Annotated in this window: 117 protein-coding genes, 4 tRNA genes, 1 other RNA gene and 1 pseudogene (2 of these 123 only partly in view); 58 read left to right on the top strand and 65 right to left on the bottom strand. The window is 64.7% G+C overall.

What is annotated here, in order from left to right; genetic code table 11:
- Positions 1 to 247 carry the 3' end of a DUF6118 family protein gene (locus V2I30_RS02535; protein WP_330660485.1) on the top strand. The gene continues 512 nt to the left of window position 1, outside the view, so 247 of the gene's 759 nt are visible here — the last part of the coding sequence; its start codon lies beyond the left edge, outside the window; its stop codon occupies positions 245 to 247.
- Positions 248 to 478: 231 nt separating this feature from the next.
- Entirely contained in the window at positions 479 to 2911 is a 2433-nt protein-coding gene (locus V2I30_RS02530; protein ID WP_330660484.1) for an SIR2 family protein, read from the top strand.
- Positions 2912 to 3119: 208 nt separating this feature from the next.
- On the opposite strand, the gene V2I30_RS02525 is transcribed toward V2I30_RS02530, so the two are convergent.
- On the bottom strand, positions 3120 to 4331 hold the full coding sequence (locus V2I30_RS02525; RefSeq protein WP_330660483.1) for a tyrosine-type recombinase/integrase: 1212 nt from the start codon (positions 4329 to 4331) through the stop codon (positions 3120 to 3122).
- 197 nt (positions 4332 to 4528) lie between these two features.
- Positions 4529 to 4614, bottom strand: a tRNA-Tyr gene (locus V2I30_RS02520).
- Positions 4615 to 4767: 153 nt separating this feature from the next.
- Between V2I30_RS02520 and rlmB the strand changes: the two genes are divergently transcribed.
- The gene (rlmB, locus tag V2I30_RS02515) at positions 4768 to 5565 is read left to right on the top strand and encodes a 23S rRNA (guanosine(2251)-2'-O)-methyltransferase RlmB (protein ID WP_330660482.1); all 798 of its coding nucleotides are present in this window, start codon (positions 4768 to 4770) and stop codon (positions 5563 to 5565) included.
- Between the two features lie 214 nt (positions 5566 to 5779).
- Here rlmB and V2I30_RS02510 read toward each other — a convergent pair whose 3' ends face one another.
- The 10 genes from V2I30_RS02510 to V2I30_RS02465 all read right to left on the bottom strand — a co-directional run bounded on the left by V2I30_RS02510 (position 5780) and on the right by V2I30_RS02465 (position 16104).
- Positions 5780 to 6052, bottom strand: coding sequence for an HU family DNA-binding protein (locus V2I30_RS02510; RefSeq protein WP_330660481.1), 273 nt, complete (start codon positions 6050 to 6052; stop codon positions 5780 to 5782).
- A 250-nt stretch (positions 6053 to 6302) separates the two neighbouring features.
- On the bottom strand, positions 6303 to 8699 hold the full coding sequence (gene lon / locus V2I30_RS02505) for an endopeptidase La (protein ID WP_330660480.1): 2397 nt from the start codon (positions 8697 to 8699) through the stop codon (positions 6303 to 6305).
- Positions 8700 to 8824: 125 nt separating this feature from the next.
- Positions 8825 to 9535: an RES family NAD+ phosphorylase gene (locus V2I30_RS02500; protein WP_330660479.1), complete on the bottom strand. Its 711-nt coding sequence runs from the start codon at positions 9533 to 9535 to the stop codon at positions 8825 to 8827.
- Positions 9519 to 9926: an MbcA/ParS/Xre antitoxin family protein gene (locus V2I30_RS02495; protein ID WP_330660478.1), complete on the bottom strand. Its 408-nt coding sequence runs from the start codon at positions 9924 to 9926 to the stop codon at positions 9519 to 9521. The genes V2I30_RS02500 and V2I30_RS02495 overlap by 17 nt, the downstream gene beginning before the upstream one ends.
- Before the next feature lie 60 nt (positions 9927 to 9986).
- Positions 9987 to 10328, bottom strand: coding sequence for a YbaB/EbfC family nucleoid-associated protein (locus V2I30_RS02490; RefSeq protein WP_330660477.1), 342 nt, complete (start codon positions 10326 to 10328; stop codon positions 9987 to 9989).
- Positions 10329 to 10349: 21 nt separating this feature from the next.
- Positions 10350 to 12167, bottom strand: a complete 1818-nt coding sequence (locus tag V2I30_RS02485) for a DNA polymerase III subunit gamma/tau (RefSeq protein ID WP_330660476.1) — start codon at positions 12165 to 12167, stop codon at positions 10350 to 10352.
- A gap of 52 nt (positions 12168 to 12219) precedes the next feature.
- Positions 12220 to 12314, bottom strand: an RNA gene (ffs, locus tag V2I30_RS02480) — signal recognition particle sRNA small type.
- 34 nt (positions 12315 to 12348) lie between these two features.
- Positions 12349 to 12627: an ETC complex I subunit gene (locus tag V2I30_RS02475; RefSeq protein ID WP_330660475.1), complete on the bottom strand. Its 279-nt coding sequence runs from the start codon at positions 12625 to 12627 to the stop codon at positions 12349 to 12351.
- A 23-nt stretch (positions 12628 to 12650) separates the two neighbouring features.
- Positions 12651 to 15074 carry an ATP-dependent helicase HrpB gene (gene hrpB, locus V2I30_RS02470; protein ID WP_330660474.1) on the bottom strand — a complete coding sequence of 808 codons (2424 nt, stop codon included), beginning with the start codon at positions 15072 to 15074 and terminating at the stop codon, positions 12651 to 12653.
- Positions 15075 to 15093: 19 nt separating this feature from the next.
- Positions 15094 to 16104 (bottom strand): polyprenyl synthetase family protein, encoded by a 1011-nt coding sequence (locus tag V2I30_RS02465; protein WP_330660473.1) that lies wholly within the window; start codon positions 16102 to 16104, stop codon positions 15094 to 15096.
- A 117-nt stretch (positions 16105 to 16221) separates the two neighbouring features.
- Here V2I30_RS02465 and V2I30_RS02460 point away from each other — a divergent pair, with 117 nt between their 5' ends.
- The gene (locus V2I30_RS02460) at positions 16222 to 16533 is read left to right on the top strand and encodes a chorismate mutase (RefSeq protein ID WP_330660555.1); all 312 of its coding nucleotides are present in this window, start codon (positions 16222 to 16224) and stop codon (positions 16531 to 16533) included.
- Positions 16534 to 16618: 85 nt separating this feature from the next.
- Here V2I30_RS02460 and V2I30_RS02455 read toward each other — a convergent pair whose 3' ends face one another.
- The 7 genes from V2I30_RS02455 to V2I30_RS02425 all read right to left on the bottom strand — a co-directional run bounded on the left by V2I30_RS02455 (position 16619) and on the right by V2I30_RS02425 (position 22301).
- Positions 16619 to 17161 carry a hypothetical protein gene (locus tag V2I30_RS02455; protein ID WP_330660472.1) on the bottom strand — a complete coding sequence of 181 codons (543 nt, stop codon included), beginning with the start codon at positions 17159 to 17161 and terminating at the stop codon, positions 16619 to 16621.
- A 115-nt stretch (positions 17162 to 17276) separates the two neighbouring features.
- Complete coding sequence (locus tag V2I30_RS02450; RefSeq protein WP_330660471.1) at positions 17277 to 18164, bottom strand: hypothetical protein; 888 nt, start codon at positions 18162 to 18164, stop codon at positions 17277 to 17279.
- Positions 18161 to 18754 (bottom strand): sigma-70 family RNA polymerase sigma factor, encoded by a 594-nt coding sequence (locus V2I30_RS02445; protein WP_330660470.1) that lies wholly within the window; start codon positions 18752 to 18754, stop codon positions 18161 to 18163. The genes V2I30_RS02450 and V2I30_RS02445 overlap by 4 nt, the downstream gene beginning before the upstream one ends.
- A 95-nt stretch (positions 18755 to 18849) precedes the next feature.
- Positions 18850 to 20202, bottom strand: coding sequence for a sensor histidine kinase (locus V2I30_RS02440; RefSeq protein WP_330660554.1), 1353 nt, complete (start codon positions 20200 to 20202; stop codon positions 18850 to 18852).
- Between the two features lie 145 nt (positions 20203 to 20347).
- Entirely contained in the window at positions 20348 to 21025 is a 678-nt protein-coding gene (locus V2I30_RS02435; RefSeq protein WP_330660469.1) for a response regulator transcription factor, read from the bottom strand.
- 128 nt (positions 21026 to 21153) lie between these two features.
- The gene (locus V2I30_RS02430) at positions 21154 to 21492 is read right to left on the bottom strand and encodes a PepSY domain-containing protein (RefSeq protein WP_330660468.1); all 339 of its coding nucleotides are present in this window, start codon (positions 21490 to 21492) and stop codon (positions 21154 to 21156) included.
- Between the two features lie 62 nt (positions 21493 to 21554).
- Positions 21555 to 22301: an SIMPL domain-containing protein gene (locus tag V2I30_RS02425; RefSeq protein ID WP_330660467.1), complete on the bottom strand. Its 747-nt coding sequence runs from the start codon at positions 22299 to 22301 to the stop codon at positions 21555 to 21557.
- A gap of 101 nt (positions 22302 to 22402) precedes the next feature.
- Here V2I30_RS02425 and V2I30_RS02420 point away from each other — a divergent pair, with 101 nt between their 5' ends.
- From V2I30_RS02420 to V2I30_RS02410, 3 genes are all read left to right on the top strand, one after another.
- Positions 22403 to 24217 carry an ABC-F family ATP-binding cassette domain-containing protein gene (locus tag V2I30_RS02420; RefSeq protein WP_330660466.1) on the top strand — a complete coding sequence of 605 codons (1815 nt, stop codon included), beginning with the start codon at positions 22403 to 22405 and terminating at the stop codon, positions 24215 to 24217.
- On the top strand, positions 24214 to 24807 hold the full coding sequence (locus V2I30_RS02415) for a uracil-DNA glycosylase family protein (RefSeq protein ID WP_330660465.1): 594 nt from the start codon (positions 24214 to 24216) through the stop codon (positions 24805 to 24807). Before V2I30_RS02420 ends, V2I30_RS02415 begins: the two co-directional genes overlap by 4 nt.
- 279 nt (positions 24808 to 25086) lie before the next feature.
- Entirely contained in the window at positions 25087 to 25452 is a 366-nt protein-coding gene (locus tag V2I30_RS02410; RefSeq protein ID WP_330660464.1) for a nuclear transport factor 2 family protein, read from the top strand.
- A 9-nt stretch (positions 25453 to 25461) separates the two neighbouring features.
- Here V2I30_RS02410 and V2I30_RS02405 read toward each other — a convergent pair whose 3' ends face one another.
- Positions 25462 to 25932, bottom strand: coding sequence for a DUF6456 domain-containing protein (locus tag V2I30_RS02405; RefSeq protein WP_330660463.1), 471 nt, complete (start codon positions 25930 to 25932; stop codon positions 25462 to 25464).
- A 92-nt stretch (positions 25933 to 26024) separates the two neighbouring features.
- On the opposite strand from V2I30_RS02405, the gene V2I30_RS02400 reads away from it, so the two are divergent.
- The gene (locus V2I30_RS02400) at positions 26025 to 26618 is read left to right on the top strand and encodes a helix-turn-helix domain-containing protein (RefSeq protein WP_330660462.1); all 594 of its coding nucleotides are present in this window, start codon (positions 26025 to 26027) and stop codon (positions 26616 to 26618) included.
- 49 nt (positions 26619 to 26667) lie between these two features.
- A complete protein-coding gene (locus V2I30_RS02395; RefSeq protein ID WP_330660461.1) occupies positions 26668 to 27855 on the top strand; it encodes a glycosyltransferase in 1188 nt (395 codons plus the stop codon).
- Positions 27856 to 27880: 25 nt separating this feature from the next.
- On the opposite strand, the gene secF is transcribed toward V2I30_RS02395, so the two are convergent.
- The 3 genes from secF to yajC form a co-directional block, all read right to left on the bottom strand.
- Positions 27881 to 28858, bottom strand: coding sequence for a protein translocase subunit SecF (gene secF, locus V2I30_RS02390; protein ID WP_330660460.1), 978 nt, complete (start codon positions 28856 to 28858; stop codon positions 27881 to 27883).
- A 16-nt stretch (positions 28859 to 28874) separates the two neighbouring features.
- The gene (gene secD, locus V2I30_RS02385; RefSeq protein ID WP_330660459.1) at positions 28875 to 30467 is read right to left on the bottom strand and encodes a protein translocase subunit SecD; all 1593 of its coding nucleotides are present in this window, start codon (positions 30465 to 30467) and stop codon (positions 28875 to 28877) included.
- Between the two features lie 104 nt (positions 30468 to 30571).
- A complete protein-coding gene (yajC, locus tag V2I30_RS02380) occupies positions 30572 to 30898 on the bottom strand; it encodes a preprotein translocase subunit YajC (protein ID WP_330660458.1) in 327 nt (108 codons plus the stop codon).
- Between the two features lie 301 nt (positions 30899 to 31199).
- Here yajC and V2I30_RS02375 point away from each other — a divergent pair.
- From V2I30_RS02375 to V2I30_RS02325, 11 genes are all read left to right on the top strand, one after another.
- Positions 31200 to 31276, top strand: a tRNA-Pro gene (locus V2I30_RS02375).
- A gap of 79 nt (positions 31277 to 31355) precedes the next feature.
- The gene (locus V2I30_RS02370) at positions 31356 to 33521 is read left to right on the top strand and encodes a TonB-dependent receptor plug domain-containing protein (protein ID WP_330660457.1); all 2166 of its coding nucleotides are present in this window, start codon (positions 31356 to 31358) and stop codon (positions 33519 to 33521) included.
- 45 nt (positions 33522 to 33566) lie between these two features.
- Complete coding sequence (locus V2I30_RS02365) at positions 33567 to 34427, top strand: HpcH/HpaI aldolase/citrate lyase family protein (RefSeq protein WP_330660553.1); 861 nt, start codon at positions 33567 to 33569, stop codon at positions 34425 to 34427.
- Positions 34428 to 34504: 77 nt separating this feature from the next.
- Complete coding sequence (locus V2I30_RS02360) at positions 34505 to 34918, top strand: holin family protein (RefSeq protein WP_330660456.1); 414 nt, start codon at positions 34505 to 34507, stop codon at positions 34916 to 34918.
- Between the two features lie 60 nt (positions 34919 to 34978).
- Entirely contained in the window at positions 34979 to 35392 is a 414-nt protein-coding gene (locus V2I30_RS02355) for a BLUF domain-containing protein (RefSeq protein ID WP_330660455.1), read from the top strand.
- Positions 35393 to 35453: 61 nt separating this feature from the next.
- Positions 35454 to 35906 (top strand): type II 3-dehydroquinate dehydratase, encoded by a 453-nt coding sequence (locus tag V2I30_RS02350; RefSeq protein WP_330660454.1) that lies wholly within the window; start codon positions 35454 to 35456, stop codon positions 35904 to 35906.
- Positions 35907 to 35997: 91 nt separating this feature from the next.
- Positions 35998 to 36510: an acetyl-CoA carboxylase biotin carboxyl carrier protein gene (gene accB, locus V2I30_RS02345; RefSeq protein WP_330660453.1), complete on the top strand. Its 513-nt coding sequence runs from the start codon at positions 35998 to 36000 to the stop codon at positions 36508 to 36510.
- A 16-nt stretch (positions 36511 to 36526) separates the two neighbouring features.
- Positions 36527 to 37876: an acetyl-CoA carboxylase biotin carboxylase subunit gene (accC, locus tag V2I30_RS02340; RefSeq protein WP_330660452.1), complete on the top strand. Its 1350-nt coding sequence runs from the start codon at positions 36527 to 36529 to the stop codon at positions 37874 to 37876.
- Between the two features lie 47 nt (positions 37877 to 37923).
- Positions 37924 to 38274 carry a hypothetical protein gene (locus V2I30_RS02335; protein ID WP_330660451.1) on the top strand — a complete coding sequence of 117 codons (351 nt, stop codon included), beginning with the start codon at positions 37924 to 37926 and terminating at the stop codon, positions 38272 to 38274.
- 160 nt (positions 38275 to 38434) lie between these two features.
- Positions 38435 to 39514: a DUF3616 domain-containing protein gene (locus V2I30_RS02330; protein ID WP_330660450.1), complete on the top strand. Its 1080-nt coding sequence runs from the start codon at positions 38435 to 38437 to the stop codon at positions 39512 to 39514.
- A gap of 153 nt (positions 39515 to 39667) precedes the next feature.
- Complete coding sequence (locus tag V2I30_RS02325; RefSeq protein WP_442896891.1) at positions 39668 to 41026, top strand: NAD(P)/FAD-dependent oxidoreductase; 1359 nt, start codon at positions 39668 to 39670, stop codon at positions 41024 to 41026.
- A 37-nt stretch (positions 41027 to 41063) separates the two neighbouring features.
- Here V2I30_RS02325 and V2I30_RS02320 read toward each other — a convergent pair whose 3' ends face one another.
- Both V2I30_RS02320 and V2I30_RS02315 read right to left on the bottom strand, forming a co-directional pair.
- Positions 41064 to 41510: a GFA family protein gene (locus tag V2I30_RS02320; RefSeq protein WP_330660449.1), complete on the bottom strand. Its 447-nt coding sequence runs from the start codon at positions 41508 to 41510 to the stop codon at positions 41064 to 41066.
- Positions 41507 to 41968 carry an Lrp/AsnC family transcriptional regulator gene (locus V2I30_RS02315; protein ID WP_330660448.1) on the bottom strand — a complete coding sequence of 154 codons (462 nt, stop codon included), beginning with the start codon at positions 41966 to 41968 and terminating at the stop codon, positions 41507 to 41509. Before V2I30_RS02315 ends, V2I30_RS02320 begins: the two co-directional genes overlap by 4 nt.
- A 357-nt stretch (positions 41969 to 42325) precedes the next feature.
- Here V2I30_RS02315 and V2I30_RS02310 point away from each other — a divergent pair, with 357 nt between their 5' ends.
- The 4 genes from V2I30_RS02310 (at position 42326) to V2I30_RS02295 (ending at position 45634) form a co-directional block, all read left to right on the top strand.
- Positions 42326 to 44158 carry a histidine kinase dimerization/phospho-acceptor domain-containing protein gene (locus V2I30_RS02310; RefSeq protein ID WP_330660447.1) on the top strand — a complete coding sequence of 611 codons (1833 nt, stop codon included), beginning with the start codon at positions 42326 to 42328 and terminating at the stop codon, positions 44156 to 44158.
- Between the two features lie 173 nt (positions 44159 to 44331).
- Complete coding sequence (locus V2I30_RS02305; RefSeq protein ID WP_330660446.1) at positions 44332 to 45294, top strand: polysaccharide deacetylase family protein; 963 nt, start codon at positions 44332 to 44334, stop codon at positions 45292 to 45294.
- 109 nt (positions 45295 to 45403) lie between these two features.
- A tRNA-Ile gene (locus tag V2I30_RS02300) sits at positions 45404 to 45479 on the top strand.
- A gap of 78 nt (positions 45480 to 45557) precedes the next feature.
- Positions 45558 to 45634: transfer RNA gene (locus V2I30_RS02295), tRNA-Pro, on the top strand.
- Between the two features lie 45 nt (positions 45635 to 45679).
- On the opposite strand, the gene V2I30_RS02290 is transcribed toward V2I30_RS02295, so the two are convergent.
- Both V2I30_RS02290 and V2I30_RS02285 read right to left on the bottom strand, forming a co-directional pair.
- A complete protein-coding gene (locus tag V2I30_RS02290) occupies positions 45680 to 47146 on the bottom strand; it encodes a M28 family peptidase (RefSeq protein ID WP_330660445.1) in 1467 nt (488 codons plus the stop codon).
- 63 nt (positions 47147 to 47209) lie between these two features.
- Entirely contained in the window at positions 47210 to 48526 is a 1317-nt protein-coding gene (locus tag V2I30_RS02285) for a GGDEF domain-containing protein (protein WP_330660444.1), read from the bottom strand.
- Between the two features lie 231 nt (positions 48527 to 48757).
- Here V2I30_RS02285 and ettA point away from each other — a divergent pair, with 231 nt between their 5' ends.
- Both ettA and V2I30_RS02275 read left to right on the top strand, forming a co-directional pair.
- On the top strand, positions 48758 to 50431 hold the full coding sequence (gene ettA / locus V2I30_RS02280; protein WP_330660443.1) for an energy-dependent translational throttle protein EttA: 1674 nt from the start codon (positions 48758 to 48760) through the stop codon (positions 50429 to 50431).
- Positions 50432 to 50448: 17 nt separating this feature from the next.
- Complete coding sequence (locus V2I30_RS02275) at positions 50449 to 50745, top strand: hypothetical protein (protein ID WP_330660442.1); 297 nt, start codon at positions 50449 to 50451, stop codon at positions 50743 to 50745.
- 145 nt (positions 50746 to 50890) lie between these two features.
- Here the strand turns inward: V2I30_RS02275 and V2I30_RS02270 are convergent, their stop codons facing one another.
- On the bottom strand, positions 50891 to 51190 hold the full coding sequence (locus V2I30_RS02270) for a GIY-YIG nuclease family protein (RefSeq protein WP_330660441.1): 300 nt from the start codon (positions 51188 to 51190) through the stop codon (positions 50891 to 50893).
- 69 nt (positions 51191 to 51259) lie between these two features.
- Between V2I30_RS02270 and V2I30_RS02265 the strand changes: the two genes are divergently transcribed.
- Complete coding sequence (locus V2I30_RS02265) at positions 51260 to 51526, top strand: acylphosphatase (protein WP_330660440.1); 267 nt, start codon at positions 51260 to 51262, stop codon at positions 51524 to 51526.
- 33 nt (positions 51527 to 51559) lie between these two features.
- Here V2I30_RS02265 and V2I30_RS02260 read toward each other — a convergent pair whose 3' ends face one another.
- On the bottom strand, positions 51560 to 52402 hold the full coding sequence (locus tag V2I30_RS02260; protein WP_330660439.1) for a hypothetical protein: 843 nt from the start codon (positions 52400 to 52402) through the stop codon (positions 51560 to 51562).
- A gap of 82 nt (positions 52403 to 52484) precedes the next feature.
- The gene (locus tag V2I30_RS02255) at positions 52485 to 53081 is read right to left on the bottom strand and encodes a pyridoxamine 5'-phosphate oxidase family protein (RefSeq protein WP_330660438.1); all 597 of its coding nucleotides are present in this window, start codon (positions 53079 to 53081) and stop codon (positions 52485 to 52487) included.
- Positions 53082 to 53272: 191 nt separating this feature from the next.
- Between V2I30_RS02255 and V2I30_RS02250 the strand changes: the two genes are divergently transcribed.
- Positions 53273 to 54412, top strand: a complete 1140-nt coding sequence (locus V2I30_RS02250; protein WP_330660437.1) for an RcnB family protein — start codon at positions 53273 to 53275, stop codon at positions 54410 to 54412.
- A 139-nt stretch (positions 54413 to 54551) separates the two neighbouring features.
- Positions 54552 to 55220: a prolyl hydroxylase family protein gene (locus V2I30_RS02245; protein WP_330660436.1), complete on the top strand. Its 669-nt coding sequence runs from the start codon at positions 54552 to 54554 to the stop codon at positions 55218 to 55220.
- 101 nt (positions 55221 to 55321) lie between these two features.
- Here the strand turns inward: V2I30_RS02245 and V2I30_RS02240 are convergent, their stop codons facing one another.
- Both V2I30_RS02240 and V2I30_RS02235 read right to left on the bottom strand, forming a co-directional pair.
- Entirely contained in the window at positions 55322 to 56944 is a 1623-nt protein-coding gene (locus tag V2I30_RS02240; protein WP_330660435.1) for a lysine--tRNA ligase, read from the bottom strand.
- 426 nt (positions 56945 to 57370) lie between these two features.
- Positions 57371 to 57826: a nuclear transport factor 2 family protein gene (locus V2I30_RS02235; protein ID WP_330660434.1), complete on the bottom strand. Its 456-nt coding sequence runs from the start codon at positions 57824 to 57826 to the stop codon at positions 57371 to 57373.
- Positions 57827 to 57956: 130 nt separating this feature from the next.
- Here V2I30_RS02235 and V2I30_RS02230 point away from each other — a divergent pair, with 130 nt between their 5' ends.
- Both V2I30_RS02230 and V2I30_RS02225 read left to right on the top strand, forming a co-directional pair.
- Positions 57957 to 60818: an ATP-dependent DNA helicase gene (locus V2I30_RS02230; RefSeq protein ID WP_330660433.1), complete on the top strand. Its 2862-nt coding sequence runs from the start codon at positions 57957 to 57959 to the stop codon at positions 60816 to 60818.
- A 90-nt stretch (positions 60819 to 60908) separates the two neighbouring features.
- Entirely contained in the window at positions 60909 to 61448 is a 540-nt protein-coding gene (locus tag V2I30_RS02225; protein WP_330660432.1) for a SixA phosphatase family protein, read from the top strand.
- Here V2I30_RS02225 and soxR read toward each other — a convergent pair.
- Positions 61445 to 61906 carry a redox-sensitive transcriptional activator SoxR gene (soxR, locus tag V2I30_RS02220; protein ID WP_330660431.1) on the bottom strand — a complete coding sequence of 154 codons (462 nt, stop codon included), beginning with the start codon at positions 61904 to 61906 and terminating at the stop codon, positions 61445 to 61447. The genes V2I30_RS02225 and soxR overlap by 4 nt on opposite strands.
- A gap of 134 nt (positions 61907 to 62040) precedes the next feature.
- Between soxR and V2I30_RS02215 the strand changes: the two genes are divergently transcribed.
- The gene (locus tag V2I30_RS02215) at positions 62041 to 62439 is read left to right on the top strand and encodes a VOC family protein (RefSeq protein WP_330660430.1); all 399 of its coding nucleotides are present in this window, start codon (positions 62041 to 62043) and stop codon (positions 62437 to 62439) included.
- Positions 62440 to 62500: 61 nt separating this feature from the next.
- On the opposite strand, the gene V2I30_RS02210 is transcribed toward V2I30_RS02215, so the two are convergent.
- Positions 62501 to 63145, bottom strand: a complete 645-nt coding sequence (locus tag V2I30_RS02210; RefSeq protein WP_330660429.1) for an SOS response-associated peptidase — start codon at positions 63143 to 63145, stop codon at positions 62501 to 62503.
- A 6-nt stretch (positions 63146 to 63151) separates the two neighbouring features.
- Positions 63152 to 64060, bottom strand: a complete 909-nt coding sequence (ubiA, locus tag V2I30_RS02205; protein WP_330660428.1) for a 4-hydroxybenzoate octaprenyltransferase — start codon at positions 64058 to 64060, stop codon at positions 63152 to 63154.
- 273 nt (positions 64061 to 64333) lie between these two features.
- Here ubiA and V2I30_RS02200 point away from each other — a divergent pair, with 273 nt between their 5' ends.
- The 4 genes from V2I30_RS02200 to V2I30_RS02185 all read left to right on the top strand — a co-directional run bounded on the left by V2I30_RS02200 (position 64334) and on the right by V2I30_RS02185 (position 67083).
- On the top strand, positions 64334 to 65104 hold the full coding sequence (locus V2I30_RS02200; protein WP_330660427.1) for a 16S rRNA (uracil(1498)-N(3))-methyltransferase: 771 nt from the start codon (positions 64334 to 64336) through the stop codon (positions 65102 to 65104).
- Positions 65105 to 65168: 64 nt separating this feature from the next.
- Positions 65169 to 66554 (top strand): glutamate--cysteine ligase, encoded by a 1386-nt coding sequence (locus tag V2I30_RS02195; protein ID WP_330660426.1) that lies wholly within the window; start codon positions 65169 to 65171, stop codon positions 66552 to 66554.
- Positions 66555 to 66652: 98 nt separating this feature from the next.
- Positions 66653 to 66787, top strand: coding sequence for a hypothetical protein (locus V2I30_RS02190; protein ID WP_330660425.1), 135 nt, complete (start codon positions 66653 to 66655; stop codon positions 66785 to 66787).
- Positions 66778 to 67083: a putative quinol monooxygenase gene (locus V2I30_RS02185; protein ID WP_330660424.1), complete on the top strand. Its 306-nt coding sequence runs from the start codon at positions 66778 to 66780 to the stop codon at positions 67081 to 67083. The genes V2I30_RS02190 and V2I30_RS02185 overlap by 10 nt, the downstream gene beginning before the upstream one ends.
- A 22-nt stretch (positions 67084 to 67105) precedes the next feature.
- On the opposite strand, the gene V2I30_RS02180 is transcribed toward V2I30_RS02185, so the two are convergent.
- The 5 genes from V2I30_RS02180 to V2I30_RS02160 form a co-directional block, all read right to left on the bottom strand.
- Entirely contained in the window at positions 67106 to 68527 is a 1422-nt protein-coding gene (locus tag V2I30_RS02180) for a methyltransferase family protein (RefSeq protein WP_330660423.1), read from the bottom strand.
- A gap of 113 nt (positions 68528 to 68640) precedes the next feature.
- Positions 68641 to 69969, bottom strand: a complete 1329-nt coding sequence (locus V2I30_RS02175) for a PQQ-like beta-propeller repeat protein (RefSeq protein WP_330660422.1) — start codon at positions 69967 to 69969, stop codon at positions 68641 to 68643.
- Between the two features lie 29 nt (positions 69970 to 69998).
- A complete protein-coding gene (locus V2I30_RS02170) occupies positions 69999 to 70844 on the bottom strand; it encodes a tetratricopeptide repeat protein (RefSeq protein ID WP_330660421.1) in 846 nt (281 codons plus the stop codon).
- A gap of 186 nt (positions 70845 to 71030) precedes the next feature.
- A complete protein-coding gene (locus tag V2I30_RS02165; RefSeq protein WP_330660420.1) occupies positions 71031 to 72167 on the bottom strand; it encodes a glycosyltransferase in 1137 nt (378 codons plus the stop codon).
- A gap of 12 nt (positions 72168 to 72179) precedes the next feature.
- A complete protein-coding gene (locus tag V2I30_RS02160) occupies positions 72180 to 73043 on the bottom strand; it encodes an alpha/beta fold hydrolase (RefSeq protein WP_330660419.1) in 864 nt (287 codons plus the stop codon).
- Between the two features lie 72 nt (positions 73044 to 73115).
- On the opposite strand from V2I30_RS02160, the gene V2I30_RS02155 reads away from it, so the two are divergent.
- Together V2I30_RS02155 and astD are read left to right on the top strand one after the other, a co-directional pair.
- A complete protein-coding gene (locus V2I30_RS02155; protein ID WP_330660551.1) occupies positions 73116 to 74525 on the top strand; it encodes a protein adenylyltransferase SelO family protein in 1410 nt (469 codons plus the stop codon).
- A 154-nt stretch (positions 74526 to 74679) separates the two neighbouring features.
- Positions 74680 to 76098: a succinylglutamate-semialdehyde dehydrogenase gene (gene astD, locus V2I30_RS02150; protein WP_330660418.1), complete on the top strand. Its 1419-nt coding sequence runs from the start codon at positions 74680 to 74682 to the stop codon at positions 76096 to 76098.
- Between the two features lie 15 nt (positions 76099 to 76113).
- Here the strand turns inward: astD and V2I30_RS02145 are convergent, their stop codons facing one another.
- Positions 76114 to 76839: a hypothetical protein gene (locus V2I30_RS02145; RefSeq protein WP_330660417.1), complete on the bottom strand. Its 726-nt coding sequence runs from the start codon at positions 76837 to 76839 to the stop codon at positions 76114 to 76116.
- Between the two features lie 374 nt (positions 76840 to 77213).
- Between V2I30_RS02145 and rarD the strand changes: the two genes are divergently transcribed.
- Positions 77214 to 78125, top strand: a complete 912-nt coding sequence (gene rarD, locus V2I30_RS02140; RefSeq protein WP_330660416.1) for an EamA family transporter RarD — start codon at positions 77214 to 77216, stop codon at positions 78123 to 78125.
- Here rarD and pyrC read toward each other — a convergent pair whose 3' ends face one another.
- A complete protein-coding gene (gene pyrC / locus V2I30_RS02135) occupies positions 78126 to 79163 on the bottom strand; it encodes a dihydroorotase (RefSeq protein ID WP_330660415.1) in 1038 nt (345 codons plus the stop codon).
- A gap of 70 nt (positions 79164 to 79233) precedes the next feature.
- On the opposite strand from pyrC, the gene V2I30_RS02130 reads away from it, so the two are divergent.
- A complete protein-coding gene (locus tag V2I30_RS02130) occupies positions 79234 to 80124 on the top strand; it encodes an ATP-grasp domain-containing protein (RefSeq protein WP_330660414.1) in 891 nt (296 codons plus the stop codon).
- A complete protein-coding gene (ygfZ, locus tag V2I30_RS02125; RefSeq protein WP_330660413.1) occupies positions 80121 to 80858 on the top strand; it encodes a CAF17-like 4Fe-4S cluster assembly/insertion protein YgfZ in 738 nt (245 codons plus the stop codon). Before V2I30_RS02130 ends, ygfZ begins: the two co-directional genes overlap by 4 nt.
- Positions 80859 to 80868: 10 nt before the next feature.
- Here ygfZ and V2I30_RS02120 read toward each other — a convergent pair whose 3' ends face one another.
- The 4 genes from V2I30_RS02120 to rplU all read right to left on the bottom strand — a co-directional run bounded on the left by V2I30_RS02120 (position 80869) and on the right by rplU (position 83126).
- On the bottom strand, positions 80869 to 81465 hold the full coding sequence (locus tag V2I30_RS02120) for a TetR/AcrR family transcriptional regulator (protein ID WP_330660412.1): 597 nt from the start codon (positions 81463 to 81465) through the stop codon (positions 80869 to 80871).
- Between the two features lie 11 nt (positions 81466 to 81476).
- The gene (locus tag V2I30_RS02115; RefSeq protein WP_330660411.1) at positions 81477 to 82112 is read right to left on the bottom strand and encodes a GNAT family N-acetyltransferase; all 636 of its coding nucleotides are present in this window, start codon (positions 82110 to 82112) and stop codon (positions 81477 to 81479) included.
- 216 nt (positions 82113 to 82328) lie between these two features.
- Positions 82329 to 82598: a 50S ribosomal protein L27 gene (gene rpmA, locus V2I30_RS02110; RefSeq protein WP_330660410.1), complete on the bottom strand. Its 270-nt coding sequence runs from the start codon at positions 82596 to 82598 to the stop codon at positions 82329 to 82331.
- Between the two features lie 12 nt (positions 82599 to 82610).
- Positions 82611 to 83126, bottom strand: coding sequence for a 50S ribosomal protein L21 (gene rplU / locus V2I30_RS02105; protein ID WP_330660409.1), 516 nt, complete (start codon positions 83124 to 83126; stop codon positions 82611 to 82613).
- Positions 83127 to 83400: 274 nt separating this feature from the next.
- Here rplU and V2I30_RS02100 point away from each other — a divergent pair, with 274 nt between their 5' ends.
- Positions 83401 to 83916, top strand: coding sequence for a hypothetical protein (locus tag V2I30_RS02100; protein ID WP_330660408.1), 516 nt, complete (start codon positions 83401 to 83403; stop codon positions 83914 to 83916).
- A 56-nt stretch (positions 83917 to 83972) separates the two neighbouring features.
- Positions 83973 to 84647: a Crp/Fnr family transcriptional regulator gene (locus V2I30_RS02095; protein ID WP_330660407.1), complete on the top strand. Its 675-nt coding sequence runs from the start codon at positions 83973 to 83975 to the stop codon at positions 84645 to 84647.
- 52 nt (positions 84648 to 84699) lie between these two features.
- Here V2I30_RS02095 and V2I30_RS02090 read toward each other — a convergent pair whose 3' ends face one another.
- From V2I30_RS02090 to coxB, 16 genes are all read right to left on the bottom strand, one after another.
- Positions 84700 to 85170 (bottom strand): hypothetical protein, encoded by a 471-nt coding sequence (locus V2I30_RS02090; protein WP_330660406.1) that lies wholly within the window; start codon positions 85168 to 85170, stop codon positions 84700 to 84702.
- Positions 85171 to 85251: 81 nt separating this feature from the next.
- Positions 85252 to 85695, bottom strand: a complete 444-nt coding sequence (locus tag V2I30_RS02085; protein ID WP_330660405.1) for a molybdenum cofactor biosynthesis protein MoaE — start codon at positions 85693 to 85695, stop codon at positions 85252 to 85254.
- A gap of 3 nt (positions 85696 to 85698) precedes the next feature.
- Entirely contained in the window at positions 85699 to 85950 is a 252-nt protein-coding gene (locus V2I30_RS02080; protein ID WP_330660404.1) for a MoaD/ThiS family protein, read from the bottom strand.
- Positions 85947 to 87002, bottom strand: a complete 1056-nt coding sequence (gene moaA / locus V2I30_RS02075) for a GTP 3',8-cyclase MoaA (RefSeq protein WP_330660403.1) — start codon at positions 87000 to 87002, stop codon at positions 85947 to 85949. The genes V2I30_RS02080 and moaA overlap by 4 nt, the downstream gene beginning before the upstream one ends.
- Complete coding sequence (locus V2I30_RS02070) at positions 86995 to 87315, bottom strand: Rossmann fold domain-containing protein (protein ID WP_330660402.1); 321 nt, start codon at positions 87313 to 87315, stop codon at positions 86995 to 86997. The genes moaA and V2I30_RS02070 overlap by 8 nt, the downstream gene beginning before the upstream one ends.
- 6 nt (positions 87316 to 87321) lie before the next feature.
- The gene (locus V2I30_RS02065; RefSeq protein ID WP_330660401.1) at positions 87322 to 87711 is read right to left on the bottom strand and encodes a dihydroneopterin aldolase; all 390 of its coding nucleotides are present in this window, start codon (positions 87709 to 87711) and stop codon (positions 87322 to 87324) included.
- Positions 87712 to 87723: 12 nt separating this feature from the next.
- On the bottom strand, positions 87724 to 88623 hold the full coding sequence (locus V2I30_RS02060; protein ID WP_330660400.1) for a class I SAM-dependent methyltransferase: 900 nt from the start codon (positions 88621 to 88623) through the stop codon (positions 87724 to 87726).
- A complete protein-coding gene (gene thrC / locus V2I30_RS02055) occupies positions 88623 to 90023 on the bottom strand; it encodes a threonine synthase (protein WP_330660399.1) in 1401 nt (466 codons plus the stop codon). Before thrC ends, V2I30_RS02060 begins: the two co-directional genes overlap by 1 nt.
- A gap of 70 nt (positions 90024 to 90093) precedes the next feature.
- The gene (locus V2I30_RS02050) at positions 90094 to 90660 is read right to left on the bottom strand and encodes an SURF1 family cytochrome oxidase biogenesis protein (protein ID WP_330660398.1); all 567 of its coding nucleotides are present in this window, start codon (positions 90658 to 90660) and stop codon (positions 90094 to 90096) included.
- Positions 90657 to 91034 carry a DUF983 domain-containing protein gene (locus V2I30_RS02045; protein ID WP_330660397.1) on the bottom strand — a complete coding sequence of 126 codons (378 nt, stop codon included), beginning with the start codon at positions 91032 to 91034 and terminating at the stop codon, positions 90657 to 90659. The genes V2I30_RS02050 and V2I30_RS02045 overlap by 4 nt, the downstream gene beginning before the upstream one ends.
- Before the next feature lie 17 nt (positions 91035 to 91051).
- Complete coding sequence (locus V2I30_RS02040; RefSeq protein WP_330660396.1) at positions 91052 to 91927, bottom strand: cytochrome c oxidase subunit 3; 876 nt, start codon at positions 91925 to 91927, stop codon at positions 91052 to 91054.
- 29 nt (positions 91928 to 91956) lie between these two features.
- Positions 91957 to 92553, bottom strand: a complete 597-nt coding sequence (locus V2I30_RS02035; protein WP_330660395.1) for a cytochrome c oxidase assembly protein — start codon at positions 92551 to 92553, stop codon at positions 91957 to 91959.
- Positions 92554 to 92555: 2 nt separating this feature from the next.
- Positions 92556 to 92687 (bottom strand): hypothetical protein, encoded by a 132-nt coding sequence (locus tag V2I30_RS02030; protein ID WP_330660562.1) that lies wholly within the window; start codon positions 92685 to 92687, stop codon positions 92556 to 92558.
- Entirely contained in the window at positions 92684 to 93640 is a 957-nt protein-coding gene (locus V2I30_RS02025; protein WP_330660394.1) for a heme o synthase, read from the bottom strand. The genes V2I30_RS02030 and V2I30_RS02025 overlap by 4 nt, the downstream gene beginning before the upstream one ends.
- Before the next feature lie 113 nt (positions 93641 to 93753).
- On the bottom strand, positions 93754 to 95499 hold the full coding sequence (ctaD, locus tag V2I30_RS02020; protein ID WP_330660393.1) for a cytochrome c oxidase subunit I: 1746 nt from the start codon (positions 95497 to 95499) through the stop codon (positions 93754 to 93756).
- Between the two features lie 51 nt (positions 95500 to 95550).
- On the bottom strand, positions 95551 to 96615 hold the full coding sequence (gene coxB, locus V2I30_RS02015; RefSeq protein WP_330660392.1) for a cytochrome c oxidase subunit II: 1065 nt from the start codon (positions 96613 to 96615) through the stop codon (positions 95551 to 95553).
- Between the two features lie 269 nt (positions 96616 to 96884).
- Between coxB and pyrE the strand changes: the two genes are divergently transcribed.
- The 9 genes from pyrE to V2I30_RS01970 are packed head-to-tail and all read left to right on the top strand — an operon-like array spanning position 96885 to position 102712.
- Positions 96885 to 97469: an orotate phosphoribosyltransferase gene (pyrE, locus tag V2I30_RS02010; RefSeq protein WP_330660391.1), complete on the top strand. Its 585-nt coding sequence runs from the start codon at positions 96885 to 96887 to the stop codon at positions 97467 to 97469.
- Positions 97470 to 97475: 6 nt separating this feature from the next.
- A complete protein-coding gene (locus tag V2I30_RS02005) occupies positions 97476 to 98237 on the top strand; it encodes a pyridoxine 5'-phosphate synthase (protein ID WP_330660390.1) in 762 nt (253 codons plus the stop codon).
- 16 nt (positions 98238 to 98253) lie between these two features.
- Positions 98254 to 98535, top strand: a complete 282-nt coding sequence (locus tag V2I30_RS02000) for a pyridoxal phosphate biosynthetic protein (protein ID WP_330660389.1) — start codon at positions 98254 to 98256, stop codon at positions 98533 to 98535.
- A 46-nt stretch (positions 98536 to 98581) separates the two neighbouring features.
- A complete protein-coding gene (gene acpS, locus V2I30_RS01995) occupies positions 98582 to 98986 on the top strand; it encodes a holo-ACP synthase (protein ID WP_330660388.1) in 405 nt (134 codons plus the stop codon).
- A 41-nt stretch (positions 98987 to 99027) separates the two neighbouring features.
- Positions 99028 to 100014: a signal peptidase I gene (gene lepB, locus V2I30_RS01990; protein ID WP_330660387.1), complete on the top strand. Its 987-nt coding sequence runs from the start codon at positions 99028 to 99030 to the stop codon at positions 100012 to 100014.
- A 46-nt stretch (positions 100015 to 100060) separates the two neighbouring features.
- Positions 100061 to 101290 carry a DUF3089 domain-containing protein gene (locus V2I30_RS01985; RefSeq protein ID WP_330660386.1) on the top strand — a complete coding sequence of 410 codons (1230 nt, stop codon included), beginning with the start codon at positions 100061 to 100063 and terminating at the stop codon, positions 101288 to 101290.
- 53 nt (positions 101291 to 101343) lie between these two features.
- A complete protein-coding gene (ruvX, locus tag V2I30_RS01980; protein WP_330660385.1) occupies positions 101344 to 101757 on the top strand; it encodes a Holliday junction resolvase RuvX in 414 nt (137 codons plus the stop codon).
- 42 nt (positions 101758 to 101799) lie between these two features.
- Positions 101800 to 102312: a PaaI family thioesterase gene (locus V2I30_RS01975; RefSeq protein ID WP_330660384.1), complete on the top strand. Its 513-nt coding sequence runs from the start codon at positions 101800 to 101802 to the stop codon at positions 102310 to 102312.
- Positions 102305 to 102712, top strand: a complete 408-nt coding sequence (locus V2I30_RS01970) for a PaaI family thioesterase (protein WP_330660383.1) — start codon at positions 102305 to 102307, stop codon at positions 102710 to 102712. The genes V2I30_RS01975 and V2I30_RS01970 overlap by 8 nt, the downstream gene beginning before the upstream one ends.
- Positions 102713 to 102729: 17 nt before the next feature.
- Here V2I30_RS01970 and V2I30_RS01965 read toward each other — a convergent pair whose 3' ends face one another.
- Together V2I30_RS01965 and cobS are read right to left on the bottom strand one after the other, a co-directional pair.
- Positions 102730 to 104970: a transglycosylase domain-containing protein gene (locus V2I30_RS01965; protein WP_330660382.1), complete on the bottom strand. Its 2241-nt coding sequence runs from the start codon at positions 104968 to 104970 to the stop codon at positions 102730 to 102732.
- Between the two features lie 82 nt (positions 104971 to 105052).
- Positions 105053 to 106000: a cobaltochelatase subunit CobS gene (cobS, locus tag V2I30_RS01960; RefSeq protein ID WP_330660550.1), complete on the bottom strand. Its 948-nt coding sequence runs from the start codon at positions 105998 to 106000 to the stop codon at positions 105053 to 105055.
- 259 nt (positions 106001 to 106259) lie between these two features.
- On the opposite strand from cobS, the gene V2I30_RS01955 reads away from it, so the two are divergent.
- Both V2I30_RS01955 and V2I30_RS01950 read left to right on the top strand, forming a co-directional pair.
- Positions 106260 to 107111: an oxygenase MpaB family protein gene (locus V2I30_RS01955; RefSeq protein WP_330660381.1), complete on the top strand. Its 852-nt coding sequence runs from the start codon at positions 106260 to 106262 to the stop codon at positions 107109 to 107111.
- A 43-nt stretch (positions 107112 to 107154) separates the two neighbouring features.
- Positions 107155 to 107779, top strand: a pseudogene (locus tag V2I30_RS01950) (glutathione S-transferase family protein).
- Here the strand turns inward: V2I30_RS01950 and V2I30_RS01945 are convergent.
- Positions 107776 to 108369, bottom strand: coding sequence for a J domain-containing protein (locus tag V2I30_RS01945; RefSeq protein ID WP_330660380.1), 594 nt, complete (start codon positions 108367 to 108369; stop codon positions 107776 to 107778). The pseudogene V2I30_RS01950 and the gene V2I30_RS01945 overlap by 4 nt on opposite strands.
- Positions 108370 to 108441: 72 nt before the next feature.
- Between V2I30_RS01945 and V2I30_RS01940 the strand changes: the two genes are divergently transcribed.
- The 4 genes in view from V2I30_RS01940 to V2I30_RS01925 are tightly spaced (at most 22 nt apart) and all read left to right on the top strand, a layout consistent with a single transcriptional unit that may run on beyond the window.
- The gene (locus tag V2I30_RS01940) at positions 108442 to 108714 is read left to right on the top strand and encodes a BolA family protein (RefSeq protein WP_330660379.1); all 273 of its coding nucleotides are present in this window, start codon (positions 108442 to 108444) and stop codon (positions 108712 to 108714) included.
- Positions 108711 to 109169 (top strand): NUDIX hydrolase, encoded by a 459-nt coding sequence (locus V2I30_RS01935; protein WP_330660378.1) that lies wholly within the window; start codon positions 108711 to 108713, stop codon positions 109167 to 109169. The genes V2I30_RS01940 and V2I30_RS01935 overlap by 4 nt, the downstream gene beginning before the upstream one ends.
- Positions 109166 to 110056: a pirin family protein gene (locus V2I30_RS01930; protein ID WP_330660377.1), complete on the top strand. Its 891-nt coding sequence runs from the start codon at positions 109166 to 109168 to the stop codon at positions 110054 to 110056. The genes V2I30_RS01935 and V2I30_RS01930 overlap by 4 nt, the downstream gene beginning before the upstream one ends.
- Before the next feature lie 22 nt (positions 110057 to 110078).
- Positions 110079 to 110781: the 5' portion of an SDR family NAD(P)-dependent oxidoreductase gene (locus tag V2I30_RS01925; RefSeq protein ID WP_330660376.1), read on the top strand. The gene runs 110 nt beyond the window's last position; the window shows 703 of its 813 coding nt (coding positions 1-703); its start codon is at positions 110079 to 110081; its stop codon lies off the right edge, out of view.

Here is a 110781-nt window from a genome sequence, read left to right as displayed (position 1 = left end):
CACCATCGCCCGCGCCATGCCCGAAAGCTGGCACTGGCCCGAACGGATGGCGCGTAAGGCTGTTGGTGAGCCGACCATCGTGGAGACGGGCATTCGGTTGATCCGTTCTCAGAACCCCGGAGCATGGGAAGAGTTGGCGGCGGCGCAGCACATTCTCAGCGCAAACCGCGAAGCGTTGAATCGTTGCACGGTGCGGGCGGAAAAGGCGGAAACGTCGGTTAGCTGTTCAATTCGGATTGAACCATGATGAACCTTCTACGGTATTGGGCCGATAATCGAGAACATTCAGATCTCAGCCTGCTACCTTCGAATTCTTCCGTGCAAAAGGACTCTGTTTTGCGCAGTCCTCCCTTGCATGTTTAGGGACAAAAACCGTTTAATGTTCTTTCTATTAACTCCCTACGCATTGCCTTGCTCGAACCAGGCATGATGAGCCAGATGGGACGGATATTGCTCATCTGATCGGAAAGAAAATTTTATGCCGCAATCTGTCAAGGAACTCGCCTCAGAAATCATCCCAAGCCGCACAATTCTACTTTTTGGATCAGGTGCATCCATCCCGTCTGGAGCCCCAAGCGTAGAAGATTTGTGCATGCACTTGGCCAAGTCGTTCAAGCAGGAACGAGGAGACTACAACCTAGCAGAACTGACAGGCATTATAGAGCAAAAATCGCGTAGCCGCAGGCAAATGATTGATCGACTTAGGGAGCCATTTTACAATTTGCGACCCACTGGAGGCCTGCTGAATCTACCTCTTTTCTCTTGGCGGTCAATTTTTACGACAAATTATGAAACCCTCATCGAAGATACTTACGGCAGGGCAAAACGACCAATAATATCATATTCGAGCAACTTCGATTTCTCTAAGGAAGAGGTCGCCGACGCTACAAAGCTATTCAAACTTCATGGTACGATCGATGAGGATGTAAGCCTGGGCCATCAAAGCCGAATGATAGTCACAGAACACGATTACGAGCTGACAAATGACTATCGAGAACTGCTGTACGACCGGTTGAAAGCAGATTTGGCTGGCGGCCATCTTGTTATCATCGGCCACTCCCTAGCGGACCCTGACATAAGGGAGGTCGTCAATCGAGCTGCCAAGATCAATGCAGCCAGCTCTGGCGTAGGTAAGATTACGCTGCTTCTTTACACCCGCGACGAAGCTCGAGCGTCGTTGTTCGAAGCAAGGGGCATCGGTGTCGCATTTGGCGGAATCGACGACTTTTTTTCCGCTTTAGCGGACGAACAACCATCTCATCATCTGGTTTATGAAGAAACTGGCGACTTTTTCGACAGTGTCTCTGGCTTAAGGCCTCTCACGATCGATGTAGCTCATGCCCACAATGCCGCAGATGCGAATGCGAGCGCAATGTTCAATGGTTGGGCTGCTGGATATGGAGATATTGCCGCTCTCCTCACATTCGAACGCAATTGCTCTGCACTCCTGAGTGAAGACGTATTGAGTCGCGATATCGATTTTCCAGTGATACTCGGACCGAGCGGCGTGGGAAAAACAACGGCAGCTCGCCAAGCAATGGTCCGCCTTCACTCAAATGGAATGCACTCGTGGGAACACAAAGTCGACCATCCCTTTCGCAACGATCTTTGGGCAACGGTCGCCGAGAAGCTTCGAGACGCCCAAACCCAGGGGGTATTGCTGATAGATGACGCACACCTTCATTTGCGGGAAATCACGATTCTCGTCGATACGCTTGCAGCAGCACAAAATCGTCACCTGAAATTGGTTTGCGTATCGAGCAAGAACCATTGGTCCGGCCGGGTAAAGTCTCCAGCATTCTTCAAACAAGGTCGAGATTATGAAATGAGCAGGCTGGAAGCCGCAGAGATTGAGAAACTTTTGAATTTGGTTGAACAGAACCCAACCTTCCGGCCACTCCTTGAAGATGACTTTAGCGGCTTTTCTAGAACCGAGCGTCGCCGTCGTTTGGTCGATCGATGCGAATCAGAAACGTTTGTCTGTCTTAAAAACATATTTGCGTCAGATAGTTTCGACGACATAATTCTACGCGAGTTTGCAGCGCTGTCTGAGCCGCTGCAAGACATCTACAAAGTTGTCGCAGCGACAGAACACGCAGGAGTTCGCGTACACCGGCAGATGGTAATAAGACTACTAGGGCTTGGAGCTGACAAAATCGGCGCGGTTCTTGAAAATCTAGAAGGTATTATTTCTGAATATTCGATCGATGAACGCGAAAATGTATACGGATGGAGAGGAAGGCACCCCGTAATTGTGGGCATAATTTCTCACTACAAATATAATGATATCGACAGCACTGTTGGACTTTTTGACCAAATAATTGACGCTATCTCCCCCACATACGAAATCGAGCGGCGCTCTCTTAGGGAGATTTGCAACCTTGAGACCGGACTAGCCCGCATCCCCGATAAGCGTGTCCAGAACCGACTATTGCGAAAGATCATCTCAATCGCGCCTGCGGAACGTGTACCTCGGCACCGCTTGATTAGAAACCTGTTAGACCTCGAAGATCTTGAAGGAGCAGAGACTGAGATCAAAATCTTCAAAAGTGATTTTGGACGCGACGCTCCAGCAACGAGATACGAGATTGATCTGATGGTAGCAAAGGCCGTCAGGACTATTGGAATCATGCATGAAGATCGAGTGGCACGGATCAATGATGCCGCCCAGCATGCTGCAAGCGCTGCGGACCAGTACGCGAATAACAAATCGATTTTGGCATCCTACTCCAGAGTAGGCATCGAATATTATCGCCTCACCGGACGTCATGAGGTTTTTGACGCAGCTATGATCGCTCTAAAAGCTGCAGAAAGTGCAGTTGGTGATCCTGACATTACATCGATCATTCGCCTCGCCGAGCGTCGCATACAAGGTGATGTGATCGAACCACTCAACCCGAATGCAAAATAGGATCGTTACCGGCCTTCGTAACCTCTCTCTGGAGCTCCTATTTCCAAGTAGCGACCCTCACTGATCATCTTCAACTTAGGCAATTCATTTGAAAGGCAACCATATGGGGCAATAGCTTATCTCTCGCACATGCCATGGAACGTGGTAGCCAACCAAGCCTCGCCAAGGCTCTGGCAGTCACCCAATGAGCTGTAGTAGGCGAGATGCCCTATTCGCTGCGATCAAAACTCTCTGGCGCAGTGGAATAGCCCGAGCAATAATTCCCCCACGCTTCCATCAGCTTAACCCGCGCGCCAGGATTATCTGAGGTGCCGAGATAGGTCGTGCGGCGATAGGCGGCCTGCACCGCATCTGGCGTCTTGTGCGCCAATGCCGCTTCGACAACCGCATTGGGGAAGCCTTCGTTCGCAGCCCAATCCGTGAAGCTGGAGCGGAAACCGTGGACGTGGAAAGGCTCCTGCATGTCCCGCATGACCTTGAGCAGCGTCATGTTGGACATCGCCTTGCCGGTCATGCCGGGGAAAACCACTTCGGCTCCCTCAAGCCGCATTGCGTCCACCTTCACGAGCACCGCCAGAGCTGCCTCTGAAAGCGGCACGATGTGCGCCCTGCTGCGCTTCATGTGTTCGGCTGGGATTGACCAAAGGCGCTGGTCCAGATCGAATTCGTCCCATTTCGCAAGCCGCACTTCCTGCGAGCGAACGCCCGTCAGGATGAGTAGGTCGAGGGCAAGACGCGAGTAGGATGGTTTGCGGCGCAGCGCAGTCAGGAATGAAGGAACGGCCACGTATGGCATCGCCTTGCGGTTTGCCGGTTTCTTGATCTGTCGCGGCAGCCCCCGCCCCGCTTTCAGGCTGCTATTGCCCGATGGAGCCTCCGTAGAGCGCCATCCCTTTGCATGGGAGTAGTCGAGCACCGCACAAATTCGGTTGCGAACCTGGCGAGCAGTTTCGGGAATTTCCTGCCAGATCGGCGTAAGGACCGTGATGATGTCGGCAGCGGTGATTCCGCCAGTCGTCATGTCGCCCAATTTCGGGAAGGCGTAGTTCTCCAAACTGGCCAGCCACTGGCGACCATAGACATCACTCTTCCAGCCAGCCTCGTTCTCGGAGTGATATTGGGTGGCAGCTTCGCGGAATGTGACCTTGGCGGCTTCCTCGTCCTTTCGCTCCGTTAGCACGTCGCGCTTCTCGACTTTAACCGCCTTGCGTAGTTCGGCAGCTTTCGTGCGGGCCTCGGCCAGCGTCACCAGCTTTGCGCTACCCACTCCGATGTCGCGTCGCTTGCCATCCTGCTGGAGTCGTAAATTCCAGTAGGCACCCCCGCGTTTGTCCACTTTCAGAAATAATCCGTCACCGTCCTGATAGGTGCCCGGATTCGCCAAGGCTGCCTTGACCGCCACCGCCGTGAGTTTGCCCATTGCTCTACCCCCACACTTTTCGGGACCGAGTTGCGAAACCAAAGTGTGGGGGTAAGCCACTTTACCCCCACATTACCCCCACACTTGGCTCCGGTTGCAGGCAAATTGCAGCGGTCAAATGCGGACGGTAAGGGCGATAATACCCTTGGTTTTCTGCGATTTCTAGAGGTTTTCGGGGATGTGCTGAGAAAGGGCGGTGGTGGACAGGGCTGGATTCGAACCAGCGTACGCTTGCGCGGGCAGATTTACAGTCTGCTGCCTTTAACCACTCGGCCACCTGTCCGTTCCCGAAAAGTCGCCTTCGCAAAGGCCAAAGCAGGCGCGCTGATTTTCGCGCCATGCTGCCGGGAGGCGCCGCTTTGGCGAAGCGGCGCTTGCCTGTCAATGGGGCGGCTGGCAGGGACGCTGCGCACCGACCAAATGAGCGAGGATTACGATGGCGAAGGGCGAACGCAAACGCGCCGTGCGCGGGCGCGCGGGACGCATGAAGGGGGGCCGCGGCTCGGGCAAGGCGACCAGCGGCCATGTTCGGCTATGGGGCCGTCACCCGGTCGAAGCGGCGCTCATGAACCCGGCTCGGCAACATCGCAAACTTTGGGCAACGCGAGAGGGGATCGCCGCGCTCGACGGCGAATTGCCGCCCGATTTTCCGGTCGAATTTGCCGACGTGACCGACCTTGCGCGCCTGGTCGCCAAGGATGCGCCGCATCAAGGCTTGGTGCTCGAATGCGAACCGCTGGAGGACGTCTTTCTTGACAACGTGGCCAACGGCGATCCGGCCCGGCCGATCATCCTTCTCGATCAGGTGACCGACCCCCATAATGTCGGCGCGATCCTGCGTTCGGCAGCGGCGTTCGGCGCTGCGGCGATCGTCACGCAGGATCGTCACGCCCCGCCCGAGGGCGGGGTTCTTGCGAAATCGGCCTCGGGCGCGCTCGAGACCGTGCCCTGGGTCCGGGTGGTCAACCTCGCGCGTGCCTTGGGCGAATTGGCCGAGGCGGGATATTGGCGCATCGGACTTGCCGGAGAGGCGGAGGCCACCCTTGCCGAGGCGCTCAGCGCCGGGCCGCTCGCCATCGTGTTGGGTGCCGAGGGCGAAGGCATGCGCTACAATATCGCGCAGCATTGCGACGCTCTCGCGCGGCTGCCGATCACCTCCGCAATCGAAAGCCTCAATGTCTCCAACGCCGCCGCCATCGCTCTCTACGCCGTATCCACCAGGGGCGGCGGCTGAGGCTACAAATGCATAGCGGTAAAGACCACGCCCCATCGAACTGAAGCCCGATATATGGGTCATCCCGCGGCCACCATACGGTGATTTCGATCAGCCATGAGGTTGGGGATCGCCAAACTACATGGCATCCACAAGCAAAAACCCCGCCGCCCACGAGGGGGCGACGGGGTCTCTCTAGCTCTTGGCGGCTATGGCGCCGCCCGGTTTGTCCGGCTTAGTTTACCGCGTCCTTCAGGCCTTTGCCGGCCTTGAACTTCGGCTGGTTCGACGCCTTGATTGGCATCGGTTCGCCGGTGCGCGGATTGCGGCCCATCGATGCCTTGCGCTTCGCCACCGCGAAGGTTCCGAACCCGACCAATCGCACTTCATCGCCACCAGCCAAGGCTTTCTGAATAGCGTCGAAAACGCCTTCGACCGCGTTTGCGGCATCGCTTTTCGAAAGGCCGCTGGTTTCTGCAACCGCGCTAATCAGGTCGTTCTTGTTCATCTTGATGTTCCCCTCATTTGCTTCGGCATTCGGCGTGGGTGAATCGCCCCCCGTCAAAGGCGACAGGATGAGACGTTTTTTCCAGCACTGTCAAAGGCAAATAGGGCAGAAACGACCGCAATCGCGCAGGCGAAGCGGCCTTTTGCGACGAACCGAGCGCGAAAGCGCGGTTCGCGTATCAAAATGGGTCTACACAGGCATAAGCGCCTGTCGCTGGCCGGTTTCCCGGCCGGCTTTGCGGTCAACAGACTCAATGCGCAGTTGGCGCCTCGCCCGGATTGCGCAGCTGTGCCGCCGGCTGGGAAGCAAGATCGTCGGCTTCGGTCCATTCGATCGGCGCCGGCATTTCAACCAGCGCGGTTTCGAGCACCTGGTCGACATGACTGACCGGAATGATCTCAAGCCCCTCCTTCACATTGCCGGGTATCTCGGCGAGATCCTTGACATTTTCCTCAGGGATCAGGACGGTAGTGATCCCGCCGCGCAGGGCCGCGAGCAGCTTTTCCTTCAGCCCGCCGATAGCCAGCACGCGGCCGCGCAGGGTGACTTCGCCCGTCATCGCAATATCCGGACGCACGGCAGCGCCGGTGAGCGTAGACACGATAGAGGTCACCATGCCGATCCCTGCGCTCGGCCCGTCTTTGGGCACCGCGCCTTCGGGCAGGTGAATGTGGACGTTCTTGCGCTGGAACAGGCTCGGCTTGATGCCGTAACCCGGCGCCCTCGCCTTGACAAAGGAGAAGGCAGCGGCGACGCTTTCGTTCATCACGTCGCCGAGCTTGCCGGTGGTCTTGATCTCGCCCTTGCCCGGTGTCGTCACGCTTTCGATGGTGAGGAGTTCACCGCCGACGCTCGTCCAGGCAAGGCCCGTCACCGCGCCGACCTGCGCCTCGTCCTCGCTCATGCCGTGCTTGAACTTGCGCACACCGGCAAAGTCGCCGAGATTTTCGGGCGTGATGGTGACGCTGGTCACCTCTTTCTCGAGGATCTTGCGCAGCGTCTTCCTCGCCAGCCGTGCGATCTCGCGCTCCAGCGTGCGCACGCCAGCCTCGCGGGTGTAATACCGGATAAGATCGCGCAGACCCTCTTCGGTCAGCTCGAACTCGCCTTTCTTCAGCCCATGCGCCTCGATCTGCTTGGCAATCAGGTGGCGCTGGGCGATTTCGACCTTCTCGTCCTCGGTGTAGCCTTCGAGGCGGATGATCTCCATCCGGTCGAGTAGCGGCTGAGGTAGGTCGAGGCTGTTCGCGGTGGTCACGAACATGATGTTCGACAGATCGAGGTCGAGCTCGAGATAGTGGTCCTGGAACTTGTTGTTCTGCTCCGGGTCGAGGACCTCGAGCAGCGCCGAGGCGGGATCGCCGCGGAAATCCTGTCCGAGCTTGTCGATCTCGTCGAGCAGGAACAGCGGATTGCTGGTTCCGGCCTTTTTCAGGTTGTTGACGATCTTGCCCGGCATGGACCCGATATAGGTCCGGCGGTGCCCGCGGATTTCCGCCTCGTCGCGCACGCCGCCCAATGACTGGCGCACGAATTCGCGTCCCGTCGCCTTGGCGATCGATTTGCCGAGGCTGGTCTTGCCGACACCCGGAGGCCCGACAAGGCACAGGATCGGACCTTTGAGCTTGTTGGTGCGCGCCTGAACCGCAAGATATTCGATGATCCGGTCCTTGACCTTTTCGAGGCCATAGTGATCCGCATCGAGCACCTCCTGCGCCTTCGCGATGTCCTTCTTGACCCGGCTCTTCTTACCCCAGGGCAGCCCCAGCAGCACGTCGAGATAGTTGCGGATGACGGTGGCTTCCGCGCTCATCGGCTGCATACCTTTGAGCTTTTTAAGCTCGGCCCTGGCCTTGGCGCGCGCTTCCTTGGAAAGCTTGGTCTTTTCGATCTTGTCGGTCAGCTCGACAAGCTCGTCGCCGCCTTCCTCATCGCTGCCGCCGAGCTCGCTCTGGATCGCCTTGAGCTGCTCGTTGAGGTAATATTCGCGCTGCGTCTTCTCCATCTGACGTTTCACGCGCCCGCGGATCTTGCGCTCGACCTGAAGCACCGAAAGCTCGCCTTCCATGAAGGACAGCACCAGCTCGAGCCGCTTCAGCGGGCTCGCTTCGGTCAGCAGCGATTGCTTGTCGGAAACCTTGGCGCTTATCGCGGCGGCGATTGTGTCGGCCAGTGCGCCAGCATCGTCGACTTCGGAAAGGTCGACGCCGGTTTCCTCGCCCATCTTTTTGTTGAGCTTGGCATATTCGCCGAATTGCTGCGTCACCTGGCGCATCAAGGCGGTCACCTCGCTGCCCGACACCGTTTCCGGTTCGAGCAGTTCGACCTCGGCGACGACATAGGAGTCGAATGAGTGCAGCTCCATCGCCCGCGCGCGCTCAGTCCCTTCAACCAGCACGCGCACCGTGCCATCAGGCAGCTTGAGCATCTGCAGAACCTGCGCGGTGACGCCGACGTCGTAGAGATCGTCGGCGTCCGGATCGTCGCAGGCCGGATCGAGCTGGGCGAGGAGGAAGATGTCCTTGGACGCCTCCATCGCCGCCTCTAGCGCGGCGACCGATTTGTCGCGGCCGACGAACAGGGGAACGACCATGCCGGGAAAGACGACGATGTCGCGCAGGGGGAGAAGGGGAAAGGTCTGGGTCATGAAATATCCGCGGCGGTCATGGGGACACGCCTTTGACGCGGAATATGGGAAGCACCCCGCCGGGCCGCAATGGCATCCGCTGTTTTGCTGTGGATGCGAAAGAATGGGCGAATCCTGCCAAGTGCTCAGCCGGGCGAAAACGACGCCTTTTCGTAGACATTCGTGATCCGCTCGCCGTTCCAGACATAGGTCAGGTGCCGGTCCTGTCGGCAGTTCGAAACCAGCCGCGGCCGGAACAGCGCGGCGCATTCGCCGCCCTCGTCCCGGACGCTTGAATAGGCGATGCCGTCGCTGCTCTCCGCGCGCTGTTGGCGGGCGAAGATCCGCGACGCGCCGTAATCATCGGGATCGTAGAGCGCGCGATATTGATCCTGCCTGCCGCGTAGATCCCACAGATCTGCGTCGATGTCCGCCGCGTAGACGCGCATGTCGATTTCCTGTGCCGGTTCGCCGGTGGCGGCAAGGAAGCGCGCACGATGGTAGCGCGTTTCCACAACTGCGGTTTCGACCGATCTGGCGCAGTAATAGGCGCCAAACGTCCCATCGTTGAAGCGCGCGCCGTCCGGCGCGATATGGGTGAAGGCGGCCATGATGGGCGAGCTTCCCAGGCCCGAGACCCGGTCTTCGGCCGGCACGAGCCGCAGTTCGCCGACCTGTTCGCGCAGGCGGCTGTTGGTCAGAGCCTCGATCTGGAAAACCGCGTCGAGATCGGCGGGGTCGGCGACCTTCTCGAACAGGTCGATCGGGGGAAAACGGCTGGCAACGATCCGATAGGAGGGCTGCCAGCAGACGCGGCTTATGGGCGGTGCAGCGGGCTCGCTAGCCGCGCTGGGCATCGATATAGCGTCGCACGACGAAGAGGTCGGCGACATTGCCCGACATCATCCGCTCGAGCGCCGAACGCCCCCCGAACACCGGCGCGGCATTGGGCTTTCGCACCCAATCGTCCGCACTCGCCGGCAGCAGGATCTGCAAGCCCTTGTATATGCCGAGCACATAGGAAATCCGCTCGAGCGCATCCTTGGACAGCGCCGCAACCTTGCCGCGCTTCCAGCTTTGCAGCGTCGAGCGGCTATCGAGGCCGAGCAGGCGCATCTGCTCCGCTTCGTTGAGACCCCAGGCTTTCGCGATATTGAAGAAGGTGCGAAGCGCAGGACCGGTGAGCTCCCGCCGCGAAAGCGAGGGTGCAATCGTATCGTCGCGATTATCGGCAAGCTGCGTAGCCATTGTGGTCTCCCGACAGCTCTATGTGCAGAAAATGCACAATTGTCAAGCTCGGGAGCAGCTTTACCCCATTCCGGGCAGATTGAAGCCAGGCGGTAGGCCCATTCCGCCCTGCATTTCCTTCATCTGCTCGGCGGACACGCGGTCGGCCTTGTCACGCGCATCGTTGAAGGCGGCCGTGACGAGGTCTTCGACGATATTCTTCTCTTCCGGCTTCATCAGACTGTCGTCGATGCTGACGCTCAGAATCCGCCCCTTGGCGGTGGCCCGCACGGTGACCAGACCGCCGCCGGCCTTGCCCTCGACCTCGATGCCGTCAAGCTTCACCTGCATGTCGTTCATCTGGTTCTGGATCGTCTCGGCCGCCTGCTGCGCTGCGGCCATCATTTCTTCCATGCTCTTCATGGGCTTGCCTGTCCTTTTCGTTCAGTTCCAGTTGCGCCCGCCGGCATTGGCGCGCGCGACCTTGTCGGCGGGATCGATCAGCTCGGCATCGGGGAATGCCGCAAGAGTCGCCTTTATCAGCGGATGCGCGCGAAGGCGATCTTCGCGCGCTTTTGCTTCGATCCCTGCCTGTTCGCGCAAGGAAGGATGCGCCGTGCCCGCTGCGTCCGACGCCCGCTCGACCTGCCAACGCTTGCCGCTCAGCTTGAACAGGGCATCGCGAATGTCGGGTGCGGGATCCTCGCCGAAATCGTCGGCCGGTTCGTAAACCAAGCGCTCAGGGGCCAACTCGACCACGCGAATGCGATCGCGCATCATCTGAGCAACCCGCAGCTGCCCTGCATCGTCCAGTCGATCCACCAGCGCGCGCCATTCGTCCATTGTGTCGGCAGAGGCCGGTGATGCCGGCTTTGTGACGGTTGCCGAAAGGGCGGGGTCCGCGCTTCCCGGCGCCGGGGGAGGGTTTGCCGCCAGGTCCTCGATCCGTTTCGCCAAGGCTCCGGGATCGGGCAGATCGGTCGCATGCAGGACGCGCAACAGCGCCATCTGCAGGCTCACCAGCGGATCGGGAGCGCTGCGCACCTCGTCATAGCCCTTAAGCAGCAACTGCCACAGCCGGTGCAATTCGCCTGCTCCCAGCCGCGCGGCGAGATCGGCCAGCGCAGCGCGTTCGTCCTCGCTCGGCGCATCGGGCTCGCCGCTCGCGATCTGAGCGACCGTGATCCGGTGAACGAGGTCCATCAGTGCGCGCATTAGTGCGAGCGGTTCGACGCCCAGCGCATATTGCTCGTCCACCGCCTCCAACAACGCAGCCGCGTCGCCTTCGAGCATATGCGCAAGCACGCGCCGCTGGGCGCTCTTGTCGGCGAGTCCGAGCATGTCCCGCACCCGCACCGCGGTGACCGCGCCGCCTTCCTCCATATCGGCATGGGCGATCGCCTGGTCGAGGATCGAGAGACCGTCGCGCGCCGACCCTTCGGATGCGGCGGCAATGATGCGCAGTGCCTCCTCCTCGGCCTCGACTCCTTCGGCCCGGCTGACCTTGGCAAAGTGATCGACCAGCAATTCGGCAGGGATGCGTCGCAGGTCGAAACGCTGCGTGCGGCTGAGCACCGTCACCGGCAGTTTCTCGACCTCGGTGGTGGCGAACAGGAACTTCACATGCGCCGGCGGTTCTTCCAGCGTCTTGAGCAACGCGTTGAAGGCGTTGCGCGAAAGCATGTGAACCTCGTCGATGATGTAGATCTTGTAGCGCGCCGAAACCGCGGCATAGCGGACCTGTTCGATAATCTCGCGCACATCGTCGACGCCGGTGTGGCTCGCCGCATCCATCTCGATGACGTCGATATGGCGGCCCTCGGCAATTGCCCGGCAAGGCTCGCACACCCCGCACGGATCGATTGTCGGACCGCCCTCATCGTTCGGCCCTACGCAATTGAGCGCCTTGGCGATCAGCCGCGCGGTCGAGGTCTTGCCGACCCCCCTCACCCCGGTCATCAAAAAAGCATGGGCCAGCCGGTCGCGCTCGATCGCATTGGCGAGCGTGCGGACCATCGGCTCCTGCCCGATCAGTTCGGAAAAGGTTTGCGGACGGTATTTTCGGGCGAGAACGCGATAGGGCTGAGCGGCGTCGGTCGCGGGCATCTCCTTTGCAGGAGTCCGAGGCGCTTCGGGTGCAGGCGCCGCCTCGGGCGCTGCGCCGAACATATTGTTCTGTCCGGCTGCCTCCAGCTCGCGGGCTGTCGGGGCCGCTTCCTCGGAGATGTCGGACAGATCGGGCTCGGATTCGTTCACGCACATGAAGCTAGGCGTTCCAGAACGCTTTGTCATGACGCCGTTCGCCGGAGAGATGGGAAAAGGAGCCGAGCGACCCGCCGCAATTCACCTGGGCTGCTTCCTTCCGGACCTGACCCGGTGAGCGAACGCAAACGTCCACCCGACTCCCGGTGCGCCATATGGCGGGGGCGCGTTCAAAAATCAATTACCGAAAGTTGTCGGCGTAGGCCTGAATCTTCAAGGATTTCGGCGGCGTCGCGTGCACGCGCGCAGTGATGCCGTATTTTTCGGCATAGGCTTTAGCCGCGTCCTTCGAAGGGAATTTGAGCTTCACCTGCGCCTGCGTGTCGCCGCTCCCCGTCCAGCCCATCAGAGGGTCGGGCTTGCGCGCCTCGCTCTGCTCGAATTCGAGCACCCAGGTGTCGATCTTGGCCTTGCCCGACTGCATGGCGCTTTTGGGAATCTGATAAATCCGAGCGGTCATAATGCGCGTTCGATAATCGAACTTCAGCCGCGATTGAAGGCGTTTTTGGTTTTGAGGCTCGGCTTTTCCAGCCACGGCTCCTCAGGCCAGCGATGTTTGGGGTAGCGCCCTTTCATTTCCTTGATGACATCGGTCCAGGAGCCGCGCCAGAAGGCCGGCAGATCGCGTGTCGCCTGGATCGGTCGGCCCGCGGGACTGGTCAGCTTGAGCAGCAGCGGCGTGGTGCCGATCATTGGATGCGTGTCGAGCCCGAACAGGGCCTGCGTGCGCACCTCGACGCTGGGCGCATCGTCGTCGGCATAATCGATCGTATGCCGCGTTCCGGCGGGCGAGGCGAAATGTGTCGGCGCTCTCGTCTCGAATTTTTGCCGCATGTCCCAGTCAAGCAGCCCCATCGCGGCATCCGCGAAGCGGCCCGGCGGCAGGTCGAGATCGCGCCGATTGCCCAGCATGGGGATCAGCCATATCTCCACCTGTTCGCGCAGAGCGGCCGGATCGAGCGCATCGATGCCGGCGAACCGGGCGCGTTCGAGAAAGCCGGGCGGTAAAATCGTACCCAGCTTCTCCAGAGCTTTTTCCACCAGCTTGTCCACAAGCACGCCCTGTTCGGGATCGGGATCGGGTCCGCGCGAGAGGAGGATCGCTCCGAGGCTTTTCTCGCGCCGGCATTCGACGCGTTGCCTCTCCTCATTCCAGCGCGCGCGGCTGCGCTCTTCAATCCGGTCCGCGAACAGCTTTTCGAGCGCTGCTTCCTCTAGTTCGATGCCGGCGACAATCCGCGCGGCTCGGGCTTGCCCTTGCGCGTCGCCAATCACAATCCATTCCGCGCTCGCAAGGGGGGATGCGGGATCGAGGCGATAGCCCCGCCCGCCCGCGCTGACCCAGTCCTCGCCGGAGGCGCCGCGCCGCCGCGCGACGAAGTCGGGGCGGGCGAGCGCTAGGCATTCGGCTGCGGTCATAGCATCACCCGTTCGTTCGACCAGCCGCGCTGCATTCTTGGCCCAGCCCTCCGCCAGCCGGGCAGCATTTGTCGCGCGTTTCGAGGTATCGGCGCGCCAGCGCGCGAGCCGTCGCGCAAGGTCCTCGCTGCGACCACCAAGCCCGCGCTCCTGCAGCAGCATGACCAGCCGTGCCGCCTCTTCGCCGCAGCCGCCTCGCGCGCCGTGCAGCATCGCCGACGCCTGGTCGGGCGCCATCGGCATGGCTGCGATCGCGCGGCCCCATTCGGTGATCCGCAATTCGTCGTCGAGCGCTCCCAGCGCGCGCAGCGCAGCCTGGGCGGCGGCAAGCGAAGCGGTGGGCGGCGGATCGAGCCAGCGCAGTTCGCCCGGATCGCCCGTTCCCCTGAGCGCGAGCGCGAGCAACAGGCCGGAAAGATCGGCGGTCTCGATCTCGGGCGGCGCGAATTCGGGGCGCCCCAGATGGCCACCCTCTTCCCACATCCGATAGGCCACTCCCGGCCCCTGTCGCGCAGCGCGTCCAGCGCGCTGGGTCGCAGCCGCCTGACTCGCTCGCCGGGTGACGAGATGATTTGTCCCCGCCGCCCGGTCGTGCTCGGCGAAACGTACAAGCCCGCTATCCACCACCGCCGCCACGCCGTCGAGTGTCAGCGAAGTCTCGGCAATCGCGCTCGCCAGCACCACTCGGCGAGGACCTTCGGGATCGCGCGCGATCGCCGCGCGCTGGGCGGTGGGATCGACTTGCCCGTGCAGCGGCAGGATCGGTGTGCCTGAGAGTTTGGCCTTGAGCCGTTCGCGCGTGCGTTCGATCTCGCCAATACCCGGAAGGAAGGCGAGAACGTCACCCTCCTGCTCGCGCCACGCCGTCATCACACCGCGCACGACTTCGTCCTCGACCCGCGCATTCGCATCGCTGCCGAGCCAGCGAATGTCGAGCGGGTAGCTGCGCCCCTCGCTTTCGATCACCCGCGTGCCTTCGCCCAAGACCTTGGCGAAGCGCGTTCCGTCGAGCGTTGCCGACATGACGAGTACGCGCAAATCGTCGCGCAGCACCTCGCGCGTTTCCAGCGCCAGCGCGAGGCCGAGATCGCTGTCGAGATGCCGCTCATGCGCCTCGTCGAACAACAGCGCGCTGACGCCGGCTAGTTCGGGGTCCTCGACCAGCCGATTGACCAAAATGGCCTCGGTGACCACAAAAATACGCGTGCGCTTCGAGACCCGGCTTTCGAGGCGGGTGAGGTAGCCGACGCTTCCGCCGGGCTTCTCGCCCATCAGCCACGCCATCCGCTCCGCCGCCGCCCGCGCCGCCACCCGCCGGGGCGAGGTGACGATCACCAGCCCCGTGCACCACGGTTCATCGAGCAGCGCCGGCGCAACCGCGGTCGTTTTGCCCGCTCCCGGCGGCGCGATAAGGACAGCGCCGCGCTGTTCGCTCAAAGTCGAGCGGAGCAGCGGCAGAATTGCATGGATCGGCAGCGTATCGGTCACGCCGACACAGTTAGCCGCGTCAATACCCGCGCGCGACCGCGAAACGGGCGGCTTCTCCCATGGCGGCGCGGGCCTTGCTGTCGGGGAAGATCGAGATCGCGTCGATCGCGCGCTGGGCGAAATGACGCGCTTTCTCGCGCGTGTCTTCGAGCGCGTTGTGTTTCTCGATCAGACCGATGGCCTTCGCGAAATCCTCGTCCGACGTCCGGTGGCCGAGAATCGCATCCTTCCAGAATGCGCGCTCCTCCGCATCGCCTCTGGCATGGGTAAGGATGACGGGCAGCGTCATCTTGCCTTCGCGGAAATCGTCGCCTTGGTCTTTGCCCATCTGGCTTGCATCCGAATCGTAATCGATCGCATCGTCGACCAGCTGGAAGGCGACGCCAAGATTGCGACCATAATCCTCTAGCGCCCGCTCCTCGTCCTCGCTGCACTCGGCGACCACCGCGCTGATCTGGCTGGCGGCGGCGAACAAGGCAGCGGTCTTGGCGCCGATGATGTGGAGGTAGCGTTCCTCGCTGGTTTCGATCTGGCGCTGCGCGGTCAGCTGCGAGACCTCACCCTCGGCAATCACGGCGCTGGCATGGCTGAGGATCTTGAGGACACGCAGGCTCCCGTCCTCTGTCATCAGTTCGAATGCGCGGCTGAACAGGAAATCGCCGACCAGCACGGTCGCCGGGTTGCCGAAAATGATATTCGCCGCCGCCTTGCCACGCCTGAGTTCGCTGCCATCGACCACGTCGTCGTGCAGCAACGTCGCGGTGTGAATGAACTCGACCGCGGCGGCGAGCTTGTGGTGCCGCGTGCCCTCATATCCGACCAGCGCCGCGCCGGCGAGCGTCAACATCGGGCGCAGCCTTTTACCGCCACCCGAAATCAGGTGCCCGGCTAGGCGCGGGATCAGCGGGATTTCGCTCTGCATACGCTCAAGGATGACCGCGTTGACGCTGTTCATCCCGTTCGCCGTCAGCGCCAGCATCGGCTCGAGCGTGGGCGTCTTGCGCGGAATGGGAACGACGTTGGCGGTCATGATCCGGGCGGGTTTACGGGCAGCCGCGCGCGCTTGGCAAGCGGGGAATTGCTGCTAGTTTGGCGGGCGATGGCGCAGGAAACGCAACCCCGGCTCGGCAACCGCGATGCCACAGCGGTGGACGGCCCCGCGAAAGACGCGCCGACGGGCGACGATCCGGTGCTGGCCACCTATCGCAAAAGCATCGACAATATCGATGCCGCGATCATCCATATGCTGGCCGAACGGTTCCGCATCACCCAGGCTGTTGGCGAATACAAGGCGAAAGCGACGCTGCCCCCCGCCGATCCCGCGCGCGAAAAACGCCAGATCGAGCGTCTGCGCGCCTTGTCCGAAGCCGCCGATCTCGATCCCGAATTCAGCGAGAAGTTCCTGCGCTTCATCATCGATGAAGTCATCCGCCACCATGAAAAGGCGCGCGGGAAATAGACTTGCAAGCAAAAGGGCACGCGAGGCTGGTCGAGCCTCGCGTGCCTATGGCGGGAGGGGGGCGTTTCCCGCGCTCTTGTCTGGTTTAGCGCGGGCGGCGCGGACGCTGCGCCCGGGGGCGGGTGGTCGATTGGCTGCGCGTGACCTGTCCGTTATCGACTGTGCGACTGCGCTGGCGCGACGCCACAGTCTCCCCCGCCGAGTTGGTCACCGACTGGTTGACGCTGCGATTGCCTTGTCCGTCGCGATTGCGCTGACCCGAAAGGTCATAAGTGTTGCCGCGGCGACCGGTTGCGGTGCCGGAGAACGTCGAGCCTGTGCCGTCGCCGTTGCGAACCCGCTCGCCCTCGAGCGAACGGGTCTTACCCCGCGGCCCCGTCTGCTGAACGCTGACCACCGCACCGGTATCGGTGCGCCGGCGCACCGCATTGCTGGTGGCGGTGTTGCCGGTGTTGAGGTTGGTTGCCGTGCGTTCTCGGGTCGCGGTGCCGGTCTCTCGGTTCACCGTTGTCGTGGTGCTCGCGCTCACATTCGGGCCTTCGTAGGTTCGCGTACGGGTCTGGTCCTGCGCTGCGACACCGGTAGCGGTAAGCGCGGTTAGCGCGGTCAGAATGAGGGTCTTTTTCATCGGTGCGGTTCCTTGCATTTCGTCGTTGTCTCGTGCGGGGGCCACCGGCGCGGACCCACCGTTTCCGTTCCGGCGACACCCTTTCAACGGGGCCGCTGCGAAAACCCTTCGCGCATTATTGTGGGTCTTGCGACGAGCCGTTCGGATCGTTCGACGGGGGGTTCGCATCATCTTCTTTGCGCAAAGGATCCGATCCGGACGCGTTCGCACCCTCGCTCTCGAGCCGGCGCAGGCGTTCCTGGCGTCGTTCGCGCCATTGGCGTAGGCGATCGCGGCGCTGTTCGGGCGAGAGGTTGCGCAGGCGCGTCCGGTCCGCCTCGATAAAATTCTCGCGCGTGATCTCGCCCCCGGCTTCGACGTCTTCGCGCAAAGCCTCGCGCCGCTCCTCGATCCGCGCAGCGCGGCGCGCATCGGCGTTCTCGCGGACGGTGTCGAGGCGATCGCTCAGCCGCTCTTCCTGCTCTTGCGTAGGCGCGGGCAGGCCCTGCGCGCGGCGAGCGTCGATCCTCTCCCCGATGCGTTGATCGACCCGGCTGCGGCGGGTATCGACGCGTTCTTCTCGACGCTGGTCCACCCGGCGGAAGGCTTCTTCGAGCTCTTCGGGCGTGTCGATCGGCCCTTCGATAACAACCGGCGCGCGCGCATCGGGCACCGGCTCGGGCGCCGTGGAGGCAGGCGGCGACGGGGAAGGTGCGGGCGCGGGTTGAGCTCCGGTAATGCTCGACCAGACTTCCTGCGGGCTCGGCAGGTCCACCCCCAGTTCCTCGAGCACACCTGTGGCTGCCGCAGCGCTCGCCAGCGCGCCGGCCGACACAAGGCCGATGGCCAGCCGCCGGGACGTGCGCCAGCGCGAGGAGGCGGTGCGCTGCTGGGGAAGCGGGGGCGCGCGTCCTTCTGTCGCGGCGACCACGCGATCGGCAAAGCCCTCAGGCAAGTCGGGCACGGTGTTCTCGCCAAGCGCCTTTTTCAGTGCGGGGTCGAAATCGAAGCGCTCGCCGCTCATCGCGCCGCCTCCTTATGCTCGAAGGCGACACGCAGCGCGGCGCGCGCACGGTGCAGCAGGGATTCGAAGGCCTTGATGTTCATATCCATCGCGCCCGCCGCCTCGGCGTTGGGCAGTTCCTCGTAATAGGTCAGCACGATCGCCGCCCGTTGGCGCTCCGGCAAAGCTCCTATCAGAGCCCTTGCCGCATCATGGGTTTGTTCGCTCTCCATCTGCGCATCGGCGAGCGGCTCGGCGTCGGCAGACTCGGGCACCTCGCTGTTAGACATCCGCTTTGAAAGGCGCAGACGGTCGATCGCGAGATTGGTCGCCACGCGCGTAAGCCAGGCGCCGATCCGCACCGGCTTCGGGCCTGCGGCGAGCCGCGGCGCGTGGTCCCACAATCTCAAAATAGCCTCTTGCGCAATATCTTCGGCCTCGTGCGCATCGCCCGTCATCCGGTAGGCGATGCGGTGGAGCAGGCGCGCATGGTCGTCGATCGCTTGGCGAAAGGCGGCTTCGTCCCTCTTGGCTATGCGAGCGAGAACGGCAGCATCGTCCCCAACAGGACGGCCGCTCGCCTCGTCAGCGCCGGGTGGGCTGCCTGCCATGCGTCCTTTCGTACTCGACTCTTTCGAACGGGCCTCATCTACGTGCCTCGTCCTTTCGACGGCGTTGAACGCGAAACCCTTCGCGCTAGGGAAAGTCAGGCGCGCGGCAAGCGCAGATCGACCAGCAATCCACCCAGGTCCTCGCTTTCACCCAGCGTCACCGATCCGCCGTAAATCTCCGCCACGTCTCGCACGATGGCGAGGCCGAGGCCGGTGCCAGGCTTGCCGGTATCGAGCCGCGCTCCGCGATCGAAGATGCGCTTCCTTTCCGCCTCTGGAATGCCCGCGCCATCGTCCTCGACCCAGATGTGGCATAGCTCGCTTTGGCTGGCGTCCTCGGTGTCCTCCGCATCGATCGTGACGAAGACGCTGCCGCCGCCATATTTAGCCGCATTCTCGATAAGGTTGCCGAGGATTTCGTCGAGGTCCTGCCGTTCGATCGCGACCATCACTTCTCGATTGCCGGCGATGTCGAGCCGGCCTTCGGGATAAAGCCGCTCGACCGCGCGGCGCACTGCTTCGGCGCTGGCGCGGACATTGGTGCGCGCCTGCCCGACCGCGCGCCGTCCAACAGCGCGAGCGCGTGCGAGGTGGTGATCGACATGGCGCTGCATCGTGCGGGTCTCGCGAAAAACCGCCTGATTGAGATCGGGATCGCGTGCGGTCGCGGCATTGGTCAGCACGGTCAAGGGCGTCTTGAGCGCATGCGCGAGATTGCCGGCATGAGTGCGCGCCTCCTCGGCCTGACGCTCACTGTGCTCGAGCAGCGCGTTGACCTCCTCGACCAGCGGCTGAACTTCGGCGGGCAGCGGCTCGGTGATCCGGTTGTCGCCGGTGGTGCGCAGTTTCTGGATCGCCGCGCGCACCCGGCGAAGCGGCGAAAGGCCGTAGCGGATCTGGAGCAGCGCCATGACGATAAGGCCCAGCCCCAGCACCGCGAAGCTCCAGATCAGGATCAGGCGCACCTGCTGGATCTGGTCGTCGATCTGCTCGGTCGCGCTGGCGACGGCGAAGGTCCAGCGCGTGTCGCTGCCCGGCAATATCACGGTGCGCTCGGCGATGCGCAGCGGTTCGCCGTCGAATTGAGCCGAATTGTAGAAGCGCACATCGCCTTCGAACCCTTGCGCCGGCTCGCCGATATTCTCCTCGTCGGCGCGCAGGGTCAGCGTTCGGTCCCACAGGCTGCGCGAGGGGTAGGGTTCGTAGCCTTCCCCGCTGATCTGCCAGTAAAGCCCGCTGCCCGGCTCGAGGAAACGCTGATCGCCCAGCGTGCGGTAGAACCAGACCTCGCCGAAACTGTCGATCTCGGCAGAGGCGATCATCGCGGTGAGCTGGTATTCGAGCTGCTCGTCGAAATTCGCTTCGACCTGGCGGGTGAGTGTGCGTTCGAGCGCGATCCCGCCGCCCAGCAGCAGGACAGTGATCCAGGCCGCGGCGATGAGCCCCATGCGCTTGGCAAGACTAGCACGCGGGAGGTCGGCGATGATGGCCGGAGCGCGCGTGCCGTTTACCGGAGACGGTAAAGCGTCGCCGGTGTCGAGGCCCGGCACGTCGCGCACGCCATGGCCCGCCGCTGAATCCGCCGGCTCGCTGTCAGGCCCTGGGTGCGTCGGCCGGGTCGTCGAGGCTGTAGCCGAGTCCACGGATCGTCGTGATTACCTCTGCGCCTAGTTTCTTGCGAATACGGGTGACGAAAACTTCGATCGTATTGGAATCGCGGTCGAAATCCTGGTCGTAGATATGCTCGATCAATTCGGTGCGGCTCACCACCTTGCCCTTGTGATGCATCAGGTAGGAAAGCAGCTTGTATTCCTGCGCGGTGAGCTTCACCGGCTCGCCATCGAGCGTGACCCGGCCCGAGCGCGTGTCCAGCCGGACCTTGCCAGCGGTTAGCTCGGACGAGGTGTTGCCGCTCGCCCGCCGGATCAGCGCGCGCAGGCGGGCAATCAGCTCCTCGGTCTGGAACGGTTTTGCCAGGTAATCGTCGGCGCCCGCATCCAGCCCCGCGACCTTGTCCGACCAACTGTCGCGTGCGGTCAGAACGAGCACCGGGAAGGTGCGCCCCTCCTTGCGCCACATGCCCAGCACGCTGAGCCCGTCGATCTCCGGCAGGCCGAGGTCGAGGATCACCGCGTCGTAATCCTCGGTGCTGCCCAGAAAGTGCCCGTCCTCGCCATCGGTCGAGAGGTCGACGGCATAGCCGTTCTGCTCGAGCGTCGATTTCAATTGCTGGCCGAGCGTGGGTTCATCTTCGACGATCAGAATGCGCATGGTCCACCACTTCTGCGTGAGTTTTCGCCGCGTTGACTGCGCGTTTCGCGGGCCAAGGTCAAGCGAGGGCGCCCGGGTAACACCCCGGGAATTTGGCCGCGGTCAGGGGAAGAGATGCGCCGATGTGCCTAGCGCGAGCGCTTTATGATGCGGCCGCTGCGCGCATCGACGTCGACATAAGTGACACGACCGTCGCGAATGAACTTCAGGCGATAGGCGCGCGCCGTGCTGTCATAGGAGGGGCCGAGATATTCGCTGCCGCGCATCTTGGGCACCACCCGCCGCTCGATTTCGCGCAGCGACAACTGGTTGCCCGCGCGCATCTCGCGCCGTGCCTCGCCCTGATCGGAGCGCGACTGCTCCTGCGCGGCTGCGCTCGCGGCAGCCGCGTTCGTCGCCGTCGGACCGATGCCGGTCAGCAGCATCGCCGAGGCGATCAACGCAAAAAGGGAAGGCACGGATGTCATGATGCAGGATTATCTATCGCCCAAGCGTTGAACAAGCTGTGAATAATGGCAGATTCGCGCGTTCACCCTACAGGCCCGCCGGTCATCTCGTATTGCACCGTGATGCTAACGCCCGTGCCCACCAAGCCGGGCTGCACCGGTGCGCGCGAGGCGCCGGTCACGATGATGGCGCTTTCGTCGCGCGCCATCATCGGCGGAGTGGGGCCCGAGCCCTGGATCGTCTCGCTTACCGAGAGCACGCGAACACCCGAATAGCCGAAGCCGCGCGCATAGCTCATCGCCCGCTCCTGCGCCCGCGCGATCGCCCGCTCGCGCGCCTGGGCCTTCGCCGCGGTATCGTCCTCAAGACTGAAGCTCGGCCCCGAAAGGTCGGTGGCGCCCGCGACGACCAGCGCATCGAGCACCTCGCCCGTCTCGTCCAACTCGCGCAGCTTGACGCTCACCCGGTTCGATACCTGGTAGCCGCGGAAGACCGGCCTTTCGTTGCGCTGATAGTCGTATTGGGCGTTGAGATTGATGCCGCTCGTCTGGATGTCCTTTTCCGCCACGCCCAGCGACTTGATCCGATCGATCACGCGGGTCATCTGCCGCGCATTCTCCCGCATCGCCTCGACGGCGGTGGGCGCCTCGGTGCTGACCCCCGCGCCGATCGTCACCAAATCGGGCTCGGCGGTCACCTCCTCGAAGATGGTGAGCGCAATGACCGGCCCCTCGGCCTCGATCTCCGCCTGCTGGGCAAGTGCGGTGGCGGGCAGCGCGGCGGCGGTCGCGGCAAGCGCCGCGAGGGCGGCTACAACGTGACGGGTCATATCGGTCTCTCCTTTGCGTGTATGAGCTTGCGCTAGCTCTGCCTTTCCAAGCACTGAACCGCCTTCACAGTTCCGACGCGAATGCCTAGTTGCGAGGCCCCATGGCCCAACCCCCGATCCTCAGCCTCGAAGGCCTCAGCCTGCAACAGGGCGGGCGCTGGCTTTTCGGCGGACCTCAGCTTGGCGAAGGTGCGGAGCCCATCGATCTGCACATCCTTCCCGGAGACCGGCTTGCGCTGATCGGTCGCAATGGCGCTGGCAAGACGACGCTTCTGAAGCTGATCGACGACCGGATCGAGGCGGATCGCGGCACCCGGCGGGTGAAGCCGAACATGCGCATCGTCTTCCTCGAGCAGGAGCCCGACTTCGCGCCCTTCGACACGCTGATGGACTTCGCTTTGCACGGCGAACACGCGCCCGCCGCGCATGAGGTCGAGGCGATTGCCGGGCAGCTCGGCATCGACATGACCACCGATGCGGCAAGCGCAAGCGGCGGCGAGCGGCGCCGCGCGGCGATTGCGCGCGCGCTGGCGCAGGACCCGGATTTGCTGCTGCTCGACGAGCCGACCAACCATCTCGACCTTAGCGCGATCGACTGGCTCGAGGACTGGCTCGGCCGCTACAAGGGCGCCTTCATCACGATCAGCCACGACCGCACGTTCTTGAAGCGTCTGACCCGCGCGACCCTGTGGCTCGACCGCGGCACGCTGCGGCGCAAGGAGGTCGGCTTCGGAGGCTACGAGGCCTGGGAGAGCCAGGTCTATGCCGAGGAAGCGCGCGCCGCCGAGAGGCTCGATGCGAAGCTCAAGCTCGAAGCTCACTGGCTCGAACGCGGCGTCACCGCGCGGCGCAAGCGCAACCAGGGGCGGCTGGAGAAGCTCTACCAGATGCGGGCGGCGCGTGCGGCCATGATCAGCGATAGCGGCGCGGCCAAGCTCAAGCTCGCCGCCGACGAGGAGTTCAAGTCCAAGTCCGTCATCGTCGCCGAGGACATCTCCAAGTCCTATGACGGGCGCGCGGTCATCAAGCCCTTCTCCCTGCGCATCCAGAACGGCGACCGCATCGGCATCGTCGGCGCGAACGGCGCGGGCAAGACGACCTTGCTGAAGCTGCTCACCAAGGAGATCGAGCCCGACACCGGCAGCGTCCAGCATGCGCGCACGCTTACCGGCGTGATGATCGACCAGCAGCGCCGCCTGCTCGAACCGGGTGCCAGCGTGCGCGACATCCTCGCCGAGGGCGGCGACTGGATCGACGTTCGGGGGAGCCGCAAGCACGTCCAGGCCTATCTCAAGGACTTCCTGTTCGATCCGGGGCTCGTCGACACCAAGGTCGGCATCCTCTCGGGCGGAGAGCGGTCGCGGCTGTTGCTCGCCCGCGAGTTCGCGCGCACCGCCAACCTCCTCGTCCTCGACGAGCCGACCAACGACCTCGACCTCGAGACGCTCGACCTGTTGCAGGAGGTGATCGCCGACTTCGAGGGCACCGTCCTGATCGTCAGCCATGACCGCGACTTCCTCGACAAGACCGTCACCGTCACCCTCGGCCTCGACGGCACTGGCCGGGTCGATGTGGTCGCGGGCGGCTACGAGGACTGGGCGGCGAAGCGGCGCGAACCCATCGTCGCGAAGGCGAGTTCGTCGACCCCCGCTCCGACGCCGGCCCCAGCGCCGTCGCCGCCCAAGTCCGACAAGCTCTCCTACAAGGACCAGCGCGATTACGAGCTCCTCCCGCAGCGGATCGAGGAGCTCGACGCCGCCATCGCCAAGGGCGAGGCGATCCTCGCCGATCCCGACCTGTTCCAGTCCGACCCCCAGCGTTTCGCCACCATCTCCAAGGGCGTCGCGAACGCGCGGGCCGAGAAGGACGCGGCCGAAGAGCGCTGGCTCGACCTCGCCGAACAGGTGGAGGGTTGAGCGAACAGCGGGCCGCCGCGCTCCACCGCGACATCGCCGCCTGCAGCCTGTGCGCCGAGCACTTGCCGCTCGGTCCCCGCCCCGTCGTCCAGTTCTCGCCCACCAGCCGCATTCTCATCATCGGACAGGCTCCCGGGACCAAGGTCCATGCGAGCGGCGTGCCGTGGGACGATGACAGCGGAAACCGGCTGCGTGGCTGGCTCGGAATGGACAAGGACGCCTTCTACGACCCGGAGCGCGTTGCGCTCATGCCGATGGGCTTCTGCTATCCGGGCAAAGCCAAGGGTGGCGACGCCCCGCCGCGCAAGGAGTGCGCGCCGCAATGGCATGGCCGGGTCCTCGACCTCCTGCCTGCCAAGCGTCTGACCCTGCTCGTCGGCGCCTATGCGCAGGGCCGCTACCTCCCCGAGACCCGCAAGCTCACCATGACCGAGCGCGTGCGGCGCTGGACGAGCGGCGACGAGGGTTTCGGCGACTTCATCCCTCTCCCCCACCCCGCCTGGCGAGTGCGGCTGTGGATGCGCAGGCACCCCTGGTTCGAGGCCGAGACCCTCCCCCGCCTGCGTCGCGCGGTCGCCGGGATCTTGTGAACCCATCCAACAGGATGGAACATGTGGAACACGGTTCTGGGCTAAACCTGCCGAACCGTAACTCTGCGGGGCTGAAAGTGTCACTTTCGCGCTCAAGGCGTCACTCTGGCGGGCAAAGCGCAACTCTACAGAGAACGAAGCGTCACCCTGCGCGCGGCAAACCGTAACTGTCCGGCCCCCTCCCCTGTCGCCGTAGCGCAGGCCGTTTCGCGGGCACCTGCCCGACTTTGTTCCGTCATGCCCTTGCGGTAAGACGCTCCTAGTTTGGAGGAGGAACATATGACGACCGCAGAACTCGCGCAGCAATTCATGCAGCTCATGATCGAGGAGGACGAAGAGGGCTACCAGGCCTATTGGTCCGACGACATCGTCAGCCTCGAGGCCGAACAGGAGGGGCCGATGGCGCGCGTCGAAGGACGCGAGGCTTTGAAAGAGAAACACGCCTGGTGGGAAGCCAACACCGAGGTGCACGACACCTCGATGCAAGGCCCCTATGTCTTCGGCGACCAGTTCGCCGTACGCTATACGATGGACGTCACCATGGATGGAGAGCGCAGCCAGGCCGAGGAAGTCGGCCTCTACACGGTCAAGGACGGAAGGATCGTCGAGGAACGCTTCTTTTACGGTCATGGCGAGCACACCTGACGGCCTGCATCACCGGATCCGGTAGTAATCCGCCACGCGTTCGAGCGCGAGCTTGAGCACCAGCTTGCCGCTGCGAGCGGGCCAGCCCAGCGCCTTTTCCGCCTGCGGCAGCGCCTCGCCCGCGCAGACGACGCGCCACAACACGTCCTTCAGGCCCTTGCCTGCCTCGGCCAGAGCCGCATCGAAGCGCGCCTTGGCAGCGATCTGCTTTTCGCCATGCGAGAGGCCGGGATCGCCCGTGCTTTTCGAGCGCACCGGGTCCCAGCGCATCGTCACGCCCGCCGATAGCTGCGCGCGCTCGTAATCGGAGCGCAGCGCCTCGCCGGCATCGAACAGCCTGTCCGAAAGATGCCCGCGCGCATGCAGCCAGGCGATCGGCGATTCGCCAATATTGACCGTTACCGTGCGCCGCTTGCCCCGCGCGCTTCCCGCATGACGCGGCCCTTCGGATGTCAGTTCGCGTTCGACCAGTTTGCGCATTGCCCGTGCTCCTTATTCACCGATTTGGTGATAGAGGGGTTGCATCCTCGCCATAGCTGTAGGAAAGTCCTTTCACCGGGAGGAACGCACCAATGATCAATCGCATCCGCGAAATCCGTAAAGCCCGTTCGCTGACCCTCGCCGAACTTGGCGCGGCGTGCGATCCGCCGACCACCGCGCAGACGATCGGTCGACTCGAAACCGGCATGCGCAGCCTGTCGACCAAGTGGATGGAACGGATCGGCGCGGCGCTCGAAGTCGATCCGCAGGTGCTGGTCCGCCCGGAGGACGAACGGCGCGCGCAGGTCGTCGCCGAACTGGGCAGCGGCGAACCCGAACCGCTCGCGACCCCGCGCGAGGCGATCCTGCCGACCGAAATCGCCGCGCGCGAAGGCGAGGCGCCGATGCTGGTGCTCGAGATCACCGCCGCAGTGGGCGAATATCGTCCGGGCGACATGCTCTGGCTGCGCCGGATCGAGGCGGATGGCGATGACGGCGACATGGCAGGCGCGATGAATCGCGACTGCTTGGTGCCGCGCGCCGGGGGACGGTTCGCCTTCGGCCGGTTGATCGACCGCAAGGGCACGCTGGTCGGCATTCTGCCGGCGCAGGCGGGTCAGAAACAGCAAGTGATCGACAACCCGCCCTGGATCGCGCTCGCGACCATGCTGGTGCGCCCCCTGTGAGCATGCTTGCGCCCTATCACGCCACTTATCGCAGGCGTCGACGCTGGCGATGAAGCACGTCTGCTCGCTCAGCACGCTCTACCCGAACCCGGCCAATCCGCGCTTCGGGACCTTCGTCGCGCGCTCGCTAGAGGCACTGGCGCGCGAGGACAGGGGGCACGATGCCTGGCGGGTGAGCGTGGTCAATCCGATCGGCCTGCCGCCGATTGCCGTCGGGCGCTATCGTCCGCTCGCTCAGCTAGACGAATATGGCGAGGAAGGCGGCGTCGCGGTCCATCGCCCGCGCTTCACGCTGCTGCCGAAGATCGGGGCGCGGCGCAACGCATCGGCCATCGCGAATGCGGTGCTTCCCGTGGTCGAGGCCATCCATGCCGAGACGCCGATCGACGTGCTCGATGCGCAATTCTTCTTCCCCGATGGCCCCGCCGCCGCATGGATCGCGCGTGAGATGGCACTGCCGCTCTCGATCAAGGCGCGCGGCAGCGACATCACCTATTGGGGCGGCCACGACTTCGCGCGCGAGCAGATGCTGGAAGCCGCCGAGCAAGCCGATGGTCTGCTCGCGGTCAGCGCCGCGCTGGCGGGCGAGATGACGGCGCTGGGCATGGAGCGCGGCAAGATTCGCGTCCATTACACCGGGCTCGACCGCGATCGTTTTCGCCCGCTCGACCATACGCAATTGCGAGCGCAGCTGCGCGGCGTGCTCGGCTTTCGTCTGCCGGACAACGCGCCGCTGCTGACCTGCGTCGGCGCGCTGATCGAGCGCAAGGGTCAGGACATCGCGATCGCCGCGCTGGCGCAGCTGGAAGGCGCGCGGCTTATCCTGGTCGGCAAGGGAGAGGACCGGGATCACCTTGAGCAACTGGTGAGCGACCTTGGCCTCGCCGAACGCGTGCATTTCGCCGGCTCGCTCGATCACGACCTCTTGCCGCTGGTCCTTTCCGCCAGCGACGCGATGGTTCTGCCCACCGCCAATGAAGGGCTCGCCAATGCCTGGGTCGAGGCGCTCGCCTGCGGAACACCGTTGGTGACCTGCGATGTGGGTGGCGCGGGCGAGCTGATCACGAACAGCACCGCTGGCAGGCTGGTGGTGCGCACACCCGAAGCGGTGGCCGCCGGGGTCCGCAGCGTGCTGAACAACCCGCCCCCGCGCGAGGGGGTCGCGGCAATGGTGGAGCGTTTCAGCTGGCAAACCAACGCCGCCGAACTGGCGGCGCATTATGACGGTTTATTTTGATTTGTGAGCGACAGCGCGCTCGCGATCAAACCTGCCCCAGCACCTTCTTCTCCTGGCGATCGGCGTCGGTTTCCTTCGGCACGAAGCTGTCCGAGGTGACACCCATCCAGACCAGCAGCGGGGCGGCCAGATAGACGCTCGAATAGGTGCCGATAAACAGACCCGCAGTGATCGCGGCGACGAGGCCGAACAGGCTCGCCGGGCCGAACAGCAGCAGCGGCAACAGCGCGACCAGCAGCGTCAGCGAGGTCATCACCGTGCGCGCCAGCGTCTCGTTGACCGACAGGTCGAGCAGCTCGGGAAGCGGCATCTTGCGATATTTCTTGAGATTCTCGCGGATGCGATCGTAGACCACGATCGTATCGTTCAGCGAATAGCCAATGATCGCGAGAATCGCGGCGATGATCTGCAGCCCGAATTCGAGCTGGAACAGCGCGAACAGGCCGAGCGTCACCGAAACGTCGTGGAACAGCGCGAATAGCGCGCCGACCCCGAACTGCCATTCGAAGCGCACCCAGATATAGAGCGCCACCATCGCCATCGCCGCAAGCAGCGCCAGGGCAGCATCGCGGCTGAATTCCTCTGCGACCTTGCCCGAAACGGTCTCGTTGCCGTCCGTGCGCACGCCGGGATAATTCTCCTCGACCGTGGCGATCACCTGGTTGCCGATCTCGGTCGCGACGCCCGGCGTGTCCTCGGCCCCTTCGGGCAGCGGCACGCGGATCGAGACGACATTGGGCGCGCCGAATTCCTGCACCACCGGGGTGCCGTAGCCCAATGCCGCGACGCGTTCGCGCAGCTCGCCCACGGGCGCGGCATCGTTCTCCTCAAAGGTCAGGCGCACTTCCTGGCCACCGGCGAAATCGATGCCGAGATTGAGACCGTTGACGGCAACCGCCATCCAACTGCCCGCAATCAGCACCAGGCTGAGGATGAAGAACGGGACCCGCAGCTTAAGGAAGCGGATATTGGTGTCCTGGGGGACGAGTTTGAGAAGTTTCATATGTTGTCCGCCCGCCTTAGATCGTGATGTCCTTGGGCCGCCGCGACCCGACATAGCCCGCCACCCACATCCGGGTCAGCGTCAGCGCGGTGAAGACCGACGTGATGAGCCCGATCACCAGCACCACCGCAAAGCCCCGGATAGGCCCGGAGCCGAACCAGAACAGCAGCGCGCCGGCGATGAAATTGGTGATGTTGGCATCGTAGATCGCGCGGCTCGCCTCCTTGTAGCCGTTCTCGACCGCGGTGATGACCCGGCGCCCGCGCTTGCGCTCCTCGCGGATGCGCTCGTTGATAAGAACGTTCGCATCGACCGCCGCGCCTATGGTCAGGACGAAGCCGGCGATGCCCGGCAGGGTCAGCGTGAAATTGCCGATCGCCATCAGGCCGAGCAGGATCAGCACGTTGATGACCAGCGCGATGGTCGCATAGACCCCGAAACGACCATAGGTCGCGATCATCAGCGCGATCACCGCGATCGAACCGATCATCATCGCGATCAGGCCACTGCGGATCGACTGTTCGCCCAGTTCGGCCGAAACGGTGCGCTCCTCGATCACGGTCAGCGGCACCGGCAGCGCCCCAGATTGGAGCGAGATCGCCAGCTGGTTGGCGCTTTCGGCGGTGAAATTGCCCGAGATCTGCGCGCTGCCGCCCAGGATCGGTTCGTTGAAGAAGGGCGCGGAAATGACCTCTCCGTCGAGAATGATGGCGAAACGCTCGCCGACATTCTGGGTCGAAAGCTGGGCGAAGCGCTGTCCGCCCTGCTGATCGAACTGGATATTGACCACGTTCTCGTTGGTCTGCGGATTGACGCCGGCGCGTGCATTGATGAGGCTATCCCCGCGAATGCCACCCAGCCGCTTCACCGCCTCGCTTTGCCCCGCGAAGTTGGAATTGGCGGCATAGGGATAGATCTGGCTGCCCGGATTGGCGACGCCCGCCTCGGTGTTGCTCGGCAGCGCCTGCTGGTCGACCAGCTTGAATTCGAGCTGCGCGGTCTGGCCGAGCTGTTCCTTCAAAGCCTGCGGATCAGCGAGGCCCGGCACCTGGACGACGATGCGGGTGTCGCCCTGGCGGATGATGGTCGGCTCGCGCGTGCCGAGCAGGTCGATCCGGCGACGCACCACCTCGACCGCGCCCTCCATCGCGGAATTGAGCGCGGTGGAGACGCCCGCATCGGTCGGGGTGAGGACGATGCGCTGCCCGTCGACCACCGCCAGGTCCCATTCGCGGCGCAGTCCCTCGCCCATCATGATCGGTTCGAGCACGCCGCGCGCCCGGTCGATATCGGCCGCCCGATCGAGCATGAAGGAAAACGCGCCGTCGGAACGCGACGTGTCGCCGAACTCGATTGGGGGGCTGGCATTGCGGAGCGCGGCCTCGACCGCCTCTTCCATGTTTTCCAGTCGCTGGCTCGCCACGTCCTCGGGATCGGCCTCGAGCAGCAGGTGCGAGCCGCCGGCAAGGTCGAGGCCGAGATTGACGCGCGGCGCGTCCTCGCCGAAATCGACTCCCGCCGAGGCGAGCAGCGACGGCAGCGCCGCAGCGGCCAGCGCGAGGGTGACCGCCCACAGGGCCAGTTTTTTCCAGAGGGGGGTGTCGAGCATAACGTTCGCTTAGATGAACCTTGTCGGATGTATCGCAGATGGATGCCGGCGATGCGGGGATACGAGGAGCATGTCGATGCGCCCCGCCCGCCGAGCTGGTTGGATCAGTCGTTCGCCGGCTTGCTGCCCGGCTCGATCAGATCGGCGATCGTATGCTTGACCGCCTTGACGCGCACGTCCTTCGCAAGCTCCAGCTCGGCGTAGGTATCGTCGACCTTCATCACCTTGCCCACGAGCCCGCCCTGGGTCACCACCTGATCGCCCTTCTTCAGTCCGGCGACTTTCGCCTGATGCTCCTTCTGCCGCTTCATCTGCGGGCGGATGATGAGGAACCAGAAGATCACCACCATGCCGATGATCGGCAGCCAGTTGATCCATGCCGGCGGCGCTTCGCCCGCGCCAGCGGCGGCTGCGACGAGAATTTCGAACATTATACTGATCCCGGTTGTTCGTTAGGTTCTGGTGAGACCGGACGTGCAAGCTCTGGCAGCCGGCCCGCTGCGCGGCGTTTCCGGCGCGCCTGGTGAGGAGCGCGGGAAACGGACATGCAGCCGATTGACGGGCGCGCGTAGCAGCAAAGATCGCGCGGAGCAATTCGGTGCGTGCGGCACGCCTCAGCGCAATAGACCCGCGGCAGGCTTCCGCTTCGAACTCACCCGTAAAAAGCATCGGGCCATTGGCACCTTGCCAGCGCCCGTCCTCGCCCCTATAGGCACGCGCCTCCACTGGATACGGGAAGTAGCGCAGCCTGGTAGCGCATCACACTGGGGGTGTGGGGGTCGCAGGTTCGAATCCTGTCTTCCCGACCAGTGGAGCCTTGATCGAAGCCTCGCGGCCGTCCGGTCTTTTCGCGCTGTTTCCCCGTAATTATCGGCGCAAGGCCATTTCATGAGTGTTCCGCCCCTTTCATCCCATCGTTTGGCCAGATGGCTGCTGACCGCCGCCCCGCCTGCCCTTTGCGCCATGCCGGTCGGGGCACAGGAAACCGCGCCGGCGACGGACGATATCGAAGAGCCCCCGCCCGCCCCCAAGGTGACCGATGGCGTGCCGACGCCTCTCGAAGACGCCGATGCTTCGGCTGCGAACACGCGGGCGACCTTCACGCCGGCGGACTTTGCCAATTTCGCGCCGCGCAACGCGCTCGACATCGCGCGGCAGATCCCCGGCTTCTCGATCCGCGAGGGCGACGGCGCGCGGGGGCTTGGCGCGGCGGATACCAATGTGCTCATCAACGGACGCCGCATTTCGGGAAAGTCGAACGGGCCGGTCGCCGCCTTGCAGCGCATTCCGACCGAGGAGGTGCTGCGGCTCGAACTCGTTGATGGCGCCAGCCTCGATATCGGCGGGCTGACCGGGCAAGTGCTGAACGTCATCACCCGCACCTCGGGCGGGTTGTCGGGACAGTTTCGCTACTCCCCGCAGTTCCGCACCCGGCTGACGCCCGCCCGCCTGCTCGACGGCGAAATCAGCGTCGCAAGCAGCGGGGCCAAGTCGGAATGGAACGCTGCCTTTCGCAGCGATGAAAGTCGCCAGGGCAATACCGGGCCCGAACTCGTATTCGCATCGGACGGCACATTGATCGACGAGCGGATCGAAACGCAGCGCTCGAAGTTTCAGACGCTCACGCTTTCGGGCGGTTATACCCGCACTGCGGACAATGCCAACGTCCTCAATCTGACCGGCGAAGTGAACGGCTTTTTCCGCCGCAGCGAGGAAGTCTCGCTGCGCAGCGGCTCCCTCTCCCCGGTCGATCGCACGCGGGTCTTCAATGACGGTGAGGACGAGTTCAATTTCGAAATCGGCGCGGATTACCAGTTCGCGGTGGGTGACGGCCGCCTCAAGCTGATCGGCTATCACCGCTACGAGGATTCGCCGACTTTCGACCGCGTCTTTACCGCCTTTGCCGATGACGCGCCGGAGGAAGGCACCGTGTTCCTGCGCGATGCAGACGAGGGCGAGACGATCGCGCGGACCGAATACTCGATCGGCGTCTTCGGCGGCGACCTGCTGCTGTCAGCGGAGGGCGTGCGCAACTTCCTCGCAATCGACAGTTCGCTCGAAGTCACGGACGAAACCGGCGTGCTCGAGCCGGTGTTGTTCGAAGGGGCGAGCGCGCGGGTCGACGAGGATCGCGCGGAGCTTGGCGCCACTTATAGCCGCCAGCTCGCACCCGGCCTCCAGTTCCAGGGATCGGCGGGCGCGGAATATTCGAAGCTCAGCCAGACCGGCGAGGCGGGCCTGACGCGGAGCTTCTACCGTCCCAAGGGCTTCGTCGCGCTCGATTGGCGGGCGAGCCCGCGGATCAACCTCTCGGGCCGGATCGAGCGGGTGGTGGGCCAGCTCAACTTCTTCGATTTCATCGCGTCGGTCGATCTCGACCAGGATCGGACGGACGTCACCAATGCCGAACTCGTGCCGCAGCAAAGCTGGGTGCTCGAGCTCGAGGCAACCTTGGGGCTCGGCGCGCTGGGATCGTTCAACATTCGGCCGTTCTACGAGGATATCACCGATATCGTCGATCAGATCCCGATCGAGGGCGGCGGGCAAGCGCCGGGCAATCTGCCATCGGCGCAATTCTACGGCGTCGACGGCACGCTGACCCTGCTGTCCGAGGGGCTGGGCTGGCGCGGCACGCGGCTGGATGCGGAGTTTTTCTTTACCGGCAGCTCGATCCGCGATCCCTTGCTCGGGACCACGCGGCAATTGTCCGGCAACGACACGGTGCGCGTCGGCCTCGATCTGAGGCACGATCTCCAGGGCACCGATTGGGCGGTGGGCGGCAGCGCCAACTGGGATGACAATGCGCCCAACACGCGGCTCGACGAGGTCGCGCTGCGCACGTTCAGCTTTCCCGGTTTCGTCTCCGCCTTCGTCGAGAACAAGGATGTCGCCGGGCTGACCCTGCGCGCCAACATCGCCAATATCGCGGGGCGCGACGACCGGTTCGAGCGCACCGTCTTTATCGATCGCCGACTGGGTCTGGTCGATTTCCGTGAAGAGCGCTTCCGCAATTTCGGCACGATCTTTACGCTCGACATTGAAGGATCGTTCTAGGCCTCCTACCCCGCCGCCGCGAGGAGAGACGATGTCATGATCAAGATGCGCAGCTGGCTGTTCGCACCAGGCGACAGCGAGAAGAAGATGGGCAAGGCGATCGCCAGCGACGCCGATATCGCACTGCTGGACCTGGAAGATTCGGTGGTGCCCGAGCGCAAACCCGAGGCGCGGCGGATGGTCGCCGATGCGATCCGTTCGGCGCCGGATCGGGCGCGGGTGTGGGTGCGGGTCAATCCGCTGTCCGGCGACTGGACCGCAGCCGATCTAGATGCGGTGGTGGCGGCGGGGCCGGGCGGACTGTTCCTGCCCAAAGCCGAGGGCGGCGAGGATGTCGCGCGGCTCGATGCGATGATTGCCGAGCGCGAGGAGGCGGCGGGGATCGCGCCTGGCTCGATCAAGGTCGCCGCGCTGGTGACCGAGACCGCCGCTGCGATGTTCACCACCGGCAGCTATGCCGCCGCGCCGCGCCTCGTGGCGATGAGCTGGGGCGCGGAGGATCTATCGAGCGAGCTGGGCGCGCGCGAACAGCGCGGGGAGGACGGCGAATATCTGCCGGTCTTCGAGCTGGCGCGCAGCCTGTGCCTGCTCGGCGCGGTCAAGGCCGGCGTGGCGCCGATCGAGACGGTGCAGCCCGAATTTCGCGACCTCGAAGCGCTGCAGGCGCGCGCCGCCCGAATGCGCGCGCAGGGCTTTCGCGGAATGCTGGCGATCCATCCGGCGCAAATCACGCCGATCAACGCCGCCTTCACTCCCAGCCCCGAGGAAATCGCACATGCCCGCGCGGTGATTGAGGCGTTCGCTGACCAGCCCGGCGCGGGCGCGGTGCAAATGGAAGGCGCGATGCTCGATCGCCCGCACCTGGCGCTGGCCGAGCGATTGCTGGCGGAGAGCGGCGAGGCGTGAGGCGCGGTTAAGTGGCTTTCCTACATTAACCCATGCGGTTATTCACGCCCTTCGCAATCGAAGGATACCGCATCGCAATGGCCATTATCGAAACCCTCATCGGACCGATCACCTCGCTGCTCGACAAGCTCATCCCCGACAAGGAAGCGCGCGCCCGTGCACAGCTCGAATTGCTGCGGCTCGAGGGGACGCAGGAGATGCAGCTGATCGAAGCGCGGCTTTCCGCGATCGTCGCCGAGGCGGGTTCGGCGGATCCCTGGACGGCCCGCGCGCGGCCCAGCTTCCTTTACGTCATGTATATCCTGATCCTGACTGCACTGCCCATGGGCCTCCTTTCCGCCTTCAGCCCACAGACCGCGCGCGATATTGCGGGCGGCATGAACGCCTATCTCGGCGGCCTGCCCGAACCGCTCTACGCGCTCTTCGGCACCGGCTATCTCGGCTACACCGCCGCGCGCCAATGGGGTAAGATCAAGGGCGTCGATCGGTAGGCGGCCAGCAGGCGCCGTTAAGACCTTGTAGCAATATGACCGCTAACCATTCTTGAGAGATTGGCATTTACAAACCCCGTCATGTTGCAGGTGATCTACAGCAGTAAGGCGGCGTCGCAGATCGGCCCGGGCGATGTCTTTCGCATCATCCAGCAATCCGCGCGCAACAATGGCAAGGCCGGTCTGACGGGCTTCCTCATCTACCAGAACGGGCGTTTCTTCCAGGTGCTGGAGGGCGAGAAGCCGCCGATCGACGATGTCATGCGCCGGGTCGAGCGCGACCCGCGGCACAGCGCGATCACCATCATCAGCCGGCGCGAGATCGACGAACGCGCCTTTCCCGCCTGGCGGATGAAGCGGCTTTGCACCCAGGAAGTCCCGGGCCCGCTGCGCGAGATCGCCCCGGAACTGGAAATGGCGCCGCCGCCCATTCGCAGCGCGGCGACGCGGTTTCTCGCGGCACTACAGGACTGAATGCGCCTGGACGGGTGAACGCGCGCTTTCGTCGCGGCGTGCGGGCCGCTACCACCCGAGCATGCCCGACGCCAAGCTTCCGACGATCTATGTCCTCAATGGCCCCAATCTCAATCTGCTGGGCCTGCGCGAACCCGAAATCTACGGCGACGTCACGCTCGACGAAATCGCAACCATGCTCGAGGACCGCGCGCGCGATCTGGGGTGCGCGATCGACATGCGCCAGACCAATCACGAAGGAATGCTGGTCGACTGGCTGCACGAGGCGCAGGCACATGGCGCGCGCGCGGTGCTGATAAATGCCGGCGCCTACACCCACACCTCGATCGCGCTGCTCGACGCCGCCCGCGCCATCCAGACGCCCGTGTTCGAGGTGCACCTTTCCGATCCCAAGACGCGCGAACCCTTCCGCCACCTCTCCTATATCGGCATGGCCGCCGCCGCGTGCTTTCAGGGGCACGGGGCGAAGTCCTACCTTCTCGCGCTTGACGCGGCGATGCACGGGGATTTTTAAGTCGGTTTTAAGACGCTTGCCACTTGCCAGCCGCAATTGGCGTCAATAGTCAGCGTGGCGGACATATCCAGGGGCCATTCCAGGGGATTGCATGGCTGACGAAAAACCCGGCGCCGCGGCGGATTCCGGTTTGAATATCGACCCTTCCTTCGTGCGCGAATTGGCCGAGCTGCTCGGCGAGACCGGGCTGACCGAGATCGAGGTCGAGGACGGGCACCGCAAGATCCGCGTCGCGCGCACCGCGTCGCAGGATGCCGGCTGGACGGTCATGGCGCCGCAGCACCCTTCGAGCGCACCGGCCCCGCCGCCCGAGCCGTCACCATCGGCGCCTGCCTCAGCACCTTCCGGCCAGGATAGCGGCGCGGCGCCCGAAGACGCGCTCAAGTCGCCGATGGTCGGCACCGTCTATCTCGCGCCCGAGCCGGGTGCTGCGAATTTCGTCAAGGTCGGCGATAGCGTTTCGGAGGGCGACACGCTGCTGATCGTCGAGGCAATGAAGGTGATGAATACGATCGCCGCGGACAAGTCGGGCAAGATCACATCGATCCTCGTCGAGAACGCCCAGCCGGTCGAATACGACCAGCCGCTCCTCGTCATTGCCTGACGAAGGGGTTTCGGCGATGTCCATCACCCGCATCCTGATCGCCAATCGCGGCGAGATTGCCCTGCGCATTCACCGCGCCGCCCATGAAATGGGGATCGAGACGGTCGCGGTGCATTCCACCGCCGATGCCGACGCGATGCATGTGCGGCTCGCCAACCATGCCGTGTGCATCGGTCCGCCCCCTGCCGCCGACAGCTACCTCAACCACGCCGCGATCATCTCCGCTGCCGAAGTCGCCGGCTGCGATGCGATCCATCCGGGCTACGGTTTTCTGAGCGAGAACGCCAAATTCGCCGAGATCGTCGAGGCGCACGACATCGCCTGGATCGGGCCAAAGCCCGAACATATCCGCACGATGGGCGACAAGGTCGAGGCGAAGAAAACCGCGGGCGCGCTGGGCCTGCCGCTCGTCCCCGGCTCCGATGGCGCGGTGAAAACGCCCGAGGAAGCCAAGGCGATCGCAGGCGAAATCGGCTATCCCGTCATCATCAAGGCGGCCAGCGGCGGCGGCGGGCGCGGCATGAAAGTCTGCGAAAGCGAAGACCAACTCGAAAGCCTGATGAAACAGGCCGGCAGCGAGGCGAAGGCCGCGTTCGGCGATGCGACCGTCTATATCGAGAAATATCTCGGCAATCCGCGCCATATTGAATTTCAGGTCTTCGGCGACGGCAAGGGCAAGGCGATCCACCTGGGCGAGCGCGACTGCTCGCTGCAACGCCGCCACCAGAAAGTGCTCGAAGAGGCCCCCTCCCCCGTCATCGACCCCGCCGAACGCGATCGTATGGGAGAGGTCTGCACACAGGCGATGCGCGACATGGCCTACCGCGGCGCGGGCACGATCGAATTCCTGTGGGAAGATGGCGAGTTCTACTTCATCGAGATGAACACGCGGCTCCAGGTCGAACACCCCGTGACCGAGGCGATCACCGGCGTCGACCTGGTGCGCGAACAGATCCGCATCGCGGCGGGCAAGCCGCTCTCGGTCGAGCAGGAAGCAATCGAGTTCAAGGGCCACGCGATCGAGTGCCGGATCAACGCCGAGGATCCCTTCACCTTCGCCCCCTCGCCCGGCAAGGTCACCCACTACCACCCCGCAGGCGGCATGCATGTCCGCGTCGATTCAGGGCTCTACGCCGGATATTCGATCCCGCCCTATTACGATTCCATGATCGCCAAGCTGATCGTCTACGGCCGCAACCGCGACGGCTGCATCATGCGCCTACGCCGCGCGCTCGAGGAAATGGTGGTCGAAGGCGTGAAGACCAACATCCCGCTGCACCAGGAATTGCTCCAGCAGAACGACGTGCTGAGCGGGGACTATTCGATCAAGTGGCTGGAAGAGTGGTTGAAGGAGCGGGAGGGGTAGCGGCTGGTTGTCAAATTATCCGAGAACCCAGCCCATGGGAGGCGCGTATGAGCTCGCTTACCGATGAGATGCTGAGAGCAGTGATTATTGAGACCGAAACGCTTTCCGCAGGCCTGCTGAATAGTTACCGGCATCCCCCCGGACGCAAGCCAAGCGAGACCCAGATGCGGCTAAGAGACGCCTTAGCGACCTTGGATGACGAGGTGGTAGAAATGCTTATCAGAGACGTGCTCGACGCTGCTGTTTTCCAAATGATTTATCTCATGGGTAATGGCTTTAAGTCTGATCTTGATGTCGAGATCAGTCGCGGAAATGAACGCGAACAGCTTATGAGCGCGCTTTATGAGGACTACCGGGCGTACATCGAACCAGGGGGCGTCCAATATCGAAAAAGCTGATGACGAACGTCCGCTTCAGTCGCGCCTATGCCCCGCGGAATTCGTTCTTTGATCTCCGCGCCTTTGAACCACCCCCGGCCTCGCGCGTTACGCTTTGATGTCAACGCGCCCGCTCAAGCCTCGCCCTTTTACCAAATCCGACGATCTCTTCTCGCCTCGTGTGGCTGTGGGGCATATCCGCCTCGCCTTCGATGGCGCGCCGGACGACAATGAGGATCACCCTTTGTGGGACATCTCGGCCTGTGGGCGCGCGGGACACACACTCTTCGTTGCGGGCGATGAGGCGCACGCGGTCGAGCGGCTGGTGCCCTCGCGGCATGGCTGGCTCGCCGAGCATCGCACCTTTCCGATCCACGAATTCGTCGAACTCGAGGAGCCCGAAGAGGAGATCGATATCGAGGGGATCGCGGTGCATGACGACTGGCTCTGGGTCACCGGCAGCCATTCGCACACCCGCCACGATCCGCGCGACGATGGACACGAGCCCGATCATATCGAGCTTTCCAAACTCGCCGATCTGAAGGAGAACAAGGGGCGCTGCGTACTCGCGCGCATTCCGCTGCTTTACGACGATGATGGTTATGCCATACCGGTCAAAAAGGCGGGCAAGCGCCGCGCCGGGATCGTGCGCCAGCGCGAGGATCACGGCAACAAGCTCAAGAAATTCCTTAGGAAAAACCCGCTGCTTGGCCCCTCTTGCGCGCTCGCGGCGAAGGAAGGCGGGCTCGATATCGAAGGCATTGCGGTCAAGGATAAGCGCGTCGCGCTCGGCCTTCGCGGGCCGGTGATCCAGACCTATGCGGTGCTCATCGAGCCTCAGATCAAGCCGGTCAAGAAGGGCAAGCAGAAGGGCAAGCTGCACCTGCCCGACAAACCGATGATCCGGCTGTGCGACCTCGGCGGCCTCGGCATTCGCGATCTGCTCGCCTGCGAGGAGAATGACGATCTGCTGATCCTGGCCGGGCCGACGCAGGATCTCGACGGCCGCTGCGCGATCTATCGCTGGAAGGATTGGGCCAACGAACCGCCTGAAAACGAGGAAGAGGTGCGCCTGCACCGGCCCGAGCGGCTGTTCGACCTGCCCGTAAAGCTCGAAGCCGATCACCCGGAGGGCATTGAATACTGGACCGGCGAGGACGGCCAACGGCGCCTGCTGGTCCTCTATGACAGCCCCAACGAAGACCGGCTGGACGCGGAAAAGGCGACGATCCTTGCCGACCTGTTCGAACTGGAAGAATGAGAAGGCCCGCCTTTACGGGACATATCGGGGCGCCTACGCGTATAGATAGCCACTTGGTGCGGCCCGGGGGATCGAGGGCCGTATCTGCGCTTTAGCTGGACGGGGCTGCCCCGCAATGACGTTGGACCCATCGTGAAACATGAAGAGATTGCCGTGCCGAGCGCCAACGTCGCGGAGCGCGCGCCCTTCACCCGGCCTCGCGGTGATCGCAAGACGCAGATCGTCGTTGTGGGCGGAGGCGCCGGCGGGCTCGAACTGGTGCGGCGACTGGGCGCGAAATACGGGCGCAAGCGGCACGACATCATCCTCGTTGATCAGAACCTGTCGCATATCTGGAAGCCGCTGCTGCACGAGGTCGCTGCCGGCTCGCTCGACGCCAATCTCGACGAGGTCGGCTATCGCGGGCATTGCGCGCGCTGGGGCTACCGCTTCTTCCAGGGCCGGCTCGAGGCGATCGACCGCGAGGCGAAGACGATCCGCCTCGCCCCGGTGCTGGGCGATGACGGGCGCGAAGTGATCGGCGAACACACGATCCGCTACGACATGCTGGTGCTGGCAATCGGCTCGGTCTCCAACGATTTCGGCGTACCCGGGGTGAAGGAGCACTGCCTCTATCTCGACAGCCGCCATCAGGCCGACCGCTTCCGCACCATCCTCTTGAACCATTGCCTGCGCGTCAGCCGCGCGATGATCGCCGACCCCGATGCCGATGCGCGGGTCCGGGTCGCCATCGTCGGCGCAGGCGCGACCGGGGTGGAACTCGCCGCCGAGCTCTACAACGCCGCCGGGGCCCTGCGCCATTACGGGCTCGAAGTTTTCGACGAGAGCCGCCTGCAGGTGACGATCCTTGAGGCGGGCGAGCGGATCCTCCCCGCTTTGCCCAAACGTCTTTCCGCCTCCGCGCGCCGCGAGTTGACCGCGCTTGGCGTCGAAGTGCGCGAAGACGTGCAGGTGATCGAAGCCGAACGCGGCGCCCTGATTACAGGCGACGGGCAGCGGGTCGAGGCCGATCTCATGGTCTGGGCCGCCGGGGTCAAGGGGCCGGACTTCCTCTCTCGGCTCGGGCTGGAGACGACACTGCGCAACCAGATCGTGGTTGACGAAACGCTCCGTTCGGTGAGCGATCCGGACATTTTCGCGCTCGGCGATTGCGCCTCCTACACGCCCGAAGATGGCGGCGCGCCGATCCCCCCGCGGGCGCAGGCGGCCCATCAAATGGCCGACATCGTCTTCGCCAATATCGTGCGGCGCCAGCAGGGCAAGCCGCTCAAACGCTTCGAATATCAGGACAATGGTTCGCTGATCTCGCTCAGCCGCTTTTCGACCGTGGGCAGCCTCATGGGCAATCTGGTCGGCGGCGCGATGGCGGTGGAGGGGCGCATCGCCCGCTTCATCTACATCTCGCTTTATCGCATGCACCTAATCGGCATTCACGGCTGGGTGAAGGGGCTGGGCCTGATGGTGATCGGCCGGGTCAATCGCATCGTGCGCCCCCGGCTCAAATTGCATTGAGAAAGCGCATTACCCACTTCCGTCTTGCGCCCGATAATTATTCGAAGGTGAAGCCTGCCCCTTCGGCTTCGGCGATGATCTCGGCGCCGGTCTTCTTCGGGCTGTCCTGCGCGAGGTCGTACCAGTCCTGCTTCTCGTCGATGAATATCTGGTGCTTGATCGGCAGGCCGGCGGGCAGGTCGAACAGTCCGGCCAGATAGGTGCGTCCGCCGGTCGGCTTGAACTCATACCACAGATGGGTTCCGCAGGTCCGGCAAAAGGCGCGCTCGGCCCAGTTGCTTGAGGCGTAGGCGGCGATATGGTCTTCGCCCACGATCTCGGCAGTCTCCGCCTCGATCCCGGCATACATCGACCCGCCCCAGGTCGCGCACATCGAGCAATGGCACACATCTACCTCGCGATGCGCGGCGTGAAGCGCGATCGTCACGGCGCCGCACAGACACGTGCCCTCGAGCGGCTGTGAGATGCGGCCGACTTCGCTCACAGCGGCACGCCCGGCTCGTGCTTGGCCGTGCGGATGGTCAGCGAGGTTTTCACGCTGGCCACATTGGGCGCGGGGGTCAGCTTGCTGGTCAGGAATTCCTGGAAGCTCTGCAGGTCGCGGCTCACGATTTTCAGGATGAAGTCGATCTCGCCGTTGAGCATATGACATTCGCGCACTTCGGGCAGGTCGGCCATGTGCTCCTCGAATTCGCGCAGGTCGCTTTCAGCCTGGCTCTTCAGGCTGACCATGGCGAAGACCGTGATGGCGAAGCCCAGCTTCGAAGGGTCGAGATCGGCGTGATAGCCGCGGATGACCCCTTCTTCTTCCAGCCCGCGAACGCGGCGCAAGCAGGGCGGCGCGGTCAGCCCGACGCGGTGGGCGAGTTCGACATTGGTGACCCGCCCCTCGGCCTGCAATTCGCTCAGGAGGCGGCGGTCGATCTCGTCGAGATTGGCCATGAATGCGTTTCTCCTCTCACCGGGCAGCAGCCGATACAGCGCTGCCATCTCGCATATCCGGGTCCGCTTCGCGGCGATGTCAGCTTATTCACTGATATTTGTTTGCAAGGAAGCGTCCCAATTTGCCTATGTCAGACTAATTTTATTAGGTGTGACAGCAATTGTCCCGCTTTGCAACGCGCTTGGAAGGGGGGCGTGTTGGCCTGCCGCCCTGGTGGTAGGGATTTGGCAACCATTTTTGCATCGGCGGGTTTCACGGGCGCGGCCCCGCCCCTTCAGGGGGCATCCAATGCGAGGAATAAGGGGCCTGGACCCGAATGCGGGGCCATGTCCGCAGGACCATTTTTGAAAGCCACGATGTTCTTTGACGACCGCCTGACAACCGTACTGCGACAGCGCGCCCAGAGCGAGGCGACGCGCCGCACGCAGTTTCGCCAGCTGCTCGATCTGATGGGCGCGCCGGGCGGTGCGCGCGATGCGAGCCTGGTGGCGGCCGCCTGGCTGCGTCTCGACTGGCTTGCCGAACATATCCCCGCCGCCGATCGCGCGCGCATGATCCGCGAGCCGGGCTGGCGGCTGAAGAACCCCGAACTCGTCGCCCATCTCGCCGCGCACGAGGCCGAAGTAGCCGCCGCGGCGCTGTCGCGAGCGCAGCTTGGCAGCGAGGACTGGCGCGCGCTCATCCCGCGCCTGCCGGTGCGCGCGCGCGGCTTCCTGCGCTTGCGGCGCGATCTTCCGGTCGATGTCGAGGCGCTGCTCGAACGTCTGGGCGTACATGATCGCGGCCTGCCCGGCCCCGCACCCGCGGCGTCAGAAGAGGTGCCAGTCGAGGTGGAGGTCGAGCCGAACGAGGACGCGGCAGCCGGCGCGAAGGAAAACGAACCTTTCGACCTCACCGAAGCCTTGCAAGGCGACGTTCCGCCCGCCCGCAACGTGTCCGAAGCCGGTGAGGATCCACAGGCGCGGGGGCGCAGCGAAATCTCCGCTCTGGTCGAACGCATCGCGCAATTCCGCCGCTCGCGCGGCGATGCCGCCGGCCGGGTCGCCACGGGGTCGGAGCGCGAGGACGACAGCGTCATGCCCCGCCTGCCGCTCGGCGACAGGACGGGCGCGGCGGGGCACGAAAGGCGCGCCTTCGGCTTTGCCGCCGATGCCGCGGGCCGTATCGAATGGGCCGAAGCGCCGGTCGCCGCGATGGTCACAGGCGCGCGGCTGGTGCCCCCCGCCCGGCTCGGCGCCGAGGGAGGCGACACCGCCATCGCCCGCGCTTTTCGCCGGCGCCAACCAATCCGGGCGGCGCGCATGACGCTGTCGGGCGCGCCGCGCATTGCCGGCGAATGGGTGCTCGATGCGCAGCCGCGCTTTACCGAGGACGGCCATTTCGCTGGTTATGTCGGTCGCTTCCGCCGCCCTCCCGCGGACGCCGCAGGCCGCCCCGGCCCCGCCCAGCGCGAGGCCGACCGCATTCGCCAGCTGCTTCACGAATTGCGCACGCCGATCACCGCGATCCAGGGCTATTCCGAAGTCATCCAGCAACAGATGTTCGGTTCCGCCCCGCACGAATATCGCGCGCTGGCGGCGGCAATCGCCTCGGACGCCGCGCGCATCCTTTCGGGCTTCGAGGAGCTCGACCGGCTGGCGCGGCTGGAAACCGGTGTGATGGGCATCGGGGCGGGCGAGACCGATCTGGCCGCGCTGACGCGGCGCACTGTCCAGCAATTGGCGCAGGTGCTCGGCCCCCGGTTGGCGGGGATCGAGCTCGATTTGCCGGATGGTGAAGAGGGCGAGGCGGACCCGCACGCGCTCGCCGCAATCGACGACGATGCTGCGCAGGGATTGCTCTGGCGTTTGCTGGCGACGCTTGGCGGGGGGTGCGCTGCGGGCGAAATGCTGGCGGCGCGGATCGAGCGCGAACGCGGCATGCTGGCGCTGATCTGCGAGTTGCCGGCGCAATTGCTGGGCGAGGAGGACGTCTTCGCCGCCGAGGCGAGGCCGGTCGGCACCGCAATCAATCCCGGCCTGTTCGGGGCCGGCTTCGCCCTGCGCCTCGCCCGCGCGGAAGCGCGCGCGGTGGGCGGCGAACTGGTTCGCGTAAAGATGGGCGGAAAGGCGGGCGATGCGATGAAGCTGACCCTTCCGGCAGCGGGTGTGGATGGGTTGCGGAACACCCGCGACTTGAGCGCGCCCTGACGAAGCCGGCCAGCGCGGGCGCCCGGCTCCGGTAAGGCAAATTCAAGCCTTGCGCGCTAAGTCACCGCGCTATGAGCGCGATGGATCACGAGGCTTTGAGGGTGCCGCGAGGCAGCGTTTCCGGCACAGAGGCCACAGGGAGCGCGCTTCCCGGACCGCCCGCGCCCGCCCGCATGGCCCGGTTCGGCGAGAGCTTCAGACAGCGCGTGCTGCTGACGATCGACACCGAAGAGGAGTTCGACTGGAACGCGCCCTTTACGCGCGAGCAACACGGGCTCGAACACGTCGCCGCCATCCCCCGCTTCCAGGCCTTGTGCGAGGAGATCGGCGCCCATCCCGTATATCTCGTCGACTGGCCGATCGCTGGTGATGCGCAGGCCGTCGAGATCATCGGCGACGCGGTGCGCCGCGGCACGGCCGAGATCGGCATGCAGCTTCACCCCTGGGTCAATCCGCCTTTCGAAGAAGCGCTCTGCCCCCGCAATTCCTTCGCTGGCAATCTGCCGCACGCGCTCGAAGCGGAGAAACTGGCGCGGCTGCGAGACCGGATCGAGGCGGCGTTCGGACAGGCGCCGATCATCTACCGCGCCGGTCGCTACGGCGTCGGACCGAACACGGCCGGGCTGCTCAAGGCGAACGACATCCGGATCGACAGCTCGGTGCGTTCGCTGTTCGATTACAGCCACCAGGGCGGCCCCGACTTCTCCCGCCATCCAGCCGCGCCCTACTGGATCGACGAAGAGCGCGCTTTGCTCGAACTGCCGCTCACCAGCGTCTATACCGGGCCGCTGCGCACGCTCGGTCCGCAGCTTCACCGGGCGCAGCGCCATATCCCCCATTTCTTTGCCGCCTTTTCGCATTCGGGCCTGCTCGAAAGGATCGCGCTGACGCCTGAGGGGGTGAACGCCGAGGAAGCCTTGCGCGGCCTCGATGCCGCGCTCGATGCGGGCCTGCCGCTGATCGTGCTGTCGCTGCATTCGCCGTCGCTCGCCCCCGGTCACACGCCCTACGTGAAATCGCCGCAGGACGTCGCCGAGCTGCATGACTGGATGCGCCGGATCTATGCGCGTCTTGCCGCGCGCGGTGTGCGTTCGGCGCGCATGCGCGACGTGCTGCGCGCCGTGGATCTTGGCTGAGCCTTGCCCCCGCCCAATGCCCCCGCCCATCGCCCTTGCCCATGTGCGCTTGTCATGCCCCCCATGGGCGGCTAGAGGCGGCGCCAGTTTGGCGATCGGTTGCGAACAAGGGCCTGTAGCTCAGCGGTTAGAGCTGGCCGCTCATAACGGCTAGGTCGCGGGTTCGAATCCTGCCGGGCCCACCAACCGGGCGGCCAGACCCATTCCCGACGCGCGCTTTTCCCCATTCAGGGATGCACCGCGTGGCGGGTGGATGAAATGAGCGGGGAGTGGCGCAGCCTGGTAGCGCACCTGTTTTGGGTACAGGGGGTCGCTGGTTCGAATCCAGTCTCCCCGACCATTTCGTCCGATTGGCCCGGTCAGTCCGACAGAAAGACTGGCTCCCTTACGATCCGCCCATTGTCGGCAGTCCGACCGGGATCGGCGCCCCGGTTTGGATGGCGCGCGGTTCGTTGGCGAGAATGCCGACCACCTGCGTCCACACCGCGACGTTCTGGCGCAATTGCACGATGTCGATCTTGTCGAGCGTGTCGTCGGGCGTGTGGTGCAGGTCGAAATAGCGGGTCCCGTCCTGCTGCAAGTCAATGATCGCCCCGCCCTGATCGCGTGAAATATTGAGATCCGCCCCGCCGCGCGCGACGATGTCCGAGTTCGCCACCCCGAATCGCGCGACCGACGCGGCGAGCCGGTTATGCAAGTGCTCGTTGGTCTCGCGAAAATTGCTCTCGAAGCGCCAGATCCGGTCCGCTCCGAAATCGCTTTCTAGGCCGACCCCGATCTTTTCGTCGATATGCGCTTCGGAATAGGCGCTGGAGCCCAGTAGGCCGACTTCCTCTGCCCCCGCCATCAATACGCGGATCGTGCGCAGTGGCTTTCCGCTTTCGGCAACATTCAGCGCAGCAGCGGCGACGATGCCGCAACCGGCGCCGTCATCGATCGCGCCCGGCGCGTTCCACCAACTGTCGATATGGCAGGCCAGCAGCACCGGCGGTAGCGCCGGATTACGTCCGGCGATCTCGCCGACGACGTTGCCACTCGTCGTGGTACCGAGATTTTCGGGCGTCAGCGTGAGTTTCATCACGATGGGCCGACCGTCGGCGCGGGCGAACATGCGTTCGAGGTTGGCCGCATCGGGCAGCGTCAATGCGCCCGCAGGCGTGGGCACCGGGCGTCCGACATCCGAACCGCCCTCGGGGGTGCGAAAGGTGGTGCCGCCGGTATGCGGGTTGCGGTGGTAATCGGTGCCGACCGACTTGATGACGGTGGCCAGTGCGCCCTTGTCCTTGGCAAGTTGCGCCCCGATCCAGCGCGCCGGGCCGGCAAAGCCATATTGCGAGCCGTCCTGGGTCGGCGTCATCGCATGGCTGATATAGGCGATCTTGCCTGCAAGGCTGCCCTCGGGCGCAGCCTGCAGCGCGGCGACATTGTCGAACGATACGACTTCGGCAGTGATCCCCTCGAGCCCGGTCGAGGCGCTGCCGCCCAGCGGCTGGACCACCAGCGGCTGCGGAAAGGGGCTGACGATTTCGGCACGGTGAATGTCGCCGGGCACCCAGGTCTCCATCTCGAAAGGCTCGTCCGCGACATTGACAAAGCCGTGCGCGCGCAGCCACGCCATAGCCCAGTCGCGTCCGCGCCGCTCCGCCTCGGTCCCCGCCTGGCGCGGGCCGACCTCGGTGGTGATCCCCTCGACGAAATCCCAGGCCAGCATGTCGTTCGCAAGCGCGCGATCGGCGACGCTTTTCAGCGCGGTTGCCGCGTCGCTGGCGGTCGAGGCCTGAGCCGCCAGAGGTGAGCTCCCGACGGCGCAAGCCGTGACGAGAGCGGTGAGCGTGAGGAAAGACTTCTTCATGTCCCGCGCGCTAACCTTGGGTGTGCCCTCTGTCCACATGGGGTGCGGTGAAGATAGCGCCCGTCAGAGCGACGCCGTGCGCGAAAACGGCACGATCTCACCGACCCCGCGCCGTTCCCGGTCGCGCTCATTGCCGCCCGCGTCATCGCCTCTATCGCTGACGATGCTTCCCGACCCGCCATGCGCCTCGTCCCGCCGCGTCGAGGCAATGGTCACCCGGTTCCGGCCCTCGTTCTTGGAACGGTAGAGCGCTTCGTCCGCCCGCTTGAACAAGGCGGCATAGATTTCGCCCGGCCTCGCCTCGGCTACGCCGAAACTCGCGGATATGCGCGACATGCCGTCCAAGTCGTCCATTTCTTCGTCATTCCGGCGCCGATCCAGCGTGGTCGACCTACCCAGGTCGCCTATCGTCGTGCGAATGCGTTCGGCGAGCCGCGCTGCGGGAGCTGCCTTGCAGTTCCAGACCGCGATGCAAAACTCTTCGCCTCCGATGCGCCCGGCGATATCGGAAAACCGTATCTTCTCGGCGATGTGCTGCGCAAACCCTGCGATCACCCGGTCGCCCATGGCATGGCCCAAAGTGTCGTTGATGGCCTTGAAGTGATCGAGATTTGCAACGATCAGGCTGACCGCGCGCCGCTCCGCCGCGCCGCGCGCGAGCATATCCTGCGCCAGAGGTTCGAAGGCGCCTCGCTGCGGCAGGCCGGAAAGCGAATCGATCTTCGCCGCCTCGCGCTCCTTCGCCAAACGGTCCGTGAGCACGCAGGCAAGCAGGCTTGCCGCCGTTACCAGCGTAAGAAGGGCGGTCACGACCTGGTTGAAGCTAAACAGCGGGGATGCGGTATATTCGGCAAGGCTCATCTGGCTGCGCATCAGCACAGTTACCGACGGGCGGAACATGCCATAGGCGGCAAGCAGGGTTAGAATGGCGAGCAGGCAGCGATCGGCCAATGTGCGATTGCCGCTCTCCCATTTACTGTAGGCGGCGAGCGCGCAGAGCAGCGCGGCATTGAAGTTCTGCGCCATCAGCAGAACGGCGCTGTTCCCGATAACGGTTGCGTGCCAGGCTATCAAGCCGGTGCCCGTGGTGACCGCGACCATCGCAACAAGCGGTATGGACTTGCCGTCACGCCGGGCGACGCCCCAGGCAAGCGCGATCAGGCTGAAACCAGAAAGGACCGTGAAAGCGAGCATTTCCGCCGGCCCGAGCTCGCTTAAAAACCAAGATTGTATCGCGGTCCACAGCGACACGGATGCGAACCACAGGGAAAAGGCAAGCACGTGAAGCTGCGAGCGATCCTTCCACCACAGCCCGACGAACCCCGCCCCAAGAAGCACGGTCATGACCGGAATAATGGAAACGAGGATTTGTTCTTGCATGGGCCCGGCTTTTGCTCGCCAAGAGCCACATATTGCAGCTGCGCGCGAATTGGCTTGGCAGGAGCGATTAGGTATAGGCACGTGGCGGCGGCCGCGGGCCCGGCATCGGCTCACCGCTTGCCCCCATGGCCAAGCGTGACTATCTGCCGCCCGGATATTCGCCCCAAACACCGCCCGACGCTTCGCCCGCACGATCCGGCGCCGCGGGCCAAACCCAAGGACCAAAGCCCCATGGCCGCGCAATACGCCTTCGTGATGAAGGGCATGACCAAGAGCTTCCCCGGCGCGCGAAAGCCGGTGCTCTCGAACATCAACCTGCAATTCTACCAGGGCGCCAAGATCGGCATCGTGGGTCCGAACGGCGCGGGCAAGTCGACGCTGATGAAGATCATGGCCGGCATCGACACCGACTTTCAGGGCGAGGCCTGGGCGGGCGAGAACATCACCGTCGGCTACCTGCCGCAGGAGCCCGAGCTCGATCCGAGCAAGACAGTGCTTGAAAACGTGAAGGACGGTGCGCGCGACACCGCCGACCTCGTCGATCGCTACAATGCGGTGGCCGCCGAAATGGCCGAGCCCGATGCCCATTACGAAAAGCTCGGCGAGGAAATGGCCGACCTCCAGACCAAGATCGACGCGGTCGATGGCTGGACGCTCGATAATCAGCTCGAAATCGCGATGGAGGCGCTGCGCTGCCCGCCTTCCGATGCCTCGGTCGAGAACCTTTCGGGCGGTGAGAAGCGCCGCGTCGCGCTCACCCGGCTGCTGATCCAGAAGCCCTCGATCCTGCTATTGGACGAACCGACCAACCACCTCGATGCCGAAAGCGTCGAATGGCTCGAAAACCACCTGAAGGAATATGCGGGGGCGGTGCTGATGATCACCCATGATCGCTACTTCCTCGACAACGTGGTGGAATGGATCCTCGAGCTCGATCGCGGCTCCTACTACCCGTATGAAGGCAATTACTCGACCTATCTCGAGAAGAAGGCCAAGCGCCTCGAACAGGAAAGCCGCGAGGAATCGGGTCGCCAGAAGGCGCTCTCCCGCGAGCTCGAATGGATCAGGCAGACGCCCGCCGCGCGTCAGACCAAGTCCAAGGCGCGTATCCGCAAGTTCGAACAGCTGCAGGATGCGCAAAGCGACCGCAAGCCCGGCAAGGCGCAGATCGTCATCCAGGTTCCCGAGCGCCTCGGCGGCAAGGTGATCGAGGCGAACAACATCACCAAAGCCTATGGCGACAAGCTGCTGTTCGAAAACCTCTCCTTCAAGCTGCCGCCGGGCGGCATCGTCGGCGTGATCGGCCCCAACGGTGCGGGTAAATCGACCTTGTTCAAGATCATCACCGGACAGGAGACACCCGACAGCGGCACGATCGAGATCGGCGACACCGTGCGCCTCGGTTATGTCGACCAGTCGCGCGACGACCTGACACCCACCAACAATGTCTGGGAGGAAATCTCCGACGGGCTCGATTACATGCAGGTCAACGGCCACGACATGTCGACCCGCGCCTATGTCGGCGCGTTCAACTTCAAGGGCCCCGACCAGCAGAAGAATGTCGGCAAGCTATCGGGCGGCGAACGCAACCGCGTGCACATGGCGAAGATGCTGAAAGAGGGCGGCAACGTCCTGCTGCTGGACGAGCCGACCAACGACCTCGACGTCGAGACGCTGGGCGCGCTCGAAGACGCGATCGAGAACTTCGCCGGCTGCGCCGTGGTCATCTCGCACGACCGCTTCTTCTTGGATCGTCTGGCGACACATATTTTGGCGTTTGAAGGGAATTCGCACGTGGAGTGGTTCGAGGGGAATTTCGAGGCGTATGAGGAAGACAAGCGCCGGAGGCTGGGAGACGCGGCGGATCGGCCTACGCGGTTGGCTTATAAGAAGCTGACTAGGTAGATTGGGGCGACGCGCCTGTGAATGACGAGCAGCTTAGACGGTTGACGGAATCCATCGGATCGCATGGCGATCAATTGGGCGGCAACTTGGTACATCTCAAACGCTTTCTCGCGAAACAGCAGGAGGAACAGCACAAGTTCCTGGCAGAACAACGAGCAGCCAGTGATACTTCGCAAAGGGCAGCGAATAGGGCAGCTTTTTGGTCTGCATTTGCTGCCACGATCGTAGCGCTGGCTGCCATCGTGCAAGCGTACGTAGCGATTGCCGAGAGCGCAGAGCCTCAAACTGCGACCGAGGCGAAAGCAAATTTGTGACCTTCACTTGATGGCGAACTAGAAGAGCGAAGGTAATCGTTTTTGCGTCACCCCGGACTTGATCCGGGGTCCCGCTTCTTGAAGCGTAGCGCGACGTAAGAAGTAAGCGGGATCCCGGCTCGGGGGCCGGGATGACGCAAGGGGCTCAGATCAGATGCTTGAGCAGGTCGTCCCAGTTCGGATTGGCCTCCTCCACCAACTCGAATTTCCATTCGCGCCGCCAGCGCTTGAGGCGTTTTTCGAAGGTAATCGCATTTTCGATAGTGTCGAACCGTTCGGCCAAGACCAGTTGCTTCAAACCATACCGCGCATAGAAGTCCGATCCCGTTCCTTGGCGATGGTGTGTCACGCGCGCTGCCAGATCAGCTGTCACGCCAACATACATCGTGCCGCGATGGCGATCAGACATGATGTAGACCCAGCCGCCTTGCGTTTCGCGATCCATCTAAGTTGGTTGAAAGAAAGCGGGACTTCGGGTCAAGCCCGGGGTGACGATCTGTGATAAGCGCTGAGTATGACCGCCACCCACCTCATCATTCACGGCAAGGTTCAGGGCGTGTTCTACCGCGACTGGACGGTCGCAACCGCGCGCTGCCTCGGCCTGGCGGGATGGGTGCGCAATCTTGCCGATGGCACGGTCGAGGCGCATCTGGAGGGTGAGCGCCACGCAATCGAGCGCATGATTGCGGCGATGCGTGATGGACCTCCCCGCGCCGCGCCTACGCTGATCGAGCCGCGCGAGGTCGCGGAGCAGGGGCTGGCCGAATTCAATCGCCGATAGCAGCCGGCAGACCCGCGTGCGCCCCGTCCACCGTTATTTTCCTTGCGATTGCTTGCGCAGTGCCGCTCTGCTGGCTGCCGAGCGCGCGGCGTGGCGCAGGCTTTCCAGCAGTTCCGATCCTTCGGCGTAAGTGGGTGATGCGAGGTTATCGACGCGCTCGTCGGCGGTCTGCTGATCGGCGTGATCGAACCGTGCGCTTTCGTCGATCGCGATTGCCTGTCCGCCATTGTTGGTCAGAAAACCGAAGGCTTCGAGATCGCTGAGACCGTCGCCGATATAGACCATCTGGTCGAGGGGTACGTGCATGTCCATCTCGTCGAAATCGGGATCGTCGACCCTGGGCGAATTGGCGGCGCCGATGTCGAGCCCCTTGGCATGCGCCTCGAGATAGCGCGCCTTGGTCGGGTGGGCGATCATGCGCTTGAGGCAGACCGCCTTGCCGTCAGCAAAGTGGAATTCGCCCGCCCAGCTCCGATCGAACACGTCGTTTACCCGCGTGCGTTCGACGATGTCGATGTAACCAGAGGACAGCACCACCAGCTCGACCTCGATATCGGGCACGATCTGCTTGCCGACCTCGGACAGGTGCTTTTTCAGGTCGAGGACGCCATCATAAAGCTCGATATGTTCAGCTGCGCGGTCGAAGAAATTCTCGGTCAGCGGATCGTCGCGGTCGCGGCCGCAGGCGATCAGCGCGTGAGAACGCTTTAGAATGCCGTCCCAGTTATCGCCCAGGGGCGCATGATATTGCTCCTCCCATTCTTCGCGCGACATCCCCCAGGCCGCGCACATGGCGTCGATCGTATCGCTGGCGAGGGTCTTGTCGAAATCAAAGACCAGGGAGATGCGCGGAATATAGGGATGGGTCGATGCCAAGGTGCTGCTCCTGTTGTTGTCGTATTCGGATAATGCATGGGGCCTGCGTCCGGCTCCCGCATCGCATGGCCGGATGTTGGGTTCAGGGCGTCGCCCAGTGACCTTGCCACGTCGCATCCTCGCCGCGTTCGAATTGCGCGCGCCAATGACCGGTATGGGCGAGGTAGAGCCAGTCGAACGACGTCACTTCGATCCGCAGCAATGCGAAATTTGCGCGCGCCGTTTCGAGCTCGGCATCGCTCGGCTCGGTGCCCTCGAACTCGGCGGGGAGCCCCGATGTCGGCGCGTCGCTCCGGGTGCCAGGGCCGTCCCCGAGATAGCATCGCCGCGCGAAATTGGAGCCGTTGTTCCAGGCGGCCTCGACCGCCGGATCCTCGCGCAGGATTTCCCCGGTGCCGCGCATCCTGATCTGGATTTTAGCCCCCTTGTCGTAGAACAGCACCGCCATGCGCGGATCGGCGGCGATGGCCGCGACCTTGGGTGCACGGGTATCGGTGTGGAAGCGCAAGTACCACGCGCTGCTGTCGGGATCTGAGTCGAAAGCGCGCAGCACCATCACCCGCGCATCGATGTCCCCCGTCACCACCACCGGTACATGCATCGGCGAGCGCCGATCCTTCGCCGCCCGCGCCATCCGGCGCGCCACATCCTGCCTAACTTCCTCGAGCGTTTCGATCATCGCTGCGGCTGATCGGGGGATTGCCAGGCGCGGTCAAGTCGTTCACGAAGGTGGCGGCTTGTATGAACGAAAGCCTACAGGCCCGGTTAAGGTCAGACTCAGTGTGACCTCCGTAGCAACATTCGCGACGCTGAAGAACGAGCGTATTCAACATGCCGTAGGTGGTGGGCGGCGACATCGAAAGGCAGATCATGGACATCACCCAGTTCCTGAGGGGAAGCGCGATTTCCGCCCTCGCCCTTGCGCTGGCATTCGTCGCCCCGCCTGAGCAGGCGGAAGCGGCCAACCTCACCGCTGAAACGAGCGCAAGCAGCAGCGAAGCGCAGCCCGACCGCCGGGATCGCCGCGCCAATCGCGGCGAGCGACGCAATATGCGCGAGGCCCGCCGGGCGAATCGCAGCGAGCGCCGGGCCGCCAACCGCAGCGAGCGACGGGCGCGCAGCGAACAACGTGCCAACAGGAGCGAACGCCGCGCCCGCAGCGAGAGAACGCAGCGCCGTCAGCGGGCGCGCACCACCGAACGCCGGTTCGAACGCAGCGCCGATCAGGTCGATCGTCGCAGCGAGCGGCGAGCGCGCCAGATCGACCGGCGCAGCGAACGCCGCGCAGACCGGATCGAGCGGCGCGGCGATGTCCGCGCCGACCGGGTGGAGCGGCGAGGCGATCGCCGGGCCGATCGGATCGAGCGCCGCGGAGATCGGCGAGCGGATCGCATCCGCCGCGGGGACAACCGCCGCTTTGACAGGCGGGCGGAACGCCGGAACGATCGGCGATTTGAAAGGCGCGCGGATCGCCGGGCCGATCGCCGTTTCGACAGACGCGCGGATCGCCGGGCCGACCGCCGCTTCGATCGCCGCGACAGCCGCCGGATAGACCGTGCCGAACGCCGCGGCTTTCGCGACGGCCGCCGGTTCGAGCGTCGCAACAATCGCGGCTTCTGGCGCGACGACCGCGGCTGGCGCGGGGATCGCCGCTGGGCCTATGGCCGCGGTTTCCGCGACGGTCGGCGCGATTTCCGCCGCTGGGACCGCCAACGCTGGCGCGGCGATCGCCGCTTCGGCTGGCGCGACCATCGCCGGTTCAATCGCGGCGCCTTCCGACTGGGTCGCTATTACGCCCCCTGGCGCGGCCATCGCTACAGCCGCCTGCGGACTGGTTTCTTCCTCGACAATTTGTTCTTCGGACAGCGTTACTGGATCAACGATCCGTGGGCGTTCCGCCTGCCGCCGGTCTACGGGCCCTATCGCTGGGTGAGATATTACGACGATGTTGTCTTAGTCGACATTTATACCGGCGAAGTGGTCGACGTGATCCACGACTTCTTCTGGTAGGGGCATCCTCCCCCCTGTCCGGAGCCAAAGCCCCCGCCGCAGCGATCCGGCGGGGGCTTTACCCGTGCGGTAGCCGCCACATGATTAAGCCCCCTGCCATCTTGCGCGCGCGGGCAGGGTCGTTAATTTCGCGGCCAGCATGACGACGACACAGAGCATTCCCGATCAGGACGCGCTCAAGCGCATGGGCCGTCAGGTGCGCGAACGGCTGGCCGCCGATCCGCAGGTCTACACAGTCGAAACCGATCTCGCCGAACTGTTCGCGGTCGGCGATTTCCTCACGCCTGCGGAATGTGAGCGCCTGTGCCTGATGGTCGATGCGACCGCCCGCCCCTCGTCCCTGCACGAAATCGGTTATGACAGCGGTTTTCGCACGTCCTATTCGGGCGATCTCGATCCGCAGGACAGCTTCGTGCGCGGCATCGGGCGGCGGATCGACGATCTGCTCGGTGTGCCGAGCGAAGTCGGCGAGGCGATCCAAGGACAGCGTTACCTACCGGGACAGCAGTTCAAGCCGCACAATGACTGGTTCTACACGACCGAGAAATACTGGCAGGACGAACAGAAGCGCGGCGGTCAGCGCAGCTGGACGACGATGGCGTTCCTCAACGAGGTCGAGGAGGGGGGCGAGACCCACTTCACCAATATCGGCATCAAGATCGAACCCAAGCCCGGCGTGCTGCTGATCTGGAACAACGCCCTGCCCGATGGCTCGCCCAATCACGACACGATCCATGCGGGAGTGCCGGTCATCAGGGGAACGAAATACATCATCACCAAATGGTATCGCACGCGCAAGTGGAAGTAGGGAGGGTTCCGTACTGCGAGGCCCCGCAAAGGAGAGGACCTGTTGATGACGCGCCTCCAACCTCGAAGACGTCCCGGTCTGCGCGGGGGCACCCGCCTTGATCACGCGCGTGCCAGAGCCTCGGAAATCAGTTTCCTCGTCGGTTCGATGCCGTAAAGCTTAATGAAACTGCCTATGCGCGGGCCTTGCTCGCTGCCCAACAGCGTCTCGTAGAGCGCGCGGAACCAGTCGCGCAAATTGTTGAAGCCGAACTCCTCGCGCTTGCCGATCTCGTAGACCAGCGTTTGCAGCGCCTCGGCATCGGCGTCCCCGGGTGCGGCGGCAAGCTGCGCGTCGAGCTCGGTCAGTGCCAGAACCTCCCCGCCTTCCGGCGCGCGCTTTTCCAGCGTCGGCGCGACGAAATCGCGATTGTAGTTCACGGCGCACTCGATCAGCCGCAGTAGCGCGGGATCCTCGACCGGCTGCCCGGTATAGGCCGCGACATATTCGGCAAGGTTCGCCGGCGTCGCTTCGAGCCCAAGCACGCTGACAAGGTTCAAAAGCAGGCTGTAAGGCACCGACAGGCTGTCCCCCGCCCCCGGCGCCTCGGCGCCATCGGGCGCATCATTGGCGCGAGCGAGATGCCAGACCGGATTGCCGAGCTGCTTGTCGAGCGGCTGCTGCGCGAGACGCTCGCGAAACTGCCAGTAATCGTCCACCGCCTTGGGGATGACGCCCGGATGCAGCTGCTTTGCGCTCTTGGGATTGGCGAAGATATAGAAGCCGAGGCTCTCCTCGCTGCCATAGGTGAGCCATTCCTCGATCGAAAGACCGTTGCCCTTGGACTTTGAGATCTTTTCGCCCTGCGCGTCGAGGAACATCTCGTAGATCAACCCCTCGGGCTTGTTGCCGCCAAGAATGCGGGCGATCTTGCCCGACTGCACGCCGCTATCGGTCAGGTCCTTGCCGTACATTTCATAATCGACGCCCAGCGCCACCCAGCGCATCGCCCAGTCGACCTTCCACTGGCATTTGGCCATACCGCCCAGCGCCGATTGCTCGACCACGGTGCCGTCCTCATCGGTGAAACGGACCATGCCGGTTTGCGGATCCACGACTTCGATCGGCACCTGCAGTACCGCGCCCGTTGTCGGCGAGATCGGCATGATCGGCGAATAGGTTTGGCGTCGCTCCTCGCGCAGGGTCGGCAGCATCACGTCCATGATCGCGTCGAAATTCGCGAGCACCCCGCGCAGGGCGTCGTCGAACGCGCCCGAATTGTAACGGTCCGAGGAACTGACGAATTCGTATTCGAACCCGAAGCGATCGAGAAATTCGCGCAGCTTGGCGTTGTTGTGTGCTGCAAAGCTTTCGTGATCGGTGTCGAACGGATTGGGGATGCGCGAGAGCGGCCTGTGCAGGTTCGCTTCGAGCAGCGCCTTGTTCGGCACGTTGTCGGGGACCTTGCGCAGACCGTCCATGTCATCGCTGAAAGCGACAAGCCGGGTGGGTTCGCCGGTCATCGCTTCGTAGGCGCGCCGCACCAGCGTCGTGCGCAAGACCTCCTGAAAGGTGCCGATATGCGGCAGGCCCGAAGGGCCATAGCCGGTCTCGAACAGCACCGGCTCGCCATCCGGCTTTCCACCCTTCAGGCGTTTGGCGAGCCGCTGAGCTTCCTGAAAGGGCCATGCCTTGGAAATGCGAGCAGCCTCGGCCAGCGCCGCCTGAGGGGAGGTGTCGTTCATGGCGTGAACCTCTATTCCCGCCGCCGCATGTTGCAAGAGCGAAAAACGCCGGCCAGCCCGGTCCGGCGACGGCCTTCTACGAAGTTCGGGACTGACGGGTTTCCCAATGAAGATTTCACCTACGGTTCATGGCCGCCCTTGTAGATAGCGGGCGTGGACGGAGTCGCTTGCGAATTTTCGACGAGCGATCGGGTCCGCCAAGTCCGACAGCGATACGGCGCGAGCCGTTCAGATGCCCCTTTCGCACGAACATGCGGGAATACGGCCGACGCGTGCCTGTGCGAAGCGGCAAGCAGCCGAAACAGGGCGCTAACGCTTTTCCGGGTCACCCCGGGGTGGATTGCTCTTCCGCCTTCAGGGTCGCAGGAGAGGGGCGATGTGGATGGCGCCGTGCAAACGGCTCCACTGCGTCGTCCCTCTTTCGCGTCAGCCGCGGGTTTCGACCAAGCTCACTTTGCCATCGACGATGCGATATTCCGAAACCGTGCAGCACAGCTCCTGACCATCGGCCAGGACATAGCCGTGCGATACGGTCACCAGGTCGCCGTCGACGCCCTTGCGGTGAACCTTGAGCTGGGGCGCGCCGGGTTCGAAATTGAGTTCGTAGAGCCGCTTGATCTGGTCGCGCCCCATGGCGACGAAGCCGTCGGCGCGCACGATCGCATCGGGCGCAAAGGTTGCGACGAAACGATCGATATCGCCCGAACGATAGGCCTCGATATGCTGCTGCACCACCGCGATGCGCTCCTGCTCGCTGGCAGGCGCGCTGACTGCGCTCGCCTCGGTCGCGGATTGGGCGCCAAGACTAGCGGGCATGGCAAAAGCCGCGCAGCCGGCGGCAAGAACGCACGCGAGTTTGGCATTTACTTCGGGCAGCGGCATGGCAGTCTCCTATCGGTTCCCGCACGAAAACTATCCTGGCCGGACGTTTACAATTGGTTGACGTTTTCCCATCGTGGTTAATGCCGTGCCTCCGAATTCACCCCCTTCCCCGCCGCCCGAACGAGGGCCGATGCAGCTTGTGCCGGACCCGGCGCCGCTCGCCCTGCCCGCGCTTCATGCCAGCCATGGCGGCAATTGGCTGAAGCGCGGCGAGGCGCCATGCGAAGCGGTGTCGAAGGGCGATGCGATCCTGGTCGCTGCCGATACGCCGGTGCTGATGCTTAACGCCCCGCTTGTCGCAAACCGACTGGGCTATCCCGATCTCTCCGGGCTCGACCTCCTCGAACTGTTCGCTTTCGTCCACCCGGCGCGCTTCTGCGTGCCGACGCCGCGCGGCCTGGCGCAGGCGCTGTCGCTGGAGGCCCCCGCAGAAGGCGAGGACGTGCCCGGCTTTCTCCAACGCGCCGCCGCGGTGCTGGTGGCGGCCTGCGAAGATCCCGAATGGTTCGAACGCAGCGGCGCGTGGAGCGCGCTGCATTCGCTCGAGCGGCTGCGCTGGCCCTGGGCACAGGTGCTCAAGGGTCATATTGCGCGGCCCGAAAAGGCCGAGCGCTGGCTGTTCGCGACGCTCCACGAATGGGAAGAGGCGGGCGAACGCGCGCAGCCTCGGCAGATCGCGCTGCCCGAAAGCGACATCGCCCAGCAATTAGAGGAACTCACGGGCGACAAAGCGGAAAAGCGCGACGGTCAGCGCGCCTATGCGATGGATGCCGCGCGCATATTCGCCCCGCGGGAGGAGGACGGCGCCCCGCATCTTGCGCTCGCCCAGGCGGGGACCGGCATCGGCAAGACGCTGGGCTATCTCGCCTCCGCTTCGCTGTGGGCGAATGCCTCGGGCGGGACGGTCTGGGTGTCTACCTATACCAAGAACCTCCAGCGTCAGCTGCGCGCCGAAAGCCGCCGCGCCTGGCCGTTGAAGCGCGCCGACGGCACCCCGCCGGTCGTGGTGCGCAAGGGTCGCGAGAACTATCTGTGCCTGCTGAATCTCGAAGACGCGCTGCAGGGAGGTTTTACCGGGCGCCCCGCGATCCTCGCACATCTGGTCGCGCGCTGGGCGGCCTATACGCGCGACGGCGACATGATCGGCGGCGACCTGCCCGGCTGGCTCGGCACGCTGTTTCGCAAGCGCGGCATCGCGGCGCTGACCGATCGGCGCGGCGAGTGCATCTATGCCGGTTGTCCGCATTATCGCAAATGCTTCATCGAACGCGCGGTGAGGGACAGCGCGCAGGCCGATCTGGTGATCGCCAATCACGCATTGGTCATGGTTAACGCCGCGCGCGCCGGCCCCGCCTCTTCGGGCGATGGCGGCGGGCAAAATGTACCGCAATACTCGTCGAGACCGACGCGAATCGTCTTCGATGAAGGCCATCACGTCTTCGAAGCGGCCGATTCGACCTTCGCAGCCAGCCTCAGCGGGCAGGAAGCGATCGAACTCAGGCGCTGGATCGTCGGACCCGAACGCGCTACCCGCGGCCGCCGCCGGGGGCTCGCCGCGCGGCTCGCCGATGTCGCGAGCTATGACGAGGAGGGCGGCGCGGCGATCGAGGCGGCGCTCGAACAGGCGAAGGCGCTGCCCGGCGATGGCTGGCTTGGGCGGCTCGCCGATGGCGAACCGGCAGGGTCGCTCGAAGCACTCCTCGCCGAGGTCCGCACGCTGACCTATGCGCGCGACGAGAGCGGGCAGGAGCTGGGCTACGGCATCGAGACCGAGGCAAGCGGTCTCCCGGGCGAATTGATCGAGGCCGCGGGCCGGGCAAGCGCGGCGCTTTCGGCGATCCGCGCCCCGTTGATGCGACTGGCCATGCGGCTCGAAGCGGTCCTCGCCGATCCGCCCGACTGGCTCGAAGGGCCGGACAATCGCGGCGGACGCGCGCGGATCGAAGGCGCGCGGTTCAGCCTCGCATGGCGAATAGAACTGCTCGCCGCCTGGACTGCGCTGCTAGAGCGGCTCGGCGGCCCTGCCGACCCCGAATTCGTCGACTGGCTCGCGGTCGATCGCTCGGACGCGCGCGAATTCGACGTCGCCGTGCACCGCCGCTGGCTCGACCCGATGAAACCCTTCGCCAAGGTCGTGCTCGAACCGGCGCACGGCGTCATGCTGACCAGCGCCACGCTGACCGACCGGATTGGTGCGGGCGAAGGCGATCCGTGGGAGAGCGCGATCCAGCGCTCTGGCGCGGCGCACGTGGAAGGCGCGCCGCTGCTCTCCGATGCGCAGAGCCCGTTCGACTACGCCGCTCGCGCCGAGGTGCTGATCGTCACCGATGTGAAGAAGGGCGATTTGCCCGGGCTGGCCGGCGCATATGCGCGGTTGATCGAAGCCTCGGATGGCGGCGTATTGGGGTTGTTCACCGCGATCCGACGGCTCCGCGCGGTGCACGGGCGGATCGCCGATCGCCTCGCGCGCGGCGGGCTGCCGTTATACGCCCAGCATGTCGATCCGATCGATACCGGCACGCTGGTCGATATCTTTCGCGACGATCCGCGCGCGAGCCTGCTCGGCACCGATGCGCTGCGCGACGGGGTCGACGTGCCGGGGCGGAGCCTGCGCTGCGTCATCATGGAAGCGGTGCCCTGGCCGCGGCCCGATATCCTGCATAAGGCGCGGCGCGCGGCGGCGAAGAGCGCGAACGGCGACGGCAAGAGCACGGGCAGCGCCTATGACGATCGCCTGATCCGCGCCCGGCTAGCCCAGGCGTTCGGGCGGCTCATTCGCGGGCGCGAGGATCAGGGGCATTTCATCGTCCTCTCACCCGCCTTCCCCTCCCGCCTGCTCAGCGCCTTTCCCGAAGGTACGAGTGTACATCGAGTAACGCTGGGCGAAGCGCTCGAACGGGTGCGCGGCGGCATGATCGGCGCAGCTTCGCCGGGCGACGGCGCGGTGCGAGAGACACAGACCGACGGCACGCTTCCAGAAAGTTCGTCGTGAGAGGTTGCGCGCAGTTAGTCTTTGCACCGCACGCCGCCTCTCGTTAGCAGCACCGTCGGGATCAAACCTTCGAGGAAGCGAGGCGCAGCAATGAAGATCGTGGGGCTTTGGCGCCATGCAAAGTCCGATTGGGGCGAAGGCGCGGTGCGCGATTTCGATCGCCGGCTCAACGAGCGCGGATGCCGCGGTGCGAAGGTGATGGGCGAGCATGTCCGCGATCACGGTATCGCGTGGGACCGCGTGGTCGCCAGCCCCGCCACCCGCGTGTGCGCCACCCTTCAGGAAGGGCTCCCCGAACTCGATGTCAGCTACGATCAAAAGCTCTATCTCGCCAGCGCCGACACGATCATGGAAGTGATCGAAGCGCATGCAGGCGAAGGGGATGGCGAGGTACGCAGTGTGCTCGTTTCGGGCCACAATCCGGGCTTGCTCGAAACCATTCTCGAACTGGTCGCGCCGGCGCGTGAAAACGACCTGTTCCGCGAAGCGGTGGTCAAGTTTCCGACCGGCGCCTTTGCCGTGCTCGAATGCGATATCGAGAGCTGGGACCAGCTGAAGCCGCGCTGCGCCAAACTCGTCCATTTCGCTCGGCCGCGCGATTTCGATCCCGAACTGGGTCCGGAAGGTTAGGCCTTGGGCGCGACGATCTGGCGCGGACCCGGTCCGCTCTCGCCCAGCCTGTCGTCCGGATTGTAGATCGCGCATTTGTCGAGGCTGAGACAACCGCAACCGATGCACCCGTCCAGACGATCGCGCGTGCGTTCCAACTCCGCAATCTGATCTTCCACGCGGGCGCGTATTGTGGTGCTGATCCGCCGCCAGTCGCGCGCGGTTGGCGTGCGGCCGTGGGGCAGGCCCTTCATGATGAGCGCGATCTCCTCGAGACTGAGGCCGAGACGCTGCGCAATGAGGATGAAGCTCAGCCGCCTGATGTCCGAGCGCAGGAAGCGACGCTGATTCCCGCGAGTGCGGACAGGTTCGATCAGCCCCTTCTCCTCGTAGAAACGGATCGCAGAAACCGCCGCCCCGGTGCGGCGCGCGACATCGCCGATCGTCAGCAGGTCCCGTGCGGAAAGTTTTCCGGTCATGCCAGCAGAAGCGATATCGCAATCAAGGCTTGATCTCAAGTGAGCTTGAGATTGCATGATGAGCGCTCAACATGATTCGCGTGGGGGCAATGGGAGGCCGTCTCCCCACCCGCGCCTGATCTGGAGCAAAGCTAATGGGACGCCTCGAACATGCCAATCTTTCCGTCACCCAGCCTGCGCGCAGCGTCGACTTGTTCGAGCAGTTGCTAGGCTGGAAGATACGCTGGCGCGGCAAATCGCAAAATGGCGGCGACACGATCCATATTGGCGCGCCCGGCAATGGCGCAGGCTATATCGCGCTTTACACGAGCGATGCGGTGGCGGGATCCTTCGCGAAGGGCCAGCCGCTCAATCATATCGGACTGGTCGTCGACGATCTCGACGCTGCACAATCGGCGGTGACCGAAGCCGGGCTGAAGCCCTTCGGGCACGACGATTACGAACCGGGCCGGCGGTTCTACTTCTTCGACTGGGACGGTATCGAATTCGAGGTCGTCTCCTATACGCAGACCGAGCAGGGTAAGGCGGCATGAACGAGCCGATCATCATCGAGCCGCTCTTCGCTCCGCGCCCCAACGACGACTCCGACGACGATCAAAACAGCCCCTTCTGCGCCTGGGCCGCCGGCGCGGAGGCGCCGCTCCACGGCTGGTCGCTACGCTCGATCGTCAGCTCGCCTCTCCAGGCCTTGCACAGGCTCTTCGCCTCTTCCGGCGATCCGGAAAGCCAACGGCCATGATCCTCGCGCGCCAGCAGCACCGGCATGCGTGCGTGGACTTCGGCGGCGGGCGAGCTGGCAGCATCGGTCATCACCATGGCATAAGCCTGCCCAAAGGCGTCGCTCTCTCGCCATAGCCCCGCACAAGCGAACAGCGTCCCATCGCCCGCAGGCGACATCCAGGTCCGGGTCTTGGCGCCTTTCGGCCCCTCGGCCTCGGCCCAGGCGGTAAGCGGGATGAGGCAGCGTCTCTCGGTGAACGAATACCGCCAAAAATAGCTGTCCAGCTTGTCGGTACGCGCATTGTTGACCGGTCTGGGTTTGAGCGGCTGTCCGCTTTTTCCCTTTCGTTCGAGCGGGAAGCCCCAACTCATCGAGCGAACATTCCCCTCCGCCACCACCAGTCCGGGATATCCTGGATAGACCTCGCTCGCGATATTGGCACCGCCCGCCTCGTTAATTGCGTCGAACCAGCGCGCGACCTCGTCGACATTCTTGGTCATTCGGTAAAGGTTGCACATTCCGCCTCAGGCCCCCGCATTGCCGACGATGAAGCACGCCGCTGCCATCAGCGCGCCGGCCCAGCGATTCGAGCGGAATCGGGCGAGCGGGTTGTCGGGATCGCCCATATCGAGCGTCGACACCTGCCAGGTAAGTTGCAGCGCGACCGGCACCAACGTCAGCACCGCGGCGAGATCGGGGCGGTAAAGCCAGAAGCCGAGCGCCCACAGCGCCACCGCCGCGGCGTAGAAACCGGCGATCCCGCCCTGCACCCGCGACCCCATGCGCAATGCGCTAGAACGGATGCCGACCAGGGCGTCGTCCTCGCGGTCCTGAAGCGCGTAGATCGTGTCGTAACCGATGACCCAGGCGATGCACCCGGCATAAAGCGCGGCGAGCGCGTCCCAATTGTCGGCGCGCAGCTCGCTCCACCCGACGAGCAGACCCCAGTTGAAAACCATCCCGAGCCAGGCCTGCGGCCACCAGGTGATCCGTTTCATGAAAGGATAGGCGGCGACCAGCACGAGGCTGGCGAGCGCGACGATCTGCGCGATCGGTCTCAGCTGCAAGAGGACAGTCAGCCCCGCGAGGCACAGCGCAATAAGCCAGGCCCAAGCGAGCTTCTTCGACACCCGCCTGCTGGCGACCGGCCGCGTGGCGGTGCGCGCAACTTGGCGGTCGAGCTTCGCATCGACGATATCGTTGTAGACGCAGCCCGCCCCGCGCATCGCGATCGCACCCAGCAGCAACCAGCCGAGCAGCGCGAATTGCGGCCCAGCCCCCGCCAGCCAGACGCCGAAGACGCAGGGCCAGAACAACAGCCACCACCCGATCGGCCGATCGAACCGCGCCAATTGCGCCAGATCGCGCGGGAGCTGCGGCAGGCGCGCGATCAAGGAGCGATGCTCGCTGTCCGGGACGACTTGGTCGGTCATCTCAACGGGTTCTGTCGCATTGCTGGCGAGGTCGATGCCAGGCAGGTCGAGGTAATGGCGGTTCGGGCAAAGCGCGCGGTCATGGTGCGGTGTCCTCTATACCACCTTGTCATGCCCGCGAAAGCGGGGACCCAGGGCTTTCCCGCGGCGCACAGGAAAACGGGATCCCCGCCTTCGCGGGGATGACGGAGGGGGGCGGGAATGACGGAGGGGGGCGGGGATGACGGATGGGGGCGGGGATGACGGTAAGGGATGATCAGGATAAGGAGCGCCATGCCCGCCACCCCCGCCTGGCCTCCCAAGAGCGTGCCGCGCCTGTTCGTCAAGGAGGAGCTTGGCGAAGGTCATACCCTTACGCTGGACGGCAATGCGGCTCACTATCTCGGCAAAGTGATGCGCGTAGGCGTGGAGGACACCGTCATCCTCTGCGACGACATCACGGGCGAATGGGCGGCGCGGGTGGACGAGGTGGAGAAACGGCGCGTTCGGCTCACCGTCACGGGGCGGCTTCGCCCGCGCGAAGAAGTCCCCGATCTGTGGCTCTGCCCGGCATTGCTGAAAAAAGACCGCTTCGACCTCGTGCTCGAAAAGGCGACCGAGCTGGGCGCCGCGCGCATCCAGCCGGTGCTTACGCGCCGCTGCGTCGCCGACAAGCTCAACATGGACCGCGCGCGCGCCATCACGATCGAAGCCGCGGAACAATGCGCGCGCACCGCGCTGCCTCGGCTGGACGAGCCGCAAAAGCTCGACGCGCTGCTGCGAGACTGGCCTTCGGACCGCACCCTTTTCTTTGCCGACGAAGAGGGCGGCGATCCCGCCGAACGCGCCTTTGCGGCAGGAAGTTCGGCCGCCGCCATCCTGATCGGTCCCGAAGGCGGCTTCGAGGATGCCGAACGCGCAAGTATCCGTGCCCTGCCCCAAGCGTGCGCGATCTCGCTCGGCCCGCGCATCCTGCGCGGCGAAACCGCCGCCATCGCCGCGCTCTCGGTGTGGATGGCCGGAGCCGGGGATTGGGCGAGAGATCCAGGCAACACGCAAGGATGATTTGCCGCCGACAAAGCCAGAATGCGCTTTTCACCGCGAAGCGCCTTCAATAGAGCCGCCCCGCATGAGCACCCGCGAGACCTCTTCGAGCGACGAGCCGATCATCGAGACGCTGGACGACCTCACCGCGCCCATGCGCCACGGGGAAAAGCCGAAAGCTGACTGGCGTATCGGCACCGAACACGAAAAGTTCGTCTACCGCGTCGCCGACCGGCGCGCCCCGTCCTATGGCGAAGAGGGAGGAATTCGCGACCTGCTGATGAGCCTTACCAAGTTCGGCTGGGAGCCGATCGAGGAACTGGCGCCCGATGGCACCAACAATGTCATCGCGATGCGGGGCGCGGACGGGACGGTCAGCCTCGAACCTGCCGGACAACTTGAATTGTCGGGCGCGCCGCTCGAAAACCTGCACGAAACCTGCGCCGAGACGGGGCGGCACCTCGCGCAGGTGAAGGAGATCGGCGAGCGTCTGGGCGTCGGCTTTCTGGGGCTCGGCATGTGGCCCGACAAGCGGCGCGACGACCTCTCCGTTATGCCGAAAGGCCGCTACAAGATCATGATGGACCATATGCCCCGCGTCGGCAATCTGGGCCTCGACATGATGCTGCGCACTTGCACCATCCAGGTCAATCTCGACTATTCGAGCGAGGCGGATATGGTGAAGAAGTTTCGCGTTGGCTTGGCACTCCAGCCGCTAGCCACCGCGCTGTTTGCCAACTCGCCCTTCACGGAAGGGCAACCCAACGGCTACCTCTCCTATCGCAGCCACATCTGGAGCGACACCGATCCGCACCGCACCGGAATGCTGCCCTTCGTGTTCGAGGACGGCTTCGGCTACGAACGCTGGGCCGAATATATGCTCGACGTGCCGATGTATTTCGTGTTCCGCGAGGGGCGCTACATCGACGCTGCCGGCCTTTCCTTTCGCGATTTCCTCGCTGGCAAGCTCTCCGTTCTTCCCGGCGAGCGCCCGACAGCGAGCGACTGGTGGGACCATCTTTCCACCGCCTTTCCGGAGGTCCGCCTCAAGAGCTTTCTCGAAATGCGCGGCGCGGATGGCGGACCGTGGAGCCGGATCTGCGCGCTGCCGGCGTTCTGGGTCGGACTGCTTTATGACAGTCAGGCGCTCGATGCCGCCTGGGATCTGGTCAAGGACTGGGGCATGGAAGAGCGCGAGCGGTTGCGCAGTGACGCTCCTAAACTCGGCCTCGACACGCCAATCCCCGGAGGCGGCACGATGCAGGATCTGGGCCGCGAAGCGCTCGCCATCGCGCATAAGGGCCTCGCCGCGCGCGCGCGGATCAATGCGAGCGGCGACAACGAGACCGGCTATCTCGAAACGCTCGACGAAATCGTCTCGAGCGGCAAGGTCCCCGCTCAGCGCCTGCTCGATGCCTATCACGGTCGCTGGGACGAAGACGTTTCGCAGGTCTACGCATATTCGTTCTGAATGATCGGCGCCCCGCGCCATTAGGTTGCTAAGCCCGCTGCGGCTGAAGTAAGCCCGAAATTAGCCGCGCAGATTTCAGCGCGCGAGGGGGGACGACTATGCCGATCGTATCGGCCGAAGCTCGGCGGGGGCCGGGCGCATTCGATAATGGGCGCAAGGCGATAGCCGGGTTCGACGTCGAGATCATCGGGCTGCGGATAAACCAGCCGCTGGGCGGCGCACCATGGCGATGATCGTCGTTATCGGCTCGTTCCGCGTGCCGCCCTCTATGGTCGACATGGTGGAGTCGGCGATGGAGCCAATGATTGCCGCGAGCCGCGCGGAAGAAGGGTGCATCGAATATGCCTATGCGCTCGACGTACTCGACGAGGGCCTGGTTCGGGTGAGCGAGAAATGGCGCGACCGTGCCGCGCTCGAAGCGCATTTTCGCACCGCCCATATCGCCGAATGGCGCGCGCAGGTTTCCGCCCTCGCCATGACCGAGCGCGAGCTCATCGCCTATGAGGTGGATGAGGGTTTCTATATCTGACGCGCGGCCGGGCCCGTCGACATCATTCGGCAGGCTCGCGCGGGCGATCCAGGCCGGGGGCCGCACGCTCATCCTTCGCCGACGATATCCGCGACCACACCGCCCGCTGCAACCGCGCAAGCGGTGCGGTGATCAGCCCGCGCTGCTCCATCCAGGCGTGATACACGCCATATTTCGCATCCTCGGCCAGCAGATGCGCTTCCTCGGTGCGCGCCCGCCAGTAATAGATCGCGTTGACCACCAGCAAGAACATGGTGTTGCGCAATGCGTCGCTCGCCGATCCGCTGGTGACGAGAAAAGGCATGACCGAGCACCACCAGAACAGGTTCTTCGACAGATAGGCCGGATGGCGCGTGAAACGGTAGGGCCCGTTGGTCAGCACACCGCGATAGGTGAGGTTGGAGAAGCGGATGCCGAAAATCACGGTCGCCCAGGCATAGATCGCGGTGAGAAAGACCAGCAGCCCCGCCCAGCCCCACAGCAGCGCCGGCTGCCCGGCCAGCCAATGACCCCAGTCGGCGACATTGCTTTCATAGGACAGGATCTGACCGTCCGCGCCGATGACCCCCCAGACGAAGGGTGGATAGCAGATCAGCGCCGCGAGCCAGCCGCCGAGAAACGGATTGCCCGAGCGGATATGGGCATCGAGCGGGCGCAGGGTGAAGAGGTAGCCGACCGTCCCGATCTGCACGTCGACGACGAACAACAGGGTGATGAAGAACATCGCGATCTCCACCGGATGGCCGAACATCGCGGCCGGGTCCGCCTCGACGATGATGGCAAATCCGGCGGGCAGGATGGAAATCATGAAAGCGCCGAAAAACGCCTTGATGATCCAGGCACGCCAATGCCGCTTGATCGCCTCGCCATCGCCGATCCCTCGCCCGAGCAGGGCGGCGCCGAAATGCCAGGTTGCATCGCGCGGGTTCACCATGAAGCGGTCGAGCCAGACGACATAGGGGACCGATAGCACCACGAGCGGCAGCAGCGCGTAGCCGAGCAGGTGCATGACGAAGAGATATTGCCCATCCCAATACCAGCGGCATAGCGCGTAAAGCGCGGCGAGGATCGCCCAGGTCGCCCACAATCCGACGAGTTTTATGCTCGCATCGGGCAGGACATCTTCGATCCGCCGTGCCAGGTTCCAGTCGAGCCCGGTCGAGGGGCGCAGATGGACCTTGTCGACCAGCAGCGACCAGATCGCCATCGGTCCGGCGGTGAAGACCATTGCCGTAAGCGCAGCATAAGGGCCGGAGAGAACGCCATATTCCGGCGGCAGGCCGAAGACCGGCGCCAACGCCGGAAAGGTGCGGCAGAAAAGTATCCAGACCAGCAGCCCGAGCAGTCCCGCGAGCCCGACGCCCGAGGAGACGTCACTCGGCGGAAGCTGCCCGCCGAACGCTGGCTGTGGCCTTGCCGGGATGGAGGGCGAGGTGGCGGTCATTGCCCCAAGGCGCTTAGCGCCGAGGGGTTAATTCTCCGCCCACCCGTTTCGGCCCGTCCCGCGACAAGACGCGCCCGTTCGAAGGGTTAACGCCGCGCCTCGCGGCGCGAGAATCAGCGATAGGCGTGGATGGTGCCCGAATCGTCCAGAATGTAGAGCATATTGTCCGCCACCACCGGAGCGAGGCTGACTGGTTGTCCGACGTCGTCGAACAGCTGCGCCGAGCCTTCGCCCGCGCTGACCTTCCAGATTTCGCCGCGCGAGCTTGCGACCCACAGATGCCCGCCCGCCAGCACCGGGCCGGTCCAGAAGATCGGGCCCTTGCGGTCCTTTTCATCGCGATATTGTTGCAGCTGCGTGATCCAGCGCACGCGGCCCGTCGAACGCGCGATCGCGAGCAGGCGCGCATCGTCGGTAAGGGTGAAAATCCACTCGCCCGCGATGGACGGGGTCGAAATTCCGGCAAGGTTCAATTCCCAGATGCGCTGTCCGGTGACGAGTTCGTAGGCCGCCATGCGCCCGCCCTGCCCAAGGGCGTAGACGCGGCCCGAATCGATGATCGGATCGGCGTCAATGTCGGTAACGGTGCTGACCTTGGTCGAGATGTTGGTCCGCGCCAGCGCGTCGGCCCACAGCGTGCGTCCGTTCTCGTAGCGATATGCCGACAATTCGCCCGAGGAATAGCCCGCAATCACCGTCCCCTGCCCCGCAGCTGGAGCGGCGACACCAAACACGCCCGATTGCGTGCTCGAACCCGATTCGTTCCACAGCAGTTCGCCGTTGGCGGCGTTGAGCGCGATGATCTGGTTGTCCTGCGTCATCACATAGACCTGGCCGAAGGCGACCGTGGGCGAACCGCGGAGCGGCCCCGCTGGTTTTACTTTCCAGATGCGCTCCCCCGTTGCCGCGTTCTTGGCCTTGACCTCGCCGACACCATTGGTCGCGTAGATCACGCCATTGTCGTAACTGACGCCGCCGCCGAAGGCCGCCGCGCGGTTTTCGTCCGGAATTTCGTTTTCGTCGCGGCTCCAGACGACATCGCCCGTGTCCTTGTCGAAGGCCCAGATCGCGCCCTCGGTATCTTCGACGTAAAGCCTGCTGCTCCCGATTACGGGAGATGCGGCCAGCTTTTCACGATCGTTCGAACCGGCGATCTGCGCGGTCCAGACCTTGGTGGGGTTTTCGCTCAGAGCGAGATGGCCATAGGACTTGTCCGCCGCGCCCCCGACCTGCGCCCATTCCGCATTGACCTGCGCCGGCGGCAGGACGACCGAGACATTGGCCAAGGTCGGATCGACCGCCGCACCGCTTTCGATGCGCGACAGGATCGGGGTGCGCTCGCCGATCGTCGGCGTCGTCTTCTCGCGCCCGCCACAACCGGTCAGCACCATTGCGAGCGCTCCCGACAGAATTGCGAATTTCACGGGATGGCGGTTGGTCATAGACATGGTTTCGTCAACTTTCCTGATCGTCACTGCGGCGGCACGGCTGCGGCACGGCCCGCGCCGATCACACCGGTAGCGGGCGACAGAGCCTGTTCGCGTTCGCGCTCGCGTTCGAGCAATTGTTCGACATCCTCGATCGCATCGACGCCCAGCAACCCCGCCATCTGGCGCGCGCGGTTGCGCAGGGTTTCGGGCTGCGCCTCGTCCTGCGCGATTTCGCCGAATAGGGTGCCCGCGCGCTCGCGGTTGCCCGCTTCGAGATGGGCGATTGCGACGAGCTCGCCCGCGCTGCCGAAAAAGGCATTCCCCGGCACGGCGAGGTCGCCGAGCCGGGCGATGACATCCTCGGGCGCGCGATCGTCGAAATTGGTCGCCACTTCGCGCAGCCGCGCCAGATCGCGCAGCGGCCCGGGTGCCGCTTCATCGGCAGCGACGGCGGCGTAAAGCTCCACCGCACGCGCCTCTTCGCCCTGTTCGAGCGCGGCGGCGGCCTGGAGAAGCCGGGCCATGCTACGCGCGCCGACCGAACCCTCGTCTATCAGCGGATCGACCTTGGCCTCGGCCCCGGCATAATCGCCCGCATCGACCGAATCGAGCGCGCTCACGATCGCCTCGGACTGCGCCTCGAGCTCGGCCTCCCGGCTCGAATCCCACCACCAATAGGCGAGCATGCCCAGCAGCACGAGCGCGATCGCTATGCCAAGCGGTAGGCCATAGCGCTGAAAGAAGGCGGCGGTGTCGTCCTGACGCACGGCCTCGTCAATCTCGCGCATGAGGATCTCGTCCTCGCGCGAAGGGCCGCCGGGCGCGGCGGGTTTCGGGGTCTGGACTGGCCGTGCGGGCGGGGTCGTGTTGGTCGGGATACGCGCCACGGGGCGATGTCTTCCTGTCTCGTCAATGTACGGGCGATGCGCGGCTCTTTAGGGAGGGGCGGGCCCTTCCGCAATGCCGCACGCCGGCCGCGCTCACAGCCGCGGCAACGGCGCCTTCGCGGTGGCATGAGTGCCGCGCACAAGTTGAACCCCGAATGAAGCGCGCACGACGGTGCGACCTCAGCCTTAGGCGCTTTCCATCGCTACCCAATAGAGCTCGCGATAGGCCGCGATCATGTCGCGCGCATCGAAACGCTCGCGGGCGCGTTCCCGGTTCGCCTTGCCGATCTTGCGGCGCAGGCGCGCGTCGGCGGCAAGTTCGCCGAGCTTCTGCGCGAGTGCGCCTTCGTCGCCTGCCGGCGCGATGTAAGGGCGGTTCGCCTCCGACACCATTGAGGCGATATCGCCCACCTGCGGCGCGGCGACTGGCAGACCTGCCGCCATCGCCTCGACCACCGAGAGTGGGAATTGTTCGCTGCGCGAGGCAAGCGCGAAGATGTCGAACAGGCCGATGACGCTCGCCGGATCGGTGAGTGCGCCGGGCAGGTGCACCCGATGGCTGACTTCCAGCGCATCGGCGCGCGCCTGGATGGCCTCGCGTTCGGGCCCTTCGCCCAGGATCACGAGGTGCCAGTCGGCATCGAGCTTTGCACAAGCCTCGACCAGCAGGGGCAGCTGTTTAACCGGCCTCAAGCCTGCAAGCGTGCCGACCCAGCGCTCGCCGGGGCGCTTCATCAGCCGCAGCTTCGAAGGGTCGGGCTTTTTACCGAAGGCGCGCGTGTCGATGCCGTTGGGGATGCGGACCACTTGTACGGGCGGGCACTTCCATTCGCGCGCGGCTATCGCTTCCAGCCCGCGACTGGGCACGACCAGCGCATGGACGCGGCCCATTGCCGCGCGGCGATACCAGTTGCGGCGCGGTTTGAGGCCGTCCGTCTCGTCCTCGTTGAACCCGTCCTCGTGGTGGATCAGCGGCGGCAATCCTAGCGCCTCGGCAAAGACCGTATGCGCCATCGCCGCGTCGATCGCTCCCCAATTGTAGCTGAGAACGAGGTCGAACGGCTTCATCGCCTGCGCGATGGCGACCAGCCGCCCAGGCGTTGGCCAGCCGGTGAGCGGGGGAAAGTCGGTCGCGATCCGATAGGCAGTGCCCGGATCGATATGATCCGCAGCGCCGCGCTCGCCCTCCACCCCCGAGACGATCGTATGTTGCGCATCCTTGCCGAACGCATTCATCAGCTGGACGGCGCGCAATTCCTTGCCTCCGGGCGCGAAGGTGGAATGGCAGTGCAGGATATGCGGCACGTCGCTGCGGGCAGGCATGGCGTGAGTTCGTCAGAGCCTCGCGAGCAGCGCGTCGATCGCCGCGCGCGCTTCGGGTTCGTCGAGCGTCGGGGCATGACCGACCTCGGGGATCGTGACCGTCTGCAAATCGGAATGCCGCGCAGCCATCGCCTCCACCGTGCGCGGCGTCAGCAGGTCGGACAATGCCCCGCGCACCAGCAATGTCGGCACGTCGTGCAATGCGTCGAACAGCGGCCAGAGGTTCCCCTCGGGCGATTCCCCGCCCTGCCGGAACGGTTCGGCGATCGCCATGTCGTAATCGTAGCTGATCCGCCCGTTCTGCCCGAGCGTCATCGTGCGCTTGGCCATCTTCAGCCAGTCGTCGAGATCGTAGCGCGGGAAGGCGGCGCCGTGGATGTCGGCAAGGGAGCGCGCGGCGTGAACCCAGGTGGGATAGGAGCGCGCCTGTCCGACATAATCGCCGATCCGCGCCACGCCCGCCGGATCGATCTCGGGCCCGATATCGTTGAGTACCGCGGCCTCGATCCGTGTCCGATCGGCGGCGGCCAGCATCATCGTCATCAGCCCGCCCATCGAGGTGCCGATCGCGATGAAACGGGCGATGCCCTCCTCGCGCAGCAGATGTTCGACATCGGCGACATATTGCTTGGGCTTGTAGCTTGCCGTGTCGCTGGCATAGGCGCTGTTCCCGCGACCGCGCATTTCCGGGATGAGCACGCGGCGCTTTTCCGCCAGATGCAGCGCGAGATCGTGGAAATCGCGGGCATTGCGGGTGAGCCCATGAAGACACAGGACGGGCACGCCGTCATCCCCTTCCGGCCCCGCATAATCGCGAAAAGCGAGCGTCAATCCGTCCTCGCTGGTCCAGCTTCTCTCGGTGTAGGCATCAGCCATCGGGGCGTCTCTTCGCATATCGTATGGTGAGGTGTGGTTGCGCGCCGGATGGCGAGGCTCCACTATCGCGGGATGAGCGAGGAACCGCAAGCAAGCTATCGCCCCGATCCCGCAATCCTCGCGCTCGCCGACTGGCTGGCCTCGCCGGTCGAGGCGGCCGATTTTCCCGAGACCCGCCTGCGCTTTCGCAATGATCGCGCCGCCGAAGAAGTGGGCCTGGCATCGCTTGGCGATACGGAATGGATCCGCCATTTCGCAAGGTTCGAGCCGCTCACCGACAACCTTCCCCGCCCGCTGGCGCTCAAATATCACGGCCACCAGTTTCGCACCTATAATCCCGAAATCGGCGACGGGCGCGGTTTTCTCTTCGCGCAGCTGAGGGACCGGAGCGGACGCCTGCTCGACTTCGGCACCAAGGGATCGGGCACCACGCCCTATTCGCGCCAGGGCGACGGGCGGCTGACCCTGAAGGGCGCGGTGCGCGAGATCCTGGCGACCGAAATGCTCGAAGCGCAGGGCGTCTACACCTCGCGGACCTTCAGCGTCGTCGAAACCGGCGAGCAGCTCGAACGCGGCGACGAACCCTCGCCGACCCGTTCAGCCGTCCTCACCCGCCTCTCAAACTCGCATATCCGCATCGGCACGTTCCAGCGGCTGATGGCGCATGAGGAAGCGGATCGCATGGCGCAGTTGGTGCAATATTGTCTCGATCACTTCCCCGGCCCGCCGCCGCCCGAAGACGCGCCCGGCCGCGACGAGCCCGCGGTGCAGCTGATGCATCAGGTGACCGAGCGCATGGCCGATCTCGCCGCCTCCTACATGGTCGCAGGTTTCGTCCATGGCGTGCTCAACACCGACAATATGAACATCACCGGCGAGAGCTTCGATTACGGGCCGTGGCGTTGGCTGCCGCGCTGGGACCCCGCCTTTACCGCCGCCTATTTCGATCATGGCGGACTCTACGCCTTCGGCCGCCAGCCGGAGGCGCTGCACTGGAATTGCGGGCAATTCGCGGTCGCCTTGCGGCTAATGGCCGAAAGCGCGCCGCTGATCGCCGCGCTCGAACGTTTCGGGCCGCTCTACATGGCGGCTGTGGGGCGGCGGTGGTGCTGGCGTCTGGGCGTGCATCCGCGCGGCAGCGAGGAGGATGCGCAGCTGGTGGCAGCGTGCGAGAAAGCCATGCGCGAGACAGGGATCGGCCCCGATGCGTTTTTCTTCGCCCATCGCGGCGGGCGCGACATGGCGGGGGAACCGGGAGGAGAACTGGCGGAGGCGCTGGCCGCATACGAACCGGTTGAAGATCGGCATCTCTATTGGGAGGACGCCGTACCCCAATCGCTGCTGATCGAGGAGGTCGAGGCGCTGTGGTCGCATATCGACGAGCGCGACGACTGGCGGCCGCTCATGGCCAAGATCGACGCGATCCGCCGCATGGGGGAAGCGCTCGGACCACCGCCCGCCCCCGCCGGCCATCTCCGGTAATGCGCCCTGCCCCCGGGGGCTCGCTCTACCTTCAGGATTTTCCTAGATAATCGAGCGGCTCCCGATTAATGCCGTCATGCCAAAGAGCGTCGCCAGAACGCTCGCGAATTTGGGGGAGCTTTTTGCCGGACACCGCCACGATAGAGAACCTCGCATGAGCGACACGCGGATCGTTTCGCGCGCGCCGGCGACCGGAGAAGTGGTCTGGGAAGGCGAGGTCGACGATGTCGATGCGGCGGTCGCCAGAGCGCGGGCGGCATGGTCGGGATGGGCCGCGCAGGCACAGACACACAGGATCGAAGTCGCGCGGCGCTTTGCCAACGAGGTGCGCGCCGACGCGGAAACCCTCGCCGAGCTGATCGCGCGCGAGGCTGGCAAGCCGCTGTGGGAAGCGCGCACCGAAGTCGACGCGGTGATCGCCAAGGTCGAGATCTCGGTCCAGGCCTATGCCGAGCGCACGGGTCGCAAGAAATTCGACAGCGCGCTCCAGGGAACCGCTGCGGTGCGCCACAAGCCGCACGGAGTGATGGCGGTGCTCGGCCCCTACAATTTTCCCGCACATCTGCCGAACGGCCATATGGTCCCGGCGCTGATCGCGGGCAATGCGGTGATCTTCAAACCGTCGGAAAAGACGCCCGCGGTCGGCGCCGCGCTGGTGAACTGCTGGAAACGCAGCGGGATACCCGAAGCCGTCGTGCAGCTAGTCGCCGGCGGACCCGATGAAGGCAAGGCGCTGGTCGCGCATTCGGGCGTCGACGGCGTGCTCTTCACCGGCTCCGCGCAGGCCGGCATCGCCATCAATCGCAAGCTGGCAGCCAATCCGGGCAAGATCGTCGCGCTCGAAATGGGCGGGAACAATCCCATGGTGGTGCTGGACACACCCAAGATCGCCGATGCCGCCGCGCTGATCGTTCAAAGCGCCTTCACCACCGCGGGCCAGCGCTGCACCGCCGCGCGTCGTTTGATCGTGATCGATGCAGTGTATGACAAGCTCGTGCCCGAACTGGTCACGCTCACTCGCAAGCTGCGCATCGGCGACCCATTCGCCGAGCCGCAGCCCTTCATGGGGCCGGTGATCGACAACGACACCGCCGACGGCCTTACCGAGAGCTTCCTCGCGCTGATGACCGCGGGTGGCAAACCGATTTTGCACATGCGCCGGACCGATCCCGACCTGCCCTTTGTCACCCCCGGCATCGTCGACACCACAGCGCTCGACGACCGACCCGACATCGAGCTGTTCGGCCCGATCCTCCAGGTCATCCGCGTGCCCGATCTCGATGCCGGTATCGCGGAGGCGAACAACACCCGTTTCGGCCTGTCGGCGTCTCTGATCGGCGGAAGCCCCGAGGATTACGGGCGTTTCTGGGCCAATATCCGCGCTGGCATCATCAACTGGAACCAACCGACCAACGGCGCCTCTTCGAAAGCCCCCTTCGGCGGGATCGGTCTATCGGGCAATCACCGCCCCGCCGCATACTACGCCGCCGATTATTGCGCCTACCCGGTCGCCAGCACCGAGATGGACCAGCCGCGAGCCAATATCGGCGTGGGATTGAAAGACGAAGAATAGCGTGCGTGCGGCGCGTCAACCGCGCCAGTAGATGATGTCGATTTCGGCCAACCCGCCCGGCCCCTCGCGCGCATGGACGGCGATGTGTTCGCGCTTGCCTCGCCCGTGAAACTGCAATTCGGGCGCGTTGTAGCGCTCGATGGTGAAGCCGGCGCGGATGGCTACGGCGAGATGATATTCGAGCGCCTCTAGTGCATCGACCGGAGTTTGATAGCGCGCGATGTGGACCGCGCAGTCGCCCTCTTCAGCGCCCGCTGCCTGGTGGATCATTCCGTGCGGCATGATCGCGGCGACGTCCGGCATTCGCGCCGCCCAGCCAAGCTCGCCTGTAACCTGCGCTGCGCAATCGCTGGACGCACCTACGGCTCCAAGCATTTGTGCAGCGGAGGTAAGCTCTCCCAGCGCCGACCCCGCGCCGGATAACGCTCCTGGCAATGCGGGGATCGGGCCGGCGCGCAGCAATTCGATCTGCGCCGCCTCGCTCGCGCGCGCGGCGGCATCTTCATGGTGGATCATCGGTGGCAGCGGATGCGCGTCGCGCCAGGTAATCGCCGCATTCGCTTCGTTGCGGGTGGCGAGATCGGGGTCGGTCATCAGCGGATCGAACAGCGCGCGGGCGAGGATCGGGTCCTGCGATAGCGGATCGTTGTCTCCATCGCCCGGCGCAACGCTGTCGTCGGCGCATGCGCCAAGCGCGAGGACAATGAGACTGGTCAGGAAGGCTTGGACGCACCGATACATGATCGCCCTATGGGGCAACCATGGTTAACACTCTCGCAAATCGGCGCTCCCCATCGAAGCCCTCGAACCCACAAACAAAAAACGCCCCCGGACCCCGAAGGGCCTGGGGGCGCTTTCCCGCGACTGGTGGGAGCCGCGCCCGGGCCATTGGTGGAATTGGCCCAAGTCGTTGTCTGGTTGCACGCGAGGAGAGCACTCCGGCTTGCGAATCGCCCCTCGCTCGATGTGTTCATATTTACATCGGTGAAAATGAACACGTGCGCATCACCCGGTTTGGCGTTCGTTCAGCTTTCGGATGAGTTTCCTTAAGTAACGCGATTGCCCGCAATCGACGCGCTTGCGCCCCCGAGGGGCAGACCCTACCCGCTGGCCGCATGACGAACCCGCCATTCGAAGCGCCGCAGCGCTCCGGTCTTTTCGCCGCGGTCGGCGCCTATGTGATCTGGGGGTTCCTGCCGCTCTACCTGTTGCTGGTCCTCAGCGTCCCGCCGTTCGAATTCGTGGGCTGGCGCATCATCTGGACGCTGCCCTTCTGCCTCGCGATCGTCGCCGCGCGCGGACAATTCGCGGCGCTGCGCCAGGCCATCGCGCAGCCGCGCGCCCTCGTCGCCCTTTTTGCAAGCGCCGCCCTTATCGCGCTCAACTGGTTCGTCTATGTCTGGGCAATCCTCGCGGGCGAGGTCTTTGCGACCAGTCTCGGCTATTATCTCAACCCGCTGCTCAACGTCCTGCTGGGCACGATGCTGCTCAAGGAAAGGCTGTCGCGCCTGCAATGGCTCGCGGTTGCGATCGCCGCCTGCGCGGTGGCGGTGCTCGCCGCGGGGGCGCTGACGAGCTTGTGGATCAGCCTCACACTCGCTTTGAGCTTCGGCCTCTATGGCATTGTTCGCAAAACGGTTTCGGTCGGCGCGCTCCCGGGTCTGACGATCGAGACCGCGATCCTGCTGCCGCCCGCCTGCCTGATTGTATGGTATTACGCGGCCTCGCCCGCGGGCTCTGCTTTCACCGTCGATCCGGCACTCAGCGCAGCTATCGCTTTTTCCGGGGTGGTCACCGCCGTCCCGCTCCTCCTCTTCGCGATCGCCGCGCGGCGGATGAACTATTCGACGCTCGGCTTCATCCAGTATCTCGCGCCGACCATCGTCTTCGTCCTCGGGCTCACCGTCTTTCGCCAGGAATTGCAGCTGGTCCAGCTCGGCAGCTTCGTCCTGATCTGGGGGGCGGTGGCGATCTTCGTCGGCGATCTGTGGCTGCGCACGCGTCGCCCCGCCGCGGTGACAGCCTGATCAACCCGCGAGGCGCCAGCCCAGCGTCTCGCCGGCGTGGAACGGCACGATACTTTCGCCGGCAAGCGTCAATTCGCCCGGCACTTCGAGCGCCGCGCGTTCGAGGGTGATCGTCTCCTCGTTCACAGGGAGACCATAGAAAGCTGGCCCATGGATCGAGGCAAAGCTCTCGAATCGGTCGAGGGCTTTTTCCTCGTCGAACACCGCAAGATAGCTTTCGAGCGCAAAGGGCGCGTTGAAGATGCCTGCGCAGCCACAGGCGGTTTCCTTGGCGCTGCGAAGGTGCGGGGCCGAATCGGTGCCGAGGAAAAACTTGGGCGAACCGCTCACCGCCGCTTCGCGTAGCGCGAGGCGATGTTCCTCGCGCTTGGCGACGGGCAGGCAGTAATTGTGCGGGCGGATGCCGCCCACCAGCATGGCGTTGCGGTTGATATGGAGGTGCTGCGGCGTGATGGTCGCCGCCACCCCATCCCCGCATTCGCGCACGAAGCGGACGGCGTCGCTGGTGGTTATATGTTCGAACACGACGCGCAGGCGCGGGAAATCCCGGACGATGCCGCGCAGATGCCGTTCGATGAAAGCCGCCTCGCGGTCGAAGACGTCGATCTCGTCCTCGGTCACTTCCCCATGGACGCACAGGACGATGTCCTCGGCCTCCATCCGTTCGAGCACCGGATAAACTCGCGCCACGTCCGAGACCCCATGCGCGGAATTGGTGGTAGCATTGGCGGGGTAGAGCTTGGCTGCGGTGAAAATTCCCTCGGCCGCGCCGCGTGCCAGATCGTCGGCATCGGTGTCGTCGGTCAGATAGCAGGTCATCAACGGGGTAAAGCGCACACCTTTGGGCACGGCTGCAAGGATACGCTCGCGATATTGCGCGGCCATCGCCGCGTGAGTGACCGGGGGCGCGAGATTGGGCATGACGATCGCGCGCGCGAATTGCCATGCGGTGTAGGGGACGACGCCGCGCATCACCTCATCGTCGCGGAAATGAAGGTGCCAGTCATCGGGGCGGCGGATCGTCAAGCGGTCGGTCATCGTGCCGCCCGCTTACGCCGGTGCGCCCGGGCTTTCCACCCCCGTTCATGCTGCCTAGAGCGAGCCGGACATGACCAGGATCGCTTTCCTCGCCTGCATGACGACCCTGCCCGGAGCGGGCGAGCGCCGCGGCGATGCGCACGAGCACGATCTGACGATTGCCGCGCTCGCGCCGCCCTTCGCAGCAGCCAGGCTGGCGCTGGAGGTAATCGACTGGGAATCGCCGATCGAACGGTTCGATGGCTGTGCGGGCGTGCTGCTGGGCACGGCCTGGAATTATCAGGATGCACCGTCCGCTTTTGTCGCGCGGCTTGAGGAACTGGCGGCGCGCGGGATACATGTGTTCAATCCACCCGATCTCGTCCGCTGGAACCTCAGCAAGACCTATCTGCGCGAACTGGCCGAACGCGACGTGCGGACCGTTCCAACGCGTTGGCTGAAGGATGTCGATTCGGACGACATTGCGGCGGCGATGGCGCAGTGGGACGCCGAAGCGCTCGTCATCAAGCGACAGGTGGGCGCGGGTGCGCTTGGGCAGATACTGGTTCGGCACGGCGAACTACCCGGCGGAGGATGGCGTTTCGGCCATGCCGCGATGGTGCAGCCCTACCTTCCCGCAATCGCCGATGAAGGCGAGCTTAGCTTCGTCTTCATCGACGGCGCGCTCAGCCATGCTCTGCGCAAACGACCGGCGCGCGGCGATTACCGTATCCAGTCGCTCTATGGCGGGACCGAGGAGGCGCACGCGCCTTCGCCAGAAGAGGTTTCCACAGCCCGCGCCGTGCTCGCCGCCCTGCCCGCGCCCGCTCCCCTCTATGCCCGCATCGACATGGTTCGCGCCGACGATGGCGCGCTGCTGCTGATGGAAGCGGAGCTGATCGAACCCTATCTATACCCCGAACAGGGCCCGCAATTGGGCTCGCACCTCGCTCAAGCACTTGCGAAGAGGCTTCAGATATGAGTGCCAAAATGCTGAAATCCCGCGCGATCGTCCGGCTTTCGCCGACCGAGCCGGGCGAGGATGTGCGCGGGTTCCTGCAGGGGCTGGTGACGAATGATGTCGGCAGCGCTCTGCCCGTCTATGCCGCGCTGCTCTCCGCTCAAGGCAAGGCGATGTTCGATTTTCTTGTGTGGGATGGCGAGGACGACGCGCTCCTCCTCGATTGCGAGGAGGCGGTTGTGGACGACCTGGTCAAACGCCTCTCGCTCTATCGCCTGCGCCGAAAGATCGCGATCGAACGCGAACCGGAGCTGGCCTCGCTGTGGAGCGAGGACCACTTCATGGGCGCCGTGCTCGATCCCCGAATGCCCGAGCTCGGATTTCGCCGGGTCGCAGAAGCGGAGAAATGCGACGCGGGCGATGAGGCTTACCGCGCGCATCGCCTCGATCTGGGCGTGCCGGAAGGGCAAGCTGAGCTGGGCGATATCCTCTGGCTGGAAACCAACGCGGTCGAGCTGAACGGGGTAAGCTTCGAAAAAGGCTGCTATATCGGGCAGGAGAATACCGCGCGCATGAACTGGCGGCAGAAGGTCAGTCGTCGGCTGGTGGTGGTGCCGCTCGATCGATCGCAGGAAAAGCGGCGCAAGGCCGCCTATCCCGAGCTTGGCGTGGCGGTAGATCACCTGCGCGTTGCGGATCTCGATACGGCGACGCTTCCGGATTGGCAGGCGGCGGGGATCGCGACGGCGGATTAGGCCCTAAAAACTAGGCCTCGTGATGCTCGGCCATCGAGGCCTCGAGATTGGCCGCCGCGCGCATCCGGGCGGTGTCGCGAGGCAGGCCGAGCGATTTGGCGAGCGCCGCGCCGATCAGAGCATCGCCGAGCGCCAGCAGGACCAGTCCGAGGGTATCCTTGTGGACATGCAGCGGATCGTCGCAATGCTCCGCCTCCATCGGCGCGATCTCGTCGACCAGCTCGTGGATCGTGGTGATGATCGGATCGAGCGCGTCTTCGTTACCCGTCAGCAGCATCCAGCTGGTGAGAGCGCCGGCCCCCTCGCGGTCGAACGCATCGAAGGCCAGGTCGACCACTTCGCGCACCGATCCGAGCCCTGCACGCCGCGCATGGACAGCGTCGCGAATGGTCGAGCAGACGGTGCGCGCGAGATGTTCGGCCAGCGCCTTTTGAAGACCCGAAGCCGATCCAAAATGGTGCAGCAAATTGGCATGGGTGCGCCCGATCCGCGCCGCTACCGCCTTGAGCGTAACGGATTGCGGCCCCGTTTCGATGAGTAGCGCGCGCGCCGCTTCGAGCGCGGAATTGCGCGATTCCTCGGGGGTCAGTCGTTTGCGGGTTGCCATCGCGCCGGTGTCTAGGCGAAGCGGCGCCCGCGCTCAAGGCGCCGGACGTGGCGACTCGCGGACCGTTTCGCTATTTCAGGCCCAGCGCGGACCGGGCTTGCCATCTTCGCCAGATCCATCCGATAGAGCGCTGCCGGCGCCTCCTCGCCGCGCCCGCACGAGGCGTGCATGACGATGCGTCCGGTCGGCTCGAAACCGAGCTTTGCCAGCACCCGGCCCGAAGCCGGATTGTCGAGGAAATGCGAGGCGACCGCATGGCGATGTCCGAGCGCGCGCGCGACTGCGAGCGCCGCCGCGCCCGCTTCGGTCGCAAAGCCCTGACCCCAGAACAGGCGCGCGATCCAGTAGCCGAGCTCGACCGCCGGCGCGTCGCGGCCGCCGCTCGCTTCCGCATGGTCTGTCGGCGAGGCTTCATTGAAGCCGACGCAGCCCAGTATCTGCGCATCGGCAGCGCGCGTCACCAGGAAGCGCGGATATTTGGGGTTTTCCTCGCGCTCGGCGAACCGGCGGGCGTCTTCTTCGCTATAGGGCCAAGGCGCGCGGGCGAGATTGCGCACGACGCCTTCGTCAGCGATGCCGCGATGTACGCCGCGCCAGTCCTCAGGCCAGATCGGTCTCAACAACAATCGCGCGCTGCGATGGAACACAGGTTCTCTCCTCCTCGCCCCGCATCGCCCCTTATGGACCATGCGTGACAGATTGCGTGCACCGGAACGTTCATTTCCGATGAGATGCGAGGGAGAAACGACGAGAGGGAGATGGACCTCCCCTGGAAACCAGGAAAGTCCCATCTCCCTCATGTCTGTGCCGATCGCTCGGCTGGGACCGTCCTGGTTGGACGATCCCGTTATCGAATCGTCCGCTTACTCGGCTGCTTGCGCAATCATGTCGACCGACACGTATTTGCGAGCCTGCTTGCCGGAGTGGAATCGCACCACGCCGTCTTCGAGCGCGAAGAGGGTGTGATCCTTGCCCATGCCGACATTGGTGCCCGGATAGAACTTGGTGCCGCGCTGGCGCACGATGATGTTGCCGGCAACGACCTGCTCGCTGCCGAACTTCTTCACGCCGAGGCGACGACCGGCCGAATCGCGACCGTTACGCGATGAACCGCCTGCTTTCTTATGTGCCATTGTCTGCGATCCTTACTTCTTGTCTTCGGTTTTGGGCTCGGCCTTCTTGGCCGGCGCCTTTTTGGCCGGAGTCTTCTTTGCCGCGGGCTTCTTGTCCGCCGCTGCATCCGCCTTCTTCGCCGGAGCCTTCTTGGGCGCAGCCTCGCTCGCTGGCGCCTTAGCCTCGGCTTCGGCCTCCTGCTTTGCGGGGGCCGCCTTTTTGGCGGGCGCCTTCTTCGCCGCGGGCTTGCCTTCGCCGACATCGGTGATGCGCAGCAGCGTCATTTGCTGACGATGGCCATTCTTGCGGCGATAATTGTGGCGGCGGCGCTTCTTGAAGACGACGACCTTTTCCGACTTCGCCTGCGCGATGATCTCTGCCGAAACGGTCACCTTGGCGGCATCGGCCATCGTGTCGCCCTCACCGGCGAGCAGGACGTCGCCCAGGGTGATCGTGTCGCCGGCTTCGCCGCTAAGCTTTTCGACGGCTATCTTGTCTCCGGCGGCAACCCGATATTGCTTGCCGCCCGTGCGCACTATCGCGAACATGGCTTGTCACTCTCATCAATTCTGACTGTCCGACCCTTGCGAGCGCCGCTGGGCAGCCGCCTGGTCGAACGGATAAACAGCGCCGCGACGTTGCAGCGCTGGGAAAGATGGGTGCCGTTAAGGGAAGACCTGAGTGAAGTCAACGCCTCGCGCGGGAAATTCGGCGCCCTTTCGCTTGGGCACTGCGGACCGTCGCGGCGCGCTGTCGAAATGCGTCAGGAGGCGCTGCGTCCGGCTTTGAAAGCGCGTTGGCACCGTGATAGACAGCGCCATCATGACGCTTCGCCCCGCCCCGCTTTGGCCCTTACTTGTCGCCATTGGTGTCCCATCGCTGGCAGGATGCGCGGGCAGCGATACGCGCTATCCCTCGCTCGCCATCCGCGATGCGGAACGCGCAATTCTGGCGGGGAACGCCGCGCCGCCGGCGGCCGCCCCCGCTCCCGTGGTTCAAGTGGACCCGGCGCTGATCGCAGCGCCGCTCGAACGCGCGCGCGAGGCGCATGCGCGTTTCCTCGACCAGCGTCCTGCAACGCTCGATCTGGCACGCGCGGCAAGCGGGCTCTCGAACGACAGCGATCGCCGCTCCCGCGCGCTCGTCGCGCTCGCCAATCTCACCACGATCCGCGCCGACACGGCGCTGGCGCTGGCCGATCTCGACCGGCTCGAGGCGGAAACCGCAACGCAGCTGAGCGCTCTGGAAGCCATCGAGGAGGCACAAGGCGAAGTCGCGCGACTGGTCGAAGTGCAGGATGAAAGTCTCGACGCAGCCGCCCTGGCGCTTGGATTATAGCGGGGGGTGCGGCTGGCATGAACATAGCGGCAGCCCAGGCTTGCGAGACTTGTCCGGTGCGCAGCAGCGCCGCCTGCGCGGTGCTGAACGAAAAAGAACGCGCCGCCCTGGCCGCCGCTGGACGCAGCCGCGTGCTCGAGCGCGGCGAGATGCTGTTCGCCGCCGGCGACGATGATGCCGCCTGCGCCACCCTGGTGAGCGGCGCACTCAAGGTCTCGGCGGTGGACGAAGACGGCAACGAGCGTATCCTCAGCCTCGTTCACCCCGCCGGCTTCATCGGCGAGATGTTCGCCCCCTTCGCCCGCCACGACGTCGTCGCGCTCACGCAAAGCCGGCTGTGCACCTTCGCCAAATCCGATATCGAGCGCGCGATCGACACCTATCCCGCGCTCGCCCGCGCATTGTTGCGGCGCAGCCAGGAGGACCTGCTCGCCGCGCGCGGCCTGCTCGAACTGACCGCGCATGCGAGCGCCGACAAGCGGCTGGCGGCGCTGCTTCATGACTTCGCGGTCGCGGCGAGCGACACGTCCTGCCACCTCGCCGATCGCTTCGAATTGCCGCTGACCCGCGGCGAGATCGCCGGGATGCTCGGCCTGACGATAGAGACGGTCAGCCGCAAGCTCGGCGAGCTCGAGGAAGCGGGCGCCATTGCACGCGAAGGAAAGCGTGGCATCGCGCTGTGCGATGCCGCGCTCCTCGCGCAGATAGCGGGGCGCCCAGATCCCCTCTAGGCGCCCCGATCCGGCCGGGAACGTCGCCCCATCCCCATGGCCGAACCTGAGTTCAGGACACGATGGCGGCGATGGTCACCGCCGCCATACCCCAGCCGACGATCAGGACCGGCAGGATCAGCATCTGCACCCCGGCATCGCGCGCGCTCAGCCGCCCGGTATGGGTCATGATTCCGGCATTGCGGAACGCGCCCACGGTCATCGGTGCGCTCTCATTATCCCGCAGCCGCGTCCAGATCGCCGGTACGCCAAACATGGCGATTACGAAGATCGTGAAGATCGCCATCGGGATAACGAGACCGGGAGTTGCCAGCCCAGCGAACATCACGGCGAGGAAGGCGAGATAAAGCGCCGCGGTCGCGCCGTAGAAGGCGGTGGGGATCTCGAAATTGCGATCGCTTTCGACCTGGGGGCGCGGCGCGTTCGGCAGGCGTAGCTCGGGAGCCGGCACGCCGTCCGGGCCGGGTGCGGCGACGAGGCGGGCCTTGCCGCTGGCGATCTGTTCCTGAATTTGCTTGCTCATGACCGTTCTCCTTGTCCGCAAGGAGGATTAGAGCCGGCGGAGCGCGGCGACTTTGATGCAGATCAAAGAGGTGCGAAAATATCAGCGCCAGCGAGCGAGATCGGCATGATCTTCGGCGCGCGGTTCGATCCAGCGCCACTCGCCATCGCGCCGTTCACGCTTCCAGAACCACGCGGCGCCTTTCAGATGGTCCATGCAGAAATCGACCGCGTCAAAGGCGCTGCGACGATGACACGCCGCGGCGGCGACGCAGACGATCGGATCCCCCGGACGCAGCGTTCCGATCCGGTGCAACAGCGTGGTCCCGAGTAGGTCGAACCGCTTTCCGGCCTGCTCGCCCAGCTCCTGCATTCCGGGCAGGGTGAGCGGCGCGTAATGCGACAGTTCGAGCGCTTCGACATCGTCCCCGGCGCGCACCTGGCCAGTGAAGCTGGCGATGCCGCCGGCCTGGGGCGTGGCGGCCGCGAGGGCCGCAATCGCGTCGGCGGGCGCGAAGGGCTCGGCGAGCACGCGAATGTCGCGCATCGCTCAGCCTCCCGAAACGGGCGGAAGCAGAGCAACCTCGTCGCCTTCGCGCGCTTCGAGAGCGGTCTTGTCCGCAAGCACCTTCCCGCGGCAGGCGACGTTGACCCGCTCTTCGGCTAGCTGAGCGGCGACATCGGGACCGACCGCTTCGAGCAGACCGCTCCAATCGAGCGGAGCATTCGTCTCGAGGCTCTGCCGTCCCGCCACATCGCGCAAGGGGCCGAGGAATAGGATGGTGACGCCCACAGCCCTCATCCGCCCGTCATCGACATATGCCGTGCGAGAGCAGGCGCGGCGCCGCGGCGGTCCATGCGAAAATCGTGGCGCTCGGGCTTAATCGCCATCGCCCGGTCGAGCGCGGCGGCGAGGTTTTCGCGCGGGGCGTCGGACCGAAGCGCCGCGCGCAGATCGACCCGCTCCGCCCCGCCGAGGCATGGATAAAGCTGCCCGGTAGCCGTCACCCGAATTCGGTTGCAGCCGTCGCAGAAATTGTGCGTGTGCGGGGTGATGAAGCCCAGCCGCCCGCCGGTCTCGGCCACATCTACATAACGTGCCGGACCCCCGGTAGTCGCGTCGCTCTCCCGCAGTGTCCAACGCTCCGCCAGACGCGCACGCACGAGGTCGAGCGGCAGATAGTGGTCGAGCCGCTCGCCCTCGACATCGCCCAGCGGCATGACTTCGATCAGCGTGACCTCGTGCCCCTCACCATGCGCCCATTCGATCAGGCGCGGCAACTCGTCCTCGTTTGCGCCCCTTAGCGCGACCGCATTGATCTTGACGCGCAGCCCCGCCGCCTTCGCAGCGGCGATCCCGTCCAGCACCTGCGCCAGCGCATCGCGCCGCGAAAGCTGTTCGAACAGAGCGGGCTCAAGCGTGTCGAGCGAGACATTCACCCGCCGCACCCCAGCGCTGCGCAAAGCGGCGGCATGATCTGCGAGCCGGGTGCCGTTGGTGGTCAGCGTAAGCTCGTCCAAGCCCTTCCCCAGGTACCGCCCGAGGCTGGCGAATAGATCGCCGATATCGCGCCGCACCAGCGGTTCGCCGCCGGTAATGCGGATCTTCGTAACGCCGCGTGCGATGAAGCCGCGGGCCAGATCGTAAAGCTCTTCGAGCGTCAGCACCTCGCGCTTCGGAAGGAACGTCATGCGCTCGGGCATACAATAGCTGCATCTGAGGTCGCAGCGATCGGTCACCGACAGGCGCAGATAGGAAATGCGCCGCCCGAACGCATCAATCAGCGCAGACGCCGGGGTGGAGGCGGCACCGATCTCGATCCGGTCGCGCAGGCGGGCGGCTGGCTCAGTCATGGGTCTCGAGATAATGGCCGGTCACGCCCGGCGCGCCAGCGAGATATACTATCAGCGCGGCAAGTTTCGACGGATCGGCCCCGGCAGCGAGATTGACGCGCGCTGGCGTCATGGCGCGGGCGAGATCGCGGGCGATTGCCGAGCGCCAATCGGCATGGTCCGGCCCGGCGGCCGGCAGCGTCACGACCAGGCTCTCGCCTTCGCGCGGTTCGATGGCATCGCGTACTTCGGCCAGGTGCCGTTCGTGAAAGGCGCTCGCCGCGGCCAGGCTTTCGCCGGGCAATTCGGGCACTTCGTAGATGCGCTGCGCCATCGCCGTTCAGCCCCCGCCATCCGGGCGCTCTCGGTGCAGCGTGATGCCGATCTGCTCGCCAGCCTGTGCAATGGCGAGCTTGACGATCTTAACCGTCACCGCCTCGATCCGTTTGTCCTGCACGAACAGCGTTTGGCAGATATGATCGGCCACGGCCTCGATCAATTTGAAGTGCACCCCATCCGGCAGGCCGTCCGACATGGCAAATTTCAGATCCATGTAGTTTTTGCTCGCATCGAGCGGCGTGTCGACGTCGTAATGCGGCGCGACCTCGTAGCGCGCCTGCACCGTGATGCGCAGCGGCTGTTTCTTGCCGGTTTCCTCCGAATAGATGCCGGTCAGGACATCCACTTCGAGGTCGGCGACTTCGAGGATCAGCGAATCGTTCGTGTTCATTCCAAGCCCGCCCTAGCCCGGATTGCTCCAGCGCGCGAAGATCGCGGTTGGCAAGAGCCTGCGCGGGCGCCCGTCCCCCACTGGCTCCTCGCGCACTGCGATATCGCCGTGCTCGATATGGCCGGGGAGGTTGCGCAGCGCCTCTTCGAGCAAGCCGGCGATCGCGAGGCTGCTCATGCGCACGGCATAGACGGTGAGGAAGAGAAAGCGGCTGCCCGGATCGAGCAGCGCAGCGCAATCGGCGACGAGGCCGGGCAGCCCTTCCTCCAGCCGCCAGGTTTCGTTCTTCGGGCCGCGCCCGAATTTTGGCGGATCGAGGATGATGCCGTCATAACGCCGCCCCCGGCGCACTTCGCGCGCGGTGAACTTGGCGGCATCGTCGACCAGCCAGCGGATCGGCCGCTCATCCATTCCCGACAGCGCCGCATTCGCGCGCGCCTGTGCCACCGATTTCTTCGAAGCGTCGACATGAGTGACCCGGCCATGCTGCGACAGCGCGAGGGATCCGAGTCCGGTATAGCCGAACAGGTTGAGCGTCTCGGCATCGTCGCGCTCCCTAAGCTGGTCGCGCATCCAATCCCAAACCGGCGCCATGTCGGGGAAGAACTGCAGATGGCGAAAGGGCGTCGGCTGCGCAGTGAAGCGCAGCTGGTTCCAGGTGAGCTCCCACCCGTCAGGGACTTCGGGCGAGAGGTTCCAGCGCCCGCCGCCATCCTCGTCCGACCCGGGAATGAATTCGCCCGCTGCGGGCCACTCACCAAGCCGCGGTTGGCACAGGGCCTGGGGTTCGGGACGGATGAAGGCGTGTGGGCCGAATGCCTCGAACTTGCGCCCCGCTCCGCTGTCGAGCAGGCGATAGTCGTCCCAGCCCGCGCATTCCATCACGATGGGTTGCTCGGCGAGCCGTGCCATCAGGCGGAGCGGGTCGCGTTCTCGAGCACGAAGTCGCGCGACGCCTCGTAATCGCCGCCCAGCTCGCAGAAATGTTCCTCGCGCCCGAACAGGTCGCCCACTCGCGGCGGCAGTGCGGGGCGAACGCCGATTGCGCGCTCGACCGCATCGTTGAACTTCGCCGGATGCGCGGTGGCCAAAGTCACGATCGGCACGCCGGGCGCGATGTCGGCGGAAAGGCTCGCGTGGAGCCCAACGCCGGTATGCGGGTCAATCACCTGCCCGGCATGGCGCCACGCCCATTGCAGCGCGCGCGCCGTCTCGTCCTGATCCGCCCGTGCGCTCGAAAACAGTTTCGCCATCCCCTCGCGCTGGCCGTCGGTCAGCCGCATCGCGCTCGTCTCGTCGAAGCCGCGCATCTGCTCGCACAAAGCCGCCCCGTCGCGCCCGCCGCAATCGAAGAGCAGCCGCTCGAAATTGCTGCTAACCTGGATGTCCATCGAGGGTGTGATGGTCGCCGTGACGCTGGCGGCGGAATAGTCGCCTTCGCCTAGCGCACGGTGGAGGATATCGTTGACATTGGTCGCGACGATCAGCCGCTCGATCGGCAGCCCCATCGCATGCGCGACATAGCCGGCGAACACGTCGCCGAAATTGCCCGTCGGCACGCTGAAGGCGACGCGGCGATCGGGTGCGCCAAGTTGCAGCGCCGCGTAGAAATAATAAACCACCTGCGCCATCAACCGCGCCCAGTTGATCGAATTGACCGCGCCCAGATTGAGCTGCCCCGTCACCGCTTCGTCGCCGAACATGCGCTTCACGTGGCGCTGCGCGTCGTCGAAACTGCCCTCGATCGCGAGATTGTGAACATTGGGCGCGCGCACGGTCGTCATTTGCCGGCGCTGGACTTCGCTCACCCTTCCCTTCGGGTGAAGCATGAAAATCTCGGTTCGATCACGCCCCGCCACCGCATTGATCGCCGCCGAACCGGTGTCGCCGCTAGTTGCGCCCACGATGGTCAGGCGCTCGCCGCGCCGCTCGAGAAAGGTCTCGAACAGATGACCCAGCATCTGCAGCGCCACGTCCTTGAAGGCGAGCGTCGGCCCATGGAACAGTTCGAGCACCCAATGCTGCTGATCCAGCTGAACCAGAGGAGCGACGGCGGCGTGGCCGAAATCACGATAGACAGCCTCGCACAGGCGCTCGATCTCCTCGCGTGTCAGCGAGGGTTCGACGAAGGGCTCCATGATCCGCGCGGCGAGGCTGGCATAGGGCAGGCCACGCAGGTCGCGGATTTCGTCCGGCGACATTTGCGGCCAGCGCTCGGGCACATAGAGCCCGCCATCGCTGGCAAGGCCGGCAAGGGTCGCGCCCTCGAAATCGAGCTTGGGTGCAGAGCCGCGGGTGGAGACATAGTGCATTGTGGGGGGTGCGAATAGCGATGGCCGTGTGCAGGAGCAAGTTGCGGTGTTTCTGCGGGCGGGAGAAGGGCTAACGCCGACCTATCCGCGCCCGTACTGCCAGAAAGAAAATCACCAAGGCTGTCAGCGCAAAGCCGAACCACTGGATGGCGTAGGACAGGTGATTGTTCGGCAATTCGCGCGGATCGGGCTTCGCAAGCGGCTGCAACCCTGCCACCGGGGGATCGGCGACCAGGCGCGGCCCCGGAGCGACGATGCCTTCGACACGTCCGCCCTCCCATACCGGCAGGTCGAGGTCCTGGCTGAAGCCGAGATCGACCAGCGCGTCCGGCCTGCTCCCCGAACTGCATTCGACCCGCACCGTCCAGCCCTTGGCGCCATTCGCCGCCGTTCCGGCCACCGGCTCCGCCGCGCCCGGATCGGTGCAGTCGAGTGTACTGCGCCGGAACCAGACCGCCTCACCCTCGCCGTCTTGCGGGAAAGGCACCGGCGCCGCCTCGCCGCCCGCCTCTTCGTAGCTGGCGATAAGCGCGGCTTTCGCCTCTACCTTGCCCAGCTGCCAGAAGCCGAGCGCGACCATGATCGCCGCCGCCGCGACGACCACGATCGTCGGCAGGAGGGGGAGGCGGCGGATCATGGTTCATCGCCTTCACGCCGCTCAAAGGAAGCGTAGAGCAGCGTCGTCTTGAACAGCCGCAGCGCGTAGATCACGACCCCGACGGTGACCGGAGCCCAGAACGCCGCCTGCAGCCACAGCGGCGGGCGCAGCTTCGTTTCCACCGCGTAGGCGATAAGGATAAGGACGATTGCCACCAGAGCGGTCAGCATGCCCGCTAACCGGCCCCCCCGCTCCAGCGCACCCAGATCGAGCCCACAAGAGGAACAGCGCAGTGCGACCCTTGCCGACGCTTCGAACAGGGTCGGGGAGCCGCAGCGCGGGCACAAACCCAAAAGGGCAGCCCGGAGAAGCCCGGGCTGCCCTTTGATGTCCGACGCGCGTTTTTCAGTCACCCGCGAATGCGCATCGATCAGTGGAATTCGGCGCCCCAGCCGCCCCAGATATAGACCGCGATGAACAGGAACAGCCACACCACGTCAACGAAATGCCAATACCAGGCCGCGGCTTCGAAGCCGAAATGCTGGCGCGGGGTGAAATGGCCCAGATAGGCGCGGTAGAGGCATACGGCGAGGAAGATAGTGCCGACCACAACGTGGAAGCCGTGAAAGCCGGTCGCCATGTAGAAAGCCGAGCTATAGGTGTTGCCGCCGAAACCGAAGGGCGCGACTGCATATTCGTAGGCCTGGATCGCGCTGAACAGGAGGCCCAGGCCAATGGTCGCCCACAGACCCTGCTTCAGCCCCTCGCGATCGCCATGGACCAGCGCGTGGTGCGCCCAAGTGACGGTGGTGCCCGAGCACAACAGGATCAGCGTGTTGAGAAGCGGCAGGCTGAACGGATCGAGCACTTCCATGCCTTCGGGGACGAAGGTGCCGAGACCCAGCGTGTTGTCACCGAGGAACAGGTTCGTGGTCGTGTCGCTATCGGCGTTGTAGACCAGCGGCTCGGGGAACAGCGCGAAGTCGAAAAAGCTCCAGAACCAGCCGACGAAGAACATGACTTCCGACGCGATGAACAGGATCATGCCGTAGCGCATATGCAGCTGGACGACCGGGGTGTGGTCGCCGCGCTGCGCCTCGATGACGACGTTGCGGAACCAGAAGAAGAAGGTCGCGATCAGGCCCGCCAGCCCGAGATAAAGCACGACATCGGCCACCGCGCCGAACAGGTCGGGGTAGAAGGACAAGACCATCCCGCTGGTGAAGGTCAACGCCGAAAACGCGCCGATCAGCGGCCAGGGATCGGGATCGAGAATGTGATAATCGTGGTTTACATTACCGGCCATGATGCGTGTCCTGTCCCTGCGAAGGAGGCTTATTGCGAGCGGTCGAGAGCACTCGTTACGGGCTCTTTTGCGCGGTGAAAAGTGTAACTGAGGGTAATCTGCTCGATATCGCCGATCACGTCGTCCTCGAGGATCGCAGGATCGACGTAATAGAGCACGGGCATGGTCACTTCCTGCCCGGGCGCAAGCGTTTGCTCGGTGAAGCAGAAACACTGGATCTTGTGAAAATATTTGCCCGCCTGCGAAGGCTCGACATTGAAGGTCGCCGTGCCGGTGATCGGTAAGCTGCTGTCGTTCTTCGCGACATAGGTGGCAAGATCGCGCTGACCGATGCGCACGGTGTCGGTGGATTGCGACGGGGCGAACTGCCAAGGCACATTGCGTGCAGTCGACGCGTCAAAGCGGATCGAAATGTCGCGCGTAATGCCTGCCGAGGCGGCGGCATTGGCCTGCGCGTCGGTGGCAATCTGCGTCGTCCCGCCAAAGCCGGTCACGCGGCAGAACAGGTCGTAAAGCGGAACCGCGGCATAGCCGAGGCCGAGCATGGCGAGCGCGCCCAGGATGGCGAGCATACCGGTCCGGGCATTGCGGCGCGCCGTGTCGGAATCGAAGGTTGTCGTCGCCACGCCTAGTCCCCGATCCTCACGACGGTGATCGCGTAGAACAAGACGGCGAAGAATAAGAGCACCCCGCCGACCACGTAGTTGCGCGCCTTTTGCCGCCGCTTGAACTCGGTTTCCTCGTCGGGCGTCATGCTCATGCGAAGAGCCCTCCCCCGACCCATCCGTTCGCGGCCAACAGCCGGTCGGCAACCAGCGCGGCGAAGAGGACGAATAGGTAATAGATCGAGAACTTGAACAGGCGGATTTCAGGCTGCGATCCTTCGTCTTCGCCCCGTTCGCGCATCCCCACCGGAACAGCGAGCGCGAGGAAAAGGGCCGAGAGCACGAGCGCAACCGAGCCATAGACCCAGCTCGTCCCCCCGATCAGCCACGGTGCGAGCGCAACGGGCGCGAGGAGGACGGTGTAGGCGAGGATCTGGTGACGGGTCGAACGCTCGCCGCGCACCACCGGCATCATTGGAATGCCGACATTGGCGTAGTCGGTCTTCACGAACAGTGCGAGCGCCCAGAAATGCGGCGGGGTCCACATAAAGATGATCGCGAAGAGGAGAAGCGGCATCGCCGTTATCTCGCCGGTGACCGCGATCCAGCCGATCAGCGGCGGAAATGCACCAGCGCCGCCGCCGATGACGATGTTCTGCGGCGTGCGCGGCTTGAGCCACATTGTGTAGATGACCGCGTAATATACGATTGCCGCCGCCAGCATGATCGCCGCGAGCCACCCGATCGCCACACCCATCAAGAACACCGAGGTGGCCGACAGGAACAGACCGAAATCGCGCGCATCCTCGCGCCGCATCCGGCCACCGGGGAGCGGACGGTTTGCGGTGCGCTTCATGCCTGCGTCGAGATCGGCTTCCCACCAATGGTTGAGCGCCGCGGATCCGCCGGCCCCCATCGCGATCCCCAGCACCGCGGTGAAGCCGAGCACCGGGTGGATCGAACCGGGCGCCGCCAACAGGCCGCAGATCGCGGTGAAGATCACCAGCGTCATCACACGCGGCTTAGTCAGCGCGAGGAAATCGCGCCACTCGGTCGGCAGCGCGGCGGCGCTGGCCGGAAGCTGGGATTGGGGTGTGAGAAGCGTCATGAGCGGTTCGGTTCGGGTCGGTCTTTTGCGAAGAAGCGCGCCCAGCTCGAGCGCGCCCCTCCTATCGGTTCCTCAAATCCGCGCCACGGCCGAGGCCGCGGCAACGGGCACGATCAAGCGGTTGCCGGCTTGGCGTCCGCCGGACGGTGATCGTGGTAGTCGTGATGATCCTCGATCACCGGCAGCGTTTCGAACTGGTGGTAGGGCGGCGGGCTCGGCAGCGTCCATTCGAGCGTCGTTGCCCCTTCGCCCCACGGATTGGCCTCCGCCTTGCGCCCTGCGACGAAGGCATAGACCAGATTGGCGAAGAAAATCAGCATCGAGGCGGCCATAATCATGTAGCCGAACGAGCTGACCTCGTTCCAGAAGGTGAAGGCTTCGGGATAGTCGGGATAGCGCCGCGGCATACCCTGCATTCCGAGGAAATGCTGCGGAAAGAAAATGATGTTCACGCCCACGAAGAACACCCAGAAATGCAGGTGGCTCAGCATCTCGGAATGCATCCGTCCGCTCATCTTCGGGAACCAGTAGTAGAAACCGGCGAACATCGAGAAAACCGCGCCCATCGACAGTACGTAGTGGAAGTGCGCCACCACATAATACGTATCATGCAGGTTGTCGTCGATGCCGCCATTGGCGAGTACGACACCGGTCACACCGCCAACGGTGAACAGGAAGATGAAGCCCAGCGACCAGACCATCGGCGACTTGAATTCGAGGCTGCCGCCCCACATCGTCGCGATCCAGCTGAAGATCTTCACGCCGGTCGGGACGGCGATCACCATCGTTGCGGCGGTGAAATACATCTTCGTGTTCACATCTAGGCCGACCGTATACATGTGGTGCGCCCACACGATGAAGCCGACGACGCCGATCGCGACCATGGCGTAGGCCATGCCGAGATAGCCGAAGACGGGCTTGCGGCTGAAGGTCGCAACGATCTGCGAGATCATGCCGAAGCCCGGCAGGATCATGATGTAAACCTCAGGGTGACCGAAGAACCAGAACAGGTGCTGGTAGAGCACCGGATCGCCGCCACCGGCCGGATCGAAGAAGGTCGTGCCGAAGTTACGATCGGTCAGCAGCATGGTGATCGCCGCGGCCAGCACTGGCAGCGCGAGCAGCAGCAGGAAGGCGGTGACAAGGACCGACCACACGAACAGCGGCATCTTGTGCAGCGTCATGCCAGGCGCACGCATGTTGAAGATGGTGGTAATGAAATTGGTCGCGCCCAGGATCGAGCCGGCACCCGCAAGGTGCAGGGAGAAGATCGCGAAATCGACCGCGGGACCTTGCGAACCGGAAGTCGACAGCGGGGCATAGACGGTCCAGCCCACGCCTGCACCCGGCCCGGTGCCGCCGGGCACGAACAGCGAGAACATAAGGCTTAGAAAGCCGACGACGGTCAGCCAGAAGGAGATGTTGTTCATCCGCGGAAACGCCATGTCGGGGGCACCGATCATCAGCGGGACAAACCAGTTGCCGAAGCCCCCGATCATCGCGGGCATGACCATGAAGAAGACCATGATCAGGCCGTGCGCGGTGATGAAGACGTTCCACATGTGGAGCGCGGTGTTGATGTCGTTCGCGCCGCCCATGAACTGCGCCCAGAACTGCAGATACTGGATGCCCGGCTGTGCCAACTCAAGCCGCATGATGCCCGAGATCGCACCGCCGATGATCCCGGCAAAGATCGCGAAGATCAGGTAGAGCGAGCCAATATCCTTGTGGTTCGTGGACATGAACCAGCGCGCGAAGAAACCGGGCTTGTGATCGGCCCCATGATGGTCGTCGTGATGCCCGCCCGTGGTCGTGCCGGCTCCGGCGCTGGGGGCGAAATTGTCTGCGGTGGTGGCCATATCTGTCTGGTCTTTCGCGGTTTTAATTCGTCGTCGTGTAGGGTCGCGGCGTCAGGTCGCCGGCTCGCCCGCGACCGTCTCTTCAGCGTCAAGATCGTCGGGACGCGCTTCGGCCGCTGGTACGATCTCGTTATCTTCCAATTCCTCTTCACCAGGTACGGTTCCACCCTGCGAACGGACCCATTCGTTGAAAGCGTCCATCGGCAGCGCCTCGACCGCGATCGGCATGTAGGCATGGCGCGATCCGCACAGTTCCGAACACTGGCCATAATAGACGCCCGGCTCTTCGATCACGAGCATTCGTTCGTTGAGGCGGCCTGGGACCGCATCCTGCTTGAACCATAGCGACGGCACGGCGAAGGAATGGATCACGTCTGCCGCGGTCGTCTGCAGGCGGATCGGAACGCCAGCCGGCACGACCATGCGATTGTCGACCGCCAGCTGCGCCGGTTCGCCATTGGCGATGGCGTCGGCATCGGACAGCATGTTGGAGATTACCTCGACGTCGTGATCGGGATATTCATAGCCCCAATACCACTGATAGCCCACAGCCTTGACCGTGATTGCATCCTCAGGCGGGTTTTCATATTGCCGCGCCAGCAGCGTGATCGAAGGCACGGCGATAACGACCAGGATAATCACCGGAACGATCGTCCAGATGACCTCGATCAGCGTGTTGTGGGTCGTTTTCGAAGGCACCGGGTTCGAGCGGCGGTTGAACCGGACAACCGCATAAAGCAGCAGGCCGAGCACGAGCAGGCTGATCGCGGTAATGATCGGCAACAGGATCGTATCGTGCATCCACAGCGCGTATTCGCCATCGACCGAATATTGATCCTGAAAAGTCATGCTCTTGGCGGCATCTTCTTCGAACGAAGTCGGCATGCCCTTGCCGGGCGTCGGCTCCATCGGCGTGTAGGCACCGCTCGGCGCCGGGGGTTCGGTTTCGCCGGCGATTACCTCGCGCGGCATCGCGGTCGGCGGCGCTTCGCCCAGAACTCCGCGCTGCACCATTTCCAGGTCGCTGTCGCTGGGAGCTTCGTCCTGCGCAATCGTCATTTGCGGCATGAGCAGCGCCAGCATCGCGGCAATCAGCGCGAACATTCCAAATTTCATGCGGGCAAAAGCCTGACCCATAATCATGCCTGTTCGGTTCGAGGATCTAGTCCAGATGTCATCTTGAGCCGGACGCATGCGCGAACACTTTCGCCTTGCGTGCATCCAGCACGGCAGTGGCACGCAAGCCACACCTTGCGCTGTCCCTTAGCTGTGCTTGCCCGGGGCCTCAAGCGCTTCTAGTAGAATTTTGCGCAAACTCCATTGCACCATGTTCACTTGGCAAGCCATCTTTACGGCCGCGCCGCGACGAAGAGACCCCGACCCCGATGACGCAGCAGGACGTGCTCGACGAATTCCGCGCCAGCGATGCGCTTCTCGAAGGTCATTTCATCCTCTCCTCGGGTCGCCACTCGCCGATCTTTCTCCAGAAGATGCGGGTGTTCCAATATCCCGATCGGACAGAACGCATCTGCCGCGCGCTGGCGGATCGGATTCGCGAGCGTTTCGGGGCGGTCGACATGATCGTCTCGCCGGCGATGGGCGGCATCATTCCAGGCTACGAAACCGCGCGCGCGCTCGGCTGCCGCGCGGTGTTCGTCGAGCGCGAGGATGGTGCCTTCGCCCTGCGCCGCGGCTTTCGCATTCCCGAAGGCACGCGCGTGGTCATGGTCGAGGATATCGTCACCACCGGTCTGTCCTCGCGCGAATGCATCGCGGCGATCCGCGAGCATCCGGGCGAATTTCTTGGCGCCGCCTGCCTAATCGATAGGTCGGGCGGACGCGCGGATATCGGCGCCGAGCTGGTTTCGCTGGTCGCGATGGACGTGCCCGATTATGCGCCCGACGCGCTGCCGCCGGAGCTTGCCGAGATACCTGCGGAAAAACCCGGCAGCCGGGATTTGGCAGGTTAGAAGCGCATGATGGACAGGACCGATACAAGCGCGCACCGGCTGCGCCTCGGCGTCAATATCGATCACGTCGCGACCATCCGCAATGCGCGCGGCGGAGACCATCCCGATCCGGTTCGTGCCGCCGAGATCGTTGCCGCAGTCGGCGGTGATGGCATCACGGCCCACCTGCGTGAAGACCGCCGCCACATCCGCGACGAGGACCTTGCGCGCATCCAGCACGCGACCGACCTCCCCCTGAACCTCGAAATGGCGGCGACCGAGGAAATGCTCGCCATCGCTCTAAGACATACCCCGCATGCGGCCTGCATCGTCCCTGAAAAGCGCGAAGAGCGCACCACCGAAGGCGGGCTTGACGCGGCGGGGTTGCACAACACGCTTGTCCCGATCGTCGATCGCTTGCGCGAGGCAGGCATTCGCGTGTCCCTTTTCATAGAGGCGAACGAGCGCCAGCTCGACGCCGCCGCGCGGCTCAATGTCCCCGTGGTCGAGTTCCACACCGGCGAATACGCCCACGCAATCCTCGACGACGATCGCGCCCGCACCGAGGCGGAACTGCGCCGCATCGCCGACATGGCAGCGCTCGCCGCCAAGAACGGGATCGAGCCCCACGCGGGCCACGGCCTTACTTTCGACAATGTGCAGCCGATCGCCGCAATCCCGCAACTCGCGGAGCTGAATATCGGGCACTACCTCATCGGCGAGGCGATCTTCAGCGGGCTCGAACCCGCGATCCGCAGGATGCGCGAACTAATGGACGACGCGCGATGAGCGGGGCGCCGAGCTGATGACGCAGCAAGACCTGCCGCCCCTCGCCCCTGCGCAGAAACGCTGGGCGCTCGCCGCCGCGCTGCTGTTCCTCGTTGCGGTCGGCTTTCTCGGCTTTGCGCTCAATACCGGCATCTTGCGACCCTTCGCGATCGGCTGGGTGGCGCTACAGATTTTCGGCTTCGTCGGCGCGCTCAAATTCGCGCGCGGGGACTTTGCCCATCCCCTGTTCAAGTCGCAGGTCATGCTGCACGTGATTGCGCTGCTGCTGGCGATGCTAGTCTTGGCGAGAGCGTTATGAGGCCGGGAACGAGACTACCCTCAACCGACCAACCAAGGCGCAGCGCATGATCATCGGGCTCGGATCCGATTTGTGCAATATCGAGCGTATCGCCAATTCGCTCGATCGCTTCGGCGAGCGGTTCGAAACCCGTGTCTTCACCGAAATCGAGCGGACCAAGGCCCGCCGCCGGCCCTTCACAATCGCCGGCACATACGCCAAGCGTTTCGCCGCCAAGGAGGCTTTCAGCAAGGCGGTCGGCACGGGCTTCAGGCGCGGGGTCTTCATGAAAGATATCGGCGTCGTTAACGCCCGATCTGGTGCGCCGACGCTCGCGTTGACCGGTGGCGCGGCGAAGCGGCTTGAAGAATTGACGCCGCAAGGCCATGAAGCGCACATTCATCTGACCCTCACGGACGACCATCCATGGGCGCAGGCTTTCGTCATCATCGAAGCCCATCCCCGGACCTGACGCGCCCGATCCACGAAAAGACCGCCACGAAAAGACCGAATGTGAGCAATTTGCAAACGCCCGCCACCCGCCAGAACCTCAACGAGCCGCATTCGAATGATGGTGCGCAGCCTTTACAAGCGAAAGGCGCGGAAGAGGGCGAGAGCGAATCCCGCGTCGACTGGTTCGCGGAGTTTCGCGGCCTCGCGCTGATGCTGCTCGCGGTGCTGGCCTTTCACAGCCTTGTCGCCAAGCCATTCTACATCCCCTCGACCTCGATGATGCCAGCACTCTATGTCGGCGACCGGTTGATCGTCAGCAAATATCCCTATGGCTGGTCCTGGGCTTCGGCGAGTTTCCACTTGCTGCCGCGGGGCGATTGGCGGGTTCTGGGATCGACGCCCGAATATGGCGACATCGTCATTCCCGTGCATCCGATCCGCGACGAGGATTATATCAAGCGCGTCGTCGCCCTGCCCGACGATACGATCGAGGTGCGCGACGGGCGCATTATCCTCAATGGCGAACAGATAACCCGAGAAGTCATGCCTCCGGTGCGTATTCCGTTCGAGCCCGAACTGTTGTGCAACGGCGCGCCTTGTCTCCTGAATTTCGAGGCCTACCGGGTGCGCGGAGAAGACGGACAGCAATATTTCGAGCCGCCAACCTACCGTGAGACGCTCCCCAACGGGGCAAGCTATCTCGTCATAGACCATCGCCGCCAGACGCTCGACAATTTCGGCCCCTACGAGGTGCCCGCGGGCCATGCCTTCGTCATGGGCGACAATCGCGACGAGAGCGCGGACAGTCGCGCGCCTGCTGAAGCGCGGGGATTGGGCGGCGCGGTTCCGCTCGAAAATATCGGCGGGCGGGCGGAGTTCATCACCTTCTCGCTCGACGGGTCGGCGAGCTGGAACCCGCTCTCCTGGTTCTCCGCCCTGCGCGGCGAACGCGCCTGGACGACGCTGCGCCCGATGGTGACCGACGAGATGTATCCCGACCGCGGGGAGAGGGCGCCGCAGAGCGAAGCGACGGCACCGGCGCAGTAGCGCCCTGCCGCACCGCCACGAAGCGATTCAAGCCCAACGCACCGCCATGGCCCGCAAATTCCTCTATCTCATCGCGATCATCGTCGTCCTCTTCGTAGGCGGTCGGATCGCCTACGAAATGTTCCAGGACGAGATTGCGGCGATCGCGCTTGTCCCTTCGGGTGAGTTCACACCGACCGAGCCGCTCGAAGCAAACGCCTATCAGGACCCGGGTCTTTGGTATTCGCGCCCAGGTATCGGCGTGAACGATCCCGCCCGCTGGCAGCCCGCTTTCGCCTCGCCCGAGGAGAACGGCGATGCACAGTCCAGACCGCGTGAAGGGAATGACCCGGACGCCGCCGTAACCGACGCAAATCCGGCCCGTTCCGCAGGGAGACCCGGGGAGCGCTTCTACGATGCGCCCGACTTTGCGGTCTTCTTCATCCATCCGACCAGCTATCTCAGCCGCGAGAATTGGAACGCGCCGATCGGCGACGAGGAAGCCGAACGCGTCGCGCGCATCTATCTGCGCGGCATGGCAAGCCCGTTCAATGCGGCGTCCGAAATCTGGGCGCCGCGCTATCGCCAGGCGACGATGGGCGCGTTCCTCACCGACGCGCCCGAAGGCGACCAGGCGATCGATGCCGCCTATGCGGACATTCGCGAAGCCTTCCGCTTCTTCGTCGACACCATCGACGACGACATGCCGATCGTAGTGGCGGGGCACAGCCAGGGTTCGCTCCACCTGCTGCGTCTCCTGCGCGAGGAAGTCCGCAGCCTGGGCGTCGCGGATCGCCTCGTGGCGGCTTATGCGATCGGCTGGCCGGTCTCGGTCGAACGCGATCTTCCGACGCTCGGTCTGCCCGCCTGTGCGACGCCCAACCAAACCGGCTGCCTCATTTCCTGGTCGAGCTTTGCCGAGCCTGCCGATCCTGCCCCGCTGATGCGGACCTATTCCGCCTCGACCGGCTTCGATGGCAGTCCTCGTAGCGACAGCCAGATCCTGTGCACCAATCCGCTGACCGGCAGTTTCGGTGGCTCCGCCCCGGCGAGCGCCAATCTCGGCACGCTGGTGCCCGACGACACGATGTCGAACGGGGAGCTCGTGCCTGCCGCCGTGCCAGCCACTTGCGACGAGCGCGGATTGCTGCTGATCGGCGACCCGCCGCGCATGGGTTCCTACGTCCTGCCGGGCAACAATTATCACGTCTACGACATCCCGCTGTTCTGGGCTAACACCAAAGCCGATGTCGTGCGCCGTGTGCGAGCCTTCGCCCGGACGGACGACGCGCGCTGATCACCGACAGCGCCAGCGATTTTGCCGAGGCCCTGCCCGACGGCGGCGTGCTGATGTCGCTCGATCTCGGTACCAAGACGATCGGCACCGCCTTCTGCGATGCCGGCTGGCGCTTTGCGACGAATGGCAAGACGCTGCCGCGCGGCAAATGGGGGAAGGACCGGACCGCGCTGCAAGAGTTGATCGCCGCGCGCGCGGTTGCCGGGCTGGTCATCGGCCTGCCGCGCAATATGGACGGCAGCGAAGGGCCGCGCGCCCAGGCGAGCCGCGCCTTTGCCCGCAATGCGGAAAGCGCGTTCGCCCTGCCCGTGCTGCTGTGGGACGAACGCTGGTCCACCCAAAGCGCCGAGGCGGCGATGATCGGGCAGGATATGAGCCGCGCCCGCCGCGCAGAGCGGATCGACAGCCATGCCGCCGCCATCATCCTCCAAGGCGCGATCGACCGGCTGGCGGGCGGCGTGCTTTAACGCCCCTTGTGCCGCCGCCCGGCCCGCGCCAAGGCTTTGGCGATGAACCAGGGGTCTTCTTCCGCGCCCGCGCGCTTCGATGCCCGCACCGCCGCGCCGTTCTTCTTCCGCCATGGCCATCCCGGCTGGCTCGGCCTCAGGTTTAGCGATCAGGGCGAGGATTGGGTCGAGCTCGAACTGCCCTGGCGCGAAGATCTGCTTGGCGAGCCAGACCGACCAGTCCTCGCCTCGGGCCCGATCATCAGCCTGATGGACATGGCGAGCGGCATGGCGGTGTGGCAGACGAGCGGCAATTTCGTCCCCGTCGCGACGCTCGATCTCAGGGTCGATTACCAGCGCGCATCGGCGGAGAAAGCCGCCGTGTTCGGGCGCGCGCAATGCTACCGCATCACTCGCTCCGCCGCCTTCGTGCGCGGGGTGGCGCATGACGGCGACCGGGACGATCCCGTCGCGACGATCGCCGGCGTTTTCATGACGCTTGGCGGCGATCCGCGAAGCGCACAGCTCGCCTCGGGCCGGGCGCAGATCAATGCAGCGGGGACCGGCGATGCCTGAGCGAGGGACCGAGGATAGCGCTACGCTGCCCGCCTATGCCAGCGCGCTCGGCGTGCGGGTTGATGATGCGAGCGACGAAGCGCCGATGCTGACCGTGGATTTCGGACCAGGTGTCGAGGGGCGTCCCGGCCATTATCATGGCGGGGCGACCGCGGGCCTGCTGGAGAACGCCGCCTATGCCGCCCTGCGCGCGCGGCTTACCGCCGAAGGACGCAAGGCCAGGCTCAAACCGGTCAATATCACGGTGCAATATCTCTCCGCGGGCAAAGCAAAGCCGAGCTTCGCGCAAGGACGTGTAACTCGCCTGGGGCGACGCAATGCCAATGTCGCGGTCGAAGCATGGCAGGACGACCGCGACCGGCCCATCGCCACCGCCATCCTTAACATCCTGATGGGATGAATCTGCAGCGGGCGCGTTTACGGCCCATTCTCCAGCCGCTCCATTTCCGCTTCGATCCGTTCCATTTCGCGCTCGATCTCGCGCTCGATCCGATCCCGTTCGCGCCGCAGCCGCGCGTCGTCCCGCCCATTGGGTGACAGACGCACTCCGTCGCGGTCGATCCTGAGATCTAGCGGCACGCCGTCCTGGGAGAGGATCAGTCCGTCCTCGCCGATCCGCAGCGCCGTCCCTTCCTCGCCCAGCAGGATTTCCTCGCCCTCGTCGATATCGAGCGGCTGAACCGGTCCCTGCGGGTCGGGCGCATTGTCCGGCCGGACCGCGGGCAGGTCGAGCGCGCCGCGCATGAAGTCCTTCCAGATCCGCGCCGGCAAGCCGCCGCCCGTTACCCGACTCATCGGCGTGTTGTCGTCATTGCCAACCCATACGCCGACCACGAGATCCCCGGCATAGCCGACGAACAGCGCGTCGCGATAATCCTGCGTCGTCCCGGTCTTGCCGTAATTCGCGATCGGCAGTTCCGCCGCCTCGCCCGTGCCGCGATTGATCGCCGCGCGCAGCAGCTGCTCGATATCGCGGTGGACCCGCTCGCCCATGCTGTCCTCGCGCGAGGTGATCCGCCCCCACCAGCTTTCCTCTTCGCGCGGAAAGGCCCGCGCCTGCACCGGGAAGCGATTGGCCGCCACGCCCGCATAGGCGGCGGTGAGCTCGAGCAGCATCATACTCGATGTGCCAAGGGCAAGGCTTGGATCCCCTTGCGGCATAGGCGTGCGCACGCCGAGCGAGCGGGCGGTGGCAATGACTTCCTCGCTGCCGACCTCGCCCAGCAGGCGGACCGCCGCGACATTGCTCGACCGGGCGAACGCCTCCTCGAGCGTGATCGCATCGGAATAACGCTCGCGTGCATTCTTCGGCCGGTAGCTGCCCTGTTCGATCGGCAGGTTCGAGATGCGATCCTCGGGATCCCAGCCCGCTTCCAGCGCGGCGAGATAGACGAACAGCTTGAAGGTCGATCCAGGCTGCCGCCGCGCCTGCGTCGCGCGGTTGAAGGCGCTCGCGGCGTAATCCTTCCCGCCGACCATCGCCACGACTTCGCCCGTCGGCCGCATCGCGACCAGCGCCACCTGCGCCTCTCCCAGAGCCGCCCGGCTTACCACGCGCCCGGCCAGCGTCTGGAGCCTTGCATCGAGCGTCGTCTCGACAACCTGCTTCTCGTAGCCCGCCTCGATCCCCTCGCGCGCCAGCGGCAGCGCCCAGTCGGCGAAATAGGTGCCGGTCGGAAGCTCCTCGCGCGTGCGCACGTCGAGCGCGGGGGCGGGTAGCGCAGCGGCCTGCGCCCGCGTCAGATAGCCCTCCTCCACCATCGCCGCCACCACTAGGTCCATGCGCTTCTTCGCCCGGTCGTAATGATGCGTCGGCGCGTAGCGCGACGGCGCTTGCAACAGACCCGCCAACATCGCCGCCTGTTCGGGTTTCAAGTTTTCGGGATGGCGGTAGAAATAGTGCAGGCTGGCGGCGCGAAGCCCGTATTGGTTGTCGCCGAAATAGGCGTTGGAGAGGTAGCGTTCGAGGATTTCGTCCTTAGTCAACCACGCCTCGATCCACAGAGCGATCATCGCCTCCTGCGCCTTGCGCGTCAGGCTGCGCTCAGGGGTAAGCCAAGTGAATTTCGCCAGCTGCTGGGTGATCGTGCTGCCGCCGCCCCGCCCGGTCAATGCGGCGCGGGCGATGCCTTTGGCGCTCACCCCGACATGCGAATAGAAGGTGCGGTCCTCGATCGCCAGAAACGCCTGGACCACATGTGGCGGCAGCTTGGCGACCTCGACCGGATCGGCGACGTTCGCGCCGGAGCGCGCGATCGGCGTCCCGTCGCTGGCAAGCAACGTCACCTGCGGCGCGGCGATCGGCTCAAGGCTTTTGGACAGCGGCGCGGTGATCGCGAGCCAGGCCACCATCGCCATGAGCACTGCCAGCACACCTGCGACAATGCGCGCCGCCCACCAACGCTTTTGCCGCCCGCGCCAATAGTCGGGTTTCCAGATCGGCAGGCGCCGCCGCTCCTCGGCTTCCACCTCCCCATCGAGGCTCGACAGTTTCGCATCCCAGCGCGAAAAATCGGTCGAGCCCGCGGGCCTGTAAGTGTCGCTTGTCTCGTCCGGATCAAGCGGGCGCTGCGTCTCGTAAAGCGGATAATATCCGCCCTCGCCGCCGGGCGGGCCACCATCGTCGGACCGTCTGAAGAATCGTTCGAGGAACGCCATCGTAGTGGTGTGTTAGCAGCGCAATACGGCGCGATGCAAGAGCGCGGTGCTCCCGGCACCACTCACGGCTGAGGGCTCGCCTCTACGCTCCCTTTGCCGCGCTCTCGGGAAGGTCTTCGTCGAAGACGCGCTGGTAATATTCGCTCACCAGCGCGCGTTCGGCTTCATCGCATTTGTTGAGGAAGGAGAGGCGGAAGGCGAAACCGACCGAGCCGAAGATCTCGGCATTCTGAGCCCAGGTGATGACCGTGCGCGGGCTCATGACCGTCGAGATGTCGCCGCTCATGAAACCCTGACGCGTCAGTTCGGCGACCTTCACCATGTCGGCAATCCGCTTGTCGTCCACTTCGGGCGTCTTGGACTTGACGATCTGCTCCTCGGTCTCGGCGGACAGGTAATTGAGCGCGGTGACGATGTTCCAGCGGTCCATCTGGGCCTGATTGATCGCCTGCGTGCCGTGATAGAGCCCGCTCGTATCGCCGAGGCCGACCGTGTTGGTCGTCGCAAACAGGCGGAACCAGGGGTTTGGCGTGATGACCCGGTTCTGATCCAGCAGCGTAAGCCGGCCATCGAATTCGAGCACGCGCTGGATCACGAACATCACGTCCGGACGGCCCGCATCGTATTCGTCGAAGGTCAGCGCGACCGGATGCTGCAGCGCATACGGCAGAATCCCTTCCTTGAACTCGGTCACCTGCAACCCGTCCTTGAGCACGATCGCATCGCGGCCAACGAGGTCGATGCGGCTGATATGCGCATCGAGATTTACGCGGATGCTCGGCCAGTTGAGGCGCGCGGCGACCTGTTCGATATGGGTCGACTTGCCGGTGCCGTGATAGCCCTGGATCATCACGCGCCGGTTGTGCGCAAAGCCCGCTAGGATCGCGAGCGTCGTGTCGGGATCGAAGACGTAGCTGTCGTCCAGCTCCGGGACGTGCTCGTCATTGGCGCTGAAGGCGGGAACCTGCCAGTCGACATCGATGCCGAACGTGTCGCGCACGTCGACCTTGGTATCGGGCGCGTCGGGCATCGAGCCAGAGGTATCGGAGCCGGCGGTGAATTTTTCGGTAGAAGGGGAGTTCATTTCGGCGCCAGCGTTAAAGCGCGATGGCGCGGCGGGCAAGAGTGGGTTTCGATATGCAATTCGCGCCGCGCCCCCAAGCCCCCTTCGAACGACTGCATCCAAAGGCGGCGCTGCGCCTGTATCTGATCGACGACAGAGCCCCGCAACTCGCCATTCCGCCGCGGCGCCCGTTCAAATCGACGATCCGAAAGACTACCTTCCCCTCATGCCCTCACCGCTCGACATGCCGATCGAACGATTTCGCCAGACGCTGGTCGAGCAAGTGCGTCGGACGTTCAACGATTCTGCGAGCCGGCAGAAGCCGGTGCCGCCCTCCGACGAGGCGCTGTTCGCGAAGGATACGCCGATCCGTATGGTTCACGCCGATCTCGTCGGGATGATGACCGGCGGGGTGCGCGCGCTGCTGTTGCAGATGCTCCATCCCCACGCGCTGCAGGGCGTGCTCGACCATTCGAACTTTCGCGAGGACATGCACGGCCGGCTGCAACGCACCGCGCGGTTCATTGCCGTCACCACTTTCGGACACCGCGACGAGGCGATGAAGGCGATCGACCGCGTCAATCGCATCCATGCCAAGGTCGGCGGGACGCTACCGGACGGCTCGCCCTATTCCGCGACCAATCCGCGCACCCTCGCCTGGGTCCATGTGACCGAGACTCAGAGCTTCCTTGCAGGCTATCTGCGACACGTTCGGCCTGACATGCCGATGCGCGAGCAAGACGAATATTATCGCCAATTCGCGGTCATCGCGCGCGCGCTGGGCGCCGATCCGGTGCCGGAAAGTAAAAGCGAGGCGGAGGCGCTGTTCCGCGAACTGCGTTACGATCTGCGCGCCTCGCGCGAGGCACGCGAAGTGGCGCAACTGGTCCTTTCGCAGCGGCCCGAGGGCACGCCGGCGGCGCTACAGACGATGATCGGCGCGGAAGCCATCGCGATGCTCCCGCCCTTCGCGCGCTCGATGCTGAACCTGCAACGCCCGGTCCTCACCGCCCTTCCCGCACGCGCCGCTACCTGGGGCGTGGGCCGGACCTTGCGCTGGGCTTTCAGACAGAATTGAGCTATTCTTCCAGGCGGGAAAGGCCGGCGATAGGAACGAGACTATGGCAGATTTCACCTTCTACACCGTCGCCATGAGCCGTGGGCAGATTTCACGCTGGGCGCTGCACGAGGCGGGCGCAGATTACGAGCACGTTGTGTTCGACTGGGCGACGCGGCCTCACAATTTCACTGATATCAATCCGATGAACAAGGTGCCCGCTCTCGTCCACCGGCGACCACGATCATGTCGTCACCGAAGCGGCGGCGATCAATCACTACCTCGCCGAAACGCACCCTGACAAAGGCCTGCTTCCCGACGCCCACGAAAAGGCCGCTTACTTCCGCTGGTTGTTCTTCGGCGCGGGACCGCTCGAACAGGCGGTGACGGCGACGGCCATGGGCTGGGAAGTGCCAGAAGAGCGGATCGGCATGGCTGGGTTCGGCAGTCTGGAAATGGCATTGTCGGCCATGGAAGGCTGGCTGTCGCAGCACGACTTCGTGGCCGGCGATCGATTCACCATGGCGGACACTTATGTCGGGAGCCAGTTCGTGTGGGGCCTGCGCTTCGACTCGATCCCGGAAACGCCCGCTTTCAAGGCCTATGTCGAACGCGTCACCCAGCGTCCCGCCTATGCCGAGGCCAATGCCATCGACGCGAAACTGATCGAGGAGGCAGCGGCAAGCTAACCGATCGCCTTGCTCTTTCTCAGCGTCTGATAGGCGTCGACCACCTTGGTCAACCGGCCTTCGTGCCGTCGGTCGCCGCCATTGCGATCGGGGTGGTAGCGGCGGACGAGCTCGGAATATCGTCGCCGCAGCCGCCTCCTGTCAGTGTCGGAACCGAGGCCCATCGTCTCCAGCGCTTCGGCCTCGTCTTTGGAGAACCGTCCCGACATCGCCATCTGCGCCTCGCGCTGGGCGCGGCTGCGGATCCCGCCCGCCCGCGCGGAGATCGCTTCGAGTGGATCGTCGAAATCCGCCCAGCGCGGCATTCCGTCCACCCCGACCGTAGGGCGAAAGCCGGGACTTTCGCGACGCCAGCCATTGACCGGGGATTGAGCGGCGAGGATTTCTTCCGCGCTCATACCCTCGAACCAGTCGTAGCCGGCATTGAACTCGCGCACATGATCGAGGCAGAACCAGCGCCATTCGCCAGGCCCGTCGAAGCCGTTGGCGCGATAGCCCGGCGCGCGAAATTCCCCCGGCTCGGCGCAAGTCGGGTGTTCGCACACCCTGTGGCTGTCCTCGTGCCGCCCGTGGAACCTTGTTTGCGCCATGAACCCTTGAGAATGGCAATTCAGGCGCCAGATTCCAACCCGCCAATTCGCCCTATGACAACGAGGATGAGTATGCCCGACATAATGGAAGACGAGATACGCGAACGGCTCGAGGAAGCCTTTGCGCCAACGAGGCTCGAGATTGTCAACGACAGCGCGCATCATGCGGGGCATGCGGGCGACGATGGCTCGGGCGAATCGCATTTCACGATCCATATCGTGGCGGCACGATTCGCTGAGATGAGCCGCCTCGCGCGGCAACGCGCGGTGATCGCGGCTCTGGGCGACATCGTGGGCGAGCGGGTGCATGCCGTGGCGATCAAGGCCAGCGCGCCGGCGCAATGAACGGGCTGCGTCTGCGCCGCTCGGCCCGGATCATCGTGCTCTGTCCCGCGGGCGATGTGCTGCTGTTCCGCTTCGCCATCCCCGGCCGCCCGCCCTTCTGGGTAACACCGGGCGGCGAATGCGAGTCGGGAGAGACATTCGAGGAAGCGGCGCGGCGCGAACTTGCCGAGGAAACCGGGATCGAAGCCGATTGCGGCGCTCAGATCGCGCGGACAACGCCGCGTTTCGTCACGCCCGAGGGAGAACCGGTCCAGGCGGATGAGCGCTATTTTCTCCTGCGCGTGGCCGATCGGCACATCTCGACCGAGGCGCATACCCCGCTCGAACGCAAGGTCATGACCCGGCATCGCTGGTTCGGCCACAAGGACCTCGTCAGCTGGAACGAGGCGGTATATCCCGAAAGCCTCGCCGCCATGGTCGCCGCCGCCACCGTAGCGAAAGGGCTCCCGCAATGACTGCCAATATCGTCCAGACCATTACCCCCGTCACCCACGATCTCGGTCAGTTCGAGGTCCGCCGCGTGCTGCCGGGCAAGGCGCGGCAAATGGTCGGACCGTTCATCTTCGTCGACCAGTTCGGTCCGGGCCAGCTCGATATTGGCAACGGCATGGATGTGCGCCCGCATCCGCATATCAACCTCGCGACGGTCACTTGGCTGTTCGAAGGCGCGATCGACCACCGCGACACGCTCGGCACCTTTTCGACGATCCGGCCCGGCACGGTGAACCTGATGACCGCGGGGCGCGGCATCGCCCATTCCGAACGCTCGCCCGAGGCCGAGCGCGCGGCGGGGCCGTCGCTCTACGGCATGCAGACCTGGCTTGCGCTGCCCGATGGCCGCGAGGAGATCGACCCGGCTTTCGATGCGGTCCGCGACCTGCCGATCGTCGAGGATAGCGGTGCTCGGGCTTGCGTCATCATGGGCGCGCTCTGGGGCGAACGAGCGGCGAAGACGACGCATGCCGAGACGATCTACGCAGAGATCGCACTGAAACCCGGCGGCGCGGTACCGCTCGAGGCCGGAGCCGAGGAGCGGGCCGTGATGCTGGTCGGCGGCGAGGCGCAGATCGACGGCGTGAGCCTCGAGCTTCACGAACTCGCCGTGCTCGCGCCGGGTCAGGCCATGACGCTGACGAGCCGCGAGGGCGGGCGCGTCATGCTGCTGGGGGGCGAGGCCTTTGCCAGCGAGCGGCATGTGTGGTGGAACTTCGTCAGCTCCGATCCGGCCCGCATCGAACAGGCGAAGGACGATTGGCGCGCAGGTCGCTTCGGCACGGTGCCCGGGGACGCGGAAGAATTCATACCCTTGCCCGATCGGCCCAAAACGGTCAGCTATCCCTGAACGCTGCGGCTAGGGAGAGCAAGTGGACTATACGGGCAAGACGGTCTGGATCACGGGCGCCTCGTCGGGGATCGGCGCGGCACTCGCACGCGATGCGGCGGGGCGCGGGGCGCATGTCATATTATCCGGGCGCGACAAGGCGCGTCTTGCCGACGTCGCGGGCGATTGCGACGAGACGCTGGTGCTCCCCTTCGACGTGCGTGACGACGAGGCCCTGGCCGAAGCCACGCGCCGCGCGCTCGACTGGAAGGACGGGATCGACCTTGCCGTCGCCAATGCCGGCGTGTCCCAACGCAGCCGCGCGCTCAAGACCGACATGCAGGTCTATCGTGACATCATCGCTATCGACCTCACGGCTCAGATCGCGTTCGCGCAGGGGCTCATCGGACCCATGGTGGAGCGCGGCAGCGGCGCGCTCGCCTTCATCTCCTCTATCGCAGGCAAGGTCGGCGTGCCGATGCGCACCGGCTATTGTGCGGTCAAATTCGGGCTCGCCGGCTATGGCGATGCGCTGCGCGCCGAATTGTCGCAGAGCGGGGTCAGCGTCCATATGATCTATCCCGGCTCGGTCGCCACCGATGTCTCGCGCAACGCGCTGACCAGCGATGGCAGCGCGCGCGGGGTCTCGGACAAGGTCATCGACGAGGGCATCCCCGCGCCCGAGGCGGCCGGCATCATGCTCAACGCGATCGCGAAGGGCGAACGCGAAATCATCGTCGCGCGGG

The sequence above is a fragment of the Erythrobacter sp. genome, assembly GCF_036351135.1.
Classification (GTDB): Bacteria; Pseudomonadota; Alphaproteobacteria; order Sphingomonadales; family Sphingomonadaceae; genus Erythrobacter.
The sequence above is the reverse complement of the archived record's forward strand: the minus strand, read 5'-3'. Positions and strand labels throughout refer to the sequence as shown.

Coding starts and splice junctions, on each gene's coding strand:
- thrC (WP_330660399.1), bottom strand. CDS start 90,023: ATGCACTATGTCTCCACCCGCGGCTCTGCACCCAAGCTCGATTTCGAG.
- V2I30_RS01930 (WP_330660377.1), top strand. CDS start 109,166: ATGACTGCCAATATCGTCCAGACCATTACCCCCGTCACCCACGATCTC.
- V2I30_RS02265 (WP_330660440.1), top strand. CDS start 51,260: ATGACCGCCACCCACCTCATCATTCACGGCAAGGTTCAGGGCGTGTTC.
- lon (WP_330660480.1), bottom strand. CDS start 8,699: ATGACCCAGACCTTTCCCCTTCTCCCCCTGCGCGACATCGTCGTCTTT.
- V2I30_RS02250 (WP_330660437.1), top strand. CDS start 53,273: ATGGACATCACCCAGTTCCTGAGGGGAAGCGCGATTTCCGCCCTCGCC.
- V2I30_RS02005 (WP_330660390.1), top strand. CDS start 97,476: ATGATGGACAGGACCGATACAAGCGCGCACCGGCTGCGCCTCGGCGTC.
- V2I30_RS02200 (WP_330660427.1), top strand. CDS start 64,334: ATGCCCGCCACCCCCGCCTGGCCTCCCAAGAGCGTGCCGCGCCTGTTC.
- V2I30_RS02425 (WP_330660467.1), bottom strand. CDS start 22,301: ATGACCCGTCACGTTGTAGCCGCCCTCGCGGCGCTTGCCGCGACCGCC.
- ettA (WP_330660443.1), top strand. CDS start 48,758: ATGGCCGCGCAATACGCCTTCGTGATGAAGGGCATGACCAAGAGCTTC.
- V2I30_RS02225 (WP_330660432.1), top strand. CDS start 60,909: ATGAAGATCGTGGGGCTTTGGCGCCATGCAAAGTCCGATTGGGGCGAA.
- V2I30_RS02180 (WP_330660423.1), bottom strand. CDS start 68,527: ATGACCGCCACCTCGCCCTCCATCCCGGCAAGGCCACAGCCAGCGTTC.
- V2I30_RS02310 (WP_330660447.1), top strand. CDS start 42,326: ATGTTCTTTGACGACCGCCTGACAACCGTACTGCGACAGCGCGCCCAG.
- V2I30_RS02465 (WP_330660473.1), bottom strand. CDS start 16,104: ATGACCGCCAACGTCGTTCCCATTCCGCGCAAGACGCCCACGCTCGAG.
- V2I30_RS02370 (WP_330660457.1), top strand. CDS start 31,356: ATGAGTGTTCCGCCCCTTTCATCCCATCGTTTGGCCAGATGGCTGCTG.
- V2I30_RS02510 (WP_330660481.1), bottom strand. CDS start 6,052: ATGAACAAGAACGACCTGATTAGCGCGGTTGCAGAAACCAGCGGCCTT.
- V2I30_RS02405 (WP_330660463.1), bottom strand. CDS start 25,932: ATGCGCAAACTGGTCGAACGCGAACTGACATCCGAAGGGCCGCGTCAT.
- V2I30_RS02475 (WP_330660475.1), bottom strand. CDS start 12,627: ATGACCGCTCGGATTTATCAGATTCCCAAAAGCGCCATGCAGTCGGGC.
- V2I30_RS02185 (WP_330660424.1), top strand. CDS start 66,778: ATGGCGATGATCGTCGTTATCGGCTCGTTCCGCGTGCCGCCCTCTATG.
- V2I30_RS02000 (WP_330660389.1), top strand. CDS start 98,254: ATGACGCAGCAAGACCTGCCGCCCCTCGCCCCTGCGCAGAAACGCTGG.
- V2I30_RS02445 (WP_330660470.1), bottom strand. CDS start 18,754: ATGGCAGGCAGCCCACCCGGCGCTGACGAGGCGAGCGGCCGTCCTGTT.
- V2I30_RS02420 (WP_330660466.1), top strand. CDS start 22,403: ATGGCCCAACCCCCGATCCTCAGCCTCGAAGGCCTCAGCCTGCAACAG.
- V2I30_RS02230 (WP_330660433.1), top strand. CDS start 57,957: ATGCAGCTTGTGCCGGACCCGGCGCCGCTCGCCCTGCCCGCGCTTCAT.
- acpS (WP_330660388.1), top strand. CDS start 98,582: ATGATCATCGGGCTCGGATCCGATTTGTGCAATATCGAGCGTATCGCC.
- V2I30_RS02245 (WP_330660436.1), top strand. CDS start 54,552: ATGACGACGACACAGAGCATTCCCGATCAGGACGCGCTCAAGCGCATG.
- V2I30_RS01945 (WP_330660380.1), bottom strand. CDS start 108,369: ATGGCGCAAACAAGGTTCCACGGGCGGCACGAGGACAGCCACAGGGTG.
- V2I30_RS01955 (WP_330660381.1), top strand. CDS start 106,260: ATGCCCTCACCGCTCGACATGCCGATCGAACGATTTCGCCAGACGCTG.
- ygfZ (WP_330660413.1), top strand. CDS start 80,121: ATGAGTGCCAAAATGCTGAAATCCCGCGCGATCGTCCGGCTTTCGCCG.
- V2I30_RS02210 (WP_330660429.1), bottom strand. CDS start 63,145: ATGTGCAACCTTTACCGAATGACCAAGAATGTCGACGAGGTCGCGCGC.
- V2I30_RS02335 (WP_330660451.1), top strand. CDS start 37,924: ATGAGCTCGCTTACCGATGAGATGCTGAGAGCAGTGATTATTGAGACC.
- V2I30_RS02305 (WP_330660446.1), top strand. CDS start 44,332: ATGGCCCGGTTCGGCGAGAGCTTCAGACAGCGCGTGCTGCTGACGATC.
- V2I30_RS02270 (WP_330660441.1), bottom strand. CDS start 51,190: ATGGATCGCGAAACGCAAGGCGGCTGGGTCTACATCATGTCTGATCGC.
- secD (WP_330660459.1), bottom strand. CDS start 30,467: ATGCTCGACACCCCCCTCTGGAAAAAACTGGCCCTGTGGGCGGTCACC.
- pyrC (WP_330660415.1), bottom strand. CDS start 79,163: ATGACCGACCGCTTGACGATCCGCCGCCCCGATGACTGGCACCTTCAT.
- V2I30_RS02215 (WP_330660430.1), top strand. CDS start 62,041: ATGGGACGCCTCGAACATGCCAATCTTTCCGTCACCCAGCCTGCGCGC.
- V2I30_RS01940 (WP_330660379.1), top strand. CDS start 108,442: ATGCCCGACATAATGGAAGACGAGATACGCGAACGGCTCGAGGAAGCC.
- V2I30_RS02145 (WP_330660417.1), bottom strand. CDS start 76,839: ATGTATCGGTGCGTCCAAGCCTTCCTGACCAGTCTCATTGTCCTCGCG.
- V2I30_RS02025 (WP_330660394.1), bottom strand. CDS start 93,640: ATGACGCTTCTCACACCCCAATCCCAGCTTCCGGCCAGCGCCGCCGCG.
- V2I30_RS02400 (WP_330660462.1), top strand. CDS start 26,025: ATGATCAATCGCATCCGCGAAATCCGTAAAGCCCGTTCGCTGACCCTC.
- rarD (WP_330660416.1), top strand. CDS start 77,214: ATGACGAACCCGCCATTCGAAGCGCCGCAGCGCTCCGGTCTTTTCGCC.
- V2I30_RS02040 (WP_330660396.1), bottom strand. CDS start 91,927: ATGGCCGGTAATGTAAACCACGATTATCACATTCTCGATCCCGATCCC.
- V2I30_RS02435 (WP_330660469.1), bottom strand. CDS start 21,025: ATGCGCATTCTGATCGTCGAAGATGAACCCACGCTCGGCCAGCAATTG.
- V2I30_RS02235 (WP_330660434.1), bottom strand. CDS start 57,826: ATGCCGCTGCCCGAAGTAAATGCCAAACTCGCGTGCGTTCTTGCCGCC.
- V2I30_RS02430 (WP_330660468.1), bottom strand. CDS start 21,492: ATGACATCCGTGCCTTCCCTTTTTGCGTTGATCGCCTCGGCGATGCTG.
- ubiA (WP_330660428.1), bottom strand. CDS start 64,060: ATGACCGACCAAGTCGTCCCGGACAGCGAGCATCGCTCCTTGATCGCG.
- V2I30_RS02360 (WP_330660456.1), top strand. CDS start 34,505: ATGGCCATTATCGAAACCCTCATCGGACCGATCACCTCGCTGCTCGAC.
- V2I30_RS02255 (WP_330660438.1), bottom strand. CDS start 53,081: ATGATCGAAACGCTCGAGGAAGTTAGGCAGGATGTGGCGCGCCGGATG.
- cobS (WP_330660550.1), bottom strand. CDS start 106,000: ATGCCCGACGCGCCCGATACCAAGGTCGACGTGCGCGACACGTTCGGC.
- yajC (WP_330660458.1), bottom strand. CDS start 30,898: ATGTTCGAAATTCTCGTCGCAGCCGCCGCTGGCGCGGGCGAAGCGCCG.
- V2I30_RS02070 (WP_330660402.1), bottom strand. CDS start 87,315: ATGGCGCAGCGCATCTACGAAGTGCCCGAATTGCCCGGCGAAAGCCTG.
- V2I30_RS02080 (WP_330660404.1), bottom strand. CDS start 85,950: ATGAGGGCTGTGGGCGTCACCATCCTATTCCTCGGCCCCTTGCGCGAT.
- V2I30_RS02190 (WP_330660425.1), top strand. CDS start 66,653: ATGCCGATCGTATCGGCCGAAGCTCGGCGGGGGCCGGGCGCATTCGAT.
- V2I30_RS02050 (WP_330660398.1), bottom strand. CDS start 90,660: ATGATCCGCCGCCTCCCCCTCCTGCCGACGATCGTGGTCGTCGCGGCG.
- moaA (WP_330660403.1), bottom strand. CDS start 87,002: ATGACTGAGCCAGCCGCCCGCCTGCGCGACCGGATCGAGATCGGTGCC.
- secF (WP_330660460.1), bottom strand. CDS start 28,858: ATGAAACTTCTCAAACTCGTCCCCCAGGACACCAATATCCGCTTCCTT.
- V2I30_RS02175 (WP_330660422.1), bottom strand. CDS start 69,969: ATGACCAACCGCCATCCCGTGAAATTCGCAATTCTGTCGGGAGCGCTC.
- V2I30_RS02450 (WP_330660471.1), bottom strand. CDS start 18,164: ATGAGCGGCGAGCGCTTCGATTTCGACCCCGCACTGAAAAAGGCGCTT.
- V2I30_RS02350 (WP_330660454.1), top strand. CDS start 35,454: ATGCCCGACGCCAAGCTTCCGACGATCTATGTCCTCAATGGCCCCAAT.
- V2I30_RS02090 (WP_330660406.1), bottom strand. CDS start 85,170: ATGAGCAAGCAAATTCAGGAACAGATCGCCAGCGGCAAGGCCCGCCTC.
- V2I30_RS02500 (WP_330660479.1), bottom strand. CDS start 9,535: ATGCCCAGCGCGGCTAGCGAGCCCGCTGCACCGCCCATAAGCCGCGTC.
- V2I30_RS02290 (WP_330660445.1), bottom strand. CDS start 47,146: ATGAAGAAGTCTTTCCTCACGCTCACCGCTCTCGTCACGGCTTGCGCC.
- V2I30_RS02525 (WP_330660483.1), bottom strand. CDS start 4,331: ATGGGCAAACTCACGGCGGTGGCGGTCAAGGCAGCCTTGGCGAATCCG.
- V2I30_RS02240 (WP_330660435.1), bottom strand. CDS start 56,944: ATGAACGACACCTCCCCTCAGGCGGCGCTGGCCGAGGCTGCTCGCATT.
- V2I30_RS02395 (WP_330660461.1), top strand. CDS start 26,668: ATGAAGCACGTCTGCTCGCTCAGCACGCTCTACCCGAACCCGGCCAAT.
- V2I30_RS01965 (WP_330660382.1), bottom strand. CDS start 104,970: ATGGCGTTCCTCGAACGATTCTTCAGACGGTCCGACGATGGTGGCCCG.
- pyrE (WP_330660391.1), top strand. CDS start 96,885: ATGACGCAGCAGGACGTGCTCGACGAATTCCGCGCCAGCGATGCGCTT.
- V2I30_RS02485 (WP_330660476.1), bottom strand. CDS start 12,167: ATGTGCGTGAACGAATCCGAGCCCGATCTGTCCGACATCTCCGAGGAA.
- coxB (WP_330660392.1), bottom strand. CDS start 96,615: ATGAAATTTGGAATGTTCGCGCTGATTGCCGCGATGCTGGCGCTGCTC.
- ctaD (WP_330660393.1), bottom strand. CDS start 95,499: ATGGCCACCACCGCAGACAATTTCGCCCCCAGCGCCGGAGCCGGCACG.
- V2I30_RS01970 (WP_330660383.1), top strand. CDS start 102,305: ATGCCTGAGCGAGGGACCGAGGATAGCGCTACGCTGCCCGCCTATGCC.
- V2I30_RS02120 (WP_330660412.1), bottom strand. CDS start 81,465: ATGGCAACCCGCAAACGACTGACCCCCGAGGAATCGCGCAATTCCGCG.
- V2I30_RS02060 (WP_330660400.1), bottom strand. CDS start 88,623: ATGGCACGGCTCGCCGAGCAACCCATCGTGATGGAATGCGCGGGCTGG.
- rlmB (WP_330660482.1), top strand. CDS start 4,768: ATGGCGAAGGGCGAACGCAAACGCGCCGTGCGCGGGCGCGCGGGACGC.
- V2I30_RS02530 (WP_330660484.1), top strand. CDS start 479: ATGCCGCAATCTGTCAAGGAACTCGCCTCAGAAATCATCCCAAGCCGC.
- V2I30_RS02030 (WP_330660562.1), bottom strand. CDS start 92,687: ATGAGCATGACGCCCGACGAGGAAACCGAGTTCAAGCGGCGGCAAAAG.
- accC (WP_330660452.1), top strand. CDS start 36,527: ATGTCCATCACCCGCATCCTGATCGCCAATCGCGGCGAGATTGCCCTG.
- V2I30_RS01975 (WP_330660384.1), top strand. CDS start 101,800: ATGAACCAGGGGTCTTCTTCCGCGCCCGCGCGCTTCGATGCCCGCACC.
- V2I30_RS02100 (WP_330660408.1), top strand. CDS start 83,401: ATGACGCTTCGCCCCGCCCCGCTTTGGCCCTTACTTGTCGCCATTGGT.
- soxR (WP_330660431.1), bottom strand. CDS start 61,906: ATGACCGGAAAACTTTCCGCACGGGACCTGCTGACGATCGGCGATGTC.
- rplU (WP_330660409.1), bottom strand. CDS start 83,126: ATGTTCGCGATAGTGCGCACGGGCGGCAAGCAATATCGGGTTGCCGCC.
- V2I30_RS02365 (WP_330660553.1), top strand. CDS start 33,567: ATGCGCAGCTGGCTGTTCGCACCAGGCGACAGCGAGAAGAAGATGGGC.
- V2I30_RS02285 (WP_330660444.1), bottom strand. CDS start 48,526: ATGCAAGAACAAATCCTCGTTTCCATTATTCCGGTCATGACCGTGCTT.
- V2I30_RS02085 (WP_330660405.1), bottom strand. CDS start 85,695: ATGCGCGACATTCGCGTGCTCGCCGAGCCCTTCGCGCCCGCCGACGCG.
- V2I30_RS02490 (WP_330660477.1), bottom strand. CDS start 10,328: ATGAAGAGCATGGAAGAAATGATGGCCGCAGCGCAGCAGGCGGCCGAG.
- V2I30_RS02455 (WP_330660472.1), bottom strand. CDS start 17,161: ATGAAAAAGACCCTCATTCTGACCGCGCTAACCGCGCTTACCGCTACC.
- V2I30_RS01985 (WP_330660386.1), top strand. CDS start 100,061: ATGGCCCGCAAATTCCTCTATCTCATCGCGATCATCGTCGTCCTCTTC.
- V2I30_RS02410 (WP_330660464.1), top strand. CDS start 25,087: ATGACGACCGCAGAACTCGCGCAGCAATTCATGCAGCTCATGATCGAG.
- V2I30_RS02495 (WP_330660478.1), bottom strand. CDS start 9,926: ATGGCTACGCAGCTTGCCGATAATCGCGACGATACGATTGCACCCTCG.
- V2I30_RS02195 (WP_330660426.1), top strand. CDS start 65,169: ATGAGCACCCGCGAGACCTCTTCGAGCGACGAGCCGATCATCGAGACG.
- rpmA (WP_330660410.1), bottom strand. CDS start 82,598: ATGGCACATAAGAAAGCAGGCGGTTCATCGCGTAACGGTCGCGATTCG.
- V2I30_RS02130 (WP_330660414.1), top strand. CDS start 79,234: ATGACCAGGATCGCTTTCCTCGCCTGCATGACGACCCTGCCCGGAGCG.
- V2I30_RS02315 (WP_330660448.1), bottom strand. CDS start 41,968: ATGGCCAATCTCGACGAGATCGACCGCCGCCTCCTGAGCGAATTGCAG.
- astD (WP_330660418.1), top strand. CDS start 74,680: ATGAGCGACACGCGGATCGTTTCGCGCGCGCCGGCGACCGGAGAAGTG.
- V2I30_RS02065 (WP_330660401.1), bottom strand. CDS start 87,711: ATGAACACGAACGATTCGCTGATCCTCGAAGTCGCCGACCTCGAAGTG.
- V2I30_RS02155 (WP_330660551.1), top strand. CDS start 73,116: ATGAGCGAGGAACCGCAAGCAAGCTATCGCCCCGATCCCGCAATCCTC.
- V2I30_RS02165 (WP_330660420.1), bottom strand. CDS start 72,167: ATGCCTGCCCGCAGCGACGTGCCGCATATCCTGCACTGCCATTCCACC.
- V2I30_RS01935 (WP_330660378.1), top strand. CDS start 108,711: ATGAACGGGCTGCGTCTGCGCCGCTCGGCCCGGATCATCGTGCTCTGT.
- accB (WP_330660453.1), top strand. CDS start 35,998: ATGGCTGACGAAAAACCCGGCGCCGCGGCGGATTCCGGTTTGAATATC.
- V2I30_RS02160 (WP_330660419.1), bottom strand. CDS start 73,043: ATGGCTGATGCCTACACCGAGAGAAGCTGGACCAGCGAGGACGGATTG.
- ruvX (WP_330660385.1), top strand. CDS start 101,344: ATGTCGCTCGATCTCGGTACCAAGACGATCGGCACCGCCTTCTGCGAT.
- V2I30_RS02440 (WP_330660554.1), bottom strand. CDS start 20,202: ATGGGGCTCATCGCCGCGGCCTGGATCACTGTCCTGCTGCTGGGCGGC.